The 115,343-nt window shown below is 62.7% G+C and carries 69 protein-coding genes and 1 pseudogene (2 of these 70 running past the window's edge); 42 read left to right on the forward strand and 28 right to left on the reverse strand.

The annotated features are described in order from the left end of the window. Positions 1–56 carry the 3' end of a carbohydrate porin gene (locus J4E63_RS11475; RefSeq protein WP_207282025.1) on the forward strand. Its footprint begins 1,501 nt before the window's first position, so only the last 56 of its 1,557 coding nucleotides appear in the window; the start codon falls outside the window, past its left edge; the stop codon is at positions 54–56. A 534-nt stretch (positions 57–590) separates the two neighbouring features. Here the strand turns inward: J4E63_RS11475 and kdgR are convergent. Then, positions 591–1,373: a DNA-binding transcriptional regulator KdgR gene (gene kdgR / locus J4E63_RS11480; RefSeq protein ID WP_060742695.1), complete on the reverse strand. Its 783-nt coding sequence runs from the start codon at positions 1,371–1,373 to the stop codon at positions 591–593. A gap of 153 nt (positions 1,374–1,526) precedes the next feature. On the opposite strand from kdgR, the gene J4E63_RS11485 reads away from it, so the two are divergent. From J4E63_RS11485 to uxuA, 6 genes are all read left to right on the forward strand, one after another. Next, positions 1,527–2,528, forward strand: coding sequence for a sugar kinase (locus J4E63_RS11485; protein ID WP_207282026.1), 1,002 nt, complete (start codon positions 1,527–1,529; stop codon positions 2,526–2,528). 4 nt (positions 2,529–2,532) lie between these two features. Then, complete coding sequence (gene manD / locus J4E63_RS11490; RefSeq protein ID WP_207282027.1) at positions 2,533–3,744, forward strand: D-mannonate dehydratase ManD; 1,212 nt, start codon at positions 2,533–2,535, stop codon at positions 3,742–3,744. A 53-nt stretch (positions 3,745–3,797) separates the two neighbouring features. Next, positions 3,798–4,829 (forward strand): Zn-dependent oxidoreductase, encoded by a 1,032-nt coding sequence (locus J4E63_RS11495; RefSeq protein ID WP_192260767.1) that lies wholly within the window; start codon positions 3,798–3,800, stop codon positions 4,827–4,829. Positions 4,830–4,907: 78 nt separating this feature from the next. After that, the gene (locus J4E63_RS11500) at positions 4,908–6,200 is read left to right on the forward strand and encodes an MFS transporter (RefSeq protein ID WP_207282028.1); all 1,293 of its coding nucleotides are present in this window, start codon (positions 4,908–4,910) and stop codon (positions 6,198–6,200) included. 17 nt (positions 6,201–6,217) lie between these two features. Continuing rightward, a complete protein-coding gene (locus tag J4E63_RS11505) occupies positions 6,218–7,675 on the forward strand; it encodes a mannitol dehydrogenase family protein (RefSeq protein ID WP_207282029.1) in 1,458 nt (485 codons plus the stop codon). Positions 7,676–7,688: 13 nt separating this feature from the next. Then, positions 7,689–8,864 (forward strand): mannonate dehydratase, encoded by a 1,176-nt coding sequence (gene uxuA, locus J4E63_RS11510; protein WP_207282030.1) that lies wholly within the window; start codon positions 7,689–7,691, stop codon positions 8,862–8,864. A 303-nt stretch (positions 8,865–9,167) separates the two neighbouring features. On the opposite strand, the gene J4E63_RS11515 is transcribed toward uxuA, so the two are convergent. The 7 genes from J4E63_RS11515 to xylA all read right to left on the reverse strand — a co-directional run bounded on the left by J4E63_RS11515 (position 9,168) and on the right by xylA (position 17,519). Continuing rightward, positions 9,168–9,371 (reverse strand): fructose-bisphosphate aldolase, encoded by a 204-nt coding sequence (locus tag J4E63_RS11515; RefSeq protein WP_310650703.1) that lies wholly within the window; start codon positions 9,369–9,371, stop codon positions 9,168–9,170. 394 nt (positions 9,372–9,765) lie between these two features. Beyond that, positions 9,766–10,905: an epoxide hydrolase family protein gene (locus J4E63_RS11520; RefSeq protein WP_207282031.1), complete on the reverse strand. Its 1,140-nt coding sequence runs from the start codon at positions 10,903–10,905 to the stop codon at positions 9,766–9,768. A gap of 106 nt (positions 10,906–11,011) precedes the next feature. Beyond that, positions 11,012–11,941 carry a hypothetical protein gene (locus J4E63_RS11525; RefSeq protein WP_207282032.1) on the reverse strand — a complete coding sequence of 310 codons (930 nt, stop codon included), beginning with the start codon at positions 11,939–11,941 and terminating at the stop codon, positions 11,012–11,014. Between the two features lie 237 nt (positions 11,942–12,178). Beyond that, the gene (locus J4E63_RS11530; RefSeq protein ID WP_192260771.1) at positions 12,179–13,315 is read right to left on the reverse strand and encodes a sugar ABC transporter permease; all 1,137 of its coding nucleotides are present in this window, start codon (positions 13,313–13,315) and stop codon (positions 12,179–12,181) included. Then, complete coding sequence (gene xylG / locus J4E63_RS11535; protein WP_207282033.1) at positions 13,316–14,872, reverse strand: D-xylose ABC transporter ATP-binding protein; 1,557 nt, start codon at positions 14,870–14,872, stop codon at positions 13,316–13,318. Between the two features lie 183 nt (positions 14,873–15,055). Then, positions 15,056–16,057 carry a D-xylose ABC transporter substrate-binding protein gene (xylF, locus tag J4E63_RS11540; RefSeq protein ID WP_025213958.1) on the reverse strand — a complete coding sequence of 334 codons (1,002 nt, stop codon included), beginning with the start codon at positions 16,055–16,057 and terminating at the stop codon, positions 15,056–15,058. 145 nt (positions 16,058–16,202) lie between these two features. Further along, entirely contained in the window at positions 16,203–17,519 is a 1,317-nt protein-coding gene (gene xylA / locus J4E63_RS11545; RefSeq protein WP_207282034.1) for a xylose isomerase, read from the reverse strand. Between the two features lie 155 nt (positions 17,520–17,674). On the opposite strand from xylA, the gene J4E63_RS11550 reads away from it, so the two are divergent. From J4E63_RS11550 to J4E63_RS11565, 4 genes are all read left to right on the forward strand, one after another. Beyond that, positions 17,675–18,862: a XylR family transcriptional regulator gene (locus tag J4E63_RS11550; RefSeq protein WP_192260774.1), complete on the forward strand. Its 1,188-nt coding sequence runs from the start codon at positions 17,675–17,677 to the stop codon at positions 18,860–18,862. Between the two features lie 78 nt (positions 18,863–18,940). Next, positions 18,941–20,068 carry a saccharopine dehydrogenase NADP-binding domain-containing protein gene (locus J4E63_RS11555; protein WP_207282035.1) on the forward strand — a complete coding sequence of 376 codons (1,128 nt, stop codon included), beginning with the start codon at positions 18,941–18,943 and terminating at the stop codon, positions 20,066–20,068. Between the two features lie 2 nt (positions 20,069–20,070). Next, positions 20,071–20,565 carry a DUF2269 domain-containing protein gene (locus tag J4E63_RS11560; RefSeq protein ID WP_060742682.1) on the forward strand — a complete coding sequence of 165 codons (495 nt, stop codon included), beginning with the start codon at positions 20,071–20,073 and terminating at the stop codon, positions 20,563–20,565. Between the two features lie 183 nt (positions 20,566–20,748). After that, positions 20,749–21,684, forward strand: coding sequence for a hypothetical protein (locus J4E63_RS11565; RefSeq protein WP_259333717.1), 936 nt, complete (start codon positions 20,749–20,751; stop codon positions 21,682–21,684). Between the two features lie 28 nt (positions 21,685–21,712). Here J4E63_RS11565 and J4E63_RS11570 read toward each other — a convergent pair whose 3' ends face one another. Next, positions 21,713–21,952: a hypothetical protein gene (locus tag J4E63_RS11570; protein WP_092204572.1), complete on the reverse strand. Its 240-nt coding sequence runs from the start codon at positions 21,950–21,952 to the stop codon at positions 21,713–21,715. A gap of 152 nt (positions 21,953–22,104) precedes the next feature. Between J4E63_RS11570 and J4E63_RS11575 the strand changes: the two genes are divergently transcribed. Then, positions 22,105–22,446 carry a hypothetical protein gene (locus tag J4E63_RS11575; protein WP_092204573.1) on the forward strand — a complete coding sequence of 114 codons (342 nt, stop codon included), beginning with the start codon at positions 22,105–22,107 and terminating at the stop codon, positions 22,444–22,446. A 106-nt stretch (positions 22,447–22,552) separates the two neighbouring features. Here J4E63_RS11575 and J4E63_RS11580 read toward each other — a convergent pair whose 3' ends face one another. After that, positions 22,553–23,455 carry a LysR family transcriptional regulator gene (locus J4E63_RS11580; RefSeq protein ID WP_207282037.1) on the reverse strand — a complete coding sequence of 301 codons (903 nt, stop codon included), beginning with the start codon at positions 23,453–23,455 and terminating at the stop codon, positions 22,553–22,555. A gap of 92 nt (positions 23,456–23,547) precedes the next feature. On the opposite strand from J4E63_RS11580, the gene J4E63_RS11585 reads away from it, so the two are divergent. The 4 genes and pseudogenes from J4E63_RS11585 to J4E63_RS11600 all read left to right on the forward strand — a co-directional run bounded on the left by J4E63_RS11585 (position 23,548) and on the right by J4E63_RS11600 (position 27,218). Continuing rightward, positions 23,548–24,555 carry an aldo/keto reductase gene (locus tag J4E63_RS11585; protein ID WP_207282038.1) on the forward strand — a complete coding sequence of 336 codons (1,008 nt, stop codon included), beginning with the start codon at positions 23,548–23,550 and terminating at the stop codon, positions 24,553–24,555. A 112-nt stretch (positions 24,556–24,667) separates the two neighbouring features. Further along, positions 24,668–25,462 (forward strand): DeoR/GlpR family DNA-binding transcription regulator, encoded by a 795-nt coding sequence (locus J4E63_RS11590; protein WP_207282039.1) that lies wholly within the window; start codon positions 24,668–24,670, stop codon positions 25,460–25,462. A 118-nt stretch (positions 25,463–25,580) separates the two neighbouring features. Further along, positions 25,581–26,507 (forward strand): Gfo/Idh/MocA family protein, encoded by a 927-nt coding sequence (locus J4E63_RS11595; RefSeq protein WP_207282040.1) that lies wholly within the window; start codon positions 25,581–25,583, stop codon positions 26,505–26,507. Positions 26,508–26,522: 15 nt separating this feature from the next. After that, positions 26,523–27,218 (forward strand): annotated as a pseudogene (locus J4E63_RS11600) (tRNA (adenine(22)-N(1))-methyltransferase). A gap of 152 nt (positions 27,219–27,370) precedes the next feature. Here J4E63_RS11600 and J4E63_RS11605 read toward each other — a convergent pair. Further along, entirely contained in the window at positions 27,371–27,748 is a 378-nt protein-coding gene (locus tag J4E63_RS11605) for a hypothetical protein (protein WP_207282041.1), read from the reverse strand. 113 nt (positions 27,749–27,861) lie between these two features. On the opposite strand from J4E63_RS11605, the gene J4E63_RS11610 reads away from it, so the two are divergent. Beyond that, positions 27,862–28,488 (forward strand): hypothetical protein, encoded by a 627-nt coding sequence (locus J4E63_RS11610; protein WP_207282042.1) that lies wholly within the window; start codon positions 27,862–27,864, stop codon positions 28,486–28,488. A 34-nt stretch (positions 28,489–28,522) separates the two neighbouring features. Here J4E63_RS11610 and J4E63_RS11615 read toward each other — a convergent pair whose 3' ends face one another. Beyond that, on the reverse strand, positions 28,523–29,248 hold the full coding sequence (locus J4E63_RS11615) for a type II CAAX endopeptidase family protein (RefSeq protein WP_310650704.1): 726 nt from the start codon (positions 29,246–29,248) through the stop codon (positions 28,523–28,525). A 201-nt stretch (positions 29,249–29,449) separates the two neighbouring features. On the opposite strand from J4E63_RS11615, the gene J4E63_RS30880 reads away from it, so the two are divergent. Then, the gene (locus J4E63_RS30880) at positions 29,450–29,815 is read left to right on the forward strand and encodes a hypothetical protein (protein ID WP_259333719.1); all 366 of its coding nucleotides are present in this window, start codon (positions 29,450–29,452) and stop codon (positions 29,813–29,815) included. Between the two features lie 451 nt (positions 29,816–30,266). Here J4E63_RS30880 and J4E63_RS11620 read toward each other — a convergent pair whose 3' ends face one another. Then, entirely contained in the window at positions 30,267–31,511 is a 1,245-nt protein-coding gene (locus J4E63_RS11620; RefSeq protein WP_207282043.1) for an acyl-CoA dehydrogenase family protein, read from the reverse strand. A gap of 377 nt (positions 31,512–31,888) precedes the next feature. Here J4E63_RS11620 and msuE point away from each other — a divergent pair, with 377 nt between their 5' ends. The 8 genes from msuE (at position 31,889) to J4E63_RS11660 (ending at position 39,839) form a co-directional block, all read left to right on the forward strand. Beyond that, positions 31,889–32,452, forward strand: coding sequence for an FMN reductase (gene msuE, locus J4E63_RS11625; RefSeq protein WP_092326263.1), 564 nt, complete (start codon positions 31,889–31,891; stop codon positions 32,450–32,452). Between the two features lie 39 nt (positions 32,453–32,491). After that, positions 32,492–33,589, forward strand: coding sequence for a dimethylsulfone monooxygenase SfnG (sfnG, locus tag J4E63_RS11630; RefSeq protein WP_192260786.1), 1,098 nt, complete (start codon positions 32,492–32,494; stop codon positions 33,587–33,589). A 14-nt stretch (positions 33,590–33,603) separates the two neighbouring features. After that, on the forward strand, positions 33,604–34,764 hold the full coding sequence (locus tag J4E63_RS11635) for an AMP-binding protein (protein ID WP_207282044.1): 1,161 nt from the start codon (positions 33,604–33,606) through the stop codon (positions 34,762–34,764). 13 nt (positions 34,765–34,777) lie between these two features. Beyond that, positions 34,778–35,560, forward strand: a complete 783-nt coding sequence (locus J4E63_RS11640) for an ABC transporter ATP-binding protein (protein ID WP_072410120.1) — start codon at positions 34,778–34,780, stop codon at positions 35,558–35,560. Positions 35,561–35,627: 67 nt separating this feature from the next. Continuing rightward, entirely contained in the window at positions 35,628–36,509 is an 882-nt protein-coding gene (locus tag J4E63_RS11645; RefSeq protein WP_122565586.1) for a branched-chain amino acid ABC transporter permease, read from the forward strand. Positions 36,510–36,520: 11 nt separating this feature from the next. Further along, positions 36,521–37,588 carry a branched-chain amino acid ABC transporter permease gene (locus tag J4E63_RS11650; RefSeq protein WP_207282045.1) on the forward strand — a complete coding sequence of 356 codons (1,068 nt, stop codon included), beginning with the start codon at positions 36,521–36,523 and terminating at the stop codon, positions 37,586–37,588. Positions 37,589–37,659: 71 nt separating this feature from the next. Beyond that, positions 37,660–38,985: an ABC transporter substrate-binding protein gene (locus tag J4E63_RS11655; protein WP_060742660.1), complete on the forward strand. Its 1,326-nt coding sequence runs from the start codon at positions 37,660–37,662 to the stop codon at positions 38,983–38,985. 56 nt (positions 38,986–39,041) lie between these two features. Next, positions 39,042–39,839, forward strand: coding sequence for an ABC transporter ATP-binding protein (locus J4E63_RS11660; RefSeq protein WP_207282046.1), 798 nt, complete (start codon positions 39,042–39,044; stop codon positions 39,837–39,839). Here the strand turns inward: J4E63_RS11660 and J4E63_RS11665 are convergent. Next, positions 39,831–40,934: a sigma-54-dependent Fis family transcriptional regulator gene (locus J4E63_RS11665; protein ID WP_060742658.1), complete on the reverse strand. Its 1,104-nt coding sequence runs from the start codon at positions 40,932–40,934 to the stop codon at positions 39,831–39,833. The two genes, J4E63_RS11660 and J4E63_RS11665, sit on opposite strands and share 9 nt — an antisense overlap. A 316-nt stretch (positions 40,935–41,250) precedes the next feature. Between J4E63_RS11665 and J4E63_RS11670 the strand changes: the two genes are divergently transcribed. The 3 genes from J4E63_RS11670 to J4E63_RS11680 all read left to right on the forward strand — a co-directional run bounded on the left by J4E63_RS11670 (position 41,251) and on the right by J4E63_RS11680 (position 45,109). Further along, positions 41,251–42,513 (forward strand): serine hydrolase, encoded by a 1,263-nt coding sequence (locus tag J4E63_RS11670; RefSeq protein ID WP_207282047.1) that lies wholly within the window; start codon positions 41,251–41,253, stop codon positions 42,511–42,513. Positions 42,514–42,628: 115 nt separating this feature from the next. Beyond that, positions 42,629–43,966 (forward strand): alginate export family protein, encoded by a 1,338-nt coding sequence (locus J4E63_RS11675; RefSeq protein ID WP_207282048.1) that lies wholly within the window; start codon positions 42,629–42,631, stop codon positions 43,964–43,966. Positions 43,967–44,005: 39 nt separating this feature from the next. After that, positions 44,006–45,109: a polyamine ABC transporter substrate-binding protein gene (locus J4E63_RS11680; protein WP_207282049.1), complete on the forward strand. Its 1,104-nt coding sequence runs from the start codon at positions 44,006–44,008 to the stop codon at positions 45,107–45,109. Positions 45,110–45,160: 51 nt separating this feature from the next. Here J4E63_RS11680 and J4E63_RS11685 read toward each other — a convergent pair whose 3' ends face one another. Beyond that, a complete protein-coding gene (locus tag J4E63_RS11685; RefSeq protein ID WP_060742654.1) occupies positions 45,161–45,772 on the reverse strand; it encodes a TetR/AcrR family transcriptional regulator in 612 nt (203 codons plus the stop codon). Positions 45,773–46,275: 503 nt separating this feature from the next. Between J4E63_RS11685 and gabP the strand changes: the two genes are divergently transcribed. The 4 genes from gabP to J4E63_RS11705 all read left to right on the forward strand — a co-directional run bounded on the left by gabP (position 46,276) and on the right by J4E63_RS11705 (position 52,421). Then, the gene (gene gabP, locus J4E63_RS11690; RefSeq protein WP_207282050.1) at positions 46,276–47,676 is read left to right on the forward strand and encodes a GABA permease; all 1,401 of its coding nucleotides are present in this window, start codon (positions 46,276–46,278) and stop codon (positions 47,674–47,676) included. A gap of 308 nt (positions 47,677–47,984) precedes the next feature. After that, positions 47,985–49,706 carry a type I secretion system permease/ATPase gene (locus J4E63_RS11695; RefSeq protein WP_192260796.1) on the forward strand — a complete coding sequence of 574 codons (1,722 nt, stop codon included), beginning with the start codon at positions 47,985–47,987 and terminating at the stop codon, positions 49,704–49,706. Further along, entirely contained in the window at positions 49,699–51,069 is a 1,371-nt protein-coding gene (locus tag J4E63_RS11700; RefSeq protein ID WP_207282051.1) for an HlyD family type I secretion periplasmic adaptor subunit, read from the forward strand. The genes J4E63_RS11695 and J4E63_RS11700 overlap by 8 nt, the downstream gene beginning before the upstream one ends. Before the next feature lie 2 nt (positions 51,070–51,071). Next, complete coding sequence (locus J4E63_RS11705; protein WP_207282052.1) at positions 51,072–52,421, forward strand: TolC family outer membrane protein; 1,350 nt, start codon at positions 51,072–51,074, stop codon at positions 52,419–52,421. Between the two features lie 206 nt (positions 52,422–52,627). Here J4E63_RS11705 and J4E63_RS11710 read toward each other — a convergent pair whose 3' ends face one another. After that, on the reverse strand, positions 52,628–58,240 hold the full coding sequence (locus J4E63_RS11710) for a putative Ig domain-containing protein (RefSeq protein ID WP_207282053.1): 5,613 nt from the start codon (positions 58,238–58,240) through the stop codon (positions 52,628–52,630). Between the two features lie 413 nt (positions 58,241–58,653). Here J4E63_RS11710 and J4E63_RS11715 point away from each other — a divergent pair, with 413 nt between their 5' ends. The 3 genes from J4E63_RS11715 (at position 58,654) to hemN (ending at position 61,950) form a co-directional block, all read left to right on the forward strand. Next, the gene (locus J4E63_RS11715) at positions 58,654–59,097 is read left to right on the forward strand and encodes a CopD family copper resistance protein (RefSeq protein ID WP_207282054.1); all 444 of its coding nucleotides are present in this window, start codon (positions 58,654–58,656) and stop codon (positions 59,095–59,097) included. 94 nt (positions 59,098–59,191) lie between these two features. After that, complete coding sequence (locus J4E63_RS11720; RefSeq protein WP_207282055.1) at positions 59,192–60,565, forward strand: coproporphyrinogen III oxidase; 1,374 nt, start codon at positions 59,192–59,194, stop codon at positions 60,563–60,565. Beyond that, positions 60,562–61,950, forward strand: a complete 1,389-nt coding sequence (hemN, locus tag J4E63_RS11725) for an oxygen-independent coproporphyrinogen III oxidase (protein ID WP_207282056.1) — start codon at positions 60,562–60,564, stop codon at positions 61,948–61,950. The genes J4E63_RS11720 and hemN overlap by 4 nt, the downstream gene beginning before the upstream one ends. Before the next feature lie 182 nt (positions 61,951–62,132). Here hemN and J4E63_RS11730 read toward each other — a convergent pair whose 3' ends face one another. The 8 genes from J4E63_RS11730 to J4E63_RS11765 form a co-directional block, all read right to left on the reverse strand. Then, positions 62,133–62,339: a hypothetical protein gene (locus J4E63_RS11730; RefSeq protein WP_207282057.1), complete on the reverse strand. Its 207-nt coding sequence runs from the start codon at positions 62,337–62,339 to the stop codon at positions 62,133–62,135. 6 nt (positions 62,340–62,345) lie between these two features. Continuing rightward, positions 62,346–63,770, reverse strand: coding sequence for an AdeC/AdeK/OprM family multidrug efflux complex outer membrane factor (gene adeC / locus J4E63_RS11735; protein WP_060742644.1), 1,425 nt, complete (start codon positions 63,768–63,770; stop codon positions 62,346–62,348). 83 nt (positions 63,771–63,853) lie between these two features. Further along, on the reverse strand, positions 63,854–64,678 hold the full coding sequence (locus J4E63_RS11740; RefSeq protein ID WP_207282058.1) for a helix-turn-helix transcriptional regulator: 825 nt from the start codon (positions 64,676–64,678) through the stop codon (positions 63,854–63,856). A gap of 599 nt (positions 64,679–65,277) precedes the next feature. After that, positions 65,278–66,438 (reverse strand): FAD-dependent monooxygenase, encoded by a 1,161-nt coding sequence (locus J4E63_RS11745; protein WP_207282059.1) that lies wholly within the window; start codon positions 66,436–66,438, stop codon positions 65,278–65,280. 86 nt (positions 66,439–66,524) lie between these two features. Further along, positions 66,525–73,823 carry a non-ribosomal peptide synthetase gene (locus tag J4E63_RS11750; RefSeq protein WP_207282060.1) on the reverse strand — a complete coding sequence of 2,433 codons (7,299 nt, stop codon included), beginning with the start codon at positions 73,821–73,823 and terminating at the stop codon, positions 66,525–66,527. Between the two features lie 107 nt (positions 73,824–73,930). Beyond that, positions 73,931–75,196 carry a glycosyltransferase gene (locus J4E63_RS11755; protein ID WP_207282061.1) on the reverse strand — a complete coding sequence of 422 codons (1,266 nt, stop codon included), beginning with the start codon at positions 75,194–75,196 and terminating at the stop codon, positions 73,931–73,933. 403 nt (positions 75,197–75,599) lie between these two features. After that, a complete protein-coding gene (locus tag J4E63_RS11760) occupies positions 75,600–89,183 on the reverse strand; it encodes a non-ribosomal peptide synthetase (protein ID WP_207282062.1) in 13,584 nt (4,527 codons plus the stop codon). A gap of 4 nt (positions 89,184–89,187) precedes the next feature. Continuing rightward, a complete protein-coding gene (locus J4E63_RS11765) occupies positions 89,188–105,297 on the reverse strand; it encodes a non-ribosomal peptide synthetase (RefSeq protein ID WP_207282063.1) in 16,110 nt (5,369 codons plus the stop codon). Between the two features lie 361 nt (positions 105,298–105,658). Here J4E63_RS11765 and J4E63_RS11770 point away from each other — a divergent pair, with 361 nt between their 5' ends. From J4E63_RS11770 to J4E63_RS11785, 4 genes are all read left to right on the forward strand, one after another. Beyond that, positions 105,659–106,663: a cupin-like domain-containing protein gene (locus J4E63_RS11770; RefSeq protein ID WP_207282064.1), complete on the forward strand. Its 1,005-nt coding sequence runs from the start codon at positions 105,659–105,661 to the stop codon at positions 106,661–106,663. Continuing rightward, the gene (locus tag J4E63_RS11775) at positions 106,660–108,030 is read left to right on the forward strand and encodes an MFS transporter (RefSeq protein ID WP_207282065.1); all 1,371 of its coding nucleotides are present in this window, start codon (positions 106,660–106,662) and stop codon (positions 108,028–108,030) included. The genes J4E63_RS11770 and J4E63_RS11775 overlap by 4 nt, the downstream gene beginning before the upstream one ends. A gap of 155 nt (positions 108,031–108,185) precedes the next feature. Further along, on the forward strand, positions 108,186–108,797 hold the full coding sequence (locus tag J4E63_RS11780; RefSeq protein ID WP_060742635.1) for an aspartyl/asparaginyl beta-hydroxylase domain-containing protein: 612 nt from the start codon (positions 108,186–108,188) through the stop codon (positions 108,795–108,797). Between the two features lie 223 nt (positions 108,798–109,020). Then, the gene (locus J4E63_RS11785) at positions 109,021–111,162 is read left to right on the forward strand and encodes a TonB-dependent siderophore receptor (RefSeq protein WP_207282066.1); all 2,142 of its coding nucleotides are present in this window, start codon (positions 109,021–109,023) and stop codon (positions 111,160–111,162) included. Positions 111,163–111,280: 118 nt separating this feature from the next. On the opposite strand, the gene J4E63_RS11790 is transcribed toward J4E63_RS11785, so the two are convergent. Together J4E63_RS11790 and J4E63_RS11795 are read right to left on the reverse strand one after the other, a co-directional pair. Further along, positions 111,281–112,015, reverse strand: coding sequence for an SDR family NAD(P)-dependent oxidoreductase (locus tag J4E63_RS11790; protein ID WP_207282067.1), 735 nt, complete (start codon positions 112,013–112,015; stop codon positions 111,281–111,283). 316 nt (positions 112,016–112,331) lie between these two features. Next, positions 112,332–112,538 (reverse strand): 4-oxalocrotonate tautomerase family protein, encoded by a 207-nt coding sequence (locus tag J4E63_RS11795; protein ID WP_092172994.1) that lies wholly within the window; start codon positions 112,536–112,538, stop codon positions 112,332–112,334. Positions 112,539–112,666: 128 nt separating this feature from the next. On the opposite strand from J4E63_RS11795, the gene J4E63_RS11800 reads away from it, so the two are divergent. Then, positions 112,667–113,590 (forward strand): LysR family transcriptional regulator, encoded by a 924-nt coding sequence (locus J4E63_RS11800; RefSeq protein WP_207282068.1) that lies wholly within the window; start codon positions 112,667–112,669, stop codon positions 113,588–113,590. A gap of 51 nt (positions 113,591–113,641) precedes the next feature. Here the strand turns inward: J4E63_RS11800 and J4E63_RS11805 are convergent, their stop codons facing one another. Continuing rightward, positions 113,642–114,076: a nuclear transport factor 2 family protein gene (locus J4E63_RS11805; protein ID WP_192261302.1), complete on the reverse strand. Its 435-nt coding sequence runs from the start codon at positions 114,074–114,076 to the stop codon at positions 113,642–113,644. Positions 114,077–114,296: 220 nt separating this feature from the next. Continuing rightward, positions 114,297–115,193 carry a LysR substrate-binding domain-containing protein gene (locus J4E63_RS11810; protein WP_207282069.1) on the reverse strand — a complete coding sequence of 299 codons (897 nt, stop codon included), beginning with the start codon at positions 115,191–115,193 and terminating at the stop codon, positions 114,297–114,299. A 90-nt stretch (positions 115,194–115,283) separates the two neighbouring features. Here J4E63_RS11810 and J4E63_RS11815 point away from each other — a divergent pair, with 90 nt between their 5' ends. Further along, positions 115,284–115,343, forward strand: partial view of an MFS transporter gene (locus J4E63_RS11815; protein WP_192261300.1) — the start only. The gene runs 1,356 nt beyond the window's last position; only the first 60 of its 1,416 coding nucleotides appear in the window; it begins with the start codon at positions 115,284–115,286; the stop codon falls past the right edge of the window.

Consider the following 115,343-nt stretch of genomic DNA (forward strand, 5'->3'; position numbering starts at 1 on the left):
ACTTCAACGCTGGCGGCACCTGGCAGTACGGCCTCCAGATGGAAACCTGGTTCTGAAACCCGCCAGTCGAGACCTGTGGGGCGGGCTTGCTCGCGATAGCGGTGGATCAGTTTGCAGCGATGTTGAATGTGTTAACGCCTTCGCGAGCAAGCTCGCTCCCACAGTTTTGCCGGGTCGTTCACAGACTTCGCCGTCACCACCCATCCTCTGTGGGAGCGAGCTTGCTCGCGATAGCGGAGGATCAGTTTGCAGCGATGTTGAATGTGTTGACGCCTTCGCGAGCAAGCTCGCTCCCACAGTTTTGCCGAGTCGTTCACAGACTTCGCAGTCACCACCCATCCTCTGTGGGAGCGAGCTTGCTCGCGATAGCGGTGGATCAGTTTGCAGCGATGTTGAATGTGTTGACGCCTTCGTGAGCAAGCTCGCTCCCACAGTTTTTTCGAGTCGTTCACAGACTTCGCCGTCACCACCCATCCTCTGTGGGAGCGAGCTTGCTCGCGATAGCGGAGGATCAGTTTGCAGCGATGTTGAATGTGTTGACGCCTTCGCGAGCAGGCTCGCTCCCACAGTTTTGCCCACGGCTTTTGCGATTAGCGTGTATGCCAGCCCAACTGGCTTGAGATCTGTTGGGTGGCTTGCATCAGTTGCTTGACGTAGTCCTGCTTCAATTCTTCCCTGAAGCGAAAGCACGGGAATGAAACACTCATCCCGCCGATCACATGGCCAAAACGGTCGCGGATCGGTGCCGCCAGGCAACGCATGTTGTCTTCGAACTCTTCATGGTCCTCGGCATAGCCTTGCTGGCGAACGGTCTCCAGTTCCTGCAGATACGCCTCGGCGCTGGTCAGGGTATTGGCCGTGCGACGCTCGAAGCTTTCCTGTGCCAGGTGGGCGAGCAACTCGTCTTCTTCGAGCCAGGCCATCAGCACCTTGCCGATGCCGGTGCAGTACAACGGCGCCCGTCGACCGATCCGCGAGTACATGCGCAGGTTGTACTTGGAGTCGATCTTGTGCACGTAGACGATGCTGCCTTCGTCGAGAATCCCCAGGTGGACGGTCTCGCCGGTCAGCTCGTTGATCCTGCGCATCCCGGGCTCCGCTTCCCGGACGATGTCCAGGTGGGGCAGGGCCTGGGCGCCCAGTTCGAACAGCCGGACGCTGAGGCGATAGCGATCCTCGGCGTCCTGCACCACATACCCTCGGGCCTTGAGCGACTGCAGGAAGCGATAGACCGTGGCCTTGGACATGTCCAGTTTGGTGGCGATTTCCGACACGCCGCTTTCTTCCGGATGTTCGGCCAGTGCCTCGAGCACGGCCATGGTCCGGCCCACCGCCGACACCAGATCGTTGTTGGGAATGACGCTGTTGTCCATGAAGGCTCCAACGTGAAAGTAAAACCCAAGGATATACGCAAGCAGAACAAAACGCTGTTTCATTTTTGCTTGACGAGGCCGGAAATCTGACTAGACTCGGGCCTTGAGATAAAAATGAAACGCCGTTTTAAAAACAATAAAGGCGCGTTGATTATGGATTTAACGCTCAACCATGGCCCGCAGACCCGCTTCCCCCGCCCGCTGAAAGTGGCGCTGGTGGGGGAGTGCATGATCGAGATGCGCGGTGAGCCGGGTACCGCGATCACGCAGACCTTCGGTGGCGATACGCTCAACACCGCGGTCTACCTGGCCCGATTGAATCCCCATGGCGCAGTGGCCGTGGACTACATGACGGCCGTGGGTAGCGATGCGTTCAGCGTCGCCATGCGCCGGTCCTGGCTGGACGAGGGGATCGGTGATGCTCATGTCCGCGTGATCGAAGACGCGCTGCCGGGGCTGTATTTCATCCAGACCGATCCACACGGCGAGCGGCGTTTCCTCTACTGGCGCGGGGAAGCGGCGGCGCGGCGCATGTTCGAGGGCCCCGAAGCCGACGCCATGCTCGATGCTCTGGCCGATTACGACTACGTCTACCTGAGCGGCATCAGCCTGGCGATCCTCACACCGGAAGGGCGCCAACGCTTGATCCAGGCCTTGCCCAGGGCTCGCCGAGCGGGCACGCGCATCGTCTTCGACAACAACTACCGTCCCCACCTCTGGCCCGATCCTGAATCGGCCCGGCAGGTCTACCGCGACCTGTTGCAGCTGACCGACCTGGCCTTGGTCACCTGGGAAGATGACGTGACCCTGTTCGGCTATCGCGACCCGGATGCTTTGCTCAGTGCCTACGCCCAGGCGGGCGTACGCGAAGTCGCCCTCAAGCGTGGCGCCGCCAGCTGCCTGATCCAGTGCCCGACAGGGCGTTTCGAGGTGCCCGCGCAAACCGTTTCCCATGTCGTCGACACCACCGCTGCCGGTGATTCGTTCAGCGCCGCCTACCTGGCCTGTCGCCTGCGCGGCGGCGATCCCCAACAGGCCGCCCGCTGGGGTCATCGCCTGGCGGCCCAGGTCGTCCAATACCGGGGCGCGCTGATTCCCCAGGCGGCCATGCCGAACATGGGCACGTCCTCACTTCCTTCTGTTGCACAGGTCTGATTTTATGAAAATCGTTGAAGCGCGCGTCATCGTCACCTGCCCGGGTCGCAACCTGGTCACGTTGAAAATCGTCACCGATGAAGGCCTCTACGGCATTGGCGATGCAACCTTGAATGGCCGCGAACTGGCGGTCGTCGCCTACCTGGAGGAACACGTCCTGCCCGCGCTGATCGGCCGCGATGCCCACCGCATCGAGGACATCTGGCAGTACCTGTATCGCGGCGCGTACTGGCGCCGGGGCCCGGTGACCATGACGGCCATCGCCGCCGTCGACGTGGCGCTCTGGGACATCAAGGCCAAGGCCGCGAACATGCCCTTGTACCAATTGCTCGGCGGCAAGAGCCGCGAGCGGGTGATGGTCTATGGGCATGCCACCGGCAAGGACATCGAAGGGTGCCTGGACGAAGTCGCCCGTCACGTCGAGCTGGGCTATAAAGCCGTGCGTGTGCAATGCGGCGTGCCCGGCATTGCCACCACCTACGGTGTCGCCAAGCGCAGCGGCGAGCGTTATGAACCGGCCGACAGCGACCTGCCCGCCGAACACGTCTGGGACACCGCCAAATACCTCAACTACGTCCCCAAGCTGTTCGCCGCCGTGCGCGAACGCTTTGGTGATGACCTGCATATCCTCCACGACGTGCACCACCGCCTGACGCCCATCGAAGCCGGGCGCCTGGGCAAGGCCGTGGAACCGTACAACCTGTTCTGGCTGGAAGACTGCACACCGGTGGAAAACCAGCAGAGCTTCCGCCTGATTCGCCAGCACACCACCACGCCGTTGGCCGTGGGCGAGGTGTTCAACTCCATCCATGACTGCCGCGAGTTGATCCAGGAACAGTTGATCGACTACATCCGCACGACGCTGGTGCATGCCGGCGGCATTACCCATGTGCGGCGCATTGCCGATTTCGCCGCGCTGTTCCAGGTGCGCACGGGCTTTCACGGCGCCACCGACCTGTCGCCGGTGTGCATGGGCGCGGCCCTGCATTTCGATACGTGGGTGCCCAACTTCGGCATCCAGGAACACATGCCTCACGAAGACCGCATCGATGAAGTCTTCCCCCATGCCTATCGCTTCGAGGACGGCCACTTCACGCCGGGCGAAACCCCGGGGCATGGCGTCGACATCGATGAAGACCTTGCCCGCCAATACCCCTACAAGCGCGCCAGCCTGCCGGTCAACCGTCTTGAAGACGGCACGCTCTGGCATTGGTGAAGCGGTTTCAACCCTTTGAGGAAACGGGGCGAGTGCCCCGTCAGGAGTGACTGATGAAAGCGTTCCAGGTAAGAGCACCCTTCGAGTTCGGGCTGGCCCAGGTCGACCAACCCCAGGTCGCCCACGGCGAGGTCCAGGTCGATGTGGCGTATGCCGGCATCTGTGGCTCGGACATGCACATCATTCATGGGCAGAACGCATTCGTGCGGTTCCCCCGTGTCACCGGCCATGAGTTTTCCGGGGTGATCCGGCAAGTCGGTGAAGGCGTCGAGCACCTGCAGGTGGGCGACCGGGTGTGCATCGATCCGGTGATCAGTTGCGGCACCTGCTATCCCTGCCGCATTGGCCGGCCCAATGTCTGCACGCGGCTGCAAGTGATCGGCGTGCACCGCGACGGTGGCTTCAGCGAGCAGGTCTGCGTACCGGCCGAAAACGCCCACCGCCTGCCCGATGCGATGTCCCTCAGCCACGGTGCCCTGGTCGAGCCTTATTCCATTGCCCTGAACGTGCTCGATCGCATGCAGCCTCACCCTGGCGACAGCGTGTTGATCTACGGCGCCGGGGTAATCGGCCTGACCCTGGTGCAAATGGCCCGGGCGTTGGGATTGACCGACATTACCGTCACCGATGTCATCGACAGCCGCCTGGAGACGGCCCGGGCGCTGGGCGCCAGCCGGACCCTCAACGGCCAGCAAGTCGATGTCGAAGCCGTCATGCGTGAGCTGACTCAAGGCGAGGGCGTGCCGTTGATTGTCGATGCCGCCTGCATTCCGGCACTGATGCCGCAGATGGTGCGCCTGGCCTCGCCGGCCGGGCGTATCGGGTTGCTGGGCTTCAATGCCACGCCCAGTGATCTGGTGCAGCTGGAAATGATCAAGAAGGAACTGACCCTGGTGGGATCGCGGCTCAACAACCGCAAGTTCCCCCAGGTGATCGAATTGATCGCCAGCGGCAAGTTGCAAGTCCAGGACCTGATCAGTCATCGCGTCACCTTCGACGAAATGCCCGGCGCCATCGACCTGATCGAAAAGCACCCCGAGCAAACCCGAAAAGTGCTGGTGGAGCTGACGAACGCCCATCACTGAGCCGTCGGTACCACCGGTTTCACCGTGCCTGTCATGGGCACCCTCACCGAATAAACACAACAAGCGGGAGGTTCCACCATGTTTGGTCAAGGACGTAGCTTAATCATCATCATGCTGTTCCTGGCTGGGGTCATCAATTACCTCGACCGGTCGGCATTGTCTGTTGCGGCACCTTTCATCCAGAAGGACTACGGTCTGAGTACGGGTGAGATGGGCATGATCTTCAGCAGTTTTTTCGTCGGCTATGCGGCCTTCAACTTCATCGGTGGCTGGGCCGCCGACCGTTACGGCGCCAAGACCACCTTGCTGCTGGCCATGGTCTTGTGGTCATTGTTCAGCGGCCTCACGGTGCTGACAGTGGGCTTCGCTTCGCTGGTGCTCATCCGGATCCTGTTCGGCATGGGCGAAGGACCGCTGAGCGTCACCACCAGCAAGATGGTGAACAACTGGTACACCCCCAAGCGCAGGGCGCGGGCGCTTGGCGCATCAATGTCCGGCACGCCGCTGGGTGGGGCGATTTCCGGTCCGGTGGTGGGCTTTATCGCCGTTACCTACGGCTGGAAGATCTCGTTCATTATCATCATGCTGATCGGCCTGGTCTGGGCGGCGGTGTGGTTCAAGTTCGTCAAGGAGCGGCCCGAAGGCGAGGGCGCCGAGGATATTCTCCGAGCCGAGGGGCAGAGCGAGCTGGCGGCACAGCCGGTGTTCCCTTTGCGGTTCTACCTCAAGCAGCCGACGGTGCTGTTCACCTCCCTGGCGTTCTTTTCCTATAACTACACCTTGTTCTTCTTCCTGACCTGGTTCCCCAGCTACCTGACCATGGCCCACGGTTTGAACGTCAAGGACATGAGCATCGCCACGGTCATTCCCTGGGTCTTGGGTTTCCTCGGCCTGGCCCTTGGCGGCTTCATCTCCGACTTCGTGTTCAAGAAAACCGGGCGGATGATGTTCTCCCGTAAAGTGGTGCTGGTGACGTGCCTGCTGGCCTGCGCTGCCTGCATCGCCTGTGCCGGGATGGTGACTACCTTGTATCCAGCGGTGATTCTCGTCGCCTTGGCGGTGTTCTTCCTTTACCTCACCGGTGCCATCTATTGGGCGATCATCCAGGACACCGTTCCGGCGGCGCGGGTGGGCGGCGTCAGTGGTTTCATGCACTTTCTGGCGAACACCTCGGGCATTGTCGGCCCGACCCTGACGGGCTTTTTGGTGCAGTTCACCGGTTCGTTCACCAGTGCTTTCCTGCTAGCGGGGCTGTTGACTGTGATCGGTGCCGTGTGTGTGGCGCGCTACGTTAAACCGCTGTCGGTGGCGGATACCGGCAACGCGGCGGCACAAAGCCCGCAGCCCGTTTCGGCCCTGGGCCGTTCCTGAACAGAAGGAGTGAGTCGATGCCTGTTGTGAAACGTGTACCTTGCACCGGCACTGCAGCGCAGATCGGTATCGTGCACCTGGGCCTGGGCGCGTTCCATCGCGCGCACCAGGCGGTCTACCTGCAACGCCATCTCAATCGCCACGGTGAAAGCGACTGGGGCGTGTGCAGCGCCAACCTGCGTTCCAATCGCACCTTGGTCGAGCAATTGCGCGAGCAGGACGGTCGCTACCATGTGGCCGAATACCGCGACCGTGAGCAAGTGACGCTGCGCGAGATCGGGGTGCTGCGCCAGGCCTTGTATGTGGGCGAGGGCGGTTTCGACCTGGAGCAGTTGCTGCAACGCATGGCGGCGCCGCAGACGCGGATCGTCACGCTCACGGTCACTGAAAAGGGTTATTGCCTGAGCCCGTCCTCGGGGCAGCTGCGCAGCGAAGACCCGGCGATTGCCCATGACCTCGCTCATCCGCAAGCGCCGCGCTCGGCCCCCGGGATCATCCTTGAAGCCCTGCGCCGGCGCCGCGCCGCGGGTGTCCCGGCCTTCACTGTGTTGTGCTGTGACAACATGCCCGACAACGGCCAACGCACTCGCCAGGCAGTCAGCGCGCTGGCGGCGTTGCAGGATGAGGCGCTGGCGCAGTGGGTCGAGCAACAGGTGGCGTTTCCCAGCTGCATGGTCGACCGCATTGTGCCTGCGATGGACGGCGAGTCCTTCCGCCGGTTGGAGCAACTGGGCTGTCACGACCCGGCGGCAGTGGTCTGTGAAAGTTTCAGCCAGTGGGTGATCGAAGATCACTTCCCCCTTGGCCGCCCGGACTGGGAAGTGGAGGGGGTGCAGATGGTGGACGACGTGGGCCCGTTTGAAACGATGAAACTGCGCATGCTCAATGGCAGCCATTCGTTGCTGGCCTATGTGGGGCTGCTGGTCGGTCACGACACGGTGTTCGAGGCCGTCAGTGACGCGAACCTGCTGCACCTGATCGGACGCTACATGGCCGACGAGGCGGCGCCCACACTGGACATGCCTGCGGGTATCGATCTTTCGGTCTATGCCCACGATCTAAAGGCACGGTTTGCCAATGACAGCCTGCAACATCGGCTGCGCCAGATCGCCATGGACGGTTCGCAGAAACTGCCGCAACGCTGGTTGCTCGGCGCGCAGCAATTGCTCGACCAGGGGCGCGGCATTGATTGTACGGCGCTGGGCATCGCGGCATGGATCCACTACTGCACGCAGCCGTTGCCCGGTCGTCCGGCGCACGTGGTCGACGACCCACTGAGCGCAACCTTTGCCGATCTTGCCGGACGATTCGAGGGCGCATCGCGGGTGGACGCCGTTCTCGACCTGCACGAAGTCTTCCCGCCGCAGCTCTCGGCTCGCGCAGTATTTCGCGACGCCGTGCACCGCGCCTACAGCGCCCTGACGCGCGATGGCGTGGATAGCCTGTTGCACACCCTTGCCGCATCCAAACGATAAAAAGGAGAAGAACATGGAACAGACATGGCGTTGGTTTGGCCCCAAAGACCCGATTTCCCTGACGGACATCCGCCAGACCGGTGCGACCGGCATCGTCACCGCGCTGCACGAGATTCCCAATGGCGAAGTATGGCCGGTAGACGCCATCGCGGCGCGCAAGCAGATGATCGAAGCGGCCGGCCTGAGCTGGTCGGTGGTGGAAAGCATTCCGGTGCACGAAGACATCAAGCGCGGCTGCGGGAGGCGCGACGAGTACATCGCCAACTACCAGCAAAGCGTGCGCAACCTGGCGAGCTGCGGCATCGATATCGTCTGCTACAACTTCATGCCGGTGCTGGACTGGACCCGAACCGATTTGTCTTTCGAGCTGGCGGATGGCGGCTGGGCCTTGCGTTTCGATCAAACCGCGTTCGCCGCCTTCGACCTGTTCATCCTCCAGCGCCCGGGAGCGCAGGCCGAATACAGCGCCGAGGACATCCAGCAGGCCAAGGCCTACTTCGAACAACTGACGCCGGCCCGGCGCGAAACCCTGGTCAATACCCTGATTGCCGGCTTGCCCGGCGCCGAGGAACACTACAGCCTGGACAACTTCCGTGACTTGCTGCGCACCTACGCCGACATCGACGAGGCCAAGTTGCGCGAACACCTGGGGTATTTTCTGCGTGCGGTGATCCCGGTTGCCGAGGCGGTGGGGGTGCGCATGGCAATCCACCCGGACGACCCGCCCCGGGCACTGCTCGGCTTGCCACGCATCCTGTCCACCGCCGAAGATGCCCAATGGCTGCTGGATGCCGCGCCAAGCCCGGCCAATGGCCTGACGTTCTGCACCGGTTCCTATGGTGTGCGCGAAGACAACGATTTGGTGGCGATGGCCAAGCACTTTGCGCCGTTCATCTACTTCACTCACCTACGTTCAACCCGCCGGGAAACCGACCCACGCAGCTTCCATGAAGCCCATCACCTGGACGGCGACGTCGACATGGTCGGAGTCATCGGCGCCTTGGTGGCTGAAGAACGCCGACGTGAACGCGAAGGCGGCCCGCGCTTGCCGCTGCGTCCAGACCATGGGCATCAACTGCTTGACGATCAGCACCGCAAGAGCAATCCCGGCTATTCACTGATCGGCCGCCTCAAGGGCCTGGCGGAAATCCGCGGCGTGGAACTGGCCGTGCGCCGACAACTGGGCTAGATAAGCCCTGTTTGGGTGGGGGCGGTTAACACCTGTGGCGAGGGAGCTTGCTCCCGCTGGGCTGCGCAGCAGCCCCAAAACCCGGCACCTCGGTGCATCAGATCGATCCCATTCAATCAGCTTGGGGTCGCTACGCAACCCAGCGGGAGCAAGCTCCCTCGCCACGGGAGGTAAACGCCTGAGAAACTCTCGGGCTAACGCCATTCCCCTGTGGGAGCGAGCTTGCTCGCGAAGCGGTATGTCAGCCTGCAAAGATATTGACTGTGCCACCGCCATCGCGAGCAAGCTCGCTCCCACAATGGCTCAGCCTTCGAGCCCGCGCCGCTCGATCACGCCGAACACATCCGCCACATCCTGCATCAGGATCCGGGCGACATTGGTGAGGGTGTTGATGTCGCTCGCTGCCGAGTCACGCAGGCTGCCGCAGGCCACCAAGGTGAGGTAGTCGAGCGTGGCGTGCAGGCGTTCGCTGGCACAGGCATGGAGTTCGCTGACTCCAGCACCCACAACCGGCCTGTAGGACGCCCCGCCCCCCGTGGCGAGGGAGCTTGCTCCCGCTCGGCTGCGCAGCAGTCGCAAAACCGGCGCCTGCGCAGTACCTGGAGAAAAGAGGCGCCTGTTTTGGGGCCGCTTCGCGCCCCAGCGGGAGCAAGCTCCCTCGCCACAGGGTGTAAATTTCTACGAGATTTTCGGATCGCTATTGGCCACGCTACAAAACGCCCCTATAACCCGCTTCCCTGCTAACTCAAGTCCCCTGTGGGAGCGAGCTTGCTCGCGAAGCGGTATTTCAGCCTACAAAGATTTTGACTGTGCCGCCGCCATCGCGAGTAAGCTCGCTCCCACAATGGCTCAGCACCAGATCATGCTAGACACGTCCTGCACCTGATCTCTATGGCGAGATTCAGCGGTAATCCCGGAAAAACGCCCTGATATCCTCCGCCAACAACTCCGGCTGTTCCAACGCGGCAAAATGACCACCCCGAGGCATCTCGGTCCAGCGCTTCACCTCGCAGCAACGCTCCACCCAGCTCCTTGGTGGCATGGGCAGTTCCCTAGGAAACAGCGCCACCCCAACCGGCGGCTTCAAGCGTTCGCCGCTGTTGAACTGCAACGGCCGCTTGCTGCCCTCCACGTATTGGCGAAACGACGAGCCGATACAGTACGTCAGCCAGTACAGCGTCACGTTGGTCAGCAACCATTCTCGGTCAATAGCGGGGCTGTCATCACACCAGGACAGGATCTTTTCCCCCATCCACGCCAATAGCCCTGCAGGTGAGTCATTCAGGCCCACCGCCAGGCTCTGCGGCTTGGTTCGCTGAATGTGCCCATAGGCGCCTTCGGTATCGGCAAATGCCGCCGCGCGTTTCAGGAAGGCCGTTTCTGCCTCGGTCAGCGCTGGCTCGTTTTCGCCCAGGGGAGGGCGATAGGAACCCGGAATATAGTTGAGGTGAATGCCTGTCACCCGCTCGGGATAACGCACGCCCAACCACATCGAAACGCCCGCGCCAATGTCCCCGCCCTGGGCGTCGAACCGTTCATAACCCAGCCCGCTCATCAACTCACTCCACAAGCCCGCCACTTCATAGGGGCCCATGCCGGATTGCTGGAACGGTGCGGAAAAGGTGTAGCCGGGCAGCGACGGCACCACCACATCGAAAGCGTCCGCAGGATCACCCCCATGGCGGGCCGGGTCCGTCAGCAGCGGGATGATACGTTGCATCTCGATGAACGAGCCAGGCCAGCCATGGGTAAGGATCAACGGTCTCGGACTTGGTCCGACTCCCCGTTGATGAATGAAGTGCACCCTTTGCCCGTCAATGTCGGCGACAAATTGCGGCAAGCGATTGAGCGCCGTTTCCTGGGCGCGCCAATCGAACGTGTCCGACCAATAGGCGAGCAGCTCCCGAAGCACCTCCATGTCCATGCCTTCGCGCCAACCTTGCCCGGCCAGATGTTCCGGTAACCGGGTGTGCTTCAGGCGGTACCGCAGGTCTTCAAGGGCGTGTTCGGGGATGTCGATGGAGAAGGGTTTGATGTGCATGACTACGTCTCAAACTGCCGGGTTCACGACATTCTATGGGGCTGGGGCCGGGTTGCATCGGTCAGTTTGCTCGGCCTTGAGCAACGTAGGCAGAGACAGAATGCTTTTAGAACGGAATCCAATCGGTCTGGAGCATCTGCTCACCGTCCAGGGTCAGGAAGCATTGGGTAAACATCGTTGCATTGGGGGCAACCGTATTTGGGATTTCCAAATCAGCCCAAGGGATTACCAATTGAATTTGTACGTTCTCTATTTGCTTGGTAGGAACCGTTTTGCTGCCGATGGTCACATAGCCATTCGGGTCGTTGTATTTGTTTTGGCTATCGAGGATATAGGTGCTCTTATCCGTAGCGAAATAACACGCGATACCTCCCACTCTGCCCTCCATGAAGGCCAAATCGGCGCGACCCAATATCTGGAGTTCGGGCTTGCCAGAAGCGTCCTTCGCCCGGCGCGTATACAGATCATGGAAAAACAAGGATGGCTTTGGTGGATTAGATGAGGCGGTACCTGGATTACTAAAGTCGAAGCCTACCGAATTGTCCTGTGGCTCCCATTGAACGGTCCTGCCATCCAAATCTGAAAAGCTCAGCCCAGAACCTGACGGAGTCACGGCGTTGGCGTTTTGCTTCGGTTTCCCTGAGTTGGCTTCTACAGCAGGCGGCTTCGTCCCCGCATAAGCAGCGTCAGCCAGGACTTTGATTTGTCTCTCGATAAAGTCTGGAGCACATGTAACGACGTCCCCGGTAGCCCAGACACAAGCACCTTGAGCCAGGCGTAGACGTAGCTGTCCAGTTTTGACCGTAATACCTCCCATCTTAATCATCAAGCTGTCGTCACCGAGTTTGATTTGGTCTGCCCCGGAGGAAATTTTGATGTATTCCTTCAAAACGATGGGGCGCTTTCCTTGAATAGTGGGGACCGCCTCGTTCTTGATCCACTTGAAGATGCCGGCTTGGGCATCACCTGCCACAGCAAACGTCGCGAGCATCCAGAATATTACAGCCCTGTTGCCGATAGGCTTTCCACGTCTCATTGAAATTCCTTTTCGTAAATAGGAGTGTTGAGTCACTGCCGGCGCGGTACATGGATGCATCAAAGTCACTCCATGAATACACAGGGAAAGGCATAGTGCCATTATTCTCGGGCGTGGGGTACGAGTTCCTGTTTGCTCAGCGGAAAGATAGGTAGATTGGTTTCCTATGCTTTGGATTGCGTTGGACAACTAGACTGCCCAACAGCAAAGTGTCTCAATTACAGTTGCGTGTTCAGATCAACGCCGCCCCGTCCGCGTACTCACATCCACCCACACCGCCAGCACCAGGATGCTGCCTTTGACGATCATCTGCCAATAACTGTCAACATCGAGCATCGACATGCCGTTGTCCAGGCTAGTAATCACCAGCGCGCCGAGGAGGGCGCCGTAGACCGTGCCGGAACCGCCGCGCATGGAGGTGCCGCCGATGAAGCAGGCGGCGATGGCGTCGAGTTCGCCCATGTTGCCGGCCGAGGGTGAGCCGGCGGCCAGGCGTGCGGTGTTGACCACGCCGGCGAGGGCGCACATCACGCCCATGATGCCGAAGATCCACAGCTTTACCGCTTGCACGTTGATGCCGGACAGGCGCGTGGCTTCCATGTTGCTGCCCACCGAGTAGACCCGTCGGCCGAACACGGTCTGGCTGGTGACGTAGCTGAATACCCCCAGCAGGATCAGCAGGAGCAGTACCGGTACCGGGATGCCGTCGTAGCTGTTGAGGGTATAGACGAACCCGGCCAGCACCGCGCCGATCACCACCACGCGCAACACGTCACGCACCAGGGAGTGAGCCGCCAGGCCATGGAGGGCGCGGTTGCGCCGCTGTTTCCAGGTCAGGAACAAGGTCAGGGCGAACAGCAGGATGCCTAGCCCGGTCCCGACCGTGTGCGGCAAATAACCTTGGCCGATGTAGACCAGTTCCGGTGACACAGGGGCAATGGTGGTGCCGCCGGTCACCCCCAGCAGGACGCCGCGAAACGCGAGCATGCCCCCCAGCCCGACAATGAACGATGGAATACGCAGGTAGGCGGTCATGTAGCCGTTGCCCAAGCCGATCACCAAACCGCACAAGGCCACCAGGCTCAAGTTCGCCAGCAGCGGGATGTGATAAACCACATCGAGGATCGCCGCCAGGCCCCCCAGCAGCCCAAGCAGCGAGCCCACCGACAGGTCGATCTCGCCGCTGATGATCACCAGCACCATGCCACAGGCGAGAATCCCGGTGATGGACATCTGCCGGAGCAGGTTGGAGAGGTTGCGCGGGGTCACGAACCCACCCTCGGTCTGCCAACTGAAGAACAGCCAGATCAGCGCCACGGCGATCACCAGCGCGAGCATTTTGTAGCGGGAAAACAGCTGTTTGACCTGATTCATCTACGCGGACTTCCGATCATTATTGTTATGGCCATCGGGGTGGCTGAGCGCGGCGGCGAGCACCTGTTCCTGGGTGAGTTCGTGGTTGATGAAGTCGCCGCGCAACTGGCCGTCGCCGATCACCAGGACGCGGTCGGAGACCCCCAGCACCTCGGCCAGCTCCGAGGACACCATGATGATCGACACGCCTTCGGCCGCCAGGGCGCCCATCAACTTGTAGATCTCATACTTGGCGCCGACGTCCACACCGCGGGTCGGTTCGTCGAGGATCAACACGCGGGGCTTGGTCAGGAGCATTTTCGCCAACACGGCTTTTTGCTGGTTGCCGCCGGAGAGGCTGGTGATCGGCAGGAACGGGCTCGCGGTCTTGAGGTGCATGCGCGCGATTTCCTTGTCGATGCTGCCCAGTTCGGCTTCGGCGTCGATGCGGGTCAGTTTCGAGTAGTTGTCCAGCACCGCCAGGGTGATGTTCTGGCCCACTCCGAGGTCTGGAATGATGCCTTGGCGCTTGCGGTCTTCGGGGACCATGCACAGGCCGGCGCGGATCGACTTGAGCGGCGTGCGCGTGTCGATTTGCTGGCCGTTGAGCCAGACTTCGCCTTCGTAGCGGCCGGGGTAGGCGCCGAACAGCGCCGAGACCAGTTCCGTACGCCCGGCGCCGACCAGGCCGGCGATGCCAAGGATTTCCCCGCGCTTGAGGACGAAGGAAATGTCGTCGACCCGTTTGCGCTTGGGGTTGTCGACGTCGTAGCAGGTGACGTGGCGCGCCTCGAAAATCACCTCGCCGATGTCATGGGGTTCGGTGGGGTAGAGGTTGCTCATTTCCCGTCCGACCATCTGGGTGATGATCTTCGGAATGTCCATGTCGGTCATGGCGGTGGTGGCGATGTGTTTGCCGTCGCGGATCACCGAAATGGTGTCGCATACGGCGGCCACTTCATCGAGCTTGTGGGAGATGTACACGCAGGCAACGCCCTTGGCCTTGAGGTCGCGGATGATGTCCAGCAGCACCTCGATTTCCGAGCGGGTCAGGGCCGAGGAAGGCTCGTCGAGAATCAGCAGCCGTGCCTGCTTGTTCAGTGCCTTGGCGATCTCCACCAATTGCTGGTAGCCACCGCCGTACTGGGAAACCGGCAGCGACACGTTCATGTCCGGAACCTTGAGATCACGCATCAGGGTCTCGGCACGGTGGATCATCGCCGGGTAGTTCATGCGTCCGCCGGGCAGCGTCAGCTCGTGACCCATGAAGATGTTTTCCGCCACCGACAGGTCAGGGACGAGGGTCAGTTCCTGGTGAATGATGACGATCCCGGCGGCTTCGGTTTCGCTGATGGACTGCGCCTTGAGCGGCTGGCCGTCCCAAATGATCTCGCCTTCCCAGGTGCCGTAGGGATAGACCGCCGACAACACTTTCATCAGCGTGGATTTGCCCGCGCCGTTCTCACCGCACAGGCCGACGCATTCCCCGGGCCTGACCTTGATATCGATGCCGTTCAGGGCTTTGACACCACCAAAGGTTTTGACGATGCCGTTCATTTGCAGCAGGTAGTCGGACATGGCAGGACTCATGAGAATGGGCTCACACATACGCAGGAACCCTGAAGTCAATCAGCCCCCTGTGGGAGCGAGCTTGCTCGCGATAGCGGTGTTTCAGCTTGCCCCCATATTGGATGGGCTGCCGCCATCGCGAGCAAGCTCGCTCCCACAGGGACTTTGCTTAACCCAGGATGTGCACCCAGGTCACTGCCCGGCGATCTGCGCCTTGGTATAGAACCCGTCCTTTTCCAGCAGGTCGATGTTGTCCTTGGTCAACGGCGTGGGGGTGAGCAGGATGGTGTCGACTTTCTTGCTGCCATTGTCGTACTGCGAGCTGAAGGTCGGTTTCTCGTTACGCGCCAGTTGCACCGAGAGCTTGGCGGCTTCGGAGGCAATCAGTTTCAGTGGCTTGTAGACGGTCATGGTCTGGGTGCCATCGATCACGCGCTTGACTGCCGCGAGGTCGGCGTCCTGGCCCGAGATCGGCACCTTGCCGGCCATTTTCTGTGCGGCCAGGGCCTGGATGGCGCCGCCGGCGGTGGCGTCGTTGGAGGCGACGATGCCATCGATCTTGTTGTTGTTCCGGGTCAGGGCGTTTTCCACGATGCTCAAGGCTTCGGTGGGGTTCCATTCCTTCACCCACTGCTGGCCGACAATCTTGATGTCACCCTTGTCGATGGCCGGTTGCAGCACTTTCATCTGGCCTTCGCGCAGGACCTTGGCGTTATTGTCCGTGGGCGCGCCACCGAGCAGGAAGTAATTGCCCTTGGGCGCGGCTTTCAGCACGCCACTGGCCTGCATCTCGCCGACCTTTTCGTTATCGAATGAAATGTAGGCATCGATATCGGCATTGAGGATCAGTCGATCGTAGGACACGACCTTGATCCCGGCCTTCTTGGCTTCGGCGACGGCATTGGTCAGCACGGTGGCGTTGAACGGCACGATGACGATCACATCGACGCCACGGGAGATCAGGTTTTCGATCTGCGAGATCTGCTTCTGCTCGTTGGCATCGGCAGACTGGACGAAGACCTTGGCGTCGAGTTTTTCCGCCGCCGCGACGAAGTAGTCACGGTCCCGCGACCAGCGTTCCAGGCGCAGGTCATCGATGGAGAAACCGATTTTCGGATGGGCCGCATCGGCCATGACCGGAAGCGAGAGCAGGGCGAGGGCGCCGGCGAGCAGGGTACGTTTGAATGTTTTCATGTAGTGCGTCCTTTTATTGTTGTTTGAAAGACACTGCCTGACGATGAGCGTGATACCGGGTAGAACTGTAGAGCGTTGCAGGACGCCGTGGGCACAGATTTGTCGCGAGAATGTAACAACCCCCGTGCCCCGAACGGCGCCGTTGTCAGGGGTAGATAAACCGATTGACCACGTTCTCGAGCATTTCCTGGCGACCGCTGACAGCCTGGGGATTCAGCTCGTTGGTAAAGGCGTGCTCGGCCAACGATTCAAGGCTGAAGTCGCCGGCCAGCACTGCCTTGCCAAACGGTTTGTGCCAGCCTGCGTAGCGCTGGTCCTTGAATTGTTGCAACTGATCGTTCTGTACCATGGCTGCCGCGCGCTCCAGGGCGAGGGCGAGGACGTCCATGGCGGCGACATGGCCGTGGAACAGGTCGATATCGTCCACGCTCTGGCGCCGGACCTTGGAGTCGAAGTTGAACCCACCATTGCCGAACCCGCCAGCCTTGAGGATTTCGTAGGTGGCCAGGGTCATTTCCTCGACGCTGTTGGGGAACTGGTCGGTGTCCCAGCCGTTTTGCGGGTCGCCGCGGTTGGCGTCGATGCTGCCGAAGATCCCCAGGGAGACGGCTGTGGCGATCTCGTGGTGGAAGCTGTGCCCGGCGAGGGTGGCGTGGTTGGCTTCGATATTGACCTTGATCTCGTTTTCCAGGCCGAACTGCTGCAGGAAGCCGAACACCGTGGCGCTGTCGTAATCGTACTGGTGCTTGGTCGGCTCCTGGGGCTTGGGTTCGATCAGCAGGTCGCCTTTGAAGCCGATCTTGTGCTTGTGCTCGACCACCATGCGCATGAACCGGCCCAGTTGCTCACGCTCGTGTTTCAAATCGGTATTGAGCAGGGTTTCGTAGCCTTCGCGACCGCCCCACAATACGTAGTTGGAGCCTTTGAGGCGTTGGGTGGCGTTCATGGCGCTGAACACCTGGGCGGCTGCGCAGGCGAACACTTCGGGATCGGGGTTGCTGGCGGCGCCTGCGGCAAAGCGCGGGTTGCTGAAGCAGTTGGCGGTGCCCCACAGCAGCTTGATCCCGGTCTGCTCCTGATGGCGTTCCAGGTGGTCGATCATCTGGGCGAAGTGGTTGCGGTACTCCTTGAGCGAGCTACCCTCCGGGGCGACATCGGTGTCGTGGAAGCAGTAGTAGTCGATGCCCAGCTTGGAAAAGAACTCGAAGGCCGCTTCGGCCTTGCCGATGGCCACTTCCATCGGATCCCCGGCGTGCTGCCACGGGCGCTTGAACGTGCCGGCACCGAATACATCCGACCCCGGCCAGACGAAGGTATGCCAATAGCAGACCGCCATGCGCAGGTGTTCGCGCATGGGTTTGCCGAGCACCAGTCTGTTGGCGTCGTAGTGACGGAAGGCAAGCGGCGAATCGCTGGCGGGGCCCTCGTAGCGAATCTTGTCGACACTGGGGAAGTACGGCATGTGCGGGTTTCCTTTTTATTCTTGGCGGTGTCTCGATACTAACGCCGGCCCCGTGGCTGCTGATTATGAAAATCACCAACGGGCAGTTCGATTTTGAGTATTGAGATTCGTCGGCCGGGCGCCTAGTCTGTGTCCACCGGCACAGGGTTAAACCAATGAAAACCGTCCCGCCCGTTCACCGCATCGCGCTGTTGTTCAACGGCAGCAAGATCTACGACCGCGGCATCATCAGCGGTATCGGCAACTACTTGAGCAGCACGCGTGCGTCCTGGGACTTGTTTCTCGAGGAGGATTTTCTCTGCCGCTTGAAAGGCATCGAGCGCTGGCAGGGCGACGGGATCATTGCCGACTTCGACGACCCGCTGATCGGCGAGGCGCTGGCCGGGATCAAGCTGCCGGTGGTGGCGGTGGGCGGTTCCTATCAGGATGAACGCGCCTACCCGAAGGGCATCCCCTATGTCGCCACCGACAATGACGCGTTGATGAGGTTGGCCTACGAGCACCTGATCGAGGCCGGGCTGACCCGCTTCGCCTGTTTCAGCCTGCCTGAAGCACAAGCCAATCGCTGGGCCCAGGAACGGGAGAAAGCCTTTCGCCGGCTGGTGCAGCGCGACGGCCTGCAGGCCGAGGTCTATCGCGGCATGGGCACCAGCGCACCGCTCTGGGACAGCGCCGTCGAACAGCAGATCGCCTGGCTGCAAAGCCTGCCCAAGCCCATCGGCATCATCGCCGTCAGCGACGCCCGCGCCCGGCAACTGCTGCAAGCCTGCCTGACCGCCGGGATCGCGGTGCCTGAGCAAGTGGCGTTGATCGGCATCGACAACGACCCGCTGACCCGCAGCCTGACGCGGGTGCCGTTGAGCTCGGTGATCCAGGGCACCGAGACCATGGGGCGGACCGCCGCACGCCTGCTCCACCAAATGCTGCACGGCATGCCGTCCACGGGCACACAGATTCTGATCCCACCGGATGCGATCAATGTGCAGGTGTCGAGCCTGCATCAACCGTTGGGCAACCCTTATGTCATGCAGGCACTGCTCTTCATCCGCCAATACGCCTGCCAGGGCATCAAGACGGCCCAGGTGGCGGCTTATGTAGGGATATCGCGCTCATCGCTGGAAGCGCATTTTCGCAAGGAGCGGGGCTGCAGCGTCCACGATGAAATCCTGCGCTTCAAACTGACCGCCGCCGCCAACGGGCTGGAAAACACCGACGCACCGATTGCCGACATCGCCCAGAATTGCGGCTTCAAATCGGCGCAATACCTGCACACGGTGTTTCGCCGCGAATTCGGCTGCACGCCCCGGGAGTATCAGCAGGGGGCAAGTGTGGGAACTCAATGACCTGCCACAAGGGCTACACCACCGCCTCGTCCTTGTGGCAAGGTTGCGGGCTTCATCGAATATTTAGGGACGGATGGAATGACGCTCAGGGTCATGGTGGTCGGTGGGTATGGAAATTTCGGCAGTATCGTTTCCAGGCACCTGGTGGTGATGCCAGGCGTACAGTTGGTGATTTCGGGGCGCGACGCCCAAAAACTGCAGCGCAAAGTCGATGAGTTGAACGCCCGATCGGGCACGGCATGTGAAAGCTGGTGCGGCGACGCCATGGGCCCAGGCTTCAAATCTGTCCTTGGCTTGATGAACATCCAATGGGTCATTCATACCGGCGGCCCCTTTCAAGGGCAATCCTATGCCGTCGCCGAGAGCTGCATCGACGCCGGCGTGAATTACTGCGACCTGTCGGACAGCAGAGCCTTCGTCACCGGCATTCGCGCACTCAACACCCGGGCAAAACAGGCAGGCGTGGCGATCCTCAGTGGTTGCAGCTCAGTGCCAACGCTCTCGGCCGCCCTCATCGATCAGCAGCGGCATCGTTTTAAACGCATCGACACGATCGAGCATGGTATTTCTTCTTCGGCCAAAATGCCGGGCTTGTCCACCGTCGAAGGCGTTCTCGCCTATGCGGGCAAGCCGATCAAGCAACTCAGGAATGGCCGGGTGCATGAGGTTCTGGGATGGCAGGACCTGACGCTTCGCAGAATGCGCTACATGGGCACCCGGGTACTGGCCAATGTCGACGTGCCGGACATGGATATCTTCGCCAGCCGCTATGGTGCCCGGAACCTGAGCTTCAAGGCCGGCGCAGGCCTGAAGCTCGGCGGCATTGCCAACTACCTGCTGGCCCAGGCAATGAGGATGGGGCTGGTGCGCGACCATCTCCCTTGGGCGGCCAGGCTTCATCGGTGTGGGCTCTGGTTCGAACGACTTGGCGATGGCAAAAGCGCAATGTACATCGATGTCCATGGCATCGGTGCCGACGGCGGGCCGCTGTCGTTGAACGTGCAGCTCACCGCCATGAACGACAAAGGGCCGGAAATTCCCAGCTGTGCAGCCGTTGCCTTGGCGGCGAAAATCGCCCAAGGGTATCTGCCCGAACCCGGAGCTCGGGCCTGTGTGGGTGAAATCACCGTCGACGAATACATGGCCGCCATCAACGATCCGCAAAACCTCAGCCTGTCTGTGCATTTCTCTGACGGGCAGGGTTGACCATGCTCTATCTGTGCTTGAAATACATCCATGTGATCGCTGCCATTTTCCTGTTCGGCTTCGGCATGGGATCCTACCTCTACCTGATCGCCGCCAGCCGCACCGCCAATCCGCAGGTCATTGCCCATGTGGCCAGGACGGTTGTCCGGTTCGATACCTGGATTACCACGCCGGCGGGTTTCATTCAGATAGTGACGGGTTACCTGCTAACGAGACTGGCCGGACTTCCCCTGACTACGGAATGGATCATGACGTCGTTGATCATTTTCCTGTGCGTGGGGGCGTTGTGGCTGCCTGTGCTGGTGTTCCAGAAGCGGTTATACGTGATGGCGTCGAGCGCGCTGGGGGATGGGCGCACGCTCGATGATCGATACTCAACCGTGTATCAGAAGTGGTTCTGGATGGGGGTTCTGGGCTTTTTGGGGATGTTTGTCATTGTGTCGATCATGGTGACGAAGATGACGCCACAGCAGTGGATCGAGCGACTACTGGTCTAAACATCGATCCGTTCCGCCGGGTTGTTCCCGGGCGTGGATATCTTCAAGAAACGTCGTTCGTGATCCGGATGCTCGAACAGGACCACTGTCTAGCCTGGCTTGAGCAAGGGGGGCGGGTGAAGCGAGTTTGGGCGATGGGCATGAATGTGTGAACACGATGACTTCAAGGACAAGATCCGATCCATGAGCGATGACACCTACACCCTGTACATGCGTTTCCAGACACCCGATCCTGACATCGGCCCTCGGGAGCGGGCGCCGATGCTTGCTCAGGAGCTGGCCTGGGCGCGTGAGCGTGCGACCATGCATCGCTTCAGCTGGGTCATGGTGCTGGTGCCGCCGTTGTGCCTGGGCCCGGTGTTGCCGGGCATCGCGTTTTTGCTGGGGCTGTTGGTCTATCAGGGGTTATCCGCTCCAGGCGTCGACCTTGACCGGATCGTGGGGGATTCCCTTGGCTGGCTTGTGCTCGTCACCTTGCTGTTCATGGCTGCCTGGGTCCTGCATAACTACTTGCGCGATAAGCGCGACCCGACCAAGCGATATTGGCAATCGATGCCCGATCAAGGGCTGGTCGAGCTCGAATACCACACCCTCATCCGCGGCATCAGCCTGTGGTCCAACGACTATGATCCGGACTGCAACACCCTCATGCAATGGACCGATGGCAAGCTGAAATGCGTGCAAGACAGCGGTGTGTCGCAATGGGTTCTGGCCCGGACCGCAGCGGGGCATTGGCTGGTGCTCAAGGAGCAATATCCGGGCAACTTCAGCTACGCACGGGTAGGGCAAATGCCTGCACCGGACAAGCTGCTGCAACCCCAGCAGCAACTGGCGATTGCTTTCGCCCCCGGCACGAACCTGCAGTTGGGCCGGCGTTTCGACGGTGCGCCGATGCCATTGGTGGATACGCCGTACTGGATGTCTGCCGATGAACTCAAGCGTCTGGAGGAGGCCGCCCATCACTGGGAATTTTTACCGCCGAACCGCTATGGCGTGGTCAATGACCAGGACGCCGCCTGGGTGCAACGGCTGGTGGACAGGGCGCAAGCCAGTGTCGGGCCGCAGCCGGCAATAGATCGCAGTCCAGCCCAGCGGGAGCAATCGCCCTCGTCACCATGAATCGAACACATCCCGCAAGTCCGGCCTGTCACTGAAGCCACGTGTCCACCACCCGCCGATCCAGCTCCTCCCAATCCGCCATGCCCAATACCCGAGTGGTATTCAATCCGCGCAGATAACCGCGCAGTTGATTGGCCGTGGCCCGCTTGAGCTCCGGGTCGGGTTCTGTGTCGCTCAACAGCACGCTTTCGTACTGGATCAAGTAGTCAGCCACCCGCTCACGGAAGTCGGGCAATACCGCGTCGCGAATCAGATCAAACGTTCTCATGGATAGGCCTCATCAATCTTTCTCGGCTTGCAACTATTGCTAGGAGTAATAGTGACCATTACGAAATGCAAGTTCTGCTTTGCCGGCAATCATTGGAAAATCAGCGCCATCGAACACGCAGCCCCGTATTTTTATTTTCAGGACCCTGACCCATGCGCCGTTTATTTTTGCTTCCCCTGGCGTTTTCCCCATTGTTGCTGGCCGGTTGTGCCTCGGCACCGAACGATCCGACCCTGACCTTGCAGACCAGCAAGACGCCGGCTCAATACGCCGAATGCGTCGTACCGAAATTGCAGGGCAATGCCTTGAACCCGGTGGTCTCGCAGACCCAGCGCAGCTACCGCATCGTGGTGCCGAGCAAAGTCTCGGCGGACAACGTGCTGGAAGCCTACAAGGCCGGCGACGGTGGCAAGGTATTCATCTACGAGCGGCACTTGCTGGCCTCCAACCTCCTGCCTTCGAGTTTCGAACGCGCCGCACAGGAATGCATCTGACCGGCCCGTAAATGCTTTTCACCGTGCTCCTTTGGTTGGCCGCAACCAACCAATTCCCTTGCCCCGCACCGTCCTCGGTCGCGGGGCTTTTTTTTGCCTGCCGGTTTCAGGCTGGCCAATCGTGCGCCCGGATGAACTCGATGAGCGCTTTCAGGGCCGGTGGCACATGGCGTCGGCTGGGGTAATAGAGAAAAAACCGGCTTGGTGGCGCTTTCCATTGCGCGAGCAGCTCCGTGAGATGCCCATTGCGGATGTCGTCACGCGCCAGCTCCTCGTAGACGTAGGCAATCCCGGCGCCATCTTTCGCCGCCTGGATCATCAGCGCATCGTCTTCAAGAATGAGCGGGCCGGTGACGGACAAACGGATCGGTTGTCCCTCTGCCTGATACTCCCAAGCGTAGAGTTTGCCGCTGGGAAAACGCCGGGCGATGCAGGCATGCTCGAGCAAGTCCCGTGGAGCCTGGGCGATTCCCTTCGTGGCCAGGTAGGTTGGCGCGGCTACGGTCACGAACGATTGAGGGGGGCCGACAGGGACGGCGATCATGTCGCCGGCCAGGCTTTCGCCAAAGCGCACGCCGGCGTCAAAGCCGCCGTTGACGATATCGGTCAAGCCATCATCGCTGACCAGGTCCAGTTGAATGCGGGGATACCTGGCCACGAACGGCGCGAGCACCTTCGCAAATACTGCACGCGCCGCCGGACGCGCCACGTTGAGGCGAAGCTTGCCGGCGGGCACGTCCTGCAGCGAGGTCAACTGGGCCAAGGCTTCGGCAACCTGCTGCAGGGTAGGGGCCAGTGTTGCCAATAGCTGGTGGCCGGCCTCGGTCGGGGTAACGCTGCGCGTGGTGCGGTTGAGTAGCCTGACACCCAGGCGTGCTTCCAGGGCTCGCATGGCGTGGCTCAATGCCGAGGCTGAAACTCCACGCTCGTCGGCGGCCTTGCGAAAGCTGCGATGGCGAGCGACGGCGGCAAAGGCATCCAGTTCGGAAAGATCAGGGTGCTGACTCATGAATACAGTTCAGTAGTTCAAATAAGATTACCCATCTTATCGTCATGAGATCCCTCGCGGATACTGCCCACATCATCTGTGGAGAACTCGCTATGCAAAAGAATCGTCTTGGATCATCGGACTTGCTGATTTCGCCCATTGGCCTGGGAACCTGGGCCATTGCTGGCACCGGCTGGGAATACAGCTGGGGTGCACAGGACGACGAGGACAGCCTCGGTGCCCTTGAATATGCCGTTGAACGCGGGGTGAACTGGATCGATACGGCGGCGGTTTATGGTTTGGGCCATGCCGAGCAACTGGTCGGGCAGCTGTTGCGGCGGCTGCCGGCTTCGCAGCGCCCGTTGGTGTTCACCAAGGGCAGTCTGGTCTGGGACCCGGTCACCAAGGCGATCTCACACTCGCTGGCGCCTCGATCGTTGCTCGCCGAGGTCGAGGCAAGCTTGCGCCGACTGCAAGTCGAAACCATCGACCTTTATCAGATTCACTGGCCGGCCTTTCCTGCCGACGGCAGCAGTGAAGGGCTCGAGAAGGCGCTTTCGGCGTTGGCCACCGCCCGCGAACAGGGGAAAATTCGCGCCATCGGCGTCTCCAATTTCGATGTCGCGCAACTCGAGCGGGCCCAGGCGGTGACCGAGATCGTTTCACTTCAGCCGCCTTATTCCGCCTTGATGCGGGACATCGAGCAAGACGTCCTGCCATTTTGCGAGCAGGCGGGAATGGGGGTCTTGGCCTATTCCACCCTTCAGTCGGGGCTGCTTTCCGGCAGCATGACGCGCGAACGTATCGCCCAATTGCCCGACGACGATTGGCGCAAGGCGCGAAGCGCCGACTTCCAGGAGCCTCGCTTGAGCGCGAACCTGGCGCTGGTCGAGGTCTTGGCCGGTATTGGCGAACGGCACGGGGTCAGTGCGGCGGCAGTCGCCATCGCTTGGGTGCTGCGCAAGCCGGTGGTGACCGGTGCCATCGTCGGAGCCCGTCGCCGCGGGCAGGTCGACGGGCTGATTGCCGGCGCGCAGTTGCGCCTCAGTGCCGAGGAGATCGAAGAAATTCGACCCTTCCTGCCAGTGGGCATGGGCACGAATGTCCCAGGGAGCGCTTGACCGTTTATCGTGCAGGCGCTCGCTGGAATGAGCGGGTTTGACGCTTCGCTGCATAACCGGCACTATCTGCTCGTTGATGATCATTAGTGCTCGTTTATGCAGGTTGTATCTCATGACTTCTCCCCACGAAGCGTTCCCCGGTGAACGCCAGCAATTGATCAGCCAGCGTCTCGCCCGGTATGGCCGGGTGATCGCGGCGGACCTGGCCAGCGAATTCAATGTGTCCGAACACTCGATCCGGCGTGACCTGGGGGTATTGGCAGCGGCGGGGTTATGCAAGCGTGTTTATGGCGGCGCGATACTTGTGCCGGCTGCCGAAGGGTCGCTGGATGTACGCGTGCGTAAAGACCCGGTACGCAAGGGCAGCCTCGGCCAAGCGGCCGCTGCATTGCTGCGCGCGGGCCAGCACGTGTTCATCGATGCCGGGTCGACCAACCTGGCGATTGCTGGCGCCATCGATCCGAGCCTTCAGTTGACCCTCTCCACCAATTCGCCGTTGATTGCGGTGCAGTTGATGAAATTGCCCCGTGCCGAAGTCATTCTTCTGGGAGGGCGCTTGAATCCAATCGCCGGTGGTGTGATCGGGCTGACGGCGGTGGAGCAACTGCGCCAGTTCAGTTTTGACGTGTGTTTTCTGGGTGCCTGCGCCATCGATCCAGACAATGGGGTCACGGCATTCGGCCTGGAGGACGCAGAGTTCAAGCGCGCAGTGGTGGCGGCGAGTGGGCAAGTGATTACCGCGGTGACCAATGAAAAGCTGTCCAGCGTTGCTCATTATCAGGTGGTTTCTTGTGAGGAGGTCGCCGCCCTGGTGGTGGAGCACGATGCGCCACGTGAGCGGCTGGAGCCCTTCTACGGCCGGGTGACCAACGTCGTGACGAGTGTCCGTGAACAGCGGCGTAGCTGATGCCTTTGCGGCGCCGGGCTGGGCAATCAGGTAGATACTGTGCGGCCCCCATTGTCCGCCAGGCGATTTGCGTCTAGTTTGCTGGCCGATCACAAGTACAAAAAATCAGGAGTCATCGATGCAACCGATTCGTCTCGGCCTGGTGGGCTACGGCAAGATTGCCCAGGATCAACACGTTCCAGCCATCCTCGCCACCCCCGCGTTCCAACTGGTGGCGGTCGCCACGCAAGGGCAGCCCTGCGCCGGGGTGGAGAACTTCCGATCCCTGGGCGAGCTGCTCGAAAACGGCCCGCACGTTGATGCGATTGCGTTTTGCACACCGCCGCAAGGTCGATTCGCCCTGGTGCAACAGGCGCTGGCGGCCGGTAAGCACGTTCTGGTGGAAAAGCCGCCGTGCGCCACGTTGGGTGAAGCCATGGCCTTGGTGGAGCAGGTTCGCGAGCAAGGCGTCAGCGGCCTGTTCGCCTGGCATTCCCGTTACGCCCCAGGCATCGCAGCCGCCCGTGACTGGCTGGCCAGTCGCACCTTGCACAGCGTGCAGATCGATTGGAAAGAAGACGTGCGCAAGTGGCATCCCGGCCAGGCGTGGATCTGGCAACCCGGCGGCCTGGGGGTCTTCGATCCCGGCATCAACGCGTTGTCGATTGCGACTCATCTGTTGGCGCTGCCGTTGTTCGTGAAGTCCGCCGAGTTGCGTGTGCCGGACAACTGCCAGTCGCCGATTGCCGCCAGCATCAAGATGGCCGACGCGCGCCACCTCGATATTCGTGCGGAATTCGATTTCGACCATGGCCATGACGAGCTCTGGAGCATCGAGATTCGCTGCGCCGAAGGCGTCCTGCGCCTGGACAATGGCGGCGCGCTGTTGAGCATCGACGGCGTGCGCCAGGCCGTCTCCGAGGAAGGCGAGTACGCCGCGGTGTATCGACATTTTCAGCAACTGATCAACGACAATGCCAGCGACATGGACCTGCAGCCACTGCGGTTGGTCGCGGACAGCTTCTTTGTCGGCAGTCGGACGGCGGTCGAGCCGTTCTACGATTAACCCAGGGAACTGCAGTTGAACGAACAGACATTGTCCATGCGCCTGGAACGCGTGGCGGCGCATATGCCGGCAGGTGCGCACCTGGCCGATATCGGCTCGGATCACGCTTACCTGCCGGTGGCCTTGTTGCGCCGTGGCGTCATTGCGGCAGCGGTGGCCGGCGAGGTGGCGTTGACGCCGTTGCGCGCCGCCGAACGCACCGTGGGCGAGAATGGCCTGGAGCAGAGGATCAGTGTGCGTCTGGCCAACGGCCTGGCGGCAATCGAGCCGGAAGACGGGATCACCGCGATCAGCCTCTGCGGCATGGGCGGCGAGACGATCCGCGACATCCTTGACAGCGGCAAAGCACGGCTGAGCGGGCACGAGCGGCTGATTCTGCAACCCAACGGTGGCGAACAACCGCTGCGTCAATGGCTGATGGAAAACGGCTACTGCATCCTTTGCTAGGAAGTGCTGCGGGAAAACCGCTTCTACTACGAGATCATCGTCGCCGAGCGCGTCGGGCCAGTGACGTACACCGCCGAGGAGCTGTACTTCGGCCCGCTGCAGATGCAAGCGCGAACCCCGACCTTCCTGGCCAAGTGGCAACGCCTGCTGCGCCAGAAACAAAAGACCCTCGCCAGCTTCGCCAAGGCGCGGCAAGCCGTGCCCGAGGAGAAGCTGCAAGACATTGCCCGGCAGGTCCGGTGGATCAGTGCGCTGTTGGCTTGAGTTGCATTGAGGTTGGATGTGCGGACGTTATCGCGAGCAAGCTCGCTCCCACAGGGAGTTGCGCAAGTCCCTTTTGTGGGACGAGCTTTCTCGCGATGAGGCCATCAGTGACTTCACTGATTCGAGAACTGCCGCCTTCTCCGGCTGCCCGCCTATCGACCCATCAGGGGGTAGTGCTTGATACGGCACGGATGCGAATTACCGTCGCCTTTACAGATGCCGTCCAGGTAGCGGTAGTCCACCCGTACCGACTGCCCTTTGCCGGGCCATTGCCGGCGGGGGAGCGTGGCTTGGTAGTCCGGGGTTTCCGGGGTGAAGGTCAACAGTGAGCCTTGCGCGGGGCACTCCACCGAGGCGGATTTCGGCCTGGCTTTCACGATCTGCGCCTGAAGTTGCGGGTAGGGTTGTTTCTGGACCTCGACGATACGCAGCTCCATCTGGCAGATCTGCCACGTCGAGGCCTGGACGGGCTCGCACAGGAAGGGGAGCGTCAAGGCAAGCAGTCCGAGGCATGCGGTGTGAGTGTTCATTGCTGACCTTGTTTGGGGTGCTGACGTTTGCCAATCATAGCTTGGCATTGTAGCCATCAGCAGAGTGGTGGCACTATGCCTACGGTCTTTTGGCCAATACAAGGAAGTAACCCATGCCCGGCATCCCAAACGTCGCTTCAGCATTCTGTGCATTCATGCAATCGTGGGAAGAGGACCGCAAATACCTGCCGTCATCCATCAGTGCCCTGGCCAACGGTTTCGAGGGCTGGTTGAAGTTCGAGTTTTATTTCTGGCTGATCCACGCCCGTGGGCTTCGTGGCCCCGACCGCGAACTGGCGGATGTTGGCGTCGAGTACAAAGTGAAGCTCGATCAGCGGTGGTCGCTGATGGACATTGCTTCCAAGCAATGCGATTTGTGGATTCGCGACCAGGATGAAAAGCGCTTTCACTTCATTGAACTCAAGACACCTTTCGCCAATGCCAACCAGGGCAAGATGTTTGAAAGCGCGGCCAAGGACTATTGGTACATGACCCGCTTGAAAGCCCAGGCGGAAAAGGTGGCAACGGGCAGTGTCATCATCTTTGGCGTGAACTTTGATCAGGCGCGCTGGGAAAAGCATCTCCGCTACATCGAAGAATATGCCGGCTACGTCGAGCATTCGTCCAAGGCATCCGGCACCGTGCCGGGCGTGGAGGGGCTGAGGTGGGCGGTCCTGACCATGCACTACCCGCAGATGGGCGAGATTCTTCTGCCACCCGTCGAGGTTCAGGCGCCGTGAAGCCATGGAGGGCCACTGGCTTGGCACCGCTGGCTCAACCGTAAAGCCCCATCAGCGAGAAAGACTGGTCAGCGCTCAGTGCGACAATCTCGGTCAGCGAATGCAGGAGCACCGGCACCAGCAGGCCACCGCTGACCACCCTGGCGATGGCGAACACGCCTCCACAGGCGAAGATCAGCACGATCGTCATCCAATTTCCGTATTGGATGTGCATGCCGGCGAAGACGGCCGACGTCACGATGATCGCGATCCATGTCCAGGCACGGCTGTTCTCGTAGGGAAACAGCCGGAACATGTAATGGCGGAAGAACAGCTCTTCAGCGATGGGCGGCAGCACGATCAGCGACGCAATCTTGATCGCGGCCTGCCAACGGTTGAGCCCGTCCAGAAGCTCGGCCATGAACACCTCACGGGGCAACCCGAGCACGAAGACGGCGACCCCGAAAAGCAGGTAGGTCCCGACAATGCCGACCGCCCCCCACCGCAGGGGTTTGCCAATGGCATGACCGCGCCACTGCGGGCGCGAATCGGCACGGTATTGCAGGGCGAAGAGGCCGAGGAGGACGAGCGCGGTGAGCCCCGAGGTGGTCGTGAACATCAGATAGGCCTGCATGTCCGCGGGTACGAAAAGGACCTCGGGTATCGCGGCCAGGAAGACGACCACAGTGGCCAGCACAAACATCCCGAGCCGGGGAAAGAAGCGGTAGGGCGATAAAGTGGAGGCGGGTGCAAACTCAGGGGCGGCACTTAGATTCGTCACAGTCACTCCATGAGTGCAAGGAAAAAGGCATGATGCCAGTGTTTTGATCGTCTGGGATGAGTTCCTATCGGCTTTGTGCAGAGGTAGGCAGTTTGCCCTGTGACTCGGTACTTGCCCGGGGGGCTTTACCAGTGGCGACAAAAATGATTCAGGGTCATCGACGGCCGCAATGGAATATCTCGACTAGAGGACGCGACATTCATGGAAACTCCCTTTTCTCCAATCAGCGATCGTTTGCACAATCGCCGGTTTACGGTGGCGGACAACGCCCAAGGACTCTCTGGCGCAGGCACGGTATTTCATTACCACGTCGAGGACGGTGCCATTTCGAGCACTTACCAAGGCGGCCGGATTCGCCTGGGCAATCAGGTCGGACGTGTAACGGGTCCCGATACCATTGAGCTTCTCTTCCAATGCTTGACTACGGAGGGTGAGATTCTTTCCGGCTGGTCTCGTGGGACGGTGAGTGTCGATCAAGCAGGGCGTACGACGTTGAGCTTCGTATGGGGTTGGTTGTCGGGTGCGACTGGAGGTGGGGAATCCCACTACGTCGAATGTGTGGCGTAAGGAACAGGCATCCATGTAACTGAACCACCGCCATCGCGAGCAGGCTCGCTCCCACACTCGATCTCCAGTGGACACGGAACCCATGTCTAACCCAGACCCCCTGTGGGAGCGAGCTTGCTCGCGATGAGGCCAGCCAGCCCGACATCCATGCAGATGAACCACCGCCATCGCGAGCCAGCTCGCTCCCACACTCGATCTCCAGTGGACACGAAACCCATGTCTAACCCAGAACCCCTGTGGGAGCGAGCTTGCTCGCGATGAGGCCAGCCAGCCCGACATCCATGCAGCTGAACCACCGCTATCGCGAGCCTGCTCGCTCCCACACTCAATCTCCAGTGGACACGAACCCCATGTTCAACCCAGCCCCCCTGTGGGAGCGAGCTTGCTCGCGATGAGGCCAGCCAGCCCAACATCCATGTAGCTGAACCACCGCCATCGCGAGCAAACCTGCTCAAAGCTGCTTCGAGCCCCCGCCAATCTGCCAGACATACGGCGGTTCCGTACCGTTGATTTCCCAATCACCAATGATGCGCTCCTTGTAGATCAGCGGATTGTGCGAGGCCGCGGTGCGGGCATTGCGCCAGTGACGGTCGAGGGCCTTGCTGGTGCTGGTGGCCGAAGCACCGAGGGCATTGAACAGGTCGCTGGTGGCGCGCAACACCAGGTCGGAAATCACCACCTGGGCCTGGGCCGACTCCAGTTCGGCGGCGATGTTGGCGGTGTGCTCGGCCTCGGCGTCCTGGCTGAAGCGACTTTCGTAAGCGCGCTGGGAGGCGCTCGCGGCGCGCAGGGTGGTGGCTTCGGCGGCATAGACCTGGGCCGATGCCCTGCCGACCACTTGTTGCACTTGCACGTCCTGGCTCACTTCGCTGGCATTACCGGTGCTGAAGACCCGCGTGCGTTTGCGCACTTGCTCGGTGATGTCATGAACCGCCGCGCGGCCGGCGCCGGTCAGCACGGCCAGCAACACCAGTTGATAAAACGCGGTCTGGTATTTGAAGCGGGTAGAGAAGTCGATGAGGTTTTCTGCTTCGACCAATGCGTTCTCGAACAGCGATGTCCCGCTGCCGGTGGTGCGTTGGCCAAAACCGTCCCAGTCATCGCTTTGCTTGACGCCCGGTTGGTGTACGCGGACGGCGGCAATCACGTCGGCGCCGTTGTCGTCGCGTTGGGCATACACGTCGATCCAGTCGGCGAAGATACTGCCGGTGCTGTAGTACTTGGTGCCGTTGACGACCCACTGATCACCCTGGCGGGCAACCCGGGTGACGACTTCGCCGATTTTCACCGCGCCGACTTCCGTCCAGGCATTGCCCACCAACTCACCCTCGACAAAGCGCTTGAACCAGGTGTCCTGTGGGCTACTGGCGTGGGCGTTGAGGCGGTCCTCGACGAATGCGAAGTGCCCGCGCAAGGCCTGGGGCAGGTTGGAGTCGGCTTCAGCCAGTTCGATCAGCAATTGCAACAGCTGCGGCAGCGAGGCCCCGGCGCCGCCATATTCTACCGGTACGCGGACGGCGCCAAAGCCGGCTTCCTTCAGCCATTTCACCTGTTCAAAGGGCAGGCTGCGTGTTTGCTCACGCTCCAGGGCGCCGGCCTGGATGCGTGCAAAGATCGGCCGGAAGCGTTCGGCAAGGGGCTCATAGTCGGTGCCCGTGGAAAGGATCGGCGGCAGGTGGTGTTGCTGTGCGGTCATGTTGATATTCCTTCTTGGTGGCGAGTCGGCGGGCAGGGGAAAAATCTGCCGGTGCCAAAAGCCATTGCACAGTCCATGCCCGAGGCCCAACGCCCGTAAATGCGGGGTCCATACGGCGTTCATCAGCGCAAGGGCTGTCCTGGCCCCGGACAATCTGTTGCGCAACTGTGTGCCGGGCAACAGTTGCCGCAACGGACATCGACGGGCCAGGTGTTCGCCAGGCAACAGTGGAACAACAGCTTGTCCGTCGGGCGACAGTGCAGTGATTGGGAGTGTCATTTAATTCATTGATTATTAAGGAAATATTTAACTGGCACGGTTGCTGCTCTACACCTTGTGCAGACGCTGAGGTGGCGTCTCCAGGCATGGGGTAAGCGATGAGCAAGCAATTCAAAGTGGTGGCGGTGTCAGGCAGCGTGCAGCACCCGTCACGCACCCTGGCACTGCTCCAGGCGTTGGTGGACCGGCTCGGGCAGCAACTGCCGATCGAGGTGCGCTTGATCGAATTGGCCAAGGTCGGTCCACAGTTCGCCGGGGTGTTGCGTCGCGAGGCGTTGCCGGCTGCCGTGCAGGAGGATCTGCACGCCATTGAATCGGCCGATCTGTTGATCGCCGCCAGCCCGGTGTACCGAGCCTCGTACACCGGCCTGTTCAAGCACCTGTTCGATTTCGTTCATCACGAAGCCCTCAAGAACGTACCGGTGCTGTTGGCCGCGACAGGTGGCTCGGATCGCCATGCCTTGATGATCGACCACCAGTTGCGACCCCTGTTCGGCTTCTTCCAGGCCCTCAGCCTGCCAGTGGGGGTCTATGCCAGCGAAACCGATTTCAGCCAATACCGGATCTCCAGTGCACAGGTGCTGGAGCGTATCGAGCGCGCCGTCGAGTCGGCGTTGCTGAGCCTGGTTCCGGGCGCCCGGCGTGACGCCAGTGCTGCCTGATCCATTTTTCCTTTCAAAACGAGCCGTGGAGTACATGCAATGAGCCAGGACACGATCAAATTTGCCTACTGGGTGCCCAACGTCAGTGGCGGTCTGGTGGTCAGCAAAATCGAACAACGCACCGACTGGGGCATCGACTACAACCGCAAGCTGGCCCAGATCGCTGAAGCGGCCGGCTTCGACTACGCCCTGTCGCAAGTGCGCTTTACCGCCGGCTACGGTGCTGAATACCAGCACGAGTCCGTCGCGTTCAGTCATGCCTTGCTGGCCGCCACCACGCGCCTGAAAGTCATCGCCGCGGTACTGCCGGGGCCGTGGACGCCGTCGGTGTTGGCCAAGCAGATCGCAACCATCGACCACCTGACCGGCGGCCGGGTGGCGGTCAACATCGTATCGGGCTGGTTCAAGGGCGAGTTCACGGCCATTGGCGAGCCGTGGCTGGAGCACGATGAGCGCTATCGTCGTTCCGAAGAATTCATCACTGCCCTCAAGGGCATCTGGACCACCGACAACTTCACCCTGCGCGGTGATTTCTACCGCTTCCACGACTACACCCTCAAGCCAAAACCACTGCAGCAGCACCCGGAGATCTTCCAGGGCGGCAGTTCACGTGCGGCTCGGGACATGGCCGCCCGGGTATCGGACTGGTACTTCACCAACGGCAATACCGTGGAAGGCGTCAAGGCGCAGATCGATGACCTCCAGGCGAAAGCCGCGGCCAACAACCACAAGGTCAAGGTCGGTGTTAACGCCTTTGTCATTGCCCGCGACACGGAAGAAGAGGCGCGTGCGGTCCTCGCCCAGATCATCGACCAGGCCGATCCTGAAGCCGTCAATGCCTTCGGCGATGCGGCGAAGCAGGCCGGCAAGTCCAGCCCGGAAGGCGAGGGCAATTGGGCCAAGTCCAGCTTCGAGGACCTGGTGCAATACAACGATGGCTTCAAGACCAACCTGATCGGCACGCCGCAGCAGATCGCCGAACGCATCGTCGCGCTCAAGGCGGTAGGCGTGGATCTGGTGCTCGCCGGTTTCCTGCACTTCCAGGAAGAAGTCGAGTATTTCGGCCGTAAGGTCCTGCCGCTGGTGCGTGAGCTCGAGCAACGCAAAGCGGCAGCCCAAACGGCGGCGGTCGCTTAGGCGCGGGAGGCAGCATGGGCTCGTTCACCGACACCCTCGACCCGGTCCCGGCCAGCTTGCCCCAGTGGTTGCAGCGCCAGGCGCTGGAGCATGGCACGGACGTCGCGCTGCGCCACAAGCACCTGGGTGTCTGGCAGGAGCGGACCTGGGCGCACGTAGCCGACGAGGTGCGCCGTTTCGCCAGTGCCCTGCAAGCCCGCGGTTTTGCGGCGGGCGCGACCCTGACGATCATCAGTCGACCCAGGCCGCAGGCGCTGCTTGCCGCCTTGGCCGCGCAATGGCTGGGCGGCGTGGCGAGTCTGTTCGACCCGCTGGAGACGGCGGCCGAACAGGTGCAACGGCTCGCCACGCTGCAACCGGATTTCGTCCTGGTCGAAGGCGTGGAAGAAATGCTGCGTCTGCGTGCGGCGCAGGTGGCCGTGGGGGTGTGGGTCTACCTCGACAAGCGTGGACTGTCGGATTCGGCGCCATTTGCGCAAGCACTGGACTACGCCGCGTTGGCTGCCGAGCGGCCAATCGTTGACCTGGCCCCGCAAGGACAAGTGCTGCAGACGGCCTTTGTTTTTTATCGCGGAAGTGGACGGACGATGGAGGAGCAACGCGTCAGCCACGCCGAACTGTTGCAGGAGGGGCAGCGGTTGTTGGCGCGCGAAGGGCTGGGCCGGCAGGAAGAGGCATTGGCCGCCCGGGCGTTCGCCTCGGGCGGGCAAGCTCGCTATCTGCTGGCGCCCTGGTTGATGGCCGGTTTTCGCCTGAACTTTCCTGAGAACCTGGCGACCCGTGATCGCGATCGTCGCGAGCTGGGCCCGACGCTGGTGGCCGGGACGCGGGAAACCTACGAGCGTTTGCACCGCTATGCGCTGGAACGTTTGCCGGAGCCGGGCAGTTGGTCGCGCGGGCTGGTGGATTGGGCGTTGGCAGCGCAGCCGGGGCTGCTGCAACGGCATCTGGGGAACTGGCTGGTTCGCCGGCCGTTGCGCGACGTGCTGGGGTTTTCCCGGACCCGCGCGCCGCTGCTGGTGGGCGATGCCTTGCCGCCCGAAACCCAGGCATTTTTCCAGGCATTGGGTATCGAGGTTCGCCAGTGGGACGACGGGGCTCACTGGCAAGCGCCGCCGAACCTGGTGCAGCACACCACCGATGACTGGACGGGTCTCCAGTCGCAACTGGCCTGAGAGGAGACGCCCCATGACCCAGACGGCCATCACGCATTTGCTGGAACTGGACCATATTTCGCTGTCATTCAAAGGCGTGAAAGCAGTCACGGACATCAGCTTTCGCGTCGCCGCCGGTGAGATCTGCGCCTTGATCGGCCCCAACGGCGCCGGCAAGAGTTCGCTGCTGAACGTCATCAGCGGCGTGTACCAGGCCCAGGACGGGCATATCCGTTTTGATCGACAGGAGCGGCGCCGGATGCGCCCCCACGATGTGGCGGTCCGCGGCATTGCCCGGACATTTCAGAACATCGCGCTGTTCAAGGGCATGAGCGTGCTCGACAACGTGCTCACCGGACGCAACCTCAAGCGCCGCAGCACCTGGATCGAACAGGCACTGCGCATCGGTCGCGCCCGGGCCGAGGATGACCGTCAGCGCGAAGCGGCCGAGCGTGTCATCGCATTCCTGCATTTGCAGCCTTGGCGCGACGTCCTGGTGGGCACGCTGCCCTATGGCTTGCAGAAACGGGTGGAGTTGGCCCGCGCGCTGGCGGCGGAGCCTCGGCTGTTGCTGCTGGACGAGCCCATGGCCGGGATGAACGCCGACGAGAAGCAGCAGATGAGCCGCTTTATCGTCGACATCAACCGTGAGCTGGGCACGACGGTGGTGTTGATCGAGCACGATATCGGCGTGGTCATGGACATCAGCGACCACGTGGTGGTGCTCGATTACGGTCGCAAGATCGGCGACGGCTCGCCTGAAGACGTACGGCAGAACCCCGAGGTCATTTCGGCCTACCTGGGCACTCGCCACTGATACCGGATATTCGACACCTTCCCACCAGGGAGGGCAGGCAAGTTGCGTCCGCAGAATAGGAGCGGCGATGGAATTTTTCTTTGAAGTATTGATTGGCGGGTTGTTGGCGGGGGTGATGTATGCCTTGGTGGCCATCGGTTTCGTGCTGATCTACAAGGCCTCCGGGGTGTTCAATTTTGCCCAGGGTGCGATGGTGCTGTTCTCGGCGCTGACCTTCGTCAGCCTGCTGGAGCGCGGTGTGCCGTTCTGGCTGGCGTTCGTCATCAGCCTGGCGGCCATGGTGCTGATTGCCGTGGCGGTGGAGCGGGTGGTGCTGCGGCCCTTGGTCAACCGTTCGCCGATTACGCTGTTCATGGCCACCCTCGGGCTGTCCTACGTCATCGAAGGTTTCGCCCAGGCACTGTGGGGCGCCCAGGTGCATGGCCTGGAACTGGGTATCAGCGATGAGCCGCTGGAATTGGGCGGGATGTTGTTGTCGCAGTTCGACATTTTTGCCGCATTGACCGCGGCGTTCCTGGTGCTGCTGTTGTCCTGGCTGTTCAACAAGACCCGGCTCGGATTGTCGTTGCGGGCGGTGGCCGATGACCCACTGGCGGCGTTGGCCGTGGGCATTCGTTTGCAGCGGGTCTGGGTGGTGGTGTGGGCGGTGGCGGGGTTTGTCGGGCTGGTCGCCGGCCTGCTCTGGGGCGCTCGCCTGGGCGTGCAGTTCTCGCTCTCGCTGGTGGTGCTCAAGGCCTTGCCGGTGCTGATCATCGGTGGGTTCACCTCCATCAGTGGGGCGATTGTCGGTGGCCTGATCATCGGGGCTTCGGAGAAGCTGGCTGAGGTTTACCTCGGGCCCTTCATCGGCAGTGGCATCGAGAACTGGTTTCCCTACGTGCTGGCGTTGTTGTTTCTGCTGGTGCGTCCGGCGGGGTTGTTTGGCGAACGGGCCATCGAACGGGTTTAGGGAGAACACTCATGTTTTATCGAGAAGCAGGCCAGTTCAACACCCGCTATGCCCAGGACCGCCGGGCCTTCGCCCTGCGCCAGGACCGTCACGGGCTGGCCGCATTGTTGCTGTTCGCCTTTGTCGTGGTGCCCTGGCTGGGCAATGACTACTGGTTCAGCGCGATCCTGATTCCGTTCCTGGTGCTGTCCCTGGCCGGGTTGGGGCTCAATTTGCTCACCGGTTATGCCGGGCAACTGTCCCTCGGTTCGGCGGCGTTCATGGCGGTGGGCGCCTTCGCCACCTACAACCTTGAAATACGGGTCGCCGGCTTGCCGTTGTTGGTCAGTATCGCCCTGGGCGGGTTGACGGCAGCGCTGGTGGCGGTGCTGTTCGGCTTGCCGAGCCTGCGCATCAAAGGCTTCTACCTGCTGGTCTCGACCCTGGCGGCACAGTTCTTCGTGACCTGGGCGTTGACCCGGTTCAGCTGGTTTTCCAACAACAGTGCCTCGGGCGTGATCAGTGCGCCGCGCCTGGACGTATTCGGGGTGAACCTCGACGCACCGGCCGGCCGCTATCTGTTGACCCTGAGTGTGGTGGTAGCGCTGTTCTGGCTGGGCAAGAACCTGGTGCGCAGTGAGCTGGGACGCAACTGGATGGCGGTGCGCGACATGGACACCGCCGCTGCGGTCATCGGAATTGCGTTGGCGAAAACCAAGCTGCTGGCGTTCGCCATCAGCGGTTTTTTCCTCGGGGTGGCCGGCGCGCTCTGGGCCTTCGCTTACCTGGGCACCGTGGAGCCCCACGGCTTCGATCTGAACCGCTCGTTCCAGATCCTGTTCATCATCATTATCGGCGGCCTCGGCAGCCTGCTGGGCAACTTCCTCGGTGCGGCTTTCATCGTGCTGTTTCCGGTGTTGCTTTCGAACCTGGTGTCGCTGCTGCCCGGCGGGCTGGTGGACGCCGGCCAGGTGGAGAACCTGCAGAAGATGATATTCGGCGCCCTGATCATCCTGTTCCTGATCAAGGAGCCAGAGGGCCTTGCGCGCCTCTGGCAGAGATTTCGCCAGCGCGCACGGCTGTGGCCGTTGCGCTACTGAGCGAACCGCACAACGCGGGTTTGCAGTTCCATTTTGTTGGCTTATCCATGGCTTCATACAAGGAAAATTCGATGTTCAAACGATCATTCGCCAGCAGCCTGGCACTGGCCCTGAGCCTCACCGCCGCGGCGTTCACCGTCCAGGCGGACAACGAGCAATACTTCCCGCTGCAAAGCTATCGTGTCGGCCCTTATGCAGCCGGCGGCACCGGTTTTTTCGGCGGCTTCATCGACTACCTCAAGTACGTCAACGCCAATGGCGGCGTGAACGGCGTCAAGCTGACCTGGAGTGAATGCGAGACCGAGTACGTGGTCGAAAAAGGCGTGGAGTGCTACGAACGCCTGAAGAAAGGCTTGAACGGCGCGCCGGCGGCTGCCACCAACCCGCTGTCGGTGGGCATCGCCTACGCCACGCTGGAGCGCTCGACGGCCGACAAACTGCCGCTGATCACCATCAACCACGGGCGCACGGATTCCACCGATGGCAGCGTGTTCCCCTACGTTTTCCCGTTGCAGTTGAACCCGTATTCCGAGGTCTCGGCGATCATCAATTACATCGGCCAGCGCGCCGGCGGGTTGGACAAGCTCAAGGGCCTGAAGATCGTCACCCTGTATCACGGTTCGCCCTATGGCAAGGAAACCAATGAGGTCCTGCAAACCCTGGCCGACAAATACGGTTTTGCGCTGACTTTGCTGGAGGTGCCGCACCCAGGCAACGAGCAGCAGTCGCAGTGGCTGAATATCCGCCGGGAAAAACCCGATTGGGTGATTCTGCGCGGTTGGGGGGTGATGAACCCGGTGGCGCTGAAAACCGCGCAGAAAGTCGGTTTCCCGGCCGACCACATCATCGGCAACATCTGGAGCAACTCCGAAGATGACGCCGCGCCGGCCGGTGCCGCGGCCAAGGGCTTCATCGCCATCACCACGCACCCTTCAGGTACTGATTTCCCGGTGTTGCAGGGCATCAAGCAGCAAGTGGTCGACGCCGGCCATGGCGACCTGGCCGACCCCAAGCGGTTCGGCACCGTGTACTACAACCTCGGCGTGGTCAACGGCATCCTCAACGTAGAAGCGCTGCGCATTGCCCAGCAGAAATTCGGCAAGCAACCCCTGACGGGTGAGCAGGTGCGTTGGGGCTTCGAGAACCTCAAGCTCGACGACGCCCGGCTCAAGGAACTGGGGGCGTTGGGCCTGGTGCAGCCGTTGCAGTTGTCATGCTCGGACCATGAAGGCGGCGGTGCGGTGCGTTTCCAGCAATGGGACGGTACCCAATGGAAGCTGATCAGTGACTGGGTGCAGGCCGACCGCGCCCTGTTGCGGCCGATCATCGAAGCGTCTTCGCATCAGTACGCCCGGGAAAAAGGCATTACCCCGCGTGATTGCAGCAAGGAATCCTGAGGCATCGCGGCAACCGGGCGTACGCGTCCGGTCGCTGTCTGAAAAGGCGAAACAGCATGGCGACGAACGTGCCGATCCTGCAGATCGACGATATTGAAGTGCTCTACGAACAGACCATCCTGGCGGTGCGCAGTGTGTCGCTGGAGGTAAAAAAAGGGCAGGTCGTGGTGCTGCTGGGCGCCAACGGCGCGGGTAAAAGCACCACGCTGAAGGCGGCCTCCAACCTGGTGCGCGCCGAACGGGGCGAGGTGGTGCGGGGTCGGATTGTCTACCAGGGGCGCGACGTGACCCGCAGCGCGCCTCACACCTTGGCGGCGAGCGGCCTGGTGCAAGTGCTGGAAGGTCGGCATTGCTTTGCCCAGTTGACCGTGGAGGAAAACCTGCTGGCCGGCGCCCTGGCGCGCCAGGTGCCGCGACGCCAGTTGCTGGCTGACCTGGAATTGGTCTATGGCCATTTCCCCCGGCTGAAACTGCGGCGCAAAAGCCTGGCCGGCTACACCTCGGGCGGCGAGCAACAGATGATCGCGATAGGCCGCGCGCTGATGGCCAGGCCGCAACTGGTCTTGCTGGACGAACCGTCGATGGGGTTGGCGCCGCAGATCGTCGAGGAAATCTTCGAGATCGTCCGGCAACTCAATCAGCGTGATGGTGTGAGCTTCTTGATCGCCGAGCAGAACATCAATGTCGCCCTGCGTTACGCCCACCATGGCTACGTGCTGGAAAGCGGTCGGGTGGTCAGCGAAGGCAGCGCCGAACAACTGGCGGCCCGCAGCGATCTCCAGGACTTCTACCTGGGCGCGCGGGCCGGGGCGAGGGCTGAGGAGCCCTTGAGCGTCGGGGCGCGATCAGGTTGAAAGATTGACCACCTGGCCGTCCCGCGTACTGAGCGTGGGACGGCGTTTGTTAACCACCAGTTCGCCAATCCTGATCAGCAACGTGCGGGTGACATTGCGACTCAGGCCCAGCAGGCTGGCGGTATGGACCTGATTGCAATTGGCGTATCGGTAGGCGGTGCGTAACAACTCGGCCTCGACCTTTTCATACACATCGCCATGCTCCTGCTCGAGCAGTTTCTCGAAGGCTTTCTGCAAGAGCTCCTCTGCACTTTGAGGGGCTGCTTGCGGTGGGTTGTCCTGGCGCTCGATACGAAAGTTCGACAGGTGCAGGTCCTGCACACCAATCACTTTGCTGCGGCAAATCAGCAGCGTGTGGTGAATGACGTTTTCCAGTTCGCGGATATTCCCCGGCCAGGAATAGTCGAGCAACTTGCGTTGCGCCTGGGCATCCAGCGTCACCTCGCCGTGACCGAGCCTGTGGCTGTACTGCGCGATGAAGTGGCGTATCAACGGCAGGATGTCGCCGGGACGTTCGCGCAGCGGCTTGAGCGCCAGGCTGACCACGTTCAGGCGGTAATAGAGGTCTTCGCGAAAGTGCCCGGCATTGATGGCTTTTTCCAGCTGTACGTTGGTGGCCGCCAATACACGCACATCGATCTTGATGCTCTTGCGCGAACCCAGTCGAACCACTTCGCGCTCTTGCAATACCCGGAGCAACTTGACCTGTATCGGCAGCGGCAAATCACCGATTTCATCGAGGAACAGGGTACCGCCATCCGCTTCCTCGAACCAGCCGGCCTTGGCCGTCAACGCGCCGGTAAAGGCGCCTTTTTCATGGCCGAACAACTCGGCCTCCACCAGGGTCTCGGAAAACGCCCCGCAGTTGACCGCAACGAACGGCTTGTGGCGACGGGCGCTGAGGTTGTGCACGTGGCGCGCCACCAGTTCCTTGCCGGTGCCGGTCTGGCCGATGATCAACACGCTGGCATCACTGGGCGCTACTTGTTGCAGGTGTTCCAGCAAGGCGCGGGAGGTGGGGTCTTCGAAGACCTGGGCCGTGGCACGAATCGAGGTGGCCAGGCCGGGGGAGGGAGGTAGCGTTAGAAGCTGCATGACGGTGGCCCGTTAATGAGATTGCCGTGACGGAAGGTGGGTGAGTGCCAACGTTCCTTGATGGCATCACCGCGGGAAGCCTTTGGGCTTAAGGCTTAATCTAAATGATCTAAAAAAATGATAATAAATAACTTTAAGTTATTTGCTTAGGACTGGGCCGACGGTGAGAGCGAGGCTTGCTCCCACGAGCAGGGTGGTCACGGGACCCAGATTGGCAAGCAATGTCGATAAAAAGTTTTATTGACTAAAAAATTACATCGGGTAATTATTCTCCTGCATCTGCTTTCACGCAGAGTCATTTCGCAGGGGCAACCCAATGAATCAGAACACCGTGCCTTCACTGGCCAGTCTCTACGTCGAGACTCACGAATCGCCTTCTGACGCACGCCTGGCGCCTTCGCTCATGCAAGGCTTTCCCGCCGAACCCCACCGCCGCGTCACCTGGCGCAACTGGATGAGCCCGCCCTACAGTCAATGGGGCTTCCGCAACCTGGCGCGCTTGCGTCCTTCCATCGATGTGCGGGCCGGCACCGGGCCGGTCAGCGCGTTCAAGCAGGCGCTCCAGCCGCTGGATGAACTGCACTTCGACAGCGAGTGTGGCTTGAGCATCAGCGTGATCGAACACCTGATCGCCAGCCAGACCGATGGGTTCCTGGTCCTCAAGGGCGACACCGTGCTGTTCGAGCGCTACTTCAATGGCCAGTGCCCCCAGGACCGGCACATCATGTTTTCGGTGACCAAGTCGCTGATCGGTGCCCTGGGCGAGCAACTGGTCTGCGAAGGTCTGTTGGACCCGACGCTGACGGCCGCCCATTACGTACCGGAACTGACGGGCAGCGCGTTCGGCGATGCGACCGTGCGCCAGCTGTTCGACATGGCCGTGGCCGTCGATTACAGCGAGGTCTATGAGGACCCGGATTCAGAGAGTTCCCAATACGGCTATGCCTGCGGTTTCCAGCCGGCGCCGGCGCAGTACACGACGTTCGAATCCCTGTACCAGTACTTGCCGTCATTGAGAAAACGCGGCAATCACGGCGGTTTTTTCCATTACGTGACGGCCACCACCGAGGCATTGGCCTGGGTCATGGAGCGGGCGTCTGGCAAGGCCTGTCATCAGTTGCTGCAGGAGGTCTGGAGCCAGTTGGGTTGTGAACGTGACGGCTACTTTCTGGCGGATCCCTGGGGCCGCAGCGTGGCCGGTGCCGGGTTCAGCGGGACCTTGCGTGACATGGCGCGCTTCGGCCGCCTGCTGGCCAACGATGGCCGCCAGCAGGGGCGACAACTGCTCTCGGCCGAGGCGCTCGCCGGTATCGCCGCTGGCGCCGACCCCGCCATCTATGCCGCCTGCGCCGACTTTTCGAACTGGACCCCTGGCGCGTCCTACCGCAGCCAGTGGTATGTCTTCAACGACCACAGCCAGGCGCTCATGGCCGGTGGCATCCATGGCCAATACCTGTTCATCGACAAACCGTCCGGCGTGGTGATCGTCAAGCAGTCGTCCCTGGGCGACGCCGTCAGCCCCTTCGACGGCGACAGCGTGCGCATGCTGCGTGCCATCGCGGCGCAACTGACGCCCTGAGTTCATTCGATAAACACAAGAGTTTCGTTCCGCTCACCCGGCTCAGCCAGGTGTTGGCGCGGGTTTGCGCCGCCATTCACTGCCCTGTAACAACAATAATCAACAGGAGCTCCATATGGTTTCCATGATGCGTTTGTCCCGAACGTTCCTCGTGCTCGGGTTACCCTTGACCGCCCAGGCTGCCTGGGCGGGCTACACCTTCGAGGAGGGCAACCTCAAGGGCGAGGTCAACTTAACGGCCGGTGGCGCGGTCCTGTCCACCCGCAACGTCAACTTTGGCGGCGGCGTGGTGGACATGCGCAGCGGCAAGAATGGCGGCACGAAAATCGACTGGCAGGAGTTCTACGTCAAGCCGGGCGTCAAGTTGGAGTATGCCGTGCAGCCGGATTTCAGCCTGCTGGCCGGCGGCTCACTGGTGGGGGCGACCACCTTCGGGGATGGCGATGCCGGTGGCTTCACCCGCAGTTCCGACGGCAAGGTGTCGACCGAAGAGTTCTATGGCGGTTTCCGCGCCGGGGAGTGGACGGTTACGGGCGGTCGCCAGAATTACATGATCGGCAACGGTTTCATCGTGATGGATGGCAACCTCGACCAGTTGAACGACGGCGCCTATTGGCTCGCACCCCGCACCGCCTTCAAGGATTCGGCGGTGGTTGCCTGGGACCATGGCGCATTGAAGGTCCAGGGCTTCAGTCTGGGGACGGACAGCGACCTGGGGGACTTTCGCATGAGCGGCGTGAACCTGGACTATAACCTCGACGATCAGGTGACGCTGGGCGCCACCGCGTTGAAGGTCAAGGCCATGGGGCCCAAGGGCAGTACCTTGCCGCGTCGCCGCGATGGCATGCTGGTGTACAACGTCAGGGCCTTGAGCGCCAGGCTCCCGGGTATCCCGGACCTGACCCTCAACGCCGAATATGCCCTGGAGCGGGGCAGCGGCGAAGGCGTGGATTACGACGCCAAGGCCTGGTACGGCCAGGCGGATTACACCTTCAGCACGCTGCCGTTGACCCCGGTGATCGGCTACCGCTACGCGAGTTTTTCCGGCGACGACAACCTCACGGACAACCGACAGAAAGCCTGGGATCCGTTGAGCAAGGGCTTCGTCGACTGGAGCACCTGGCTGATCGGCGATGTCGTCGGCAACTACCTGATGTTCAACAGCAACGAAAACGTCCAGCAGTTCTCACTCAAGACCCACCTCAACGAAACCCTCACCCTCGGTGCGATCCACTACCAGTTCTGGCTCGACGAAAAAAACTACATGGGCACCGCCGTCAGCGACCGGCGCTTTGCCGACGAGAGTGTAGTCTTCCTGGATTGGGCACCGTCGAAGTCGTTGTCCACCTCGCTGTCGTATAACTGGGTCAAACCCATGGCGGCGGCCAAACAGGTCTTCGGCGACGACCGGAAATTCAGCGCGCTGGAACTCTACTTCACCTACCGCTATTAAGTGCCGCGAGCCTTCGCGGCCGCGCTGGAGTGTTTGATAATGAATATGCTTTTGCGCAACACCTTGCTGGGCGCTGTCGTTTCGATGCTGGTCAGTGGCGCGAGCCTGGCCGAAGAGCGGACGGTGCGGATCTACAACTGGATCGAGTACCTGCCGCCTGAAATCCTCAAGAGTTTCGAAGAGGAAACCGGCATCCGTCCCATCTACGACGTCTTCGACAGTGTCGAGACATTGGAATCCAAGCTCCTGACCGGCAACTCCGGATATGACGTGGTCTACCCGAGCAGCTCCAACGTCAGTCACCTGATTGCCGCCGGCGCCGTCCAACCCCTGGACCGCAGCCAGTTGCCGAACTGGCAGCATCTGGACCCCGAGTTCATGAAGTCCCTGGAGGCGGTGGGCGATCCGGGCAACCGCTATGCAGCACCGTACCTGTGGGGCACGACCCTGATCGGCTACAACGTCGACAAGGTACGCCAGGTGCTGGGTGCCGATGTGCAAATGAACACCTGGGACATCCTTTTCAAGGAAGAGAACATGGCCAAGCTGGCCAGTTGTGGCGTCGGTCTGCTGGACGCTGCCAACGAGATCGTGCCCATTGCCTTGCACTACGAAGGGCTGGACCCCAACAGCCAGAAACATGAGGACTACGCAAAGGCGCAGGCGGCCATGCTCAAGGTCCGGCCTTACATCACCTACTTCAACTCATCGCGCTATGGCATGGACCTGGCCAACGGCGAGATCTGCGTAGGGGTGGGTTGGTCCGGTGGGGTGGCCCTGGCCAAGCGACTGGCCGAAGACGCAGGGAAGGGGGTCAAGGTGGCGATGGCGCTGCCCAAGGAAGGTGCGCCGATGTGGTCGGACGTCATGATGGTCCCCACCAACGCCCCTCATGCCAAGGAGGCCTACGCGTTCATCAATTACATCTTGCGTCCTGATGTCATCGCGCGGATCAGCAACAAGATCGGTTACCCCAACCCGAACAAGGAAGCCACGGCGTTGGTCAATGCCGACATTCGCAACAACCCCGCCATGTATGTGCCGGACGAGGCGCGCAAGACCCTGTTCGCCCTGGAGCCGGTGCCGGCCGCCGTGGAGCGGATTCGCACCCGCACCTGGATCGGCATCAAGACCCATCGCTGATCCGCGTGACCCGGCGTTGCGGCGTCGGGTCCGTATCGGTGGATGGCTCCCTCAGGCGCGCATGCCCAGGAAGAGCAATTCGGTGATCCGCCGGACCTGGGTGGAGTGTGCCTCGATATCCGGTTGTTCCTGGTTGACCAGCCTGAACAGCTGTAAATGCGAATAGTCGTTCAACAGGAACGCGGCGAGGTCGACGTCCAGGTCGGCGCGTAATTTGCCGGCCTGTTGCAATTCCCTGATCAGCCCACTGATCTCGGCCCTGAGCGCATCGTTCATGGCGCGATACCCCTCGGGCAACCCGTTATCGCCACCAAACAGGATCAGCGGCAGCAACTCGCGCCACAGGCTCGGGTGCATGACCTCCAGTGCGTAACCGGTCAACAGCCGCTCCAGATAACACAGCGCTTCAACCGGGTCCTCGATTTCAGGCATCTGGCTGCGGGTGTCCGTGAGCGCGCGCTGGTCGGCGTCGTGCAGGATTTCCAGGATGATTTCCTGCTTGTTGCCGAAGTACTTGAACACCGTGGGAGCCGATACGCCGGCCTGGCTGGCGATCTGTTCGATGGTGGTGTTCTGGAAACCCTGGCGCTCGAACAGTTCGACCGCCGCCTTGCTGATGGCTTGCCGGCGTTCGGCTTTTTGACGTTCACGCAGTCCGCTCACGGGAGGGTCCTTGTCGTAAGGAAGAGGTTAAAGGCCTTGGCGTACCAGCCCTGTGGGAGCGAGCTTGCTCGCGATAGCGGTGGATCAGCCACGTTCAAGTCGACTGGAGCACCGCCATCGCGAGCAAGCTCGCTCCCACAGGGTTTGCGGTTAGCAACAGGCCGGGCATAGGCATGCAAAATACTTAACCCAGTAAAGTTTTTAAAGGGTTTATTTCGTTACCGCCCCTCGACGACGTAGCTGCATACCGCGGTCCAGACGCCTGGCAAGAGGCAAAACGCCATGCCCCACGTGGCGAAATCAGGCACAGAGATGGCGCGTTCAGGTAACTGACTCGAGAGGGAAGGCAGGTAACGTGGCGCGACTTTTCACCGCAAGTGCGCACGTTCGCCCAGGGTGGATCAACACAACCAAACGGTGCCGCTTCCAGGAGGGCGGCAAAACCAGCAACACCGACTGTCCCTGCGCGCGTCTCAATGTTCGATCACAAGAGAATAAAAAAAATGACCAGCCCCAGCTTCAAGGACTCGAACGGCCATCTGGCACAGGGCTTCAAGCCTCGTCACGTCACCATGCTGTCCATTGCCGGAATCATCGGTGCGGGTCTGTTCGTGGGATCGGGCCATGCCATCGCCGCCGCCGGTCCGGCCGTCATGCTGGCCTATCTGTTTTCCGGGCTGTTGGTGGTCCTGGTCATGCGCATGCTGGGCGAGATGGCCGTCGCCAATCCGGACACCGGCTCCTTCTCCACCTATGCCGACCAGGCCATCGGACGCTGGGCAGGCTTCACCATCGGTTGGCTCTACTGGTGGTTCTGGGTGCTGGTGATTCCCATCGAAGCGTTGGCCGCCGGTCATGTACTCAATCAATGGTTTCCCGCCGTCGATGCCTGGCTGTTCGCCTCGGTGTCGATCGTTCTGCTGGCCGTGACGAATCTGTTCAGCGTGTCGAAGTACGGTGAGTTCGAGTTCTGGTTCGCCATGGCCAAGGTCGTGGCGATCATCGGCTTCATCTCCCTGGGTTTCGCGGTGCTGATGGGCTGGATTCCCGAGCGCGAGGCCAGCGGCCTGAGTCGGTTGATGGAGGAGCATGGCGGGTTCGCCCCCAATGGCCTGTCGGCGGTGGTGGGCGCGTTCATCACCATCATGTTCAGCTTCATCGGTACAGAGGCGGTAACGATCGCCGCCGCCGAATCCGATAACCCTGCGCAGAACATTGCCAAGGCCACTCGTTCGGTGATCTGGCGTATCGGTGTGTTCTACCTGCTGTCGATCTTCGTGGTCATTTCCGTGGTGCCCTGGAACGATCCGCTCCTGGCTTCAGTCGGTTCCTACCAGCGGGCCCTGGAGCTGATGAACATTCCCCACGCCAAATTCCTGGTGGATATGGTGGTGCTGATCGCCGTGGCCAGTTGCATGAACTCTTCGATCTATATCGCCTCGCGGATGTTGTACTCCCTGGGGCGCCGTGGCGATGCGCCAAAGGCCTTGAAGGTCACGTCCTCGGCCGGCGTGCCACGGTTCGCGGTGATTGCCAGTACCGTGTTGGGCGCGGGTGTCACGTTGTTCAGCTACTTCATGCCCGCCGGCCTGTTCCAGTTCCTGCTCGCCAGCTCCGGCGCCATCGCCTTGCTGGTGTACCTGGTGATCGCCATCTCGCAACTGCGCATGCGCCGAATGATGCAACGGCAGAACATCGAACTGCCTTTTCGCATGTGGCTGTTCCCTTGGCTGACCTGGTTGGTCATCGTGTTCATCTCGGCGGCGCTGGCGGTCATGATGATCACCCCCGAGCACCGCAGCGAGGTGAGTACGACCTTGGGCCTGGCGCTGATCATTTCCTTTATCGGCCTGGCGACGTCGCGGCATGCGCCCCAGTCTGAGCGTGTCGCTTCCCTCGGCTAGTCCCGCATTTTTTGCCCTGTTGACGCCACGTTACTGGCGTCAACAAAACCGCCTTTCAAGCCCATTCAAGGCACAAAAACCTCCGTCTTGAAGCGCGGCCCTTCCGCCTGTCACCCACTTGCAAACCCAGCCTTGCGAACCGGCACTAACCCGCAGCCGCGTTGTCAGTAATTGGCGCCTGTAGGGATGAGGAGCGTCCCTGGTATCGGCACGTCAGCTGGATAGTTTTTTCTCGAGCTCCCTCGGTGAAAAGAGCCTCGCGATGGATTGCGTCCTGGACCGACAATTTCTTTTGCAGGCGATTTCCCATGGGGTTTCTACTCGATCCGCGTCATGACATCGATGCTGCCTTATTGAGCTACCGCCGGGTGTTCTGGGCCCTGGCGTTGTTCAGTGGCGTGATCAATCTGCTGGTACTGGTACCGTCGCTGTACATGATGCAGGTCTACGACCGGGTCCTGACCAGCCGCAACGAAACCACCTTGTTCATGCTCACCTTGATGGCCCTGGGACTGTTCATGTTCAGTGCCCTGATCGAGTGGGTGCGCGGTGAGGTGATGATCCGTATGAGCGCGGGGCTGGACGATGCCTTGGGCGAGCGGGTCTTCGACGCGGCTTTCGCCCGCAGCCTGCGCGAACACAACGCCAACCCGGCGCAGGTGCTCAGCGACCTGGCGACGTTGCGCCAGTTGATCACTGGGCAAGGCTTGATCGCATTGCTCGACGCCCCCTGGCTGCCGATCTTCCTGCTGGTGGCGTTCATCTTTCATCCCTGGTTCGGCGTGTTGACGCTGGTGCTCGCCCTGGTGCTGATCGGCTTGGCGCTGTGGGGCGAACTGGCGACGCGCGCGCGCCTGGGCGAAGCCAATCGCTTGGGGGTGCAGTCGTCGATTTATGTCAACAGCACGCTGCACAACGCTGAAGTCATCCAGGCCCTGGGCATGCTCGGGCCATTGCGTCAGCGCTGGAGCCTGCTGCAGCAACGCATCATTGCGGCCCAGGCCCATGCCAGTGACCGCGGCGCGCGCATCACTTCGGCGACGCGTTTCGTGCGGATCTCCGGGCAGTCCCTGGCCTTGGGGCTGGGGGCCTTGCTGGTGCTCGAAGGTCAACTGTCGGCGGGCATGATGATTGCGATGTCGCTGTTGCTGGGGCGAGCCCTGGCGCCCGTGGAAATCGCCATCGGCTCGTGGAAGCAATTCAACGCCGGGCGCCAGAGCTATCAGCGCCTGAGCCAATTGCTGGCCCAGCATCCGCGTGAGCGCCTGCGCATGCCGTTGCCACCACCCACCGGCGCGGTGCGCCTGGAACAGTTATATGTCGGCCCGCCGGGTGCTTCGCAGCCGATCCTGCGCGGGATCAATTTCAGCCTCGCCAAGGGCGACGTGCTGGCCGTGGTCGGGCCCAGTGCCAGCGGCAAATCGACGCTGGCCCGGGCCCTGGTCGGGGTCTGGCCGGCCATGGGCGGGTCGGTGCGCCTGGACGATGCCGAGATCAGCCAGTGGTCCCACGACGCCCTGGGGCCGCACCTTGGATACCTGCCCCAGGACATCGAGTTGTTCGACGGCACGGTCGCCGACAACATCGCCCGTTTCGGTGAGCAGGACGCCGACAAAATCATCGCCGCCGGACGGCATGCCGGCATCCACGAAATGATCCTGAGGTTTCCCAAGGGCTACGACACGCCGCTGGGCCCCGGCGGACTTGGCTTGTCCGGTGGGCAAAAACAACGCCTGGGCCTGGCTCGCGCACTCTACGGGCGGCCGTCGCTGATCGTGCTCGATGAGCCCAACTCCAATCTCGATGACGCCGGTGAGCTGGCGCTGGTCCAGGCGATCAGTGCGCTCAAGGCGGCCGGCAGCACCGTGGTGTTGATCACTCACCGGCCCAGTGTGCTGGCGGTGGTCGATCACATCCTGGTGCTCAAGGACGGTACTCAACAGGCGTTCGGCCCTCGGGACCGGGTGCTCAAGGCATTGATGCCGGGGCCGCGACCGGCCACGGTCAGGGAGGCTGGCAAAGATGCGTGATCTGATCCCAGAGGCACACGCTTACAGCGAGCAGGGGCTGAGCGTGCGCAACACCCTGGCGCTGCCCAGTGCCAGGACCGATGCCGGGAGTGCGGCGCGGTATGGTGTGGGGTTCCTGGTCCTGACGTTGGGTGGTTTCCTGCTTTGGGCCTGCCTGGCGCCACTCGATCAGGGCGTGGTAGGCAGCGGCACCGTGGTGGTGGCGGGGGAGCGCAAGGCGGTGCAGTCGCTGGTCGGCGGGGTGGTGGAGAAGCTGCTGGTCAGCGATGGCGACCGCGTCACCCAGGGGCAATTGCTCGTGCAACTCAACACGGTGCAGGCGCAGTCGCAACTGGACGTGACCCTGGGCAAGCTGCTCAATGATCGCAGCGTCGAGGCGCGCTTGATTGCCGAGCGCCTGGGCAGTGCCGAGATCCAATGGCCCGCGGAACTGCTGGCCCACGCCGACGAGCCACGGGTCAAGGCGGCCATGGCGTTGCAGAGCCAGTTGTTCATCACCCGCCGTGCGGAGCTGGGTAGCCGCTTGCAGATCATCGAGCACGAAGCCGCGGCATTGCAGCAACAACTGCTTGGCTACGAAGGCGTCAAGCGCAACTACGACGCGCAGATGCGCTTCCAGCAGCAAGAGCTTGAAGGCCTGCGTGACCTGGCCCGGGAAGGCTACGTTCCGCGCAACAAACTGTTCGAGGCCGAGCGCAACGCGGCCCAGTTGGCGGGGCAGATCGCTTCTGGGGTGGGCGATGTCGGCAGGACCCGGCAGGCGATCAACGAAAGCCGGCTCAAGGCCTTGCAGGCGCAGCAGGAGTTCCGCCGCGATGCCGAAACCCAGCTCAGCGAAGTCTCGGCCGAGGCGGCCGGCTATGCCGATCAGATCCGGGCCTTGCAGTTTGAAGTCGACAACGGTGCGATCCGCGCGCCAGTGGCCGGGCAGGTCATGGACGTGAGCATTCATACGGTCGGCGGCGTTGCGCAGGCCGGCCAGACCCTGATGCAGGTGGTGCCGCTGGATGCGCCGATGGCGATCACCGCCCGCTTCGAGCCGCTGATGGCCAACAAACTGCGCCCGGGTCTGCCGGTGCATGTGCATTTCACCGCGCTGCAACGGGTGGATACACCCACGGTGACCGGCACGGTGACGACGGTGTCGGCGGATCAGTTGATCAATGAGCAGACGCACCAACCGTACTTCTCCGCCAAGGTCGAGATTCCCGCCGACACTGTAGTCGCGTTGCAGAGCGCCGGCCTGTTGGTGCGCCCCGGCATGCTCGCCGATGTCACGGTGGTGACGGGCGAACGCACCTTGATGAATTACCTGATGAAGCCTTTGCGTGAACGCTTGCTGGCAGCCTTCAAGGAGGAATGAGCATGGTCGACCGTTGCCGCTACCGTTGGCGTGTGTTGCTGGGCCTGTATACCGGTTGGGCGGTGATCAATCCACTGTGGGCCGCCGAGGGTGGCCTGAGCCTCACCGCCGCCTACGACGCTTCGCGCCTTAACGATCCGACCGTGCAATCGGCGGCTCACGCTTTTGAAGCTTCGCGGCATGAAGAGGACATCGGCCGTGGTGGCCTCTACCCGCAAGTGTCGCTGACCTCGCGCTACGGCTACGGCGGACGTACCGACGGCGGTGACGACAGCACTTACGTCAACAGCAACGATTACCAGGCGAACAACGTCACCCTGGCGGCGCAGCAGCCGCTCTACGACAAGGCCCGCTGGGCGGCGTACCAGGAAGGCAAGGCGCGGGGGCAACTGGGTACCCAGGTGTTCGACGTGGCCGGTCAGACCTTGTATGACCGGGTGGCAAAGGGGTATTTCGACGTTGCCCGGGCCGAGAACGAGATCAAGCTGATCCAGCAGCAAAAGGCGGCCATCCAAGGCTTGGTCATCCAGAGCAAAAAACTGTACGAGGGCGGCCAGGGCGCGATCACCGATATCGATGAGGCCCAGGCGCGGCTCGACCTGGTGCAAGCCCAGGAGGCTGAAGCCCAGGCGCGCCGCGTGGCCGCCTTGCGAGCGTTGTCCGGGCGGGCCAGCGTGCCCATCGATGACATCCAGCCGATGCGCGAAGAACTGGCCGCCGGTAGCCCGATCCCGCCGGAGCAGGACTTGCCGTACTGGACGGCGATTGCCCGCCAGGCCAGCCCCGAGCTGGCCGCCCGGCTGGCAGCGGTGAAAGTCGCCGAAGCCCAGGCCGACAGTCAGCGCGCCGGGCATTATCCGACCCTGTCGTTGACCACTCAATTGACCCGCCGGGAAACCCGTCAATACCAGGAACTCGACCCGCGCCAGGACACCTATTACGTGGGCGTGCAGCTGGACATTCCGCTGTATCGCGGCGGGGCGGTACGGGCCTCGGTGGCCAAGGCCGAAGCACAACTGGCCGGGGCCCAGTCCGACTACGACGTGCAGCGCCAACAACTGGCCGAAGACATCGAGGCTGATTACCTGGGCGTCGTCGCCGGGTTCACCAAGAGCAAGGCCATGCAGCGGGCGGTAGAGTCCAACCAGCGGGCACTGGCGTCGACGGAAAAAGGCTTCCAGGGTGGCGTGCGTTCCACGGTGGATATTCTTGATGCGCAGCAGCGGTTGTTCCAGGCCCGCCGGGACCTGCTCAATACCAAGCTCGACATGCTGCAAAGCTATGTGAGCCTGCACACCCACACCGGCCAGATGAACCGCGCGGTGCTGGAGCAAGTACAAAGCTTGTTCTAGACAATCCAGGGTTCAAGTTCGCCACAAAAACTGTCCAGGCGCTGTGCTTGCCTTCAATCTTTCAGGCACAGCACGCCCTCCTGTGGGAGCGAGCTTGCTCGCGATAGCGGTGGGTCAGTCAGCATCCATGCTGGATGTGCCGCCGTCATCGCGAGCAAGCTCGCTCCCACAGTTTGATCTCCCACAGTCTAATCTGGGGGCTTGCTTCAGGCGGTGAAGTCGCTGGCGTGCAGCTCCTTGACGCCCACCAGTTCGAACTCGAACTCGGGGGTGGCGTCGGCGTTGGTACTGCCGGAGAGGATGCCATCGACGAAGCGCAACTGGCCGGTGGCGTTGGTGGCGTCGAAGGCATTGCCGCCGATGAACGTGAAGGCATCGACGGTGGCGGTCAGCGGGTTGGCGTCCAGACCGGTGAGGTCCAACTTGTCGAACTCCGCGCTCTTGAAACCGCTGATCACATCGCGCAAAGCCCCGACGCCCATGTCCGACAGCGCACCAAACGCGTAGGTGTCCGCGCCCGTGCCACCGGTGAGGTTGTCGGTGCCCGCGCCACCGATCAACCGGTCATCGCCCGAACCGCCCACCAGCGTATCGTTGCCTGCACCGCCATTCAGGATGTTCCCCGCGCTGTTACCGGACAGACTGTCGGCATAGGCGCTTCCCGTCAGGTTCTCGATGAATTTCAAGGTATCGAGCCCGGAACCCACGGTGTTTTGTTGCGCAGACGTCGAGAGGTTCACCGTAACACCGGCCAGGGCTCGTTCGAACGACACCGTATCGTTGCCATCGCGCCCGTCCAGGATGTTGTTGCCGGCGCCGGCGAACAGCGTGTTGTCCAGCGCGTTGCCCGTGCCATTGGCGGCGCCAGTGCTGTCGATGTACAGGTTTTCGACATTGTTACCCAAGGTATAGGCGGCCAGGCTGCTGTGCACACTGTCGATGCCACCCGTCACCGCATTGCTGCTGGTCTCGATCACGCTGTCGTCGGCATTGTCGACAAAGTAACTGTCGTTGCCGTCACCACCACTCATGCTGTCGGCCCCGGCGGCGCCATCGAGCACGTTATGGGCGGCGTTGCCGGTGATGAAGTTGCGCCGCTCGTTACCGGTGCCGTCGATCTCCGATATGCCGGTGAGTACCAGGTTTTCGAGGTTGGCGCCCAGGGTCCAACTGACCGAAGCCTGCACGGTGTCGATCTGCGAGGCCGAGGTGTTGGTTTCCACCACACTGTCGAACGCGTTGTCGACCACGTAGATGTCGTTGCCATCGCCGCCGGTCATGGTGTCGGCGCCCAGGTCGCCATTGATCGTGTCGTTGCCCGAACTGCCCACCAGGGTATCGTCCTGGTCGGTGCCGGAAATGTGTCCGCCCTGATTCTGGGCGTTGTCGAAAATGTCCTGCACGCTGTTGTTGTCGTTGGGGTTGCCCTGGAAGCCCAGGTCATCGGCAATGTAATCCGCCAGGCGCTGGCCGACGATTTCCGCCGATTCCTCGTGCAGGTGCCAGACGTCATCGGGATACACCAGCGGATCGACTTCGTAGCGCAAGGGCAGGTCGGTGTAGTCCACCGCCAGCTTGACGTCGGCACGTTCGGCGGCCATGGCCTCCTGGGCGGCGCGGACATAACCGACGCCTTCGACGATGGAGGCAATCTTCTCTTCCGAGTAACCCCGGGCCCGCGCCGCATCCTGTTCGTAGTGCCCGGTCTCCATCAGGTACACACTGAAATTGCCAAACTGGGCGTGCAGGTAATCGAACACCTTCAAGGTTGCAGCCTTGTAGGCCGCTGCCGCCGCGACCTTGTCCGTGGCGCGGGCGATTTCCTGGGCGGCTTCCTCGCCCTGGCCCCAGATGATGCCCATGGTGACGTTGTCGATCGACTGCAGTTCGGTGCGCTGGTCGCGCAGCAACGTCACCGCCCGCAACAGTGCCGGCCCGGGTTGGTTGGTGTCTGTCAACCACCAGCACAGCTGGAGTTCCTCGGGGCTGAGTGTGGACAGGCCGTTGACCGTGCTGCCGCCGACCGCGATGTCGATACCGTTGCCATCGGCATCGGTGAACTGGCTGCGCACGTCGTAGGTGGTGTAGCGGTTCAGGTCATTGACCAGCATCGAGGTGCCGGATTGGTCGTCGTCCTCGGTCATGCGCAGCAGGCGCGCATTGGATTGGCCGAGGGTGGGCAGGTAGAGAATGTCCTGCTGGGCACGCTCGCCGAAGACGAAGTCGTTGGCGGTGAGGGTGTTGAGGTAGTTGCCGTTGAGGGCGATCTCGAAGCGGTTGCCATCGGCGTCGGCTTCGGCGGACTTGATGTAGGTCTTGTCGCCGGCCGCGTTCAGGGTCATGTACAACGTGCCGTTGCTGCCATCGCCGAGGCCGAGAAAGCCCAGCCCCGAGACGTTGATTTTGTCGACGCCAACGGTGAAGTCATAAATCGTGTCGGTGGCGGTGACACCACCGGTGTCGTAGTCGCGGTAGCTGTCGGACAGGTTGTTGTAGCGAAACGTGTCGGCGCCATCGCCACCGTACAACGAGTCCCGTCCGGCACCGCCGTCGACGATGTCCGCGCCGGTGCCGGCCTTGATCGTATCGTTGCCGCCGAGGCCGAGGATCAGGTCCGCGCCTGTCGTGCCGTTGAGGGTTTCGCCGTTGTTGGTGCCGGTAATGGTGTTGGCGGGCGCATCGGCCACCACCAGGGTGAAGTTGTCGCTGACCGAGGCGCCCGAGGGATCGGTGGCCTTGACCAGTACGTCGTAGTTGCCCGCAGCGGTGCTGGTCGGCGTGCCGCTGAAGGTGAGGCTGGTGGCATTGAAACTCAGCCAGGCGGGCAGGGCGTTGCCGTTGGCGAGGGTCGCGGTGTAGGTCAGCACATCCTGGTTGGCGTCGGTGAAGCTGTTGCTTGCCACGGTGTATTTGAATGGCGTGCTTTCACTGGCGTTCTGGTCCAGGAGTGGGGTGGCCACGACCGGGGCCACGTTGGTGGGGTTGGTCTGGTCGGCGAAGACGAAGTGATTGGCCGTCAGGCTGCTGACGAAGTTGCCCGCCATCGAGATCTCGAACCGGTTGCCGTTGGCGTCGACCGTGAGGTCCTTGAGGTAGGTGCGGTTGGTCGACGAACTGTAAGTGACCTGCAGAGTGCCGTTGAGCCCGTTGCCCAGGCCGGTATAGCCGAGGGCCGACACATCGATCTTGTCGGCGGCCACGTCGAAGTCGAGGATCTGGTCGCTGGCGCTGGTGGAACTGGTGCGGTAGCTATCGAGTTTCGAGGTGTAGCGGAACACATCGGCACCGGTACCACCGGTGAGTTTGTCGACCCCGGTGCCGCCGACCAGGATGTCGTTGCCGGCACCGCCATTGAGGGTGTCGTTGCCCGCGCCACCGAACAGTTGTTCATTGGCCGCGGTGCCGGTCAGTGTGTCGTTGTTCGGCGTGCCATTGATCACAATGGCGGTGGGGACGTCCTGCACGGCGAGCGTAAAACTGTCACTGACGGTGGCGTTGCTGCCATCGGTGGCCGTGACCTGGATCGAGTAGGTGCCCGACGCGGTATCGGGAGGCGTGCCGTTGAAGGTGCGAGTGGCGGCATCGAAGGTCAGCCAACTGGGCAAGGGGTTGCCGTTGGCGAGCTTGGCGGTGTAGCTCAGGCTGTCGTTATCCGGATCGGTGAAGCTGGTGGCCGGCACCACGTAGCTGAACGGGGTGTTTTCGGTGGCGTTCTGATCCACCAGCGGCGTAGCCAGCACGGGCGCCTGGTTGGTCGGCGACGTGGTGGCGAAGACGAAGTTGGCGCTGGTCAGGGTGTTGAGGTAATTACCGTCCAGTGCCACTTCGAAGCGGTTGCCATTGGCGTCGGCCTCCAGGGATTTGATGTAGGTCTTGGTGCCGGCGCTGTTGAGCACCAGGTACACGGTGTTGTTCTTGCCATCCCCCAGGCCGGTGAAACCCATGGCCGAGAGGTCGATCTTGTCGGCGCTGACGTTGAAGTCGGTGATCAGGTCGCCCAGGTTGGCGCCACCGGTGTTGTAGTTGCGATAGCTGTCCAGGCGATTGGCGAACACAAAGGTATCCGCCCCAGTGCCACCGGTGAGGGTGTCCATCCCGGCACCGCCGTCGAGCTTGTCGTCTCCGGCGCCGCCACTGAGGCTGTCATTGCCCGCCAGGCCGAGCAAGGTGTCGGCCGCATCGCTCCCCAGCAGTGAGTCGCTGCCACTGGTGCCCGTGATCACGCGATTGAAAATGAAATTGCTCGCCGTCAGGGTGCTGACCAGGTTCCCGGAAAGGATCAGCTCGAAGCGATTGCCACTGGCATCGGCGTCGAAGTCCTTGATGTAGGTGCGGTTGTTGCTGGCGCTGTAGCTGACCTGCAGGGTGCCGCCACGGCCATTGCCCAGCCCGGTGAAGCCGAGGCCTGCGAGGTCGATCTTGTCCTGGGTGACATCGAAGTCGGTGATGGTGTCATCGAAGCTGGTGGTCGCGTTGCGGTAACTGTCCGACTGAGCGACGAACCGGAATGTATCGGCGCCGGTGCCGCCGGTGAGTTTGTCGACGCCTGCGCCACCGACGAGGATGTCGCCACCGGCCGCGCCATTGATGGTGTCGTTGCCCGCGCCGCCATAGAAAATCTCGCTGGCGGCGCTTCCGAGCAGGGTGTCGTTGCCCGCAGTGCCTTGTACGGTGGTCATCGGTACCGTGGCGCTGACGTAGCTGCCGTCGCCATAGACCAGCGTGGCGCCCTTGCTGGTGTGGCTGATGGTGTTGGCAATGATGGCGTTGCGGTCGGTACCGTCTTCATTGCGCTCTGCAACACCGTAGGTCGACAGGTCGCTGCCGCTGATGATGTTGCCCTGGATGAGGTTATCGCTGCCGTTGAAGTACTTGCCGGACACGCCCAGGGTGTCGTCGTAGGACTGGATGATGATTTCCGGTACGGCACTGCCCAGGGAGTTGTTGTTGAGGGTGTTGTCGATGACCTCGACGTGGTTGCTGCCGTAGATGCGGATCCCGGCACTGGTGTTGTCATGGATGTCGACGCCCGTGACGGTCACTTCGCTGGAGAGTTTGATCAGCACCCCTTCGGCGCCATTGCCATACACCTCGCCGCCGGTGATGGTGATGTTGCTGGGCGAGGGGATGTCCTCGCTGCCGCGCTGGACCACGATGCCATTGCCGCCGTTGTCGTAGGCGACGTTATTGGTCAGGGTGAAATCGTGGGTGCTGGTGACGACGTTGAAACCGTGGCGGTCGTTGTTGTAGGCGACGTTGTTTTCGAAGGTGCTGTCGCTGAGGAAGTCGGCGACGAAACCGTCCAGGCCGTTGCCGTGGGACACGCTGTTCTTGATGACCATGTTGACGGTTTGCTCGTGGGGGTCGAAACCGTACCCGGAGCAATCCTTGATCTCGACGCTGTCGAGGGTGACGTTGGAGTCGTAGCCTTCTTCGCCGGGAATGTAGCCGTTGAACCAGCCGTCGACCTTGCCGGTGGTGTTGTCGCGGTTGCCGTCGATGGTGAGGTTGCTCACACCGAAGTCGTGGGTTTCCTCGCCATAGGCCGAGCGGATGATCCCGGTGATCTTGGTGTCGGAGCCATCGGCCAGCTTGACCGTGGTGTCGCCCATGCCGTCGCCGTACAGGTAGACGTTGCTCTTGAGCATCAGGCAGCCGTCGGAAGGTTCCTCACCCCCTGAAACGATGTAGGTGCCGGTGGGCATGTACACCTGCCCACCGCCGGCCGCGGCCGCTGCATCGATCGCACTCTGGATGGCTGCTGTGTCGTCTGTGATGCCATCTCCTTTGGCGCCAAAATTTTGTACGTTGAAAATCATGAGCTTATCTCCGTATCAGGCTTAAACCTAGGTAGACGTCAACATTCCATCGACGACCTTCGTGTTATGACCCAACGGAGCGCAAAAGTTGTGACCGCATATCGGGGAAAGTGTCAAAAAGCCGGACTAACTGATCAGCGGTTGTGTGGGATGTGCGCAAGAGCAACGTTCTGTTGACGCTTTCCCACGCCTGACGACGCCTACTGTGGGAGCGAGCTTGCTCGCGATAGCGTCGGATCAGCTGCATCGATGTGGACTGACACACCGCTATCGCGAGCAAGCTCGCTCCCACTGGGTTCGTGGGTGTGGTGGACATGCGGTTTCCTTGATTGGCATCAACCCCACTTCCGGGCCCGCGGGATAACCTCGAATAAACCAGCGCCCCTGCTGAAAAGGGGCGACCGAGGCCCCCCATGAGTTATCCGCTGTTTCTGACCTTGCACCTGTTTGCCGCGCTGGTGTTCATCGGCACGGTGTTCTTCGAGGTCCTGTTCCTGGAAAGCATCCGCAAGCAACTGCCCGCCAAGGTCATGGTGTTGCTGGAGCAGGGCATCAGCCGGCGCGCCCGGCAGTTGATGCCGTGGGTGCTGCTGGTGCTGTTCGGCGCGGGCGGCGGCATGGTCTGGCTGCGCTATTGGCCGGCATTGTCGTCGCCGTTGCAGTCGTCCTTCGGTGTACTGCTGGGGCTGAAGATCCTGTTGGCGGGCAGTGTGCTGGGGCATTTCCTCTGGGCCATGTGGCTGTTCAAGCGCGCCCGCATGAACGGCCGCTACGTGCACATCATCCATGTCAGCGTGTTCCTGCACATGGTGGCGATCGTGCTGCTGGCCAAGGGCATGTTCTACATCACCTGGTAAGCGCTGGCGGCGGGGCCAAGGCGCTTGATACAGGTCAAGGTGGCCCGGCGGGTTAGCGCGCAAACTGCCCCTGCACAGTCACTCGGAGATTGTCATGTTCGACCCGTTCCATACCCTCGTTGAGCGCCCCTCGGGACGTACCCCACGGGTGGCTGATTTCGATTGCCCGGTCGGTACACGTAGATTCCACACCGGCATCGGGTCCCTCGATCTGCTTCGAGGGTTACGCACCAGCCGCCAGAAACGACGGCCCCTATCCCTGGCGGTGCACCTGCCGTCGCGTTTGCGGCTGGCGTCGTGTTCGCCCCTTGCCAGCGACTGCCGATGCGGCGAGATCGAGGGCTATCTGCAGCGCCTGGCGTATGAAATGGGTTTGGTCGGTTGCCACCTGGGGGCAGGGCGGCGCGTCGAGCAGTTTTGCCTGACCGGTGGCACACCGGTGATCGCTCATTTGCAGAAGCTGATGAGCGATCTGCGCAAGCGCTTCGACTTCAGCGAGTACGACGGTGCCGATCACAGCATCGAAGTGGACCTGCATCACACCGACTGGTCGACCATGGGCCTGATCCGTGACCAGGGCTTCACCCATGTCAGCATCGGCGTGCCCGACATTGGCGTCGACAGCGAGCTGTCGGTCGATTGCTACCAGAACCCGGCGCCGATCCATTCGCTGATCGATGCGGCGCGCACGTTTGGTTTTCGCTCCATCAACATTGACTTGGGCTATGGCCACGCCTGGCAGACGCCCAACAGTTTCGCCTTGAAACTGGCGACGCTGATCGAACTGGAGCCGGACCGGCTGCACGTTTTCGACTATGCCCGCGCGCCTTATCGTTATCGCTCGAAGAACGCCGGGGTGGCTGGCGCCTTTTGCAGCACGGCCGACAAGGACGCCATGCGGCGCATCTGTTGCGAACAGTTGATCGGTGCCGGTTATCACTACATCGGCCTGGGTCAGTTCGTCAGGGGCGACGATGACCTGGCGGTGGCCCAGGAGCACGGACGCCTGCATCGCAATTGCCAGGGTTTTACCCGTCACGGTTGCTGTGACCACGTGGGCTTCGGTTTGTCGGCCATCACTCAGATCGAGCACCTGTACGTACAGAACACCGACGACCTGCTTCACTATTGCCAGCAACTGGATGCCGGGCAATTGCCGGTGTGCCGTGGCTGGCGTTGTGAAGCCCAGGACCAGGTCAGCGCGAGCGTGACCGAGCAGCTTTCCTGTGACCTGGAGCTGGACATACCGGCCATCGAAGCACGTTTCGGCCTGGTGTTTCGCGAGCACTTCGCGTCCGTCTGGCCGTTGCTGGAAGTGTTGCATGACCAGGGATTGATCGAACTGACGAGCCGGTTTATCGGCATCTTGCCCGCTGGGCGCTTGAATGTGGATGCGATCTGCAACCTGTTCGACCCGGCACCGGATGAGGCAAGCCCACACGCTTTTGAAAAGTTGAACCCTTCATGACGACTGCCTCCGGTTTCAATCGTGCCCTGGTGGAGAAATACGACCGCCCGGGCCCGCGCTACACCTCCTATCCGACGGCCCCGCAGTTCCACCAGGCCTTTGCCATGGACGAGTACCGCCAGGCTGCCCAGCGCAGTCACGAGGCTACGCAGCCCAAGTCGTTGTCGGTGTATATCCATATCCCGTTCTGCCAGAGCCTTTGCTATTACTGCGCATGTAACAAGATCATCACCCGCAAGACCCATCGCGCCGCCGAATACCTGACCTACCTCAAGCGCGAAATAGCCCTGCAAGCGGCCTTGTTCGATCGCTCGCGCAAACTGACCCAGCTGCATTTGGGCGGGGGCACGCCGACTTACCTGACCCATGGGCAACTGGCCGACCTGATGGACTGCCTGCACCAGTCGTTCGACATGGATGACAGCGACGCCCATGAGTTTTCCATCGAGGTCGATCCGCGGACCATCGATGCGCAACAGATCCAAGGCCTGCGCCAACTGGGATTCAATCGCCTGAGCTTTGGCGTCCAGGATTTCGATGCCCAGGTGCAGATTGCCGTCAACCGGGTGCAAAGCGAGGCCCAGGTCGTCGAGCTGGTGGAGGCCGCGCGCCGGGCGCGCTTCAAATCCGTCAGCGTCGATCTGATCTATGGCCTGCCGTTGCAGACCATCGCCAGTTTCGATACCACTTTGAGCAAGATCATCGCCCTGCGTCCGGACCGGATCGCGGCCTACAGCTACGCCCACCTGCCGCAACGGGTGCGGGCGCAGCGGATGATTCGCCCCGAAGACATGCCGCCGCCCGAGCGCAAGCTGCAATTGCTGGAACTGACCATCAATCGCCTGACCGAAGCCGGCTACGTCTACATCGGCATGGACCATTTCGCTTTGCCGGATGACGAACTGGTGCGCGCCCGCGCCCAGGGCACCTTGCAGCGCAATTTCCAAGGCTATTCCACCCACGCCGATTGCGACCTGATTGGCCTGGGGGTGTCGTCGATCGGCAAGGTGGGTGACAGCTACAACCAGAACGTCAAGGAGCTTTCCCAGTATTACGCCTGGCTGGATCAAGGCCTGCTACCGGTGCAGCGCGGCTATCGGCTGAGCGACGATGACCGCCTGCGGCGCGAGGTCATCAGCGAACTGATGTGCCATGGGCGCATCGACTTCGACCGGATAGACAACGCCCACGGCATTCGATTTGGCGAATACTTCGCCGATGCCCTGGAACGACTCCAGGAGCTGGTGCGCGACGGGTTGCTGGACATTCGCGACGATGAGCTGGTGCTGTTGCCCCAGGGCCAATTGATGATGCGCAACGTGGCCATGGCGTTCGACGCATACCTGGAGGCCGACCAGACAGTCCAGTATTCGCGTACGGTCTGACGACGCTCAAGGCGCATCGCACTGCTTTTGTGGCGAGGGAGCTTGCTCCCGCTGGGGGGCGAAGCAGCCCCGAAACCTGCCACTGAGGAGTGTCAGGTTGATTGCGTTCAGCTTCTTTGGGGCTGCTGCGCAGCCCAGCGGGAGCAAGCTCCCTCGCCACAAGGGCCGGCTGATCGGCGTCGCTATGAGCTTTCAGTGCCCGGGTTTCCGGAAGCCGGGATCAGGTCGCGTATCGCATAGAAACCCTGCACCAGGCGATTCTTGGCCCGGTACTCGCACAGGAGCAGCAAGGTATCCGGCATCTGGGAGATGGACGAGGCATGTTTGACCACCATCGTCTTGCCTCCCGAGCGTAAGCGCACCAGTGTCCCGGGTTCGAATGTGCCCATTTGCAGTCACCTCACAGTCACGTTGCTTGTGCGTTCTACCCAACCCCCGCCCAGGGCCTTGTACAGATTGACTTCGGCGAGCAGCTGCGACAGCCGGTCGACGATCAGGGTTTGCTGGGCGTTGAACAGCGAGCGTTGGGCATCGAGGAACGTCAGGCTGCTGTCCACGCCGATGCGATAACGTCGCTCCGCCAGGCGGTAGTAATCCTGGTTGGCTTGCACCAGATCGCGCTGGGCGATCAATTGGTCTTTATAGGTCTTGCGTGCCGCCAGGCCATCGGACACTTCCTGGAAGGCGGTCTGGATGGCTTTCTCGTATTGCGACACGCGGATGTCTTTCTGGATTTTCGAGTAGTTCAGGCTCGCCCGAAGGCTGCCAGCGTTGAAAATCGGCAGGTTGATCTGCGGTTGAAACGTCCAGCTGCCCGACCCGCCCTTGAACAGCCCGGACAGTTCCGTGCTGGAACTGCCCGCGTTGGCGGTCAGGCTGATGCTCGGGAAAAAGGCGGCACGGGCCGCGCCGATGTTGGCGTTGGCCGATTGCAGCAGGTACTCGGCCTCCAGGATGTCCGGGCGGCGTTGCAGCAAGTCCGAAGGCAGGCCGGCCGGTACTTCGCTGAGCAGGTCCGATGCCAATGGACGGCCGGGCAGATCATCGGCGACCGACGTGCCCACCAGCAACGTGAGGTTGTTGAGGTCCTGGGCGACCTGGCGCTGGAACTTCGCCAGGCTGGCCCTGGCGCTTTCCACCGAGGTTCGCGATTGGCTCAGGTTCAAGGCCGAGGCGGTGCCGACCTGGTTACTGCGTTCGGTCAGGCGCAGGCTTTGCTCATAGGACTGGAGCGTGTCCTGGGTCAGCGCCAGCAGTTCCTGGTCGGCACGCCAGGTCAGGTAGGCACTGGCCACGCTGGCCACCAGGCTCAATTGGCTGCTGCGACGGGCCTCTTCGCTGGACAGATAGATCAGCGACGCCTGGTCGCTGAGGCTGCGTATGCGCCCGAACAGGTCCAGTTCATAAGCGCTGATCCCCAGGGTTGCCGAATACGAACTGCTGATGGCGGCGTTACCGGTTCCGGTGAGGCTGGCCGGCAGGCGCTGGCGCGAACCGGTGCCGTTGGCGCTGATCGCCGGGAAGAGGTCCGCCCGCTGGATCCGGTACTGTGCCTGGTAAGCCTCGACGTTCAGGGCCGCTACCCGCAAGTCGCGGTTGTTGGCCAGCGCGCTTTCGATCAGTTGCGCCAGCACCGGATCCTGGAACAGGTCACGCCAACCCTGTTCGGCCGCCAGGGGGCCCGACAAGGCCGGGGCATAGGCCGAGGTTTGCGGATACTGTCCGGCGACCGGTGCGTCGGGGCGTTGGTAGTCCGGGATCAGCGAACAACCGCCCAGCATGAATGCCGCGGCCGCCAGGGGGCTCAAGAGTTTATGCATCGACCTGTTATCTCATTGTGGTGCCTGCCCGGACCCCGCGGGCGCAGGCAGGCGGGTTCTGGCGGGCCGTGCATGGCGAGCCGTCATGATCCGATCATCCATTTCGCCAGCCCATGCCGCCCACTCACGCCCAGCTTGGCAGCGGCACGCTTGAGGTAGGTTTCGATGGAGCTGTTCTTGACCTGTAGCTTTTCCGCAATCTCCGGCACGGTGCCCCCGGCCAGCAGGCCCAGGCAGACTTCTTTTTCCCGCACGGAAAGGGTGACGTCGCAGGGGCTCAATCGATCATTGAAATCCCGTTGCAACTGAGTCTGTTCAGCGGCATCGAGTGGATGGCCCGTAGCGCTGCCAGAGGCTTTGAAAGATTGGCGATTGAGGTGCGCATGACGCTCGGCCAGGGGCAACAGCGTTTCGGAAAGGTATTTCAGAAAGGACAGTTCCTGAAGGGAAAAGTCGCGCTGTACCTGAGGGCGTTGCAATGAGATCACACAGCGGCGGTTGGCCTTGCGTGAAATCAGAATGCACTGGTGGGAAGTGCCGAGGCAGTCATTGCCTCTTTCGTCTTTCATTCGTGCGTTCAGGTGGATCAGCAGGGCGTCATCCACCTCCAGCACTCTTTTCACCAAGGGATGATCGTTGCGCTGTATCGCCGTGGTGGGGCAGGGGGATTGCATGTGCACGTTTTTTTCCTCACCCGCATACCCCAACAGCTGTACATCGAGGACGTTCGACTGGGTGTCGTCGGCTGTCCATTCACTCAATTCGAGTCGACTGACAGGCACCGTTGTTTCGATCATCTGGCGCATGTTGGTCAAGAAACTCTCGTGTCCGACACTTGAAATCAGCTTTCCTAGCTCTACGTAGAGGTGCGATTTTTCTGCACCCTCAATACACGCATGTCGATTCATAGTCCTTATTCCTGCTTACTCGAAAAAACTCCGCATCGGTGATGTTGACGGAAGAAAATCCGACCGCTTCCAAAATGCTTGAGCCTCTTCTGGAGTTGATACTGGAGTCAATATCGGTCTTGTGAACCTATCGACTTAAACGGTTTAGCCGGTAGAGCTATTAGGCGTTTCCATGTGGGAAAAGTCTGTAAGGGAAAACAGGGACATTCCGGGGCAGTCAGTGGCGTGTGGGTTCTTGGATACCTCCGGGCAAAAAACACGTTGGGTCACAGGTTTTTCCCTCGCGATGATCGCTGTGGGGGACAACTTTCAGCGCGGTTTCAGGAAAATATTCAGCTAAATTAAAGCCTTGTGTTCAGGGCTCGATTCTCGAACGACTGTTTTTTCATGACCGCCAATGTGGGAATTGTCTGGCAGCAGTGTCCCAATTTTTGGATCCAAGTATGGTGAAGAATTCTCATTTATCGATTTTCATCCTGGTGTATGTCGTTTTTTGTCTATATGGGAGTCGCTTTTTGTCATTGACGCTTTAATATCGTCGGTGGTGCAGCGGGGTTCACGCCGTCTCGCCCAGGTCTCTCAGCGACCGTTTCGCGAGGTTATGCGCAGGGCTTGAATGAGAGGAGGTCGATGTTCTTTTTACGCAGGCTGCTTTGTGGGGTCAGGCGCAAATACCATTCTCGAAGCCAGCAGGCGAGGGTCGATTCGGTTTGCTCGATACCGCTCATGAAGCGCGCGGCATTGACGATCCCGTTGGCCCGGGGGTGACGATGGGCCTGGTAGTGCAGCAGCGCGGTGCGCAGGTCCAGCGTTTGCGTCAGTCGATCGGCCAGTACCACGGCATCCTCGATCGCCTGTGCGGCACCTTGGCCCAGGCTGGGCAACATGGGATGAGCCGCATCGCCCAAGAGCACCACGTGTCCATCGCAGAATTGCTCGACGGGATGGCGGTCCCGGGCATGCATTTTCAGTATGGCGCTCTCAGGGGTGGCCTCGATGGCGGCCACGACTTCCGGCGCCCAGTCGGCGTAGGCTGCGAGCACTTCCTGCTTGCTGATGTTCAAGGCGGCATCCGCCGCGTTTTCGTGATTGCAGGTGCCCCACCAATACGCCTGGCCGTCCCCGACATCGCAAAGCCCGAAGCGCTTGCCGCGTCCCCAGTAATGCGCCACGTAGCCTTCGGTCATGACCGGATGGCTGAAGGGCGCCACTGCCAGCCAGGCGACATAACCTGATGGGCGGGTTGGGGTTTCGCCGAGCATCTGCTGGCGAATCACCGAGTTCAGGCCATCGGCGCCAATCAACAGATCCGCTTCCTGAAGGCTGCCGTCTTCGAACCGCACCACCACACCATCGGGGCGAGGGTCATACCCCGTGCAGCGCAACCCGGTCGTCAAGGTGTCGGGTGCGAGCTGCTGCGCCAACGCGCGCAGCAACAGCGGGCGCTGGATATTCACACTGGGATGACCCAACTGTTCGCCGATCTCGTGGATCGGCATGCGGGTGATGGCATCGCCCTGGTGCTTCTTGAAGAAGAAGTCGCGGATCACCTGGCCGGCCTGTTCCACCGGAACATGGGCGTCAATCGAGTGCAACGCCGCCATGGCATTGGCCATGACGGACAAGCCGGTGCCACCGGTGCGCAGTGTCTGGGCCGCTTCAAAGACCTTGACCTGCCAGCCCGCGCGCTGCAGCGCGATGGCGGCGGTCAGCCCGCCGATCCCGGCGCCGGCGACAATGGCTTTTTTGGGTGCTGTCATGCTGTTTCACCTGTATCGGGCCCGGAACGACCGGGCGATGGAGTCAAGCGGGGCCGTCAATCCGGCCCCGTGATCGGCGGTCATGGTCAAGCCAGTGCGCTCATGGATTCGGCGTTCCTGGCCCGGGCCAGGTCCATCCGCGACCGGATGCATTGGCCCACTCGCTCGATGTGCGGCTCGCGCATCATGGTCAGATGGTCACCTTCCACGGCGACTCGCTGCACTTGGGGGGCAATCGAGCGCCAGCCGCGGTACGGGTCGCGGAAGGCGGTGCCCACCAGTTCATGGGGGGCTTGCAGCACATCGGGCAGCTCGACGTCCGCGGCGAACAGCGTGATGGGCAGGTCCAGTGGCGGGAAGCGATAGTCCAGCAGCCCTTGCCAGTTGGCATGGAACACCCGGAACAGCTGATCGAGTGTCGCCAGGGTGATGGTCTCGTCGAAAATGCCCTGGTCGATGCCGTGCTGCCGGATCGCCGCGAAGGCCTGCGGGTCGTCCAGGGAGGAGAAGTCGAGGGCGTGGTAGGCGTATTCCTTCTGACCGTCGCCGCTGAGCAGTTCCCACATGAACCAGTTCATGAACTCGCTGCGTTCTATCCGCACCTCGCCCTGCCTGACACGCACGATGGTGTCCAGCAGGAACACGTTGTGCAGGCGCCGTCCGCGCCGCTGCAACTCGCTGGCCAGTTCATACGCCACGACGCCGCCATAGGACCAGCCGCCTATATTCAGGGGGCCTTCAGGGGCGACCTGCTCGATGGCATCCGCGTAGTTCACCGCCTGGGCCTGCACCGATTGCAACGGTTCACGGGCATCCCATGTGCCTGGCGCTTGCAGGGCATACAGGTGGACCTGGTCCTTGAGCACCCGCGCCAGTGCCGCATAGCACAGCACGTGTCCGCCGATGGGGTGGACCAGGAACAACGTCGGCTTGCGCGTGGCATTCTTGAAGTCCACCAGCGCGCCGGCGCCGGGGTGTCCGGTTTCGGTCTGTTGCAGCACCTGGGCGAATTCGGCGATGGTCGGCGCCTGGATAAAGTCGGACAGCGAAGGTTCCAGGCCTTGATGTCTGGCGAGCATGGCCACCAGTCGCACCGCCTTGAGCGAATTGCCCCCCAGCTCGAAGAAGTTGTCGTGGACGCTGATGTTGTCCAGGTCCAACGTTTCCTGCCAGTAGGCTTGCAGCAGATCCTCCATGGCATTGCGCGGGCCAATGAAGGAACGCTGCAAGGTGGTCTGGACTTCTATCTTTTGCAAGCGCTGCCGGTCGATCTTGCCTGTGGGCCCGAGCGGTAGCTGCGCGATCCTGACCAGCGTGTTCGGCACCATGTAGTCGGGCAGCGTCAGGCGCATTTCCGCCTTGAATTGGTCCAGGTCGGGCTCGCGCCCCGGCAGTGCCTGGACGAACCCCACCAGATAACGGCTGCCGTCGGTTGCCGTCTTGTCGATGACCGCCACCTGCTCGATGTCGGCCCTGAACCGGGCGGAGCCGAGCATGGCCACTTCGATCTCGCCGAGCTCGACGCGGTAACCGCGAATTTTGACTTGAGCGTCGCTGCGGCCCTGGTACACGAGATCGCCGCCAGGCAAGTAGAAGCCAATATCGCCGGTTTCATACAGGCGTCGGGTCTGCCCCTCGAGCTGGCGATAAATGAAGCGCTCGTCGGTCAGGTCGGGGCGATTCCAATAGCCATTGGCGAGACAGGCCCCTTCGATGAACAGGTCGCCCGTCACGCCGACCGGGCAGGGGTTGCCGGCCGCGTCCAGGACATGCAGGCGTACCCCGTCGATGGGCGTGCCGATTGGCGGCATGCTCGGCCAGGTCGCCGTCGCGCCTTCAAGTCGCAGGCTCGTGACCACATGGGCCTCGGTCGGGCCATAGTGGTTCTCGACCCGGCAATCGCCGAGGCGATCGATCAGGTCGCGGATTTCGGCAGTGATTTTCAGCTGCTCGCCGGCGACGTTGATCTGGCGCAGCGAGGTGGGGTGGATACCCAGTTGTGTGGCGACTTCGGCCAAGCCCTGGAAGGCGACGTAGGGCAGGAACAGACGATTCACCGCTTGCGTGCCAATAAACTTCAGCAAGCGGATGAAGTCATAGCGCAACCCTTCGTCAATCATCACCAGTTCATGACCGCTGGACAGGGTCGAGAAAATTTCCTGGAACGAAACGTCGAACGAAATGGGCGCGTATTGCAGCGTCTTCAGCGCTTGTGCCCCATGGCCGTCCTGCGCCTGCTGGCGGTTCTGCCAGAGGATCATATTGGTCAAGGCCTGGTGCGGCATGGCCACGCCCTTGGGGCGGCCGGTCGAGCCCGAGGTGTAGAGCAAGTAGGCGTTGTCTTCAGCCATGATGCCAGCGGCAATGGCGGCCACCCGTTGGTGACTGCCGGCCAGATCGTCGTCGAAGCCAGCGACCACGCTGTCCCAGTGGCGCGTATCGGCCTGGCCTGCCAGGGCCATCGCCAGGCTCGCAGAGGCATCGGCGAACAGCACCAGGCGTGGCTGCGAGTCTTCGAGAATCAGCTGGATACGCTCCTGCGGATAGCTCAGGTCGATTGGAACGTAGGCGGCGCCGGCCTGTACGACACCGAGCAAGGCGACGATCAGGTCGGGCGAGCGGGGCATCATGATCGCGACCCGATCCCCCTGGCCGATACCGTGCCGGTGCAGCCAGCTCACCAGTTGGGCGCAAGTATCGTGCAGTTGGCGGTAGGAAAGACGGGCCTGGCCAAAGCTCACGGCGGTCTGCTCGCCATGGCGCGTGAAACTGTCCAGTAACACGCTCGACAGGTTGTCGTAGGGCAAGGCCCTGGCGGCCCCCGGCGCAGTTCGGTCGATGGGCGGCAGCCAGGCCGGAATGGCCGGTTTGGCCTCAGGCGCGGCGATCATCAGTTCCAGCGTGCGCAGCAGGTAATCGGCATAGGCTTCGGCCTGGCTCGTGGCGACACGCGCGGTGCGGTAGTCCATCTTCAACATCAGCGAACCGTTGGCAGGGTGGCGGCCGAGGGTGGTCAGCAAGTCGTAGTTGCTCGCTTCCGTGGTTTCCCAGTCGGTGAGGATCTCTTCGCCTTGGGCCAGCAGGTCCTTGAGCACGTAGAAATCGACGTAATTGAACACCACGTGCAAGGCGACATCGGTCTCGCGATGAATCAATGCGAACGGATAGCGCCGATGGGCGAATACCTGTTGTTCCTGGGCAATCGTCGCCCGGATCAGCTCCAGCCAGCTCTGGCCCTGGCTGCTGAAGCGTACCGGCAGGGTATTGAGGAACAGACCCAGGACCGAGGCGGCATCTTCGAACGCCGGCCTACCATGGCTGATCACGCCGCACAGCACGTCCTTTTGATTGGACATGATCGCCTGGGCGAAACCGTGGGCCGTCAGCAGGACCGCGCGCAGGGGCAGGTCACGGGCCTGGCAGAAGGCTTCGAGCCGGGCCAGGTCCGCGGCGGGCAGTTTCCGGTAGGCCGAGCGGTGCGGCGTCGGGTCCGGTGCCACCCCATGGATCCAGCTGGTCATGGCCGCTGCGGGCGCCTCGTGCAGGTATTCGCGCCAGAACCGGCGGTGGGTCTCTGTCGCCATGGCTTGTTGCTCCAAGGCCACGAAATCGGCTGGCGTGGTGGTCAGGGCCGGCAGGGCGTCGGTGCCAGGTGCCGAGGTGTAGAGCGTGATCAGGTCGCGCATCAAGGTGGCGACACTCCAGCCGTCGAGGATCGCATGGTGGAAGCTGAAGACCAGGTCGATTTCAGTCTCCGCGACGAACACGCAGAACTGATACAGCGGTGCCCGATGCCAGTCTTCGCGGTAACGCTTGCGTTCCTCCACGTAGGCGGCAATGGCCTGGGCCCGGGCGTCGGGGCTCATTGAGCAGACATCGATGATTTGCACCGGGGCCTCGACGCTCGAGTGCACCCGGGCCATGGGCACCTCGGCGTGACCGATATCGAACGACATGCGCAAGGCCGGATGACGCCGGATCAATGCGGTACAGGCCCGCTCCCACGCCGGCGCATCCCAGTGCAGGCGCAAGCGGTAGCGGAAGATGTCGTGATAGATCGCCGAGTCCGGGTGCATCATCGAGTGATAAATCATCCCGACTTGCAGCTGCGAAGCGGCAAACACGTCATCGAACACGCCTTCGCTGGCCAGGCGGATCGCCGACGGAACCTGGGCGAAAGGCGCCACGTGGGCCAAGGGTTCGAGCTCGGTGGCCGGGGTTTGCCCGGACTCCAGGGCCTCGGCCAACTGGGCGATGGTGGGGTATTGGTAGACCTGCGCCAGGCTCAGCGCAATCCCCTGTTCACGGGCATGGATCTGCAAGTGGATGACTTTCAGGGAGTCGCCACCCAGCATGAAGTAGTTGTCATGGATGCCCAGCGACGAGCGCTTGAGGTTATCCCGCCACAGCTCGGCGAGGGCCTGTTCCAACGCCGTGCGTGGGGCTGTCGTATCGTTACCCAGGTTGGCTGTCGGCTCGGGCAGGGCCTTGCGGTCCAACTTGCCGTTGACACTCAACGGGAACTGATCGAGCTCGACCAGGTGCCTGGGCACCATGTAGTCAGGCACCTGCTGGCGCAAGGTTTCCTGCAGCACTTGCGGGGATGGCGAGCAGCCGGGCTCGCTCACCCAATAGGCGTTGAGGTACGCATCACCGGCTTCCTGGCGGGCGATCACGACCACGTCCTTGACACCTTCACAAGCGAGCAGGTGGGCTTCGATCTCGCCGAGCTCGATGCGCAGGCCGCGGATTTTCACCTGGAAATCGTTGCGTCCCAGGTATTCGAGGCTGCCATCGGGCAGCCAACGCCCGAGGTCGCCGGTCTTGTACAACCGGGCCTGGGGCTCGGTGCCCAAGGGGGCGTGGATAAACCGTTCGGCCGTCAATTCGGGACGGTTCAGGTAACCCCGCGCGACCCCGATGCCACCGATGTGCAGCTCGCCGGCCACCCCCGGTGGCAGCAGTTGCAGGTTCGCGTCGAGGACATGCATTTGGATATTCGCGATCGGTCGGCCGATCGGTACGATGCCGTCGTGCGCATCGGGCCGGCAATGCCATGCCGTCACGTCGACCGCCGCTTCGGTGGGGCCGTAAAGGTTGTGCAACTGCACCGTCGGCAAACATTCGAAAAAACGCTTCTGCAAGGCATGGGGCAAGGCTTCGCCGCTGCACAAGACCTGCTGGAGCGCGGGCAGGCGCTGCGGCTCCACCTGATCGAGAAAGACCTGCAACATCGATGGGACGAAATGCAGCAGCGTGATGCCCGCGCTCGCCATGATGTCCATCAAGTAGCGCGGGTCCTTGTGTCCGTCGGGGGCGGCGACGATCAGTTGGGCGCCACTGAGCAACGGCAGGAAAAACTCCCAGACCGACACATCGAAACTGAACGGTGTCTTTTGCAGGATCCGGCTGTGTTCATCGACCCCATAGGCATCGCGCGCCCAGAGCAAACGATTGACGACCCCGTCATGCTGGTTCATCACGCCCTTGGGCAAGCCGGTGGAACCGGAGGTGTAGATCACGTAGGCCAGGTGTCGCGGCGTCAGCCCGAGCGCGGCGGGGTCCGGGTTGTGCGTCGGTTGTCGGGACAGTGCTTCAGAGTCGGCATCCAGGCACAGCACGGGCATCGTCACGGCGGGCAGGTTCGCCAACAACCCCTGGGTGGTGATCAGGGCACTGGGCGCGCTGTCGCTGAGCATATGGCTCAAGCGGTCGGCCGGATAACCCGGGTCCAGCGGCACGTAGGCGGCACCCGCTTTGAGAATGCCCAACAGGCCGACCACCATCTCCAGGCTGCGGTCCAGGCAGATGGCAACGCGATCGTCGCGGCCAAGCCCGGTTTCCAGCAGGGCATGGGCCAGGCGGTTGGCCTGACGGTTCAGCGCATCATAAGTCAGCACCTGGTCTGCGAAGCGCACCGCGATGGCGTCGGGGCGAGCGGCGACCTGGGCTTCGATCAATTGATGGAGCAGCACATCCCTGGGGTAGTCGACGTCGGTGCGATTCCAGTCCTGCAGCAGTTGGCGCTCAGTGGGCGCCAGCGGGTCGAGGGCCGCGACAGACACGTCGAAATCAGCGGCCACGCACGCCAGGATGTTCATGAAGCGCTGTTGCAAGGCCTCGATCTGCGACGCGTCGAAATAGGCCTCGTTGTAGATGAAATGCATCCACACATCGTCTTGCGGCGCGGACTCACGAACGTGCATCGCCAGTGGCATTTGTTCGTAGCCATTGCTGAGCTTGACCGGCTGTGCCGGCGCAGGCCCGTACCAGGTGTCCTGGTCCTGTTCGTAGGACACCACCACGTCGAACAACTGCCGCCGACCCAGGTTCTGCAAGCCGAGTTCGCGGTTCAATTCGCTCAGCGGGAAGCGCTGGTAGCGATAATCCTGCTTGAGCGTCAGGGCGATCTTGCCGACCAGGTCGCTGAAGCTCAGGTCGGTGCCCAGGCTCAGGCGTACCGGGCTCATGCCGACGAACAAGCCCATCGTGGCCTTGTGTGCGGCATTGGCGCGGTTGAGGATGGGCAGGCCGATGACGATTTCATCCCGTTGTTCGGTGCGCGCAAAGTAGCTGTACAGCACCCCGAGCATGACGTGGAAGACCGTCGCCTGGCCCGCGGCCTTCGCGTTTTCGCCAAGACGGTTGTAAAGCGCCCGGGGTAAGCGCCAGGCATGGTTCTGGCTGGGCGCCAGGCGTTGGTCGAGTCGACCCAGGTGACGGGGCGCGAGCAGGGGCTCGGGCAGTGTGCGGTACTTCTCCAGCCAGTACTGGCGTTGGCGCTGGAACGAAGCCGAGTCTTTGCTGGCGACTTGCTGCTCGACATACGCTTGATAGGTGGGAGCCGTTGCCGTGTTTTGCGTCTGGTCATGCAAGGCGGTATAGGCCTGGCTGAGTGTTCGACCAATCATGGCGAAGGACCAGCCATCGATGATCAGGTGATGGCAATTGACGAAGCAGTAGTGGAGGTCTTCCCGGACCTTGACCAGGTCCGCACGCACCAGCAGCCCATCGTCAAAGGAAAACGGGGTTTGCAGCTTGGCCTGCAGCAAGGCCAATGCGCTGGCCTCCGGATCGGCATGGCCCGACACGTTGTGCACCGCCAGCGGGGCGTCGACCGACCCCAGGAAGCGTTGGCGCGGCAGCGGGTGCTCGCTGGAGCCGGGCACCAGCTGGATCCGCAGGGCATCGTGGCCGTTGACGATCTGGTTGAAAGCCGCCTGCAGCAGCGTGGCGTCGACCGCGCCGTTGATGCGGGCATAACCGCCGATGTTGTACAGCGGACTGTCAGCGTGCAGCACCTGGTCCAGCCAGATGTCCAGTTGCGGGGTGGTGAGGGGATAAAGCACGCACTCTGCGCTCGATGCGGGCAGGGTCTGGGTCATGGTGTTCTCCGTGGGCCGATCCGCTGGCCCGATGAAACGAATGAAAAGAGTGATGCCTTCTGGCCGGGCCAATGGCAGCGCTGTGTCAGTCGCCAATCAATCCGTGATTACGCAACGCGATACGTGGCGGCTCTGTGGGCGATGGCCTCGATTTGCAGCGCTGCCGCTTCGCGGGCGCTGTCACCGCTGGCCATCGCCTTGCTGTAGTGGTCACAACTGGCGCGTACGTCAGCGCTGTTCAGCACCGTGTCCAGGGCCGTTGCCAGTGACTCGGCGGGGGCCGGCGCGAACACCTGCAAGCCGCACCCCAGGCGTTGCATTCGCGCGGCGTTGTCGAAATGGTCGTGGGCAAATGGGGTGACGATCTGTGGCACCCCGGCGGCGATTGCCAGGGCCGTGGTCCCGACGCCTCCGTGATGCACCAGGGCCGAGGTATGGGGCAGGATGCGGCTCATGGGAACATAAGGTCTTACCAGGATCCTGCCGTCGCTGGACAACGACGGGTCGACCGGCTGGCTGGTCAGGAACACGCCGCGGCGGTCGATCAACTTCAGTGCTTTCGCCGCAGCGGCGAAATACTGTTCGGCATTGACCGTCGTCGACCCCGGGGTAAACACCACCGGTGAGGCTGCATTCAAAAAGTCCTCCAGCTCGGCGTCTGGCGCCTCGAAGCCGGATTCATCGAATAACGGGAAGCCGGTCAGTACCGTCTGGGCAGGCCAGTCCTGTTGGATCGGGGCGAACCAGTCCGGAAACAACCCCAATACCCGGTCGGGTGAGGAGATCCACTGACTGATGATGCGTTTGACCGCAGGCAAGCCCAGTTCACGGCGAAAACCGTTGAGCTCAGGCTTCATGAGCCGATCGAGGAAGGTGTGCTCGATGACCCCCAGCAGCAGGCGTCGCAAGGGATACGGTACGAAGGCCGGCAGGTTGGTTCCAGGTGGATGGACGGGGCGCGCGAGGGGCGACCAGATGGCGAAGGGTGTGACCTGGCCAGTGACCAGTGGGATGCCGTGTCTTTCCTGTAGCAGCCGCGCGGAAAACGCCCACAACGAGCCCAGCAGGACGGTGTCGTCGTCACACGCTTGTTCCAGTAGCCGATACTGTTCGCGCAACGTACCACCGACGGTTTTCCATAGGGTGGGCAGTGACGTGCGCGGATGCCACAACGCCGGGTCAGCCATGACCGCTTGATATTCCTCGCGGGTACCCAACGGCAGGAACTTGAAGCCACAGCGCTCGATCACCGGAGCGAACGCTGCGCTGGCGCAAAAGGTTATCCGATGCCCGCGTGCGGCGAGGGTGCGGCCGATCCCGATAAATGGGTGAACGTCACCGGCTGAGCCGATGGCCGTAATGATCACATGCATAAGGCTCCCTTTTTAGAGTGATCGTGCGGTGGGTAACAGTCCTGATCGGCGGGCGACCGGACATCGCCTGTGGACTCCATCCACAAAAAACGATTCAGCTCGAGGGGGTATTTAAGCGGTTGCAGGTAGGCAACGTCTGTAGCGGAAAACGGGGACATTCCGGCCCGCAGATCAGGGATGAAACCTGTGGGGCTTGCTCGCGAAGCGGTGGGGCAGCGTGTGCCGATGTCGGCTGTGCCGCCGTCATCGCGAGCAAGCTCGCTCCCACAAGGGGGCCTGTGGTGAATGCAAGCTTCATGAACACCCCGGATCCCTGTGGGAGCGAGCTTGCTCGCGATGACGATGGATCAGCCTCCACACCTCGGGCTGCCCAGCGAATTGCTCGCAGGACAGCCCGGGGCTGTCATGACACCGTGGCGGTTTTCAAGGCCTGGGAAATCGCCTCGCCCAGCCGGGCCACATGGGGCGCCTTGACCAGTGTGTTATGGGTGCCGGGCAGGGCCGTCACGTTCACCTGATCCTGCAGCAACGCACGCCAGCCCAGGGTCGGGTCGCTGCGTTGCTGATCTTTTGCAGTGAACAACGATACCGTGAGCGGGCTGGACGGGCTGACGTAGCTGCCGATGGCCAGCCGCGTGGCATAGGCAACGCCCAAGTGCGTGCGCAGCAGGGCAGCGTCGATGTCATCGGGCAACTCCTCCGGTAGCAGGCGATGGGTCATGCACAGTGTCAGCATTGCCTCGATGGCAGAGTCTTCCGCCAGCGCCGTCAGTTGCCGGAGCAGATCAGGGTCGATCCCCTCGGGTAGCCAGGCCATCAGGAACTGCGCTTCACTGATCGATGGCTCGGGCACCGGGTCCGGACGGGTCGACGTATCGATGATGCCGAGGAACTCTATGGCCTCACCGCCGGCCTGCAGTTGACGGGCCATTTCATAGGCGATCAGGCCACCGGCCGACCAACCGGCGATCCGGTACGGACCTTGCGGCTGGACCTGGCGGATGGCCGTCAGGTAACGCGTTGCAATGGCCGGCACATCGGACAGCGGGGCCTCGCCCGCCACCAAGCCACTGGCGGCCAAGCCATAGACCGGTATCTGGGGATCGAGCGTTGGCGCCAGGTCCCGCGCATATTGCACTTCACCGCCCAGGGGATGGACCAGATACAGCGGTCGCTGGGAGCCGGTGCGGCGGATCGGCACCAGATTGCGCTGGACGCCGGGCCGGGACTGGCCATCCAGGGTCCTGGCGAAACCGGCAATGGTCGGCTCGACGAACAGGTCCCGCACGGCGATTGGTTTGCCGAGGACTTTGCGCAGGCGAGAGGCCATTTGCACCGCCATCAGCGAAATACCACCGAGACTGAAAAAGTCGTCATGGCGGCTGATCCGTTCCTGTTTGAACAGGTCCTGCCAGAGAGCCGCGATGGCGATCTCGGTATCCCCTTGAGGCGCTTCATAAGGCAACGGCACAGGACCGTCTTCAGCGATGACGGGCTGGACGACGGCATTGGCCGAGCGCTCCAGCGGCGGCGTGTCCTGCAACAACTGGCCGATGGATTGCTGTGCGTCGGTCACCAGGTTTTCCAGGACCTTGGCAAACAATCCGGCGATGTTCTGCACGGTGTGCAGGTCGAACAGGTCGTTGGCGTATTGCAGGCTGCCAGCGATGCGTTCGCCATTGTCGATCAGGGACAGCGACAGGTCGAACTGCGTGGTGTTGTGGGGGCTTGCCAGGGTTTGCACCTCAAGCCCGGGCAACTGCAACGGTGCCGGTGGCGTGTTGTCCAGGCTCAGCATCACCTGGAACAACGGGCTGTGACTCATGCTGCGAGTCGGTTGCAGGGCGCTCACCACCTGTTCGAAGGGCAGGTCCTGGTGATTGTAGGCGGCCAGGGTCAGGTCCTTGATTTTCCCCAGCAGCTCGTCGATGCGGGTATCACGCTCGGTGGTGACTCTCAACGCCAGGGTGTTGGCGAAGAAGCCGATCAACGCCTCCAGCTCCGGACGCTGACGGTTGGCCACCGGCGTGCCGACCACTACATCTGCCTGGCCGCTCAGATGGCTCATCAACACTGACCAGCCCGCCAGCAGCACCATGAACAACGTGGTGCCCCGGGCCTGGCTGAACGCACGCAGATCGGCGCTGAGGGCGGGCGAAAAGCTGCACTCGATGATGCCACCGGTATACCGCTGTATCGCCGGGCGCGGACGATCCAGCGGCAGGTTCAGCAGCACGGGCGCACCTTCCAGGTGTTGCCGCCAGAAGTCGATCTGGGCTTGCAGCGCCGGGCCTTCAAGGGATTGTCGTTGCCAGGCGGCATAGTCCACGTATTGCAGCGCCAGGGGCGGCAACGGGTCTTTCTGGCCTTGAGTGAAGGCGTTGTAGAGCACGCTGACCTCGCGAGCCAGCACGCTGTTGGACCAGCCATCGGAAACGATGTGATGCAAGGTGATGAACAGCACATGTTCGTCATCGGCCACTTGCACCAGATGGCCGCGCATCAGTGGTCCGCTGTGCAAGTCGAACAACTGCGTGGCGTTGATCTGGCCGAGGTGCTCGAGCGTGGCCTGGCGTTCAGCGGGGGCGATTGCACGCAGGTCCTGCTGCTCCAGGCGGAAACCGTAGTCGGCCGGGGCGATTTTTTGCAGTGGTTCGTCGTCCACCCATTCGAATCGCGTGCGCAAGGTTTCGTGGCGCGCCACCAGGCGGTCGAGGGTCGCTTGCAGCGCAGCCTTGTCCAACGCCCCCTTCAGGCTCAAGGCCAGGGGCAGGTGATAGGCCGCACCGGCCGCGTGGTCCAGATGATCGAGGAACCACAACCGCTGTTGCGAAAAGGACAATGGCAGTCGTCCCGCGCGATTGGCCAAGGGAATCGACACGGCCTCGGTGGGCGATGCAGCGTGCACCAGGGCGGCGAGGCCACGCACGGTCGGCGCGTCGAACAGTTCGCGCAAGGTCACCCGTGCACCCAGCTTGCGTCGCAGCCGCGAGAGCAACTGCACGGCGAGCAGCGAATGGCCGCCCAGCTCGAGGAAGCCGTCGTGACGGCCAACCTGATCCAGGTGCAGCAATCCTTTCCAGATCTCGGCAATGGCGATTTCAGTGTCGCCCTCGGGCGCCTCGTAGGTTTTGCTCGCCAGGGATTCCTGGCCGGGCGCCGGCAGGGCGCGACGGTCGAGCTTGCCGTTGGCGGTCAGGGGCAGGGCATCGAGGTGCACGAACGCGCTGGGTACCATGTATTCGGGCAGGCCGCTCAACAACGCGCTGCGCAGTTGCTCGGCCGGAACCGGTTCGCCGCAGACATAGGCGACCAGGCGCTTGCTGTCCGAATCGCCTTGGCTGTCTTCCCGCGCAATGACCACGGCCTCGCGGATACCTGGATAGGCCACCAGGGCATTCTCAATCTCGCCCAACTCGATACGGAATCCACGGATTTTCACCTGGAAGTCATTGCGCCCCAGGTATTCCAGCGTGCCGTCGGCGAGCCAGCGGCCGAGGTCGCCGGTCTTGTACAGGCGCGCGTTCGGTTCGCTGTTGAACGGATCGGTGATAAAACGCTCGGCGCTCAGCTCCGGCCGGTTCAGGTAACCCCGGGCCACCCCAGCGCCGCCAATATGAATCTCGCCAGCTACGCCCAACGGCGCCGGTTCGCCACGGGCGTCAAGTACGTGGACCTGGACGTTGGCAATCGGCCGGCCAATGCTCGGACGCTCGCCCAGGTCACGGATCAGGTCGATGGTGGCGTCCACCGTGCATTCGGTCGGGCCGTACATGTTGTAGAAATGGATGCTCGGGCAGTCGCGCAACTTCGTCCAGGTCGCGGCATTGATGGCCTCGCCACCGAGCAGCACGCTCACCGGCTGGTAGCTGCTGCGTTCCAGCAGGCCGGCGGCGAGCAGGGTGTCGAGTTGCGACGGCGTGGAGTCGAAGGCGTGCACCTGGTGCTGTTCGAGGAAGTCCAGCAATTCATGGCCGCTGGCGCGGATCAGTTGCGGGATGATCACCAGCCGGTGGCCGGAGAACAGCTGGGAAATGCCCTTGATCGACATGTCGAAGAAGAACCCGGCATTCAGGGCCACGGTGGCTGGGCTTGGGCAATGCTGGTGGGTGGTGCGGGTGAGCACTTGCCAGAAGTTGAACACCGAACGGTGCTCGACCATCACGCCCTTGGACTGGCCGGTGGAGCCGGAGGTGTAGATCACATAGGCCAGGTGCTCGGGCGTCAGGCCGGGCACTTGCGGGTTGGCATCGAAAGCAGCGTCATTCGCCGATCGCAGCGAATCGCTCGTGTCGAGCAAGAACCGCGGCAGCTCGCCGGACGGCAGGGTAAGGGCCGATTGGGTCAACAGTGCCCGAGGCTGACTGTCCTGGAGCATGAAGGCCATGCGCTCGGCCGGATGGGCCGGGTCAATCGGCACGTAGGCCGCGCCGGACTTGAGCACACCGAGCAGGCCGACGATCATGTCCAGGCTGCGTTCGGCACAGATCGCCACGCGCTGATCGGGCTCAATGCCCAGCTCGAGCAACTGCCGGGCCAGATGGTTGGCGCGGCGATTGAGCTGGCGGTAAGTCAGTTGTTGGCTTTCGCAGACCAGGGCCACCGCCTCGGGGTTGGCCTGGACCTGGGTTTCAAACAGGGCATGGATCGGTTGCGCCGTGCCGAAATCCGTGGCGGTGTGGTTGAAGTCCGCCAGCAGCAATTGCCGTTCGGTGTCGGGGAGCACGTCCAGATCGCTGGCGAGGCGCTCGGGAGCCTGTTCAAGGGCTTCGACCAGCGCGGCGACGGCTTGGGCGAGGTAGGCGGCGATGCGTTGCGGGTCGATGCCGGTGATGGATTGGGCGGTCAGGGAGAAGCCACTTCCCACATTCGCCACGGCAATTTCAATGGGGTAGTTGGTACGGGTTTCGGAGGCGATGAAGTGCATGCCTTCGTGGCTGCCCATGTCTGCGACGTTTTCCCCGGACGCGTTCACCAGATCGCCATGGCGGCAGTTGAGGATCACGGTGAACAGTGGCAGCGATGTATCCACGGCACTGCAACGCTGGGCCAGGGCCAGGGACGCCTGTTCGTGGGTCAGTAGCTCACTGAGCTGCTGGTAGGCGTCGAGGACAATGTCGCTGACGGTGTTCTGCTGCAAGCGAATGCGCATCGGCAAGGTGTTGATGAACATCCCCAGTGCATGGTCGGCCCCGGCGGTACCTTGGGAACGCCCCGACAACACCGTGCCGAAAATCCCGTCGTCGCGCCCGCTGGTGGCCGCGACGACCAGGCCCCAGGCCGCATGGAACAGCACCGAGGTCGGGACCCCTTGAGTGCGTGCGGTTCGATACACCTGGGCGCTGAGATCGTCGCTCAAGTGTTTCACCGCACGCTTGATCCCCGCACCGTTGCCCCGTACATCGAGCACACCATAAGGCGCGGTGGTGGCATCCACATCGGCCAGCAAGCGTCGGAAGTAGGCTTCGTGATCGGCCTGGGACACGCTGGCGGCCTGGGCGATGAAGTTTCGGTACGGCTGGGACGGCGGCAGGCTCTCGGTCTGGCCGGCCATGACGGCCTGGATCTCCAGCATGATCAGGCGCAAGGTCACGTTATCGCTGATCAAGTGATGGTCGAGCAATGCCAGCAGCCATTGTGCCCGGGGTTCGTCGTAGATGACGTACGCTGCGATCAACGGAGCCCGTTGCAGGTCCAGTCGCAGATGATGCGTGTCCGTATGGTCCCGGAGCATCTGCAAGGCGTCTTCGCCGGGCAAGCAGTCCAAGGTCATGACGGGCAGTTGCGCCTGGCGATGAACGACCTGCACCGGCTGCGACAAGCCGTGCCAGCGCAACGCGGTACGCAGGATGTCGTGGCGGTCGATCACCACCTGTACGGCGGCCAGGAAGTCGTCGAGCACCTGGCGGCGATCGAACGTCACCACGGTACGCATCAGGTAGGCGTCGCCTTCGGCCTGCAACAAGTGGTGGAACAGAATGCCTTCCTGCAACGATGACAGGGGGTAGATGTCTTGCACATTGCCGGCGCCACCGGGGACGTCGGCGACGATTTGCTCGATTTCCTGTTGGCTCAGGGCCACCAGCGGCAACATCTCTGGGACGATCGCCGTGCAATCGGCGGGGATCAGGTTCGCGGGGACCTCCTGTTGGGTGGTGCCGCCACCGGCGAGGACGGCCGCCATGGCTTTGAGTGTCGGCGCAGAGAAGACCGTGCGCACATCCAGTTGCAAACCCGCCTGACGCAGGTGCTCGATCAGGCTGATGACCAGGAACGAGTGGCCGCCGAGTTGGAAAAAGTGATCCTGACGGCCCACTCGTTCAACTCCGAGCAACGTCTGCCAGGCGCTGGCCAGGGTCACTTCGATCTCCCCCAGCGGTGCTTCGTAGTGCTGGTTCGCGGTGGCAGACAAGTCCGGTGTCGGCAGGGCTGCGCGGTCGAGCTTACCGTTGGTGGTCAGTGGCCAGGCCTCCAGGGTCACGAAAGCACTGGGCACCATATGTTCGGCCAGTACGCTGGCCAGCTGGCTGCGCAAGGCCGAGGAGTCCGGGGCAGTCCCTTCATGGGCGATCAGGTAGGCCACCAGGCGTTTGTCGCCGGGGCGGTCTTCACGCACGATCACCAGCGCCTCGCGGACATCGGCGCAATCGAGCAGTTGCGCTTCGATTTCCCCCAGCTCGATACGGAAGCCGCGGATCTTGATCTGCGAGTCGTTGCGGCCCACGTAGACCACGCCGCCATCGGCGCGGTAGCGAGCGATGTCGCCGGTGCGATACAACCTTGCGCCGGGCTCCACGGCGAACGGATCGCGGATGAACCGTTCGGCATTCAGCACGTCGCGATTGAGGTAATGCCGGGCCACACCGGCACCGCCGATGTAGATCTCGCCATTGACCCCCACCGGCACCGGTTGCCGGTACTCGTCGAGAATACGCAGGCACAGGTCCGGCAGTGGCGGGCCGATCAGGCTTGGCGCGCCGGTGTCGATTTCCACCTGGCTGATCGGGTAGTAAGTGGCGTGCACGGTGATTTCGGTGATCCCGTACATGTTGACCAGACGGGTACGGGCCAACGTAGTGCGTGCGGTCCAGGGGCGCAGGCTGCGGAAGTCCAGAGCCTCGCCGCCGAAGATCACTTCGCGCAGGGTATGTTCCTGGTCGCTGCGCTCGCGGGCCTCGATGAACTGGCGGAAGGCGCTCGGCGTCTGGTTCAGGATCGTGACGCGCTGCTGGCAGACCAGGGCATAGAAATCATCGGGGGAACGGGCCACGTCGCTCGGGACGATCACCAACTTGCCGCCGTAACTCAATGCGCCCCAGATTTCCCAGACCGAGAAGTCAAAGGCGAAGGAGTGGAACAGCGTCCACACGTCGTTTTGGTCGAAGTCGAACAACCCGGCAGTGGCATCGAACAGCCGCGCGACATTGCCGTGTTCCACCAGCACGCCCTTGGGCAGCCCGGTGGATCCCGAGGTGTAGATGACGTAGGCCAGGTGCCGCGGCGTCAGGCCCAGCGCCCTGGCTTCAAGGTTGTGGTCCAGGGACACGTCTGTCAGGTCGTCTGTGGCGACGTAATTCTTGAGGCTCACCACCGGCACGGCATGCTCGGGCAGCACGGCGAGGCAGTCAGGCTGGGCCAGCAAGGCCACCGGGGTGCTGTCGTCGAGCAGGTAGCCGAGGCGTTCGCTGGGGTAGGCCGGATCCAGTGGCACGTAGGCGGCACCGGCCTTGAGCACGGCCAGCACCGCGCAGACCATTTCCACCCCGCGGCGGGCCAGGATCGCTACCCGGTCATCGGGGCGTACGCCTTGGGCGAGCAGTTCACGGGCGATGCGGTTGGCGCGGCGGTTGAGTGCCTGATAGCTCAGTTCGCGTTCGCCCAGGACCAGGGCGGTGGCGTGGGGCTGAGCGGCGGCGACCTGTTCGAAGCGTTGATGAATCAGCAGTTGCGCCGCGAACACGGCTTTGGGCGGCAGCGTCGCCGGTGAGGCCTGGCGCTGTGCCGGGGTGAGCAGCGGCAGGGCGAGCACCGGCTGTGCAGGATCCTCGATCATGGCTTCGAGCAGGGTCTGGAAGTGCTGGGCGAAGCGTTCCACGGTGCGATGGTCGAACAGGTCGCTGGCGTATTCGATCACGCCGCCCAGCGTGCCGCCGTCATCGTCCAGTGTCAGCATCAGGTCGAACTGCGAGGTTTCATGGGCTTGGGCCACGGGGATCAGGGTCAGGCCGGGCAGGCTCAGTTCAACGCCGCCAGGGGTATTGTTGAGCGACAGGGCGACCTGGCACAGCGGGTTGTGGCTCAGGGAGCGCGGTGGTTGCAAGGCCTCGATGACTTGCTCGAAAGGAATGTCCTGATGTTCGTGGGCCGCCAGGGCGGTTTGTTTGATCTGCTCCAGCAACTGCGCCACGCTCGGGTTTTGCCCAAGGTCTACCCGCAAGGCCAGGGTGTTGACGAAGAAGCCGATCAGGTTTTCGGTTTCGGTGCGGCCACGGTTGGCCGTCGGTACGCCGATCACGACGTCCGGTTCGTTGCCCAGGCGTGCCATGAGGACCGACCAGGCACTGAGCAACGCCATGAACAGGGTGACGTTGTGTGCCTGGCAAAAACGTTCCAGGCGTTCGCGCAACGGCGCAGCGATGTTCACCCTGACGTCGCCACCCCGGTAGCTTTGTACCGCCGGGCGCGGGCGATCGGTGGGCAAGGACAACAGCGCCGGCGCGCCGCCAAGCTGCTCACGCCAGAACTCGGCCTGGTCGCTCAGGCGCTCGCTGTCGAGGACCTGGCGCTGCCAGGCGGCGTAATCGGCATATTGAACCGACAGCGCGGGCAGCGGATCGGCCTGGTGTTGACTGAAGGCCCGATAAAGAGTGGCGAATTCCTTGACCAGGACACCCACCGACCAACCGTCGGAGATGATGTGATGCTGGGTGATGAGCAGAATGTGTTCGTCGTCGGCCAGGCGCAGCAGCCGCCCACGAATCAGCGGCCCCTGGCGCAGATCGAACGGCGCCGCGGCCTCGCTGTCGGCGATGCGAGAGACGCTGATGCTGGCCTGCTCATAAGGCAGGCTGCGCAAATCCTGCTCGGCCAAGGCAAAGCCGCAGTCTGCCGGGGCAATGATCTGCACCGGTTGTTCGCCATGACGATCGAAGGTGGTCCGCAGGCTTTCGTGACGCGCCACCAAGCGGTCGAGGACAGCCTTGAGCACGGCGTGGTCGAGATCGCCGCGCAGCAGCAACGACGCGGGCATGTGGTAAGCGGTGCTGGCGTTTGCATCGAGTTGGTCGAGAAACCACAGGCGTTGCTGGGAAAACGACAGCGCCAATGGTGCGGTGCGGTCGGCGATGCCGATGGTCTCGGTGCTGACGGTTTGCAGGTCGCCGACGACCCGTGACAGTTCCTCCACGGTGGGATGACTGAACAGTTCGCGCAGCATGAGTTCGCCGCCCAACTGCTGCCGCACCCGGGAAACCAGTTGCGCGGCCAGCAGCGAGTGCCCGCCCAATTCAAAGAAGCTGTCACTGCGTCCCACGCGTTCCAGCCCCAGCAACTCCTGGAAAATCTGCGCCAGGGCCACTTCGACGACACCTTCGGGCGCGGCATAACCGCGCTCGGACATGGCGTCCAGGTCCGGTGCCGGCAGTGCGTCCTGGTCCAGCTTGCCGTTGGCGGTGAGCGGGTAGGCCTGCAGACTGACAAAGGCACTCGGAATCATGTAGTCGGGCAGGGTCGCCCCCAACTGCTTGCGCAATGCCGCCACTTGCAGCACCGCGCCCGTTTCAGGGATCAGGTAGGCGATCAAGCGCTTGCCCTGGCTCGCGTCTTCGCGGGCCAGCACCCGCGCTTCACGCACACCGTCACAGGCCAGCAGCTTGGCTTCGATCTCCCCCAGTTCGATGCGGAAACCGCGAATCTTCACTTGGGCATCGATCCGGCCCAGGTGAACGATTTCACCATTGTCCAGCAGCTTGCCCAGGTCTCCTGAGCGATACAGCCGCTCGCCGGGCCGGAACGGGTCGCTAATGAAACGTTCGGCGCTCAAGGCCGGACGGTTCAGGTAGCCACGGCCCACACCCAGCCCGCCGACGCAGATTTCACCGGCCACACCCACCGGCAGCAGCCGTTGACGGGCGTCGAGCACGTAGGCCACGGTGGTCGGAATCGGCCGCCCGACGTTGGAGACGCCGGCGGCGATGTCCGCCGCACCAATGGCCTTGTAGGTCACGTGGACACAGGTTTCGGTGATGCCGTACATGTTCACCAGCGCCACATGCCCGAAGGCACGGTGGAAGGCGTCGAGCTTGCCCAGTTCCAGGCTTTCCCCGCCGAAAATCACATAGCGCAAATGTTCCAGGCCCACCTGCGGCGTCGCCAGGGCTGCGGCGCTCAGTTGCAGGAACGCCGACGGCGTCTGGTTCAGCACCGTCACCTGTTCGCTTTCAAGGAAACCCAGCAGTTCCACTGGATCGCGGCGCAGGGCCTCGGGCACCAGGCTCAGGCGCGCGCCGTAGAGCAGGGCGCCGAAGATTTCCCAGACCGAGAAATCGAAGGCATTGGAGTGGAACAGCGACCAGACATCGTCGGCACTGAACTGGAAGTCCAGTCGATTGTTGTGCAGCAGGCGCACGACGTTGCGGTGTTCGAGCAACGCACCTTTGGGTTCCCCGGTGGAGCCTGAGGTGTAGATCACGTAGCAGAGGTGGTCCGCCGCACTCGAGTTGGGCAGGTTGGCGGCGCTGACGCCGCTGTCCGTGGCGGCATCGAAGACTTCGATGCCGAGGGCCTGCAACGCCGGACTCATGTCCTGGCGGGCGATGGCCTTGCGGGCGCCGCTGTCGCGCAGCACATAGGCGATGCGCTCCTGGGGCGAACTCGGATCGATGGGCACGTAGGCACCGCCGGCCTTGAGCACCGCCAGGGTGGCGACGATCATCTGTACCGAGCGATCCAGGGCGATGGCCACCAGTTCCTGGGGCTGCACGCCGGCCGCACGCAGGCGGTGGGCGAGGCGGTTGGCCTGTTCGTTGAGCTGTCGATAGCTCAGGTGCTCCAGGCCCAGATTGACCGCGATGCGGTCCGGGTACTGACGCACCTGTTCTTCGAAGAGCTGATGCAGGGTCAGGGTCTCGGGCCAGGCCGCTTCGCTGTCGTTGAAGTCGAGGATCTGTCGCTGGCGTTCGGCGGCATCCAGCAGCGGGACGTCGTCGACCCGCTGCTGCGAATCCTCGACAAAAGCTTCCAGCAGGCGCACGTAGTGGCGCATTAGCTGCTGGATGAATTCGGCGTCGAAGAATTCCGCGTTGTACGCCAGGTGTCCGGCCCAGTGTGATTCATCGGCCGTGATCAGCAGGTGCAGGTCGTTCTTGCCATAACCCAGGTTGGTTTCCAGCGTATTGACCGCAAGGCCCGCCACCAGCGTGTCGTGGTCGGTGGTGCGCTGGAAATTGAAGAGCACGTCGAACAGCGCGGTGCGGCTCATGTCCTTGGCCGGGTTGAGGGCCAGCACCAATTGGTCGAACTGCATGTGCCGGTGGCGCAGGCCTTGGGTCAGGTTGTTGGCGGTCTGTTCCCAAAGCTGTTGCAAAGTGGTGTCGCTGTCGCACAGGCCACGCATGACCAGCAGATTGTCCAGCGGCCCGACGACGTCCCGCAGGGCCGGTTCACGGCAGGCGGCCGTGGTGCCGATCACCAGTTCATCGTGACCGGCGTAGCGGCGCAACAGGGCGGTGAATGCGCTCAGGGCCAGGCTGTCGCTGCTCACGCCGACTTCCCGGGCCAATGCTTCGAGGCGCCGCGCCAGCGCTGGTTCGAGGGTGAAACCGTGGGTGGCTTCGGCAAACACATGCACCGCCGCCCGGGGTCGATTCAGGGGCAGCTCCAGGGCTTGCAGTTTGCCGCGTAGTTGATAGGCCCAATAGGCCCGCAGGTTTTCCAGCGCGGTGGCCGGCAGGTTGCGTTGCCAGGCGGCAAAGTCGCCATAGCCCAGCGGCAATGCCGGCAGGTCGGCGCTGCGCTCGGCGCAGGCGGCTTCGTAGAGGGCCAGCAGGTCGCGCTTGAGCAACTGCATGGCGCTGCGGTCGGCCAGCAGATGGTGCACGGCGATGGCCAGGATTCCATGCTGATCGCTTGCCCGTACCAGGCTGGCACGTACCAGGCTGCCGCCGTCCATGTTCAACGGGCGCCGGGTCGCGGCCAGGGCCTGGCCCGGCAAGTCGTCGGGGTTGCCCTGGATCAGTTCGAGCGTCAGGCTGGCCGGGCCGTCGAAGTGTTGCCAGGCACGGCTACCGTCGCTCAATACCCGGCAGCGCAGGATGTCGTGGCGGGCCAGCAAGCCATCGAGGGCGGTTTGCAGGGCCGGTTGATTGATCTCACCGGTCAACTCCAGCAGTAACGCAATGTTGTGATAGACCGGATTGGCGTCGTACAGGTAGCCGGTTTCAAAGGTATCGACGAACCACAGCCGTTCCTGGTGATAGGACAGCGGTGTCTGTCCTGGCTCGGGGACTTGGGCGGTGACCTCGGGCAAGGTTTGGGTCGGGTCCAGTTCCAGAGCACCGATACGGGTGTCGGGGGCGTCGGTAAAGCAGCGCAACAGGCGCTCGAAGCGTGCGGCGAGGCGTTCGATGGTGGCGGCGTCGAACAGCGCGGTGGAATACGACAGACTGCAGGACAGGCTCGGGCCGCCTTCGTCGATGTGCAGGGACAGGTCGTGCTGGGTGTTGTCCTTGCGCGAGGGCAGGAACTCCAGGTTCAGCCCCGGCAACTGCAACTGGCCCCCGGCACCTGCGGCATTGGTGTAGAGCATGGTCTGGAACACGGGGCTGTAGCTGGCGCTGCGCGCAGGCTTGAGGGCCTCGACCACCAGTTCGAATGGAGTGTCCTGCTGGGTGGAGGATTCCAGCATCAATTGCTTGACCTGCTGCAGTACCTGGTCAAGGGTCGGGTTGGCTTCCAGGCGCACGCGCAAGGCCAGGGTGTTGACGAAGAACCCGATCAGCGCCTGTACGTCGTGGCGGTCGCGGTTGGCGGCGACGGTGCCGATCACCAGGTCTTGTTGACCGCTGATGCGGGCCAGCAAGACCGCCCAGGCAGCCATCAAGGTCATGAACGGCGTCGCGGCGCGGGACTGGGCGAACTGGACGATGGCGACGGACAACGACGCTGGCAGGTCGAAGCCCAGGGTTTCGCCGCGGTAGCTCTGGACCGCCGGGCGCGCCCGGTCGGTCGGCAATGAAAGCAGCGCCGGGGCGCCGGCCAGGTGGGCGCGCCAGAATTCCACTTGTCGCTCCAGGCGCTCGCCTTCCAGGTGGCGGCGCTGCCAGGCTGCGTAGTCGGCGTACTGCCGGGTCAGCGGCGGCAGCGGGTCCGGCTGCCCGGCGCTGAACGCCTGATACAAGCTTGCGAATTCCTTGACCAGGATGCCAATGGACCAGCCGTCGGAGATGATGTGGTGCTGGGTGATCAGCAGCCTGTGCTCATCGTCGGCCAGGCGGAGCAGGGTGCCGCGGATCAGCGGCCCGCGCAGCAGGTCGAACGGCGCCGTGGCGGCGTTTTCGCTCAGGTGGGCGGCCTCGGTTGCGGCCTGCTCCCAGGGCAGGTGTCGCAAGTCATGGGTCACGAGGCTGAAGCCGCAATCGGCCGGGGCGATGACTTGCACCGGCTGTTCATCCTCGCGGCGGAAAGTGGTGCGCAGGCTTTCATGCCGCGCCACCAGGCGATCGAGGGCGGCCGTGAGGGCGGCCTGGTCGAGGGCACCTTGCAGCAACAACGAGGCGGGTATGTGGTAGGCGGCGCTGGCGGTCGGGTCCAACTGGTCGAGAAACCACAGCCGCTGCTGGGCGAACGACAGTGCCAGCTGTGCGGCGCGGTCGACGCAGGGTATGTCGTCGGCAACGGTTTCGATGACACGCGTCGCGCCACGTTGCTTGAGCAGTCGCAGCAGTGCGGCACGTTTCAACTGGTCGAGACTATCGTTATGTTCGTTCAATTTATTAAGCATCCTTGGAGACGATAGCGAGCAGTTCGCTTTCAGACAGCGAAGCCATTTCTTGTTGCAGGTCGAGTAATTCATCCGACTCGTACTGCGCCAGTTGCAGGGTGTTGATCAGGTCGGCCAGGGCCAGCAGCGAGGGGTGTTCGAACACCCCCCTGAGCGGCATTTCGACGCCGAAGATTTCCCGCGCCCGGAGCGTGACTTGCACCGCCAGCAGCGAGTGACCGCCGAGTTCGAAGAAGTCGTCGTGCCGGCCGATCCGCTCCAGGCCCAGCAAGTCGGCCCAGAGCTGTGCCAGCAGTGTCTCGGTTTCACCGTTGGGCGCTTCGTACTGGCTACGGGCAAAGTCTTCATTGCCGGGCGCGGGCAGGGCACGCCGGTCCAGCTTGCCATTGGGGCTCAACGGCAACCGCTCGACCACCACGAACGCCGCCGGGACCATGTAGTCCGGCAACTGCGAAGTCAGGTAAGGCCGTAGCGTGCTGCTGGCATTACGGCCAGCCAGGTGCGGCTCGACGCTCAGGTAAGCCACCAGGCGCGTCGCCCCCGGCGTGTCTTCGCGAGCGATGACCGCGGCCTCGCGCACCCCCGGCAGGGTCAGCATCAGCGCCTCGATTTCACCGGGCTCGATACGGAAACCGCGGATCTTGACCTGCTGGTCGTTACGCCCGAGGAATTCGAGCACCCCATCGGCGCGCAGGCGCACCAGGTCGCCGGTGCGGTACATCCGTGGCTCGTCGCCCGGGGCGAACGGGTCGCTGAGGAAGTGTTCGGCGTTCAGTGCCGCCCGGTCCAGGTAGCCGCGGGCAACCCCCGCGCCGCCCACGTACAGTTCGCCCGGCACGCCAAGCGGTACCGGCTGGCGCTGTTCATCGAGCACGTACAGGCGGCTGTTGGGAATCGCCCGCCCGATGGGCACCGCGCCCAAGTCCGCGGCGGTGCAGCGATGCACCGTGGTCCAGACGGTGGCTTCGGTGGGGCCGTACTCGTTGTACAAAGTGATCGCCGGCTCAAGCCCGGTGCATTCCTGCACCAACTGCGCGGGACAGGCTTCGCCGGCGACGATCATCTCCTGCAGGCTGCCATGGCCGTTGCTGCTGGCAAGGCTTGCCAGCACCAGGCGGCCCAGGGACGGCACACACAGCAGCGAAGTGACGGCCTGTTCGCCAATGAAGCGGGCGATGGCCTCGGGGTCGCGGGCGGTTTCGGCATCCGGGATGCACAAGGTGCCGCCACTGACCAGCGTACCGAAGATCCCGGCGACGGAACTGTCGAAGGCAATCGACGACAAGAGCAGGAAGCGCTTGCCGGTCGCCGGTCCATACACCGTGCCCCGGGCCAGCGTCGAGGTCACCAGGTTGCGGTGCTCGATCATCACGCCCTTGGGCTTGCCGGTGGAGCCGGAGGTGTAGATCACATAGGCCAGGTGCTCAGGCGTCAGGCCGACGCTATCGGGTTGGGGATCGCGGCTGTTCGACGGTGTCGCCAGCGCCCGTTCGATGGCCAGGTAGCGAGTGCCTTCCTGCAATGTGCCCACGGCCGCGCGACCGACCGGGTCGGCCAGCAACAGGCGCGGCCTGGCGTCCTCGATAATCGAGGCCAGGCGCTCGGCGGGGTAGGTCGGGTCCAGCGGCACGTAGGCGCCCCCGGCCTTCAGGATGCCCAACAGGCCACTGATCATCGCCACGCCGCGTTCGACGCAGATGGCCACCAGGTCCCCCGGCAAGACTCCAGCCGCGATCAATTGCTGGGCGAGGCCGTTGGCCTGGGCGTTGAGTTCGGCATAACTGAGGGATTGGCGGCCGTCGAGGGATGCACAAGCGTTTGGCGTGCGGCGAACCTGTTCTTCGAACAGTTGTTGAATGCACAGGCCGGTCGGGTAATCCACCTCGGTCTGGTTAAAGGTGTCCAGCAGCAGGGTGCGCTCCTGGGCAGGCAGCACGTCCAACTGCGTGAGTGGGATCCGAGGCGTGTACATCAAGGCCTGGGCCAGTTGCTCCAGCGCCCGTTGCATCAAGGCGCAGATGCGCTGCGGGTCCACTGCCTGCACGCTTTGCACGGTCAGGCCCAGGGAGTCGCCGTAGTCGTTGACCGACAGGGTCAGCGGGTAATTGGTCCGTTCGGCGCTGTCCAGGATGCGCATGCCGGGCCATTGCAGCTGGCTGTCGTCGCGCTGGTGCCGATAGTTGAGCAAGGTGGTGAACAGCGGCAAGGCACTGGGCACGCCACTGCAACGTTGCGCCAGGGCCAGGGAGGCCTGTTCGTGGGTCAGCAGTTCGACCAGGTCTCGGTGAGTGGCCAGCACCTGTTCGTTGGCGCCGGCGGTCAGTGGCACGCGCACTGGCAGCGTGTTGATGAACACGCCCAAGGCCCGTTCGGCCCCGGCCGAGCCTTGCAGGCGCCCGGCGACCACGGTCCCGAACACCACATCATCGCGGCCGGTGCAGCGGGCCAGCACCTGCGCCCAGGCGACATGGAACAGCGTCGCCGGGGTGATGCCCCGCTCCCGGGCCAGGGCCCGCAGACGCAGGTTGAGCTCGACGCTCAAGGTCACATTGGCTTCCTCGATGTGACGGCCGTCGCCTTGTACCTCCAGCAGATCGAAGGGCGCGGTGGGTGCATCCACATCGGCCAGGCGGCGGCTGAAATAGGCTTCGTGGACGTCGGCGGGGACGGCCTGGGCCTGGGCAATGAAGTCACGATAGGGTTGCGGTGCCGCCAGGCCCTCGGCTTGGTCATGGAGGATCGCGTGGATTTCTTCCAGGACGATTTCCAAGGTCACGTGGTCGCTGGCCATGTGGTGGTTGAGCAGCGCCAGCATCCAGCGCTCGGAATGCGGATCCTGGGCGATGCAGGCACGCATCAGCGGCGCCTGGCGCAGATCCAGTCGCAGTTGCCGCGGATCGCTCAGGGCTTCGAGCTGGCTGAGGGGGTCCTTGTGGCTGTCGAGGGAAACACTGTGCACTGGCAAGCGCGCCTGGCGCTGTACGACCTGCACCGGTTGAGGCAAACCGTCCCAATGCACGCAGGTGCGCAGGATGTCGTGGCGATCGATCACCTGCTGCAAGGCGGCGGTGAAGGCATCGAGGCGCTGGCGGTTGTCGAACTGCAGCATCGAGCGCACCAGGTAGGCGTCGCCTTCGTGCCCCAGCAGGTGATGGAACAGGATGCCCTGTTGCAGCGGTGCCAGGGGGTAGATGTCCTGGATGTTCGCGGCACCGCCAGGTACGGCGCCGACGAGACGTTCGAGTTGGTCTGCGGTCAGCTCCACCAGCGGCAGCATGTCCGGGGTCAGGGCTGTGCACGCGGGCGGAATGCGGTTGGCCGGTGCCTGGAACGCCGCTTGTGGGGCGTTCGTCAGGGCTTGGGCGAGTTCGGCCAGGGACGTGCTGCTGAAGATCGCCCGGACATCCGCGTGCAAGCCTTGTTCGCGCAGGCGTTCGATCAGGCTGACCGCCAGCAGCGAATGGCCGCCCAGCTCGAAGAAGCCGTCATGACGCCCGATGCGCTCGACACCCAGCAGGGCTTGCCAGATCCCGGCAATGATCAGTTCGACGCGCCCCTCGGGCGCCTCGAAGGCCCGGCTGGCGTAGGCGTCCTGATCCGGTTCGGGCAGGGCGCGGCGGTCGAGCTTGCCATTGGGCGTGAGCGGCAAGGTGTCGAGCACGACGAAGGCGCTGGGCACCATGTGCTCGGGCAGGCGCTTGAGCAGTTCGGCGCGCAATTGCCCGGCGGCGGCCGGCTCGCCACACAGGTAGGCAACCAGACGCTGGCCGGACGAGTGCTCGCGAGCGATGACGGCGGCTTCGCGCACACCCGCCAGTGCGGCGAGGGCGGCTTCGATTTCCCCGAGTTCAACTCGTAGGCCGCGGATCTTCACCTGATCGTCATTGCGCCCCAGGTACTGCAAGGTGCCGTCAGGCAACCAGCGGCCGAGGTCGCCGGTCTTGTACAGGCGTGCGTCGGCCTTGCCGTAGAACGGGTCGGCGATGAAGCGTTCGGCGCTGAGTTGCGGCAGGTTGAGGTAACCGCGGGCCACACCGAGACCGCCGATATGGATCTCGCCAGGCACGCCCACTGGCAACAGTTGCCCGTGGGCGTCCAGCACGTGCAATTGCATGTTTCGGACTGGCCGGCCAATGGGGATCGACTGGTGCCGGTAGGTCGTCAGGTCGCTGTCGGCGATGTACCAGGCGACCACGTCGCTGCACTCGGTCGGCCCGTAGCTGTTGATCACCGTCGGCCGTGGCTGGGCGAGTTTTTCCAGCATCGCGACCTGGATCGGTTCGCCCCCCAGGACCACCCGTTTCAGGCAGGCCAGGGCTTGCCCGTGGTCGGCGTCCACCAGTGCGTGGAAGGCGCTGGGCGACATGTTGAGGTGGGTAATCCCGGCCTCGGCGACCTGGACGACGATGGCGCCGGGGTTGAAGGGTTCGGCGGCCAGGTGCAGGGTGGCCCCGACCATCAGCGGTGCGAGGATGTTTTTCTGGGTCAGGTCGAAGTTGTAGGAGGACGCCAGCAGCACCGCGTCGCCGGCGTGGAAAGCCAGGTCCTCGAGGTACCAGTCCAGCAGGTTGCGCAGGCCGCGATGTTCGACCATCACCCCTTTGGGCAAGCCAGTGGAGCCGGAGGTGTAGATCACGTAGGCCAGGTGACTGAAACCCAGTCCCTTCACCTGAGGGTTGTGGGTCGGGGCCTGGGCCAGGGGCGCGCTGCCCAGTTCCAGCGTCGCCAGGCCTTGTGGCACCGGTAACTCGTCCAGTCCGGGTTGGTGGACCAGGACCCGCGGCTTGCTGTCGGCCAGCATGTGGGCCAGCCGTTGCGCCGGGTACTGCGGGTCGAGCGGCACATAGGCCGCGCCGGCTTTCAGGATACCCAGCAGGCCGATCAGCATGTGCGGGCTACGGCGCGCGCACAGGCCGACGGTGTCGTCGGGCTGCACACCCAGTGCGATCAAGCCGTGGGCGACGCGGTTGGCCTGGGCGTTGAGTTCGGCATAGCTCAGGGTCTCCCCGGCGCAGACCAGCGCCACGGCGTCCGGGGTGAGGCTCGCCTGGGCCTCGAACACGACGTGAGGGAAGCGGCTCGGGCTTTCGTCCAGGGCAGCACCGGCCGGGTTGAAGGTTTCCAACAGTTGCCGGCGCTGGGCATTGTCCAGCAACGGCAGGGTCGCCAGCGGCTGCGTCGCATCGTCGAGCAGGGCGTCGAGCAGGTGCAGCAGGTGCTGACCCCAACGGGCGATGGTGCTTGCGTCGAACAGGTCGGTGGCGTATTCGAACTGGCCGCTGATGCAGTCGCCGTCGTCGTTGAGGGACAGGCTCACGTCGAACTGGGTGGTGCCGGTGGGCTGGGGCAGCGGGGCCAGGCTCAGGCCAGGCAGTTCCAAGGCCTGGTCGCGCGGGGTGTTACCCAGCACCAGCATGGCCTGGAACAGCGGGCTGTGGCCGAGGCTACGCTCCGGTTGCAAGGCTTCGACGACCTGTTCGAATGGCAGGTCCTGGTGGCTGTAGGCGTCGAGGGTGGTGGTCTTGATCTGTTCCAGCAACTGGTCGACGCGGCTGTGGGCCTGCACGTCGATGCGCAGGGCCAGGGTGTTGACGAAGAAGCCGATCAACGCCTCGGTTTCCCGGCGTGGGCGGTTGGCGACCGGTGTGCCGACCACTACCTGCGGCTGGTTGCTCAGGCGCGAGAGCAGGATCGACCAGGCGCCGAGCAGGGTCATGAACGGGGTCAGGCCCTGTTGCTGGCTGAAACGGCGCAAGCGGCTGCTCAGCGGTGCGGGCAGTTGCAGGGCCAGCGCGGCGCCTTGGTAGCTTTGCACCTGGGGGCGCGGGTGGTCGCTGGGCAGTTCCAGCAGCGCCGGGGCGCCGTCCAGGTGGGCTTTCCAGAAACCGACCTGGGCGTGCAGGCGTTCACCTTGCAGGTGCTGCTGTTGCCAGTTGGCGTAGTCGGCGTATTGCAGGGCCAGGGGTGGCAGCGGATCGTCAAGGCCTTGGCTGAACGCGGCGTAGAGCGCGTTGAACTCGCCGATCAACACCGCCACCGACCAACCGTCGGAGACGATGTGGTGCTGGGTCACCAGCAGGATGTGTTCGTCTTCGGCCAGGCGTAGCAGACGGCCGCGAATCAGCGGTCCCTGGCTCAGGTCGAAGGCGTCCCGGGCTTCGGCCTGGGTGAGTTGCGCTACGGCGGTTTGCCGGGCTTCGGCGTCCAGGCCTTGCAGGTCGTGTTCCTGCAAGGCGAAGCCGCTGTCGGCGGCGAAGCGCTGGCGGACCTCGCCGTCACGGCGTTCGAAGGTGGTGCGCAGGCTTTCGTGACGGGCGACGATGCGGTCCAGGGCGCGTTGCAAGGCGTTGCGATCCAGGCTGCCGCGCAGGTGCAGCGCGGCGGGCATGTGATAGGCCACGCTGGCGGCGTGGTCCAGTTGATCGAGGAACCACAGGCGTTGCTGGGCCAGGGACAGCGGCAACGCTTGCTCGCGGGACACCACCTCGATGGGCTGGACGTGGGAGTGACCGGCCTGTTCCACCCGCAGGGCCAGTTCGCTCAGCGAGGCCTGGGCGAAGAGGGTGCGCAGGTCGATCTCGACGCCGAGATCCTGATGCAGGCGAGCCTGCAACTGCACGGTCAGCAGGGAATGGCCGCCGAGTTCGAGGAAGCCGTCGTGACGGCCGACCTGATCCAGTTGCAGCAGGTCTTTCCAGATCTCGGCGAGGGCGATTTCAGTGGTGCCCTGGGGCGCCTCATAGGTTTTGCTCGCCAGGGCATCCAGGCCGGGGGCCGGCAGGGCGCGGCGGTCGAGCTTGCCGTTGGCGGTCAGGGGCAAGGCATCGAGGTGCACGAAGGCACTGGGTACCATGTATTCGGGCAGGTGCTTGAGCAGGGTGTTGCGCAGTTGTTCTGCGTTGGCTGGTTCGCCGCACAGGTATGCCACCAAGCGATTGTCCTCCCGGGCAATCACGACGGCATCGGTGACACCGGCACAGCCGAGCAAGACGTTTTCGATTTCCCCCAACTCAATGCGGAACCCACGAATCTTCACCTGGAAGTCATTGCGGCCCAGGTATTCCAGGGCGCCGTCGGCTAGCCAGCGGCCGAGGTCGCCGGTCTTGTACAGCCGTGCGTTCGGCTCGCTGCTGAACGGGTCGGCGATAAAGCGCTCGGCGCTCAGCTCCGGCCGGTTCAGGTAACCCCGGGCCACGCCGGCACCGCCGATGTGCAGCTCACCGGCCACGCCCAACAGCGTCGGTTGGCCGTGGGTGTCAAGCACGTGCACCTGGACGTTGGCAATCGGCCGACCAATGCTCGGGCGTTCGCCCAGGTCACGGATCAAGTCGATGGTGGCGTCTACCGTGCATTCGGTCGGGCCGTACATGTTGTAGAAGCGAATGCTTGGGCAGTTGCGCAGTTTCTCCCAGGTCGCGGCGTTAATCGCCTCGCCGCCAAGCAGCACGCTGACTGGCTGGTAGCTCTGGCGTTCCAGCAGGCCGGCGGCGAGCAGGGTATCGAGCTGCGACGGCGTGGAGTCGAAGGCATGCACTTGATGCTGTTCGAGAAAGTCCAGCAACTCGTGGCCGCTGGCCCGGATCAGTTGCGGGATGATCACCAGCCGATGACCGGAGAACAGCTGCGCGATGCCCTTGATCGACATGTCGAAGAAGAACCCGGCATTCAGGGCCACGGTGGCTGGTCTTGGGCAATGCTGGTGGGTGGTGCGGGTCAGCACCTGCCAGAAGTTGAACACCGAACGGTGCTCGACCATCACGCCCTTGGACTGGCCGGTGGAGCCGGAGGTGTAGATCACATAGGCCAGGTGCTCGGGTGTCAGGCCCGCTACCTGCGGATTGGCATCAAAAGCAGCGTCATCGGCAGATCGCCGCGAATCAACTGTGTCGAGCAACAACAGCGGCAGCTCGCCGGACGGCAGGGTAAGGGCCACTTGGGTCAATAGCGCCCGAGGCTGACTGTCCTGCAGCATGAAGGCCATGCGCTCGGCGGGATGAGCCGGGTCGATGGGCACGTAGGCCGCGCCAGCCTTGAGCACGCCCAACAGGCCGACGATCATGTCCAGGCTGCGTTCGGCACAGATTGCTACGCGCTGATCGGGTTCGACGCCCAGTTCGAGCAACTGCCGAGCCAGGTGGTTGGCGCGACGGTTGAGCTGGCGGTAGGTCAGTTGTTGGTTTTCGCAGACCAGGGCCACGGCGTCGGGGTTGGCCTGGACCTGGGCTTCGAACAGGTACTGGATCGGTTGCGCCGTGCCGAAATCCGTGGCGGTGTGGTTGAAGTCCGCCAGCAGCAATTGCCGCTCGGTGTCGGGGAGCACGTCCAGATCGCTGGCGAGGCGCTCGGGGGCCTGTTCAAGGGCTTCGACCAGCGCGGCCACGGCCTGGGCGAGGTAGGCGGCGATGCGTTGCGGGTCGATGCCGGTGATGGATTGGGCGGTCACGGAGAAGTCGTCCCCTTCATCCGCCACGGCCACTTCGATCGGGTAGTTGGTGCGCGCTTCGTTGCTCAGGAACCGCACGCCGTCCCAGGCCAGGACCTGGTCTTCGTTGGCCAGCGAGCCGCCGTCGGTCTGGTGGCGGTAGTTGAGCAGCGTGGTGAACAGCGGCAGGCCCGCGCCAACACCGCTGCAACGTTGGGCCAGGGCCAGGGAGGCCTGTTCGTGGGCGAGCAGTTCGCTGAGGTCGCGATAGGTTTCGTCCACCAGCGCACTGGCGCTGAACCCGGCCAGTTGCACCCGGACCGGCAAGGTGTTGATGAACACCCCAAGGGCTCGATCGGCGCCCAGTGAACCTTGCAGGCGTCCGGCGACCACGCTGCCGAACACCACGTCGTCGCGGCCGGTGCAGCGCGCGAGCACCTGGGCCCAGGCAATATGAAACAGCACGGCCGGCGTCACCCCGGCCAGGCGCGATTGAGCGCGGATCCGCAGGTTCAGGGCCCGGTCGAGGCGCACGCTGGTCTCCACCACCTGGGCACCGTCGCCCTGGACATCCAGCACACCGAACGGAGCGGTGGGCTCCTCGATGCTGGCCAGGCGTCGGGTGAAATAGGCTTCATGGGCCTGGGGCGGCGTGGCGAGTACCTGGGCGACAAACTCCCGATAAGGCATGGGCGTCGGCAGATTGGCGCCCTGGCCCTGCATCAACAGCTGGATTTCTTCGAGGACGATGCCCAGGGACACGTGGTCGCTGATCATGTGGTGGTCCAGCAGGGCCAGCCACCAGCGTTCGGACTGCGGGTCCTGGGCGATGCAGGCGCGCATCAAGGGGGCCTGTTGCAAATCCAGGCGCAGGTGGCGCGGATCGCTCAAGCGCTCCAGTTGGACGCGTGGGTCCTCATCGGCCGCCAGGGTGATGGGATGGATCGGCAGCCCGGCCTGGCGCTGCACCACTTGGACCGCTTGCGGCTGTCCGACCCAATGCACGGCACTGCGCAGGATATCGTGGCGGTCGATCACCTGTTGCAGGGCGGCGATGAAGGCATCGAGGCGCTGGCGGTTGTCGAACTCGATCATCGAGCGCACCAGATAGGCGTCGCCTTCGTGTCCCAGCAGATGATGGAACAGGATGCCCTGTTGCAAGGGGGCCAGGGGGTAGATGTCCTGGATGTTCGCGGCCCCGCCAGGTACGGCGCTGACGATCCGTTCCAACTGTGCCGGGGTCAGTTCCACCAGGGGCAACATGTCCGGCGTCAGCGCCGTGCAATCGGCCGGGATACGATTGGCCGGGGCCAGGAACAAGACTTCATCGCCGCGACTCAGGGCCTGGGCCATTTCCCGCAGGCTGGGTGCGGTGAACACGGTGCGCACTGTGGCGCTCAGGCCATGCTGGCGCAGGCGGTCGATCAGGCTCACGGCCAGCAGCGAATGCCCGCCGAGTTCGAAGAACCGGTCATGCCGGCCGACTTTCTCGATGCCCAGCAGGTCTTGCCAGACCGTCGCGACGATCCGTTCGATCTCGCCCCGTGGGGCCTCGTAGGCCCGGCTGGCGAACGCTTCCTGGCCCGGCGCGGGCAGGGCGCGGCGGTCGAGCTTGCCGTTGGGCGTCAGTGGCAGGGCCTCGAGTTGGACGAAGGCGCTGGGCACCATGTATTCGGGCAGGGCCGCCAGCAAGACGCTGCGCAAGTGCTCCACCGGCACCGGTTCACCGCACAGGTAAGCGATCAAGCGCTTGCTGTCCGATTGGCCGGGTTGGCTTTCCTGGGCCACCACCACTGCTTCACGTACACCGGCACAGCCCGCGAGGATGGCTTCGATCTCGCCCAGTTCTACGCGGAAACCGCGGATCTTCACTTGATCGTCGTTGCGTCCCAGGTACTGCAGGGTGCCGTCTGCCAGCCAGCGGCCGAGGTCGCCGGTCTTGTACAGGCGCGCATCCGGGTCGGTGCTGAACGGGTCGGCGATGAAGCGTTCGGCCGTCAACGCCTGGCGGTTGAGGTAACCGCGCGCGACACCGACGCCGCCAATGTGGATCTCGCCGGCGACCCCGAGCGGGACGAGGTTGCCGTTGGCATCGAGGACATGCAGTTGGGCGTTGCGCACCGGTTTGCCGATGGAGCGGAAATCGTCGTGGTCGCTTTCCATCAGGCGGATCGAGGCATTCACGGTGGCTTCGGTCGGGCCGTAGGCGTTGAACAGCGCCGGGCGATGGCCGGCGCGGGCGAACCATTGGCTCACGGCCTGTTTGCCCACCGCTTCGCCACCGATCATGAACTGGCGCAACGAAGTCGGCAGCGGCACATGTTGGTCGCGGCTGACCTGTTGCCAGAACACCGTTGGCAGGTTCGCAACGGTGATCCCATGTTGTTCGCACAGCGAGGCGAAGGCAGCGGTGCCGGCAATCCAGGCATCGCTGCGCAGTACCAGGGTGGCGCCGGAGAGCAATGCACCAAAAATCTCTTCCACCGACATGTCGAACGTCATGGTGGCGAATTGCAGGATGCGATCACGAGGGTTGAGGCCATAGCGCTCTTGCAGGGCACCGATCTGGTTGCATACCGAGCGGTGTTCGAGCATCACGCCTTTCGGTTTGCCTGTGGAGCCGGAGGTGTACATGACGTAGGCCAGGTGCCGCGAGGTCAAGCCTTCGATCCGTGGGTTGTGGTCATCGCCTTCGCTCGTGTCGTCCAGCAACAGCTGCGTAATCTGCAATGGCGGCAGTTGTTCAACCAGCAGACCCTGGCTGAGCAGGACCCGAGGCGAGCTGTCGCTGAGCATGTGCTGCAAGCGATCCTGCGGATAATTCGGGTCCAGCGGCACATAGGCACCGCCGGCCTTGAGGATGGCCAGGATGCCGATGATCATCTCGGGGCTGCGTTCCACCAGCAGCGCCACTCGCTCATCCGGGCGCAGGCCGGCGGCGATCAAGCGGTGGGCGATACGGTTGGCCCGGGCATTGAGTTCGGCGTAGCTGAGTCGGGTGCCCTCGGCCTGGACCGCGATGGCCTGTGGTTGGGCCTGGGCATGCTGTTCGAACCACTCATGCACCAGCCTGCCCTCGGGGAAGGGGGCATGGGTCTGGTTGAAACCGCCGAGCAGTTGCCGGCGCTGGGCATTGTCCAGCAACGGCAGGGTCGCCAGCGGCTGCGTCGCATCGTCGAGCAGGGCGTCGAGCAGGTGCAGCAGGTGCTGACCCCAACGGGCGATGGTGCTTGCGTCGAACAGGTCGGTGGCGTATTCGAACTGGCCGTTGATGCAGTCGCCGTCATCGTTGAGGGACAGGCTCACGTCGAACTGGGTGGTGCCGGTGGGCTGGGGCAGTGGGGCCAGGCTCAGGCCCGGCAATTCCAAGGCCTGGTCGCGCGGGGTGTTACCCAGCACCAGCATGGCTTGGAACAGCGGGCTGTGGCCGAGGCTACGCTCCGGTTGCAAGGCTTCGACGACCTGTTCGAATGGCAGGTCCTGGTGGCTGTAGGCGTCGAGGGTGGTGGTCTTGATCTGTTCCAGCAACTGGTCGACGCGGCTGTGGGCCTGCACGTCGATGCGCAGGGCCAGGGTGTTGACGAAGAAGCCGATCAACGCCTCGGTTTCCCGGCGTGGGCGGTTGGCGACCGGCGTGCCGACCACCACCTGCGGCTGGTTGCTCAGGCGCGAGAGCAGGATCGACCAGGCGCCGAGGAGGGTCATGAACGGGGTCAGGCCCTGTTGCTGGCTGAAACGGCGCAAGCGGCTGCTCAGCGGCGCGGGCAGTTGCAGGGCCAGCGCGGCGCCTTGGTAGCTTTGCACCTGGGGGCGCGGGTGGTCGCTGGGCAGTTCCAGCAGCGCCGGGGCGCCGTCCAGGTGGGCTTTCCAGAAATCGACCTGGGCGTGCAGGCGTTCGCCTTGCAGGTGCTGCTGTTGCCAGTTGGCGTAGTCGGCGTATTGCAGGGCCAAGGGTGGCAGCGGATCGTCAAGGCCCTGGCTGAACGCGGCGTAGAGCGTATTGAACTCGCCGATCAACACCGCCACCGACCAACCGTCGGAGACGATGTGGTGCTGGGTCACCAGCAGGATGTGTTCGTCTTCGGCCAGGCGTAGCAGGCGGCCGCGAATCAGCGGTCCCTGGCTCAGGTCGAAGGCGTCCCGGGCTTCGGCCTGGGTGAGTTGAGTGACGGCGGTTTGCCGGGCTTCGGCGTCCAGGCCTTGCAGGTCGTGTTCCTGCAAGGCGAAGCCGCTGTCGGTGGCGGCGAAGCGCTGGCGGACCTCGCCGTCACGGCGTTCGAAGGTGGTGCGCAGGCTTTCGTGGCGGGCGACGATGCGGTCCAGGGCACGTTGCAAGGCGTTGCGATCCAGGCTACCGCGCAGGTGCAGCGCGGCGGGCATGTGATAGGCGACGCTGGCGGCGTGGTCCAGTTGATCGAGGAACCACAGGCGTTGCTGGGCCAGGGACAGCGGCAACGCTTGCTCGCGGGACACCACGTCGATGGGCTGGACGTGGGAGTGACCGGCCTGTTCCACCCGCAGGGCCAGTTCGCTCAGCGAGGTTTGGCTGAAGAGGGTGCGCAGGTCGATCTCGACGCCGAGGTCCTGGTGCAGGCGAGCCTGCAACTGCACGGTCAGCAGGGAATGGCCGCCGAGTTCGAGGAAGCCGTCGTGACGGCCGACCTGATCCAGTTGCAGCAGGTCTTTCCAGATCTCGGCGAGGGCGATTTCAGTGGTGCCCTGGGGCGCCTCATAGGTTTTGCTCGCCAGGGCATCCAGGCCGGGGGCCGGCAGGGCGCGGCGGTCGAGCTTGCCGTTGGCGGTCAGGGGCAAGGCATCGAGGTGCACGAAGGCACTGGGCACCATGTATTCGGGCAGGTGCTTGAGCAGGGTGCTGCGCAGTTGTTCGGCCGGGATCGGCTCGCCGCAGACATAGGCGACCAGGCGCTTGCTTTCCGACTGCCCGGGGTGGTCTTCCCGGGCAATGACCACCACTTCACGAACACCCGGGCACAACGCCAGGGCCGCTTCGACTTCACCGATTTCGATGCGCAAACCTCGGATCTTCACTTGGAAGTCGTTGCGGCCCAAGTACTCCAGGGCGCCGTTGGCGAGCCAGCGGCCGAGGTCGCCGGTCTTGTACAGGCGCGCGTTCGGCTCGGTGCTGAACGGGTCGGCGATAAAGCGCTCGGCGCTCAATTGCGGTTGGTTCAGGTAACCCCGGGCCACGCCGATACCGCCAATGTGGATTTCCCCGGCGACACCCAACGGTTGTGGTGCGCCACGGCCATCGAGCACGTACATCTGGATATTGGCGATCGGCCGGCCGATGGGCACGCTTTCGCCAGGATCACTGGCGCGGCACTGCCAGGCCGTCACGTCGATGGCCGCTTCGGTCGGGCCATAGAGGTTATGCAGCTCGATCTCTGGCAACTGCCGTTCGAAACGCCGTTGCAGGCTGCGGGGCAGGGCTTCGCCGCTGCACAACACGCGTCGCAGGTCAGGGAAGGCCTGCCCGTCATGGTGTTCGAGGAACAGGTCGAGCATCGACGGCACGAAGTGCAACATCGTGACGCTGGCCTGGCGCATCAGCCGGGCCAGGTAGTCCGGTTCCTGATGGCCGCCCGGGCGGGCCATGACCAGTTCGGCGCCGGCCAGCAGCGGCAGGAAGAATTCCCAGACCGACACATCGAAACCGAACGGGGTCTTTTGCAGCACACGGTCGTTGGCATCGACGCCGTATTCATCCCGGGCCCATAGCAGACGGTTGACCACGCCGAGGTGTTCATTCATCACCCCTTTGGGGGTGCCGGTGGAGCCGGAGGTGTAGAGCACATAGGCCAGGTGAGTGGGGCGCAGGCCAAGGACTTGCGGGTCTGGGTCGTGTTCGGGTTGAGCGGCCAGTTGTGCGTGATCATCGAGGGCCAGCAGCGGCGCACTCGAGGCTGGCAGCAGGCCTTGCAACGCCTGGCTGGTCAGTACGGCCCGCGGGCTGCTGTCGTCGAGCATGAATGCCTGGCGTGCATTCGGCAGGTCCGGGTCGATGGGCACGTAGGCCGCCCCAGCCTTGAGAATCCCCAGCAGGGCGACGACCATTTCCGGTCCCCGCCTCAGGCTCACGGCCACTCGGTCATCGGGTTTCACGCCCAGCTCGATCAGGCGATGGGCCAACCGATTGGCCTGGCGGTTGAGTTGTTCATAACTGAGCAACGGCCCGGTATCGCCGCGCACGGCACAGGCGTGCGGACGCTGCCGGGCTTGCTGTTCGAACAACTGGTGGATCAACACATCCCGCGGATAGTCGCGGGCCGTGGCGTTGAATTCGACTTGCACGCGTTGCTGCTCGACGTGGCTCATGAGCGGGTACTGCCCCACGGGCGTTGCATGCTGTTCCAGCACGGCCTCGAGCATCGAGACGATGCGTTGTTGCAGGTGCAGGGCCTCTTCCAGGCTGAAGTAGGCGGTGTTGAAGTTGAAATCCAGGTGGACGTCTTCGAACGGATGATAATCGCGCACGAAGATCGCCATGGGCGTCTGCTCGTAGCCGTTGTCCATGGTGATGACCGTGGACGAGGTGCCGCCGAACTGATCGTCGCCGTCCAGGCTTTCGAACGACAGTGACACGTCGAACAGCTGTCGACGCCCGGTCTGTGCCAGGCGCAGGGTGCGGTTGAGCTCGGCGATGGGAAAGCGCTGATGACGGTAGCAGCGGCGCAGTTGCCCGCCGGCAGCGTGCATCAGGTCCAGCAGCGAGGCGTCGAAGTCGACGGGCAGGCGGATCGGACTGACCGAGGAAAACATGCCTGCGGTTTCTTTCGCTCGGGCAGTGGTGCGGTTATGCACCGGCATGCCGATGACGATTTCGTCGACGCCCACGGTGCGGCAGAAATAGGTGGCGACCACGCTGATCAGCACATGGGCGACCGACAGGCTGCGTTCGCTGGAAAATTGCGTCAACGCGTTGTACAGCGCCCGGGGCAGCATCGCCTGGACCTGGGCGCTGGGGGCCAGCTCATTGGCCTGGCCTGTCTTGAAATCGGCCCGGCGCTGCAGCAGCGACGGCGGCATCTGTGCGTAGGTTTCCTGCCAGAACTGGCGGTCGCGCTCATAGCGGGACGAGGCCAGGTAAGCCCGGTCATCTTCCAGGAACGACAGGTAGGAATGCCCTTGGGCGACTTCATCGTTGCCGGCCAGCAGCGCATTGTAGGCCGTCCCCACGGCATGGCCGATCAGGGCCACGCCAATGCCGTCGGTGACCAGGTGGTGGTAGCGGGCAAGCCAGTAATGGCGGTTCGGGCCGCAGCGGACCATGCGTGCCTCCCAGAGCCGGCCCGTCAATGATTCAAAGGGCTGGCGAAAGGCGTTGCGCAGATAGTCCATGGCCAGGCCGGCCTCGGCGTCGGCCTCGGAGAACTCCACCACCTCCAGGTTCACCTTGACCTCGGGCAGCACGCGCTGGCGGCCGGTGCCGCCTTCATGACTGAAGCTCAGGCGCAGGGTGTCGTGCCGGTTGGCGACCAGCTCGATGGCTTTCTCGAACAATGCAATGTCGATCTGGCCCTTGATCTCCAGGGACATGCCGATGTTGTAGTAGGGCAGGTCCGGGTGTGCGAGCTGATCCAGCCAGATGCCCTGCTGGACGGACGCCAACTCGTGGGACGCGGAGTCTTGGGTAGGCAACATATCGGTCGACGAATCCATTTCGGAGCACCTGCTTGCAGAATCGATTGAGGTTTTTCTCCGTTCGAATGGCAGTGGTGAAGGCCTGGACGACTGCCAGTCGGCGGAATCAATAGCCGTGGAGAAGGACATCGGGGGCGGCGCAAGGCGCTGGGGGCGACGGGGCGGCGAGGGCTGCGTTGCGAGCCGTCGAGGGTCCCGTCCTGCCGTTCGGCTGCGCCTGATATCCCTTCACAAAGTGAGAAAAAATTAGAGCATCCGCCTTGGGATGTCTGTCATGGGAAGCAGGGACAACGGCGCGGAACGTGGCTTTGCGGCGCTTGGGCGTGGTCGCGCGAGTCTGTTATACCAACGGCCCTGAGTGTGCTTGCGAGGGTCGAACATGCCATTAACCGCCGAATCGGACCGCCCAGCGACGAAGTTCTGGAGCTTGTCCCGCTTTCCCAATCACCCACAGGCAGGCGCGGTCGACGTGATCGATGCGCTGGCGATTTCCAAAGAGGAATTCACCCGCCGCTACGTCAATCGCAACCGTCCCTGCCTGGTCAAGAATGCGGTACGGCATTGGCCGGCTTTCCAGAAATGGCAACGCCTGGACTACCTCAAGGCGCACTCGCGCAACAGTGCGGTGGTGGTGCGCTCGCAGATCGTTTCCGAGGTCATCGGTTGGTCCAACCCGAAGGTCAAGGCCGAGCTGACCGAGTATGCCAACACGGTGTATCGGGAAATGCCGTTCCACCAGTTTCTCGACGACCTGAACGTGGGGGATTCGCCGTTGGTGGCCGACAGTTGCCGGTTCTCCGAAGGCTCGGCCATCGAGCCGATGAAGGAGGATGTCGGTGGGTTGCCCTTCATGCCGCAGTTGGGCAAGTCCCGGCACTACCCGCCCCATCGCAGTTTCCTGTACCGCAACTCCTATACCGATTGGCACTTCCATGTCGTCGATGAAACGTTCATGGCCCAGGTCGTCGGTGCCAAGGAAGTGTTGCTGTTACCGCCGGACGAAGCCAGCTGGCGGGCCCTGCGCCCGGTGATCGAGGAGGCGGGCTACCTGTACGACATCGACACCGGGCGCTTCCCTGGCACTCAAGCGTTGCGGGCGCTGCGTACGGTGGTGGAGCCGGGGGATGCGCTGTACATCCCGGTCTACTGGTGGCACGCCGTGCAATCGATGGACGATGAATTCGGCGCAACCGTCGCGGCGACGTTCCCGACGCCCTTGCACGTCAGCGGCAACATCAGCTCGCCCATCGCCAGGCGGGTGTTGCGGACCTATCTGTTTTCCCGTTTTGCGCCGTTGATATTGGGCGCGGTGCTTTATTCCCTGGCCTATCGGCTGCTGGACAAGTTGCTCGGTGTGGTCACGCCTCGCGATGTGCGCCCATGAGCGTGGGGAGCGGCCGCCGGGGTTTTGACCTGGGGCGCGGTTTCTATTTCCTCTGGTGCGGCGAGTCGCTGGCGGTGGTGGGCACGGCGCTGATGGAATTCGCCCTGGGTGTCTGGGTGTACAACCATACCGGTTCGGCGGTGGCCTTCGCCAACGTGGTACTGGCGGCGACATTGCCGGCGGTGTTGTTCTTGCCCTTGGCGGGTGGGCTGGCCGACCGGATCAGCCACCGGGTAATCATTGTCTGTTGCGATGTGACCCTGGCGGTGCTGCTCCTCGGAGTCATGGCGCTGCTCTGGTTCGAACGCCTGGAGCCGTTGCACCTGTACATTTTCAATTGCCTGGCGTCGATTGTCGGCGCCTTTCGCAAACCGGCCTATCAGGCCGCTGTCAGTACGATTGTCGCCCCTGACAAGTTCACCCGGGCCTCGGGGTTGATCAGTATCAGCAAGAACGCGTCAGCCCTGGTGGCACCGTTGTTGGCGGGGGCGATCATGGCCAGTGCCGGGCTGGTGACGATCCTGGCGGTGGACCTGATGACCTTCTGTTCCGGCACCTTGCTGGTGATCAAGGCGTTCTCCCATGTGCGAGGGGCGCCGGGTCGCCAGGACGGCGGGCCCAAAGGCACGGTGTTTGGCGGGGCGCTGGGGAATGTCGCCGCGGCGCTGAAGTTCTTTGTCGCCGAGCGGCTGATGGCCGGGCTGCTGGTCTACACCATGATGCGCACGGCGCTGTTGTCACTGGCCACCTTGATGATGACGCCATTGCTGCTGTCGACCCTGGGCAGCCAGGCCTTGGGCATGGCCTACACCTGGGCGGCCCTGGGTGGGCTGGCGGGCGCGGGGCTGCTGATCTCGATGGGCAATCCACGCCGGTTGATGGCGCTGGTGGCGGTGGCCGACCTGTTGTTGGCAGGTTGTGTCGTCGCCTTGGGGCTGGTCTCGCAGACCTTCGCCTACTGCGCACTGGCCTTTGTCGCGATCACCATGGCGAGCATCGCCGATGCCAGTGTGAACTCGCTGTGGATGCGCAGGATCCCCGCCGGGAGCCGTGCCAGTGTGTTTGCGTTGATCAGCATGTTGACCATCGCCACCACCAGCCTGGCGGTGATCGTCGGCGGTTTCCTGGTGGACCACTGGTTCCAGCCAGCGCTGATGCCCGGCGGTCTTTATGCCGACTCGATCGGACGTTGGCTGGGCGTGGGGCCGGGGCGTGGTGTGGGGTTGCTGTTCGTGGTGGCCGGCGGGTTGTTCGCGTTCCTGCCATTGAGCGTCTTGCTGTATGGACCGATGCGTCGGCTGGACGAGCCCCCGGCGCCGGGGGCGGTCGCGCGGATGATCGAAACACCCCAGGTCGAGCCCCTGTAATGCCGGTCGGCCCTGATGTACCTGATTCCCGTGACAGACAGGCCAAGCCCGGTGGGTCAACCTTGGCAGGCTCTCCTGCTACGCCCCTCTCTCCCGGCGGACAGGACTATCTGGCATCGCCAGCGGAATCGACAACCTTAATAAAAGGAGTACCTATGCGCCCGTCGTTTTATGATCCCAGCCGTTTTCCGCAACTGAAGAACCTGGCCGACAATTGGGAAGTGATCCGCGAGGAATTTCTGGCCCTCGATGCGCCAACCCTGACGATCAACCGCGTGGGCAAGCAGATCGCCGAGATCGTCGAGGAGATCGACGCTCACATGGCGGCTGGGGGAGAGTATGGCTGGCTCTGGGGCTGGGGTGACGACATGGATATCATGCCGGAATGGACCCAATACGGCCTGGTGGCCTACGACACCCCGATCCCCTACGCCCGCGATGCCATGCCCGGGACCATCGAGCTGCTGAGCAAGATTCCTGGCATCAAGCTTTGCGCCTTGTTGCGCATGGAACCCAACGTGTTCCTCGGTACGCATTCTCATACCGGCACTTGGGAAGAAGGTTTGCTGCATATGCAATTGACCATCGACGCGCCTACCACACAGAACTATGCCTACCTTAATGTCAACGGCAGCTTCAACCAGAGCACCAACGGTAACCTGGTGATTTTCGATGGATCCCTGGATCACTTTGCGGTCAATGCGTCCAGGGCTCACCGTACTGTGCTGTACCTTGAGTTTCATCGTGAGAAGCACATGGTGGCTTGATGTGGATCCATGTCTCCTGGAAGGGTGGCGACCGAAAGATTGAGGTCGCCGCAGCCCCCTTTTTTGGGAGCGAGCTTGCTCGCGATGACGGACTGGCCAGTCACAAAAAATATCAACGTTAATGGGAATAAATATCAAACAGCAATGAGTTGCTGTATCTTTCGCGACACATTCTTGTCAGCCTCCCGATGTGGAGGCTTTTTTCCATTAGGATTGTGCATCGATGCGTCGGATTCTCGTTTCACTGTGTGTGCTCCAGGCTTATTCCGTTTCCACCTGGGCCGAACAGCCAGTCCCTGCCAAGCCGGCCTCCCTTGAGTTGCAAGCCACGGATATCGTCGGTAACGCCGACTATGAATCAGCACAGGGACCGGTGAAGGGCTATCACGCCACCCGTTCGGCCAGTGCCACCCGTACCGACACGGCGATCCATGAAACCCCGCAATCCATTTCCGTGGTGTCCCGCGACGTGGTCGAAGACCTGAGTGCCACACGCTTGCAGGATGCTCTCGATTACGCCGGCGGCGTGGGCCGGGCGAACAATTTTGGCGGCCAGGGCCTGACCACCTTTACTGTCCGCGGTTTCACCACCGGGGAGTTCTACCGCAACGGTTTCCCGATCAACCGTGGCTACCCGAACATGCCCGACGCCAACACCATCGAGCGGCTGGAAGTCCTGCGCGGCCCGGCCACCATGCTCTATGGCCGTGGCGATCCGGGCGGTACCTTCAACGTGGTGTCCAAGCAGCCGTTGGCCGAGCGCACGGTGACCCTGGGCAGCCAGGTCAGCGACCAGGGAATGCGTCGCGGTACGCTGGATGCGTCCGGCCCATTGGACGAAGAAGGGCGCCTGGCTTATCGCCTGAACGTGATCGGCGAGGGCGGCGATACGTTCCGCGACCACGTCGAAACCGAGCGCTACGGCGTCGCGCCGGTGGTCTCCTGGCAGGTCAACGACACTACGCGCCTGACCTTCGAAGGCGATTTCATGCGCAACAACCATCCGCTGGACCGGGGCTTGACCCATTACGCCGGCCAGCGCGGCACCGCCTCGCGCGATACGTTCTTCGGCGAAAAAGACGCCGGCAAGCTGCACAACGACAACAACATGCTGCAGGTGCGCTTCGAGCACATGCTCAACGACGACTGGACCCTGGCCGTCGGAACCCAGTGGCTTGACGGCACCCTGCAGGGCAATGCCGTCGAAGGCAACGGCATCGCCGCCGATGGGCGCACCCTGGGGCGCAACTTCAACTACCGCAAATTGGAATGGACCGACCGCGACACCCAACTCAACCTCACCGGGCATTTTTCCACCGGCGGGTTCGAGCACACGTTGTTGACGGGCGTCGAGTATGAAGACTACGACTACCAATCCATCATCCAGCGTTCCGCCGCGGGCGCCGGTGCCTACCCGATCGATATCTTCGACCCGGTGTATGGCCAGCCACGCCCCGCATTGACGCGCACGCCCACCGATGACCAGGAGAACCTCAAGACGTTTGGCGTGTTCGTCCAGGATCAGGTGGCGCTGACGGAGCGTTTGAAGTTGTTGGCGGGGGCGCGGTTTGAGCGATTCGAGCATCAGTATGAGAGTTTCGTCCCCCAGAACCCGCCTGGTAGTCGGAACTGGGACGTCACCGACAGTGCCGTCACCCCGCGCCTGGGTATGATCTACGACCTGACCGACACCGTGGCGGTCTATGCCAATACCGCACGCTCGTTCAAGCCCAACAACGGTGCCAGTCGCGCAGGCGGCGGGTTCAAGCCGGAAGAGGGCAAGTCCTATGAGATGGGGATCAAGTGGGAAGCCTTGGATCGTCAGTTGAGCGTCGATGCGGCGGTGTACCAGATCGAAAAACGTAACGTGCTCACCACTGACCCCGTGGATTCCACCTTCAGCGTGGCCGCCGGCGAAGTGCGCAGCCGTGGCTTTGACCTGAACGTGGCGGGCAACCTGACGCCGCAATGGCGCGTGATTGGTGGTTACGCCTACGTGGATGCCGAAGTGACCAAGGACATCAATATCCCGTCCGGCACCCGCTTGCTCAACGTGCCCAAGAACACCTTCAGCCTGTTGAACGTCTATGAGTTCCAGGATGGCGGCCTCAAAGGGCTGGGCCTGGGGCTAGGCGCCAAGTATGTGGATGAACGGGCCGGCCAGACTTCGGCGACTGCATTCTCCATGGACAGCTACACGGTTGTGGACCTGCTCGGTTACTACAAGGTCAACGAACGGATCCGCCTCAACCTGGACCTGAAGAACCTGTTTGACGCCGACTACGAAGAAGGCGCTTTCGGGAACGTCTACGCCTACCCAGGCGCACCGCGGACGGTACAGGCCGGGATTTCCTACACCCTTTGAAGCCGCGGGCAGTCGCAGTCCAGGTGGGAGCGAGCTTGCTCGCGATGGCGTCGGGTCAGTCAATGAGAGGCTGACTGACTGGACCTCATCGCGAGCATGCTCGCTCCCACAGTTTTTCCTACCACTTACCGGTGCTCATCCCGCCGTCCACCGGCAGTATCGCGCCAGTCGTGAAATCAGCGCCCGCCAGGTACAACACGGCCTCGGCAATTTCCTCGATGGTGCCCACGCGACCGGCCGGGGCCAGGTTGTCGAGGAAGTCGCGGTGCGCCGGGTCGTGCATGGGCGTGTCGATGATGCCGGGTGCGACCGCGTTGACCTTGATGTTGTGGGGCGACAGTTCCAGGGCCAGGGCGCGAGTCATCTGGTTGACGCCGCCCTTTATCAATACTGGCAGCGCAGCCGGCACCTGGATGTTCGGTTGCAGCGCCACGGCGGCTGAAATGTTGATGATGAAGCCGCGCTGGCGCCCGATCATGTGCGCCGCTGCGGCCTGGCTGGCGTAGACGAGGCCCTTGAGGTTGGTATCCAGCAGCGCGTCCAGGTCCTGGGGGCTGTATTCGACGAAGGGTTTTGGCAGGAAGAAACCGGCGTTGTTCACCAGCCCGTCAACGGCGCCAAACACCTCGACAGCTTGGGCGATGAGGGCGGTTGAAGTGGCCGGGTCAGCGATGTCGCCGGCCACACCCATGAAACCGGCCGGGTGGCCGAGCTGGGCGGCGGCAGCGTCCAGTCCGGACGGAGAGCGGGCATTGCCCACCACGTTGTATCCCCGGGCCAGGAACGCCTTGACCAGACCCAGGCCGATCCCGCTGGAAGCGCCGGTGATGATGACGGTTTTGTTGAGGCTCATGATTGACTCCTGATCGCATTGAATGGAACCGATGCGCCTGTATGGCGGTGGTTGAGATCAGGGTATTGATGCCTCAGGGTTTGATAAATAAGGCTTCTGGTACTTGAGTTGATACGTCATGTAATCAATGGCAAGGGCAGCACCTAACCCCTGTGGGAGCGAGCTTGCTCGCGATAGCGTCAGGTCGGTCGGGAGTGATGTTGACTGACACGCCGCCATCGCGAGCAAGCTCGCTCCCACAGTGTTGTTGGGTTGTTGGGTTGGCAGGCAGAAAAAAGCCCGGTCAGTTGGACCGGGCTCGGGAGGGGCAGAGCGTTTATTCCTTGGGAAGACTTCGATACTCGGTGGTCGTCATCCCCGCATAACCCCAGTTATCCGTATCCACTTCCTCGATCACGATATGGGTCAAGTGAGGGTCCTTGCCCAGCACGCGCTGGAGGGTTTCGGTGATTTCGGCAATCACCTGGGCTTTCTGTTCACGGGTGACGCCATCTCGGGTAATTCGCACATTGACGAAAGGCATGTTGCACTCCAGCTGATGGGAAATGGACGCAGGACAACGCCCGCGTGTTGCAAGGCCACTGTATTTATACGTCACGGGCTGATAAACAGGACTTTGGAAACTTCAGTTGATACGCGGTGTAACGAATCATGAAGCGGCATTTCGAAGACCTGCAGTTGGGTAGCATAGAACTGTTCTGCCTCGCGGCGGAGGCGGGCAGTTTCACGGCCGCGGCGCAGTTGGCGGGGGTTACCCCGGCGGCGGTGAGCCGCTCGATCTTTCGCCTGGAAGAGCGCCTGGGTTCACGGCTTTTCGTGCGCACCACCCGCAGCATCCGCCTGACCGAAGCCGGCAAGACCTATTTCGAACAATGCCGACAAGCGCTGACGCAACTGGTCGAGGCGCAACAGGAAATGATGGGCGCGCAATCGGTGCCGTCCGGGCAGTTGCGTATCAGTCTGCCCACCACCTACGGTCATCACCGCATCCTGCCGTTGCTGCCGGCTTTTCGGGCGCTGTACCCGCAAGTCAGCGTGGACCTGCACCTGAGCAATCGAAACATCGATTTCGTCGCCGAAGGTTATGACCTCGCCATCCGGGTACGGGCCCAGCCGGACTCATCGATGATCGCCCGGCTGCTGGAAGACGCGAAACTGGTGGTGGTCGCGTCCCCGGATTACCTGCGCAAGGCCGGCACGCCGCAGGTTCTTGAAGAGCTGGACGACCACGAGTGCATCCAGTTCGAATTGCCCAGCAGCGGGCGACGGATTTCCTGGTTGTTCAATGTCGAGGGCAAGGAAAAGGAGGTGTTCAGCGAAGGAGGGTATTGCTGTTCCGACGATGTGCTCGGCGGCGTGACGCTGGCCAAACATGGCGCCGGCTTGTTCCAGACCTACAAATTCATCGTGGAGCAGGAGCTGGCCAATGGGCAATTGGTGGAGGTACTTGCGCCTTTTGCGGGGCGCTCGCGTCCGTTTACCTTGCTGTATCCCCATGGCCGGTATGTGCCGCAACGGGTGCGTGCCTTCGTGGACTTCCTGTTGGAGTACCGGCAGCACTGGTCCGGAGCCTGACAAAACCCCCTCCCCACAATGAATCACATCAGTTTTGCGTTCAGCCAGCGATCAGAACCGAAACGCCTGACGGCCGATCAACAGCCACTTGCCATCTTTCTGCTTCTGCCAGATCTGGAAGTTCTCGATTTCCGTTGGCACCACTTCCGTGCCTTTGAGCGCCTGTGCCGAGAAGTGATTGCGCACCAGCGCAGTGTCCCCGGACAAGGTGATTTTCTGGTTCTGCATTTCCAGGGTCTTGAATGCGCTCTTGCCCGTTTCGATGTCGGCGATGAAGGCTTTCTTATCCTGGATGTTACCGCTGGAGTGCCCGTAGGTGAGGTTCTCGGCGGCCAGGGCCTGGAGTTGGGGGATGTCTTTATGCAGCATGGCCTGGGTCAGGTGGTCGACGGCCTGGGCCACTTCCTGCTCGGCGGATGAAGTGGCCGCCGCTGCGTAACCGCTGAACAGGCAAAAGAAGCTGACGATCAATGTCGCTTTTTTCATGGAGATTTCCTTGTTGTTGTAGGTATTCGGAACGTATGAGGGCTTGGTCGCCCTCGTCTGTCATCGTACAACTTGTCGAAGATAACGGGAATAGCCGAGTCGTTGGGCAATGTGCGAAATCAACCTGGCCTGGTCAAAAGCACCTCGGGGGGATGGACAACAATGTGGCGAGGGAGCTTGCTCCCTCGCCACAGGAGACTCTTTAGCCGTGGTGGCGCATTCACAACCCTTCGCGAACCGCTCCCCTGATCCCTTCCAGCAACATGGTGAACGCCGGGTTGTCGTTGTCCTCGCGCCACACCAGGTGCAATTCGCTCTGCACCCCTTCACCCAGGTCGATCTCGCGAAACACCACCTGCTTGAACACCACGCTGGTGGCGCAACGCGGTACCAGGGCCAGGCCCATGCCGGCGTTGACCAGGGCCAGGATCGTCAGCGACGACCCCAACCATTGCACGAATTGCGGCGCGACCCGGGCCGAGCGGAGCATGCCGGTGAGCAGTTCGTTGAAGGGCGGGTAGGCGGCGTGGGAGTACATCAGGAATGGTTGGCCATCCAGGTCCTGGACGCTGACGGCTTCGGCGCTGGCCAACGGATGCCCGGCCGGGACCGCTAGCACGAAGGGTTCGCGCACCAGGCATTCAGTGGCGTAGCCGGTTTCCAGCAGCGGCGAGCGGACGATGCCCAGGTCGATGCGCCGGGCACGCAGGGCTTCGTGCTGCTGGTAGGTGTTCATCTCCGCCAGGACGATCTTGACTTGGGGCTGTTTCAGCCGGGCCTCGGCAATCACTTTGGGCAAGAACTCGTACACCGCGCTGCCGACGAAGCTGATGGTCACCGAACCGATGTCGCCCTGGGCGAAACGCCGGGCCGCCACGGCGGCTTGTTGCGCCTGTTCCAACAGGTTCTGCGCTTCGATGAAAAACGCCCGGCCGGCGGCGGTGAGTGCCACGCTGCGGGTGCTGCGGGTGAACAGTTCGACGCCCAGGTGATGTTCCAGCAATTGGATCTGCCGGCTCAGCGGTGGCTGGGTCATGTTCAGGCGTTCGGCGGCGCGACGGAAGTTGAGTTCGGTCGCCACGGTGGTGAAGCAGCGCAACTGGGCCAGTTCAAACATTGATTCAATCCAGGTATCAATCAAGTGCCAAGTTAGATTAGACGGGAACAATCCACCGCGTCCATCATCGTCCCGTTCCCCACAAAAACAATGATCGGGAGGCACCCCTTGAATAACGTAACGGACTCCACCCATGACAGCACCCTGGCG

Origin of the sequence: Pseudomonas sp. FW300-N2F2 (assembly GCF_017351655.1) — a bacterium.
Taxonomy (GTDB): Bacteria; Pseudomonadota; Gammaproteobacteria; order Pseudomonadales; family Pseudomonadaceae; genus Aquipseudomonas; species Aquipseudomonas fluorescens_AA.

Coding starts and splice junctions, on each gene's coding strand:
- kdgR (WP_060742695.1), bottom strand. CDS start 1,373: ATGGACAACAGCGTCATTCCCAACAACGATCTGGTGTCGGCGGTGGGC.
- J4E63_RS11485 (WP_207282026.1), top strand. CDS start 1,527: ATGGATTTAACGCTCAACCATGGCCCGCAGACCCGCTTCCCCCGCCCG.
- manD (WP_207282027.1), top strand. CDS start 2,533: ATGAAAATCGTTGAAGCGCGCGTCATCGTCACCTGCCCGGGTCGCAAC.
- J4E63_RS11495 (WP_192260767.1), top strand. CDS start 3,798: ATGAAAGCGTTCCAGGTAAGAGCACCCTTCGAGTTCGGGCTGGCCCAG.
- J4E63_RS11500 (WP_207282028.1), top strand. CDS start 4,908: ATGTTTGGTCAAGGACGTAGCTTAATCATCATCATGCTGTTCCTGGCT.
- J4E63_RS11505 (WP_207282029.1), top strand. CDS start 6,218: ATGCCTGTTGTGAAACGTGTACCTTGCACCGGCACTGCAGCGCAGATC.
- uxuA (WP_207282030.1), top strand. CDS start 7,689: ATGGAACAGACATGGCGTTGGTTTGGCCCCAAAGACCCGATTTCCCTG.
- J4E63_RS11520 (WP_207282031.1), bottom strand. CDS start 10,905: ATGCACATCAAACCCTTCTCCATCGACATCCCCGAACACGCCCTTGAA.
- J4E63_RS11525 (WP_207282032.1), bottom strand. CDS start 11,941: ATGAGACGTGGAAAGCCTATCGGCAACAGGGCTGTAATATTCTGGATG.
- J4E63_RS11530 (WP_192260771.1), bottom strand. CDS start 13,315: ATGAATCAGGTCAAACAGCTGTTTTCCCGCTACAAAATGCTCGCGCTG.
- xylG (WP_207282033.1), bottom strand. CDS start 14,872: ATGTCCGACTACCTGCTGCAAATGAACGGCATCGTCAAAACCTTTGGT.
- xylF (WP_025213958.1), bottom strand. CDS start 16,057: ATGAAAACATTCAAACGTACCCTGCTCGCCGGCGCCCTCGCCCTGCTC.
- xylA (WP_207282034.1), bottom strand. CDS start 17,519: ATGCCGTACTTCCCCAGTGTCGACAAGATTCGCTACGAGGGCCCCGCC.
- J4E63_RS11550 (WP_192260774.1), top strand. CDS start 17,675: ATGAAAACCGTCCCGCCCGTTCACCGCATCGCGCTGTTGTTCAACGGC.
- J4E63_RS11555 (WP_207282035.1), top strand. CDS start 18,941: ATGACGCTCAGGGTCATGGTGGTCGGTGGGTATGGAAATTTCGGCAGT.
- J4E63_RS11560 (WP_060742682.1), top strand. CDS start 20,071: ATGCTCTATCTGTGCTTGAAATACATCCATGTGATCGCTGCCATTTTC.
- J4E63_RS11565 (WP_259333717.1), top strand. CDS start 20,749: ATGAGCGATGACACCTACACCCTGTACATGCGTTTCCAGACACCCGAT.
- J4E63_RS11570 (WP_092204572.1), bottom strand. CDS start 21,952: ATGAGAACGTTTGATCTGATTCGCGACGCGGTATTGCCCGACTTCCGT.
- J4E63_RS11575 (WP_092204573.1), top strand. CDS start 22,105: ATGCGCCGTTTATTTTTGCTTCCCCTGGCGTTTTCCCCATTGTTGCTG.
- J4E63_RS11580 (WP_207282037.1), bottom strand. CDS start 23,455: ATGAGTCAGCACCCTGATCTTTCCGAACTGGATGCCTTTGCCGCCGTC.
- J4E63_RS11585 (WP_207282038.1), top strand. CDS start 23,548: ATGCAAAAGAATCGTCTTGGATCATCGGACTTGCTGATTTCGCCCATT.
- J4E63_RS11590 (WP_207282039.1), top strand. CDS start 24,668: ATGACTTCTCCCCACGAAGCGTTCCCCGGTGAACGCCAGCAATTGATC.
- J4E63_RS11595 (WP_207282040.1), top strand. CDS start 25,581: ATGCAACCGATTCGTCTCGGCCTGGTGGGCTACGGCAAGATTGCCCAG.
- J4E63_RS11605 (WP_207282041.1), bottom strand. CDS start 27,748: ATGAACACTCACACCGCATGCCTCGGACTGCTTGCCTTGACGCTCCCC.
- J4E63_RS11610 (WP_207282042.1), top strand. CDS start 27,862: ATGCCCGGCATCCCAAACGTCGCTTCAGCATTCTGTGCATTCATGCAA.
- J4E63_RS30880 (WP_259333719.1), top strand. CDS start 29,450: ATGGAAACTCCCTTTTCTCCAATCAGCGATCGTTTGCACAATCGCCGG.
- J4E63_RS11620 (WP_207282043.1), bottom strand. CDS start 31,511: ATGACCGCACAGCAACACCACCTGCCGCCGATCCTTTCCACGGGCACC.
- msuE (WP_092326263.1), top strand. CDS start 31,889: ATGAGCAAGCAATTCAAAGTGGTGGCGGTGTCAGGCAGCGTGCAGCAC.
- sfnG (WP_192260786.1), top strand. CDS start 32,492: ATGAGCCAGGACACGATCAAATTTGCCTACTGGGTGCCCAACGTCAGT.
- J4E63_RS11635 (WP_207282044.1), top strand. CDS start 33,604: ATGGGCTCGTTCACCGACACCCTCGACCCGGTCCCGGCCAGCTTGCCC.
- J4E63_RS11640 (WP_072410120.1), top strand. CDS start 34,778: ATGACCCAGACGGCCATCACGCATTTGCTGGAACTGGACCATATTTCG.
- J4E63_RS11645 (WP_122565586.1), top strand. CDS start 35,628: ATGGAATTTTTCTTTGAAGTATTGATTGGCGGGTTGTTGGCGGGGGTG.
- J4E63_RS11650 (WP_207282045.1), top strand. CDS start 36,521: ATGTTTTATCGAGAAGCAGGCCAGTTCAACACCCGCTATGCCCAGGAC.
- J4E63_RS11655 (WP_060742660.1), top strand. CDS start 37,660: ATGTTCAAACGATCATTCGCCAGCAGCCTGGCACTGGCCCTGAGCCTC.
- J4E63_RS11660 (WP_207282046.1), top strand. CDS start 39,042: ATGGCGACGAACGTGCCGATCCTGCAGATCGACGATATTGAAGTGCTC.
- J4E63_RS11665 (WP_060742658.1), bottom strand. CDS start 40,934: ATGCAGCTTCTAACGCTACCTCCCTCCCCCGGCCTGGCCACCTCGATT.
- J4E63_RS11670 (WP_207282047.1), top strand. CDS start 41,251: ATGAATCAGAACACCGTGCCTTCACTGGCCAGTCTCTACGTCGAGACT.
- J4E63_RS11675 (WP_207282048.1), top strand. CDS start 42,629: ATGGTTTCCATGATGCGTTTGTCCCGAACGTTCCTCGTGCTCGGGTTA.
- J4E63_RS11680 (WP_207282049.1), top strand. CDS start 44,006: ATGAATATGCTTTTGCGCAACACCTTGCTGGGCGCTGTCGTTTCGATG.
- gabP (WP_207282050.1), top strand. CDS start 46,276: ATGACCAGCCCCAGCTTCAAGGACTCGAACGGCCATCTGGCACAGGGC.
- J4E63_RS11695 (WP_192260796.1), top strand. CDS start 47,985: ATGGGGTTTCTACTCGATCCGCGTCATGACATCGATGCTGCCTTATTG.
- J4E63_RS11700 (WP_207282051.1), top strand. CDS start 49,699: ATGCGTGATCTGATCCCAGAGGCACACGCTTACAGCGAGCAGGGGCTG.
- J4E63_RS11705 (WP_207282052.1), top strand. CDS start 51,072: ATGGTCGACCGTTGCCGCTACCGTTGGCGTGTGTTGCTGGGCCTGTAT.
- J4E63_RS11710 (WP_207282053.1), bottom strand. CDS start 58,240: ATGATTTTCAACGTACAAAATTTTGGCGCCAAAGGAGATGGCATCACA.
- J4E63_RS11715 (WP_207282054.1), top strand. CDS start 58,654: ATGAGTTATCCGCTGTTTCTGACCTTGCACCTGTTTGCCGCGCTGGTG.
- J4E63_RS11720 (WP_207282055.1), top strand. CDS start 59,192: ATGTTCGACCCGTTCCATACCCTCGTTGAGCGCCCCTCGGGACGTACC.
- hemN (WP_207282056.1), top strand. CDS start 60,562: ATGACGACTGCCTCCGGTTTCAATCGTGCCCTGGTGGAGAAATACGAC.
- J4E63_RS11730 (WP_207282057.1), bottom strand. CDS start 62,339: ATGGGCACATTCGAACCCGGGACACTGGTGCGCTTACGCTCGGGAGGC.
- adeC (WP_060742644.1), bottom strand. CDS start 63,770: ATGCATAAACTCTTGAGCCCCCTGGCGGCCGCGGCATTCATGCTGGGC.
- J4E63_RS11740 (WP_207282058.1), bottom strand. CDS start 64,678: ATGAATCGACATGCGTGTATTGAGGGTGCAGAAAAATCGCACCTCTAC.
- J4E63_RS11745 (WP_207282059.1), bottom strand. CDS start 66,438: ATGACAGCACCCAAAAAAGCCATTGTCGCCGGCGCCGGGATCGGCGGG.
- J4E63_RS11750 (WP_207282060.1), bottom strand. CDS start 73,823: ATGACCCAGACCCTGCCCGCATCGAGCGCAGAGTGCGTGCTTTATCCC.
- J4E63_RS11755 (WP_207282061.1), bottom strand. CDS start 75,196: ATGCATGTGATCATTACGGCCATCGGCTCAGCCGGTGACGTTCACCCA.
- J4E63_RS11765 (WP_207282063.1), bottom strand. CDS start 105,297: ATGGATTCGTCGACCGATATGTTGCCTACCCAAGACTCCGCGTCCCAC.
- J4E63_RS11770 (WP_207282064.1), top strand. CDS start 105,659: ATGCCATTAACCGCCGAATCGGACCGCCCAGCGACGAAGTTCTGGAGC.
- J4E63_RS11775 (WP_207282065.1), top strand. CDS start 106,660: ATGAGCGTGGGGAGCGGCCGCCGGGGTTTTGACCTGGGGCGCGGTTTC.
- J4E63_RS11780 (WP_060742635.1), top strand. CDS start 108,186: ATGCGCCCGTCGTTTTATGATCCCAGCCGTTTTCCGCAACTGAAGAAC.
- J4E63_RS11785 (WP_207282066.1), top strand. CDS start 109,021: ATGCGTCGGATTCTCGTTTCACTGTGTGTGCTCCAGGCTTATTCCGTT.
- J4E63_RS11790 (WP_207282067.1), bottom strand. CDS start 112,015: ATGAGCCTCAACAAAACCGTCATCATCACCGGCGCTTCCAGCGGGATC.
- J4E63_RS11795 (WP_092172994.1), bottom strand. CDS start 112,538: ATGCCTTTCGTCAATGTGCGAATTACCCGAGATGGCGTCACCCGTGAA.
- J4E63_RS11800 (WP_207282068.1), top strand. CDS start 112,667: ATGAAGCGGCATTTCGAAGACCTGCAGTTGGGTAGCATAGAACTGTTC.
- J4E63_RS11805 (WP_192261302.1), bottom strand. CDS start 114,076: ATGAAAAAAGCGACATTGATCGTCAGCTTCTTTTGCCTGTTCAGCGGT.
- J4E63_RS11810 (WP_207282069.1), bottom strand. CDS start 115,193: ATGTTTGAACTGGCCCAGTTGCGCTGCTTCACCACCGTGGCGACCGAA.